The following is a 114734-nucleotide window of genomic DNA, read 5'->3' as shown; positions in this document are numbered from 1 at the left end:
GCGCCGGCCTCGACTTTCGGCGTGAGCCACTTCAGCGTCTCCTGCGGCAGTTCGTCGAAGAAACGCGAGCGGATGTTGTAGCGCGTCTGGCCGTGCAACATCCGGCTCTGCGCGAACGACAGATACAGCCGTTCCTTCGCGCGCGTGATCGCGACATACGCGAGACGCCGCTCTTCCTCGAGACCGTCCGATTCCATCGCGCTGTTTTCGTGCGGGAAGAGGCCCTCTTCGAGACCGGTGATGAACACCGCCGTGAATTCGAGCCCCTTCGCCGCGTGTACGGTCATCAACTGCACGGCTTCCTGGCCGGCCTGCGCCTGGTTGTCGCCCGCCTCGAGCGATGCGTGCGACAGGAAGCCGGCGAGCGGCGTCATCGTGTCGGGATTTTGCGCCGGGTCGGTGGGCGCGGCGGCGTCGAGCACGACCGTGTCCGGGTCGCCGGTGGCGACGAGTTCGGGTGCGCTGGTCGCGCCCGCACGCAGCGGAATCGAGCGCGCTGGCGTGTCGAGGCCGTAGCCTTCCTCGCTGACAAAAGCGGCCGCCGCGTTAACCAGTTCCTGCAAATTCTCCAGCCGGTCCTGGCCTTCGCGCTCGTTCTGATAGAAGTCGGAAAGACCGCTCGCGCGCACGACGTACTCGACGGTCTCCGGCAAGCTCATCTGCTGCGTTTCCGCGCGCATCCTCGCGATCAGCGTCGCGAACGTGCCGAGGCTCGAACCGGCCTTGCCGGTCACGTACGGAATCGCCGCCGCCATCGAAACGTTGTAGAGACGCGCCGCGTCAGCCAGCTGTTCGATCGAGCGCGCGCCGATGCCGCGCGTCGGGAAATTGACCACACGCGAGAACGCGGTATCGTCGTTCGGATTGTCGATCAGGCGCAGATACGCGAGCGCATGCTTCACCTCCTGGCGCTCGAAAAAACGCAAGCCGCCGTACACGCGATAGGGAATGCCGACGTTCACGAGCGTGTGTTCGATCGTGCGCGACTGCGCGTTGCTGCGATAAAGCACGGCGATCTCGCTGCGCGACGTGCCGGTGTTGATCAGCGCCCTGATTTCCTCGACGATCCAGCCCGCTTCCTGCGTGTCGGTCGCGGCTTCGTACACGCGCACCGGCTCGCCATGGCCCGCGTCCGTGCGCAGGTTCTTGCCGAGACGGCGCGAGTTGTTCGCGATCAACTGGTTCGCGGCGTCGAGAATATGGCCGTGCGAGCGGTAGTTCTGCTCCAGCTTGATCAGGTGGCGCACATTGAACTCATGCTCGAAATCGCGCATGTTGCCGACGTTCGCGCCGCGAAACGCGTAGATCGACTGGTCGTCGTCGCCGACGGCGAAAATCGCATTGGTCTGGCCCGCGAGCAGCTTGAGCCACGCGTATTGAAGCTTGTTGGTGTCCTGAAACTCGTCGACGAGAATGTGCCGGAAGCGCGCCTGGTAATGCGCGCGCAGCGGCGGATTGTGCGCAAGCAGCTCAAAACAGCGCAGCAGCAGCTCCGGAAAATCGACGACGCCTTCGCGCTGGCACTGCTGGTCGTAGGCTTCGTAAAGCTCGACGAACTTGCGGTTGAAGTTGTCGGTTGCGTCGACGTCTTTCGGGCGCAGCCCCTGCTCTTTCGCGTTGTTGATGAAGTACTGCAGGTTCTTCGCCGGATATTTCTCGTCGTCGATGTTAAGGCCCTTCATCAGACGCTTGATGGCCGACAGCTGGTCGGCCGTGTCGAGAATCTGGAACGTGGCCGGCAGCGCGGCATCGCGGTGATGCGCGCGCAGCATCCGGTTGCACAGGCCGTGGAACGTGCCGATCCACATGCCGCGCGTGTCGATGGGCAGGAGCGCCTGCAGGCGCGACATCATTTCGCGCGCGGCCTTGTTCGTGAACGTGACGGCGAGCACCGTGGCGGGCGAGGCAAAGCCGTTCTGGATCAGCCACGCGATCCGCGTGATCAGCACGCGCGTCTTGCCGCTACCGGCGCCGGCCAGAATGAGTGCCGGTTCGTTCGGCAGCGTGACGGCGGCGTGTTGTTCGGGATTCAGATTGGCGAGCAGATCGGGCATGTGAGATGGGCAGACGGCGGGATGGAACAACATTGGGGCAGGTCGTCGGACATTATAAGTCCGGGCGCTGTTCGTGCCGCCTCATGCATGCGGAACTGGCCAGGCGGCCAGGACTTCGGCGGGTTCTTTCCTGCTCCCGCCTTGTCCGGATGGCCAACCGGAGCGTGTGGGCGCCGTGCCGGGCGCGTCAGCCTTTATAATTGGGCATTCCCCGCTTCTTTCACGCATTTTTCGGCAGACTTCCAATAATGAGCGACAGCACGCTTGCCAAGAGTTTCGAACCCCAGACAATCGAGGCCCAGTGGAGCCCCGAATGGGAAAAACGCGGTTACAGCGCCGCAACGATGGATGCGAACCGCAAGGATTTCTCGATTCAACTGCCGCCGCCGAACGTCACCGGCACGCTGCACATGGGTCACGCGTTCAACCAGACCATCATGGACGGCCTCACGCGCTATCACCGCATGCTGGGCGAGAACACGCTGTGGGTGCCCGGCACCGACCACGCCGGCATCGCCACGCAGATCGTCGTCGAGCGCCAGCTGGACGCGCAAAAGGTGTCGCGTCACGAGCTGGGCCGCGAGAAGTTCGTCGAGCGCGTGTGGGAATGGAAACAGGAATCCGGCTCGACCATCACGAACCAGGTGCGGCGCCTCGGCGCGTCGATCGACTGGTCGCGCGAATACTTCACGATGGACGACAAAATGTCCGCCGCCGTGCGCGACGTATTCGTCCGTCTGTATGAACAGGGTCTGATCTATCGCGGCAAGCGCCTCGTGAACTGGGATCCGGTGCTGCTCACCGCCGTCTCCGATCTCGAAGTGGTCAGCGAGGAAGAAAACGGCCACCTGTGGCACATCCAGTACCCGCTTTCGGATGGCTCCGGTCATCTGACGGTCGCGACCACGCGCCCGGAAACGATGCTCGGCGACGTCGCCGCGATGGTGCATCCGGAAGACGAACGCTATGCGCACCTGATCGGCAAGACGGTGACGCTACCGCTCACCGGCCGCGAAATCCCGATCATCGCCGACGACTACGTCGATCGCGAATTCGGCACGGGCGTCGTGAAGGTCACGCCCGCGCACGATTTCAACGACTACCAGGTGGGCCTGCGCCACAAGCTCCCGCAAATCGAGATTTTCACGCTCGACGCGAAGATCAATGACAACGCGCCGGAAAAATATCGCGGCCTCGATCGCCTCGACGCACGCAAGGTCGTCGTGGCCGATCTCGAAGCGATTGGCCTGCTCGAATCGGTCAAGCCGCACAAGCTGATGGTGCCGCGCGGCGACCGCACGGGCGTCGCGATCGAGCCGATGCTCACGGACCAGTGGTTCGTCGCGATGAGCAAGCCGGCGCCGGAAGGCACGTTCAACCCGGGCAAGTCGATCGCGGAAACGGCGCTCGACGTCGTGCGCGGCGGGGAAATCAAGTTCGTACCGGAGAACTGGACGACCACGTATTACCAGTGGCTCGAAAACATCCAGGACTGGTGTATTTCGCGTCAACTGTGGTGGGGCCACCAGATTCCCGCGTGGTACGGCGAGAACGGCGAGATTTTCGTCGCGAAGACCGAAGAAGAAGCGAAGGCGCAGGCCGTCGCGAAAGGCTACACCGGCGCGCTGCGCCGTGACGAGGACGTGCTCGACACATGGTTCTCGTCGGCGCTCGTGCCCTTCTCGTCGCTTGGCTGGCCGAACGAAACGCAGGAACTGAAGCACTTCCTGCCTTCGTCGGTGCTCGTCACGGGTTTCGACATCATTTTCTTCTGGGTTGCGCGCATGGTCATGATGACCACGCACTTCACCGGCAACGTGCCGTTCGACACTGTTTATGTACACGGTCTCGTGCGCGACGCGGAAGGCCAGAAGATGTCGAAGAGCAAGGGCAACACGCTCGACCCGATCGATATCGTCGACGGCATCGAACTCGACGCGCTGGTCGCGAAACGCACGACCGGCCTGATGAATCCGAAGCAGGCTACGTCGATCGAAAAGAAGACGCGCAAGGAATTCCCCGAGGGCATTCCGGCGTTCGGCACGGATGCGTTGCGCTTCACGATGGCGTCGATGGCCACGCTCGGCCGCAACGTCAACTTCGATCTCGCGCGCTGCGAGGGCTACCGCAACTTCTGCAACAAGCTGTGGAACGCCACGCGCTTCGTGCTGATGAACTGCGAAGGTCACGACTGCGGCTTCAGCAAGCCGGGCGCCTGCCAGCCGGGTGATTGCGGCCCGGGCGGCTACACGGATTTCTCGCAGGCGGACCGCTGGATCGTGTCGCTGCTTCAACGCGTCGAGACGGAAGTCGCGAAGGGTTTCGCCGACTATCGTTTCGACAATGTGGCGAACGCCATATACAAGTTCGTGTGGGACGAATACTGTGACTGGTATCTCGAACTGGCAAAGGTGCAGATCCAGACCGGCACGCCGGAGCAGCAGCGCGCCACGCGCCGCACACTGCTACGCGTGCTCGAAACCGTGTTGCGTCTCGCGCATCCGGTGATCCCGTTCATCACCGAAGCGCTCTGGCAAAAAGTGGCGCCGCTCGCGGCCAGCTACCCGGAAGGCATGGCGGAAGGCGAAGCCTCGATCATGGTGCAGCGCTATCCCGTGGCCGAGCCGAAGAAGATCGACGAAGCGGCCGAGCAGTGGGTGGCGGACCTGAAAGCGGTCATCGACGCGGCGCGTAACCTGCGCGGCGAGATGAGCCTGTCGCCGGCCGTGAAGGTGCCGCTTCTTGCCACCGGCAATGCGGAGCGTCTGAAAACGTTCGCGCCGTATGCGCAGGCGCTGGCCCGTCTGTCGGAGGTCCAGATCATCGCCGACGAGGCGACGCTCGACGCGCAGGCAGCGGGCGCGCCGATTGCTATCGTCGGTCATGACAAGCTCGTGCTGAAGGTCGAGATCGATGTCGCGGCGGAACGCGAACGTTTGTCAAAGGAAGTGGCAAGACTGACCGCGGAAGTTTCGAAATGTAACGCCAAGCTTCAAAATGAGAGCTTTGTTGCAAAAGCGCCGCCTGTGGTCGTTGAGCAGGAGCAGAAAAGGCTGGCAGAATATCAGGCCACGATTGGCAAGCTCACGGCGCAACTTGCGCGTCTGCCTGCCTGAACGTCGAACCTGTTGCGCGAGATGGGCCGAAAAGCGGGGCCGAATGCAGAACCGAAGCACAGGACCAGAGCGCGCGTTTTAACAGGCGATAGATATTTTGCACGCACTGTAACCAGAGGATCCAGGGTAATCACATGCTAAAAGTTACAAAAGCAGTTTTTCCGGTAGCAGGTCTTGGCACCCGGTTCCTCCCTGCCACCAAGGCGAGCCCCAAGGAAATGCTGCCCATCGTCGACAAGCCGCTGATTCAATATGCGGTCGAAGAGGCGATGGCGGCGGGCATTACGGAAATGATCTTCGTGACCGGGCGCAGCAAGCGTGCGATCGAGGATCACTTCGACAAGTCGTATGAGATCGAGGCCGAACTCGAAGCACGCGGCAAGCAGAAGCTGCTCGAACTCGTGCGCAGCATCAAGCCGAGTCACGTCGACTGCTTCTATGTGCGTCAGCCGGAAGCGCTGGGGCTTGGCCACGCGGTGCTGTGCGCCGAAAAGCTGGTGGGTGACAATCCGTTTGCCGTTATCCTCGCGGACGACCTGCTGTACGGCAAGCCGCCTGTCATGCAGCAGATGATCGAGGTCTTCGACCACTATCACAGCTCCGTGCTCGGCGTGGAAGAAATCCCGGCGGAAGAAACGAAGTCCTACGGCATCGTCGACGGCAAGGAATGGGAAGATTCGATCATCAAGCTGTCGGGAATCGTCGAAAAGCCGGCGCCGGAAGTCGCGCCGTCGAACCTCGGCGTGGTTGGCCGCTATGTACTGAAGCCGCGCATTTTCCATCACATCCGCGCGATCAAGCCGGGTGCCGGCGGTGAGATCCAGCTGACGGACGCCATTGAATCGCTGCTTGCCGATGAACAGGTGCTCGCGTACAAGTATCACGGCACACGTTTCGACTGCGGCAGCAAGCTGGGCTATCTGAAGGCGACGGTGGAATTCGCGCTGCGCCACCCGGAAGTGGCCGCGGATTTCGAGGAATATCTGCGCACGCGTTCGCCGGTGCTGGAGGGGTAAGCCGTCTGAATCGCACCGCTTCGCGGCGGTGATCGTTTCAAAAAGGCGCTGTGCCTGCGTTTATCGCGGGCACAGCGCCTTTTTCATGCGCGTGTGTGGCGCACATCGGCGCTGCACATGACACAACCGGACACGCCCCGGCACGCCCCACCCACGACGACGCCCGGCCCGGCTTAGCGCCGCCGCATCAGAAACGTGAAAACCTTGTCCTGCGATGAAACTTCGACGAGTTCATTGCCGGTTTGTCTGGCGAACGCGGCGAAATCGCGTTGTGAGCCGGGATCGGTGGCGAGCACCTTGAGAATCTGGCCGCTTTCCATATCGGCGAGCGCCTTTTTGGCGCGCAGGATGGGCAGCGGGCAGTTCAGCCCGCGCGCATCGACTTCCTTGTGAACCTGGATCTGCATCGGGGATCGACCTTCGGGAGGAGGCGTCCGAAGGACGCCATCAGAGCGTCAAATTCTACCGCACCCTCCCGGTCCGCGCTCCGCCGCCCTCGATCCGACGCGGCGTGGCGCCAGGCAAAGGCGCCCAGCCAACACGATCAGACGCGATCACAGCACGACCGGCTGCCCGCTCGCGAGCGACTCGCGCATCGCGCAGCCGATGCGCGTCGCCTCGAGTGCATCGGCGAGACTCGCGCCGACCGGCGCCCCGCCCTTCACCGCCGACACGAACGCCTGTGCCTCACACAGGAAGGCGTCCTCGAAACGCTCGAAGAACGTCGGCGTGCATTCGCTGCGCACACCGTGTACGTCGGCGATCTCGACGCGATTCGCGCGCGGGATCCGCCCGATCGTCATCGCGCCCGCCGTGCCGATCACCTCGCTGCCGGTATCGTTGCCGTGCGCCATCGTGCGCGACGCGTAGAACATCGCGAGGCGGCCACCTTCGAATTCGCAGATCGCCACGCCGTTGTCGACGTCGCCAAATTCGCGCAGCCCCTCGTGCAACGCGATCGTGCCGCTCGCGAACACGCGCGTCGCGCGTGGGTTGCCGAGCAGCCAGCGCGCGACGTCGATGTCATGCACGCTGCAGTCGAGAAAAATGCCGCCCGACGTCGGCGCGAACCGGACGAAAAAGCCGTCGGGATCGTTCTGGTCGCAGGTCTGCGAGCGCACCATGAACGGCCGGCCGATCGAGCCCGCCTCGATACGGTCGAACGCATCGCGATAGCTCGGATCGAAACGCCGCATGAAGCCGATCGTCACGCGAAGCTGCGGATACTGCGCGGCCTCCGTGATCACGCGCTCGCATTCGGCGACGTCGAGCGAGAGCGGTTTTTCGCAGAACACATGCTTGCCCGCGCGCAACGCATCGAGAATCTGCTGCGCGTGCAGCGATGAAGGCGTCACGAGCCAGACCGCGTCGATGTCGCGATCGTCGAGCAGCGACGCGTAATCGCGGTAGAGACGCGTCGACGGCAACGTGTCGCGCGCCCAGTCAAGCTCTTCTTCCACCGGGCTGCACGCGGCGACGAGCGACGCGCCGGGCACGCGAAACGCCAGGTTCTGCGCGTGCCGTCTGCCCAGACGACCGAGCCCCACCACACCGACCCGCACATTAGATACCGCTGCGCTCATCAAACTATCTCCCATGTCTTTTCACAGCACGCTTCAGCAAGTGCCACCGGCAAAAGCGCGCGAACGCGCCATCCGCCCGCTCACTCGCCGATCCGCACCGCCTTGCCCTCGCGCCATGAGCGCGTCGCGGCTTCGGCCAGTTCGAGCGCCTTCATGCCGTCGGCCACCGTCGTGCGCACCGGCTTGCCGTGCGTCACCGCATCGAAGAAATGAGCGATTTCCAGCGCGTAAGCCGCGCGATAGCGTTCGAGGAAAAACGCCTCGGGCACGTCGCTCGATACCGCGGTCTTCGAGTACGCCGTCACTTCCGTGGGGCGCACATTGCCCGCCTGCAGCATGCCTTCGCTGCCCAGCACTTCGAAACGCTGGTCATATCCATAGGCAGCCCGGCGAGCGGTGTTGATCTGGCACAGGCGTCCGCGTTTCGTGCGGATCGTGACGGCAGTCGAATCGATGTCGCCCGCATCGGCGATGGCCGGATCGGAGAGACAGCTGCCGGTTGCATGAAGCGTCTCGGCTTCGTCGTCGAGAATCCAGCGGAAGATGTCGAAGTCGTGAATCAGCATGTCCTTGAAGATGCCGCCCGAATGCCTGATGTACTCGACCGGCGGTGCGCCCGGATCGCGGCTCGTCACGACGAGCATTTCCGGCGTGCCGATCTCGCCGGCATCGATGCGCGCCTTCAGTGCCGAAAACGTCGGATCGAAGCGCCGCTGAAAGCCGATCATGCACACCACACCGGCTTTTTCGACCGCCGAGGCACACGCCCGCGCGCGCTCCAGCGTCAGGTCGACGGGCTTCTCGCAAAACACATGTTTCTTCTGCGCGGCCGACTGCAGGATGAGATCGGCGTGCGTATCCGTGCTGGAACAGATCACCGTCGCGCCCACCGACGCATCGCCCATCGCGCCATCGATATCCGCAACCTGCGCGCCGTGCTGTTCAGCCAGCGCCGCCGCGGCCTCGCGGTTCACGTCGACGACATATTTCAGCCGCACGCCCGGTTGCCGCGCCAGGTTCGCCGCGTGAATCCGGCCGATGCGACCCGCGCCGAACACCGCCACATCGATCGTCTTTACCGCCTCAGTCATCGTAGCCTCCCATGTCTTTCGATTCTTCCACGTTCAGTTCGAGCCGGTACGCAAGCGCGATAAAGAGCGCCTGGCACAGACAGATGGTGCTCGTGAGCGAACGGAACGCGAACGCGCTCCCTTCCTTCACATAGAGTTGCGCGCTCGCATAGCGCAACAGCGGTGAAAGCTGGCTGTCGGTGATCACCAGCGTCCTCGCCTGATGGTGATGCGCCACGCGCAGGCAATACTGCGTTTCCTTGCCGTACGGCGCGAAACTGATCGCGATCACCACGTCGCCCTTCTTCACGCTGCGAATCTGCTCGCGATACATGCCGCCGAACCCGGACACGAGGTGTACGCGCTTCGGCGTGTGCTGCAACGCGTAGACGATGTAGCTCGCCACCGGAAACGAACGGCGCACGCCGATCACGTAAATGTTCTCCGCCTGCTGGAGCATCTTGACGGCGGCTTCGAACTGCACGTCGTCGAGCCCCTCTTCGAGTTCGTCGAGACCGCCACGACACGCCGCCACGAACTCGCGCGCCACCGCGCCGCCGGACAGCGCGCCCGGCTTCTCGTCGATCAGCTTGCGGATGCGCTGCTGGTAACTCGGCGACGACGTCCCCTGCCCCGTATAAGCCTGGCGGAACACCGCCTGCAGGTCCGAAAATCCCGAGAACCCGAAGCGCTGCGCGAACCGCACCACCGCCGACGGGTGTACGCCGCAACTCGCCGCGATATCGCTCGTGCGATCCACCATCACGCTCGACTTGTGCTGCTCGATGTAGGTCGCGACGCTCTTCAGCTGACGTGGCAGCGATTCGTAGTTTTCCGCGATGCGCTGCATCAATTCCTCGACGCTTCGCAACTCTTCCGTGCTCTCTTCCGCCATGGGCCTTCCCCGGTGCATTTTCCGCGCTGCATCAACGACTTGACGATCATCAACACTGCGCTCTGACGGTCCGGATTATAGGCACGCAACGTCATAAATGGAACACATTTTCCAAATTAGTTTGTGATGAAATTTTCATTGCAGAACAAAAGAAGTTGGCCTAATCTTGGTCGTGAGTGCTGGTGTGCCGGTGACGGTTCGCGGTCCGGTTCACGGTCCATCAGGCGCTCCTTTTAATAACGACAGACCGAGAAAGGTGGAGACAATGAGACTTTGCAAGGGCAAGGCTTCGCTCAGGATTCTGGCAGCCGCACTGACACTGGCTGCGGGGTTCGGGGCTGCGTCGTCCGCGCAGGCTGCGGACGCGCACTTCGTGCTGATCAGCCACGCGCCGGATTCGGATTCGTGGTGGAACACCATCAAGAACGCGATCAAGCAGGCCGACGAGGACTTCAACGTCGAGACCGACTATCGCAATCCGCCGAACGGCGACATCGCCGACATGGCGCGCCTCGTCGAACAGGCTGCCGCGCGCAACTACGACGGCGTGATCGTCTCGATTGCCGACTTCGACGTGCTGAAGAACTCAATCGGCAAGGTCACGGAAAAGCACATCCCGCTCGTCACGATCAACTCCGGCACCGAGAAGCAAAGCGCCGAGCTTGGCGCGATCATGCACGTCGGCCAGCCTGAATACGAGGCGGGCAAGGCGGCGGGCGAAAAGGCCAAGGCCGCGGGCATCAAGTCGTTCCTGTGCGTGAATCATTACGCGACCAATCCGGCTTCGTTCGAACGCTGCCGCGGCTTCGCCGAGGCGATCGGCGTCAACTTCAAGACGTCCACGCTGGATGCCGGCCAGGATCCGACCGGCGTGCAGTCGAAGGTGAGCGCCTTCCTGCGCAATCACCCGAAGACCCAGGCGGTGCTCGCGCTCGGGCCGCTGTCGGCTGACCCGACGATCAAGGCGCTGCAGCAGATGGGGCTGGCCGGCAAGATCTGGTTCGCGACGTTCGACTTCGACAACGACATCGCGAAGGCCATCCAGGACGGCACGATCCAGTTCGCGATCGACCAGCAGCCCTACCTGCAGGGCTATATCCCGGTGGCGGTGCTCGCCATCGCGAAAAAGGACCACACCACCGATCCGGTGAAGATCACCGAGGTCCTGAAGGCGAATCCGAAGTTCCAGCAACGGCTCGCCACCTACGGGCTCGCGCCCGCCTATGGTCCGCGCAATATCGGCTCGGGCCCGGGTTTCATCACCAAAGCCAATGTCGACAAGGTGATCAAGTACGCAGGGCAGTACCGCTAGCGCACCGTGCAGGACGGCCGGACGTGAAAGCATCGTCGCGGCCCGCATGAAGGAAACCGGGGCGGCAGGCCGCAGCCGCCGCCCCCTTGTTCGCCATGTTTCACATGCATCGCGCGCCGGACGGGTCCCAGCGACCCGCCATGCACCGGCGCATCAAGGAGAGCTTCAATGGGCGTAGCCAACCCCTTCCACATCCATTCGCGCAAACATCCCGCCGCCGACGCGCAAGCTTCGGAAACGTCGGCGCCCGATGAGCGCGTCCGTCGGGAATCGTGGTTCCGGCATCTGCTGACCCGGCCGGAGTTCGCGGCCCTGGCCGGCACCGTCATGGTGTTCATCGTGTTCGGGCTCGCGGCCGGCCACTCGGGGATGTTCAACCTCGACGGCGTGATGAACTGGTCGCAGGTCGCGGCCTACCTGGGCATCATCTCGGTCGGCGCGTGCCTCCTGATGATCGCGGGCGAGTTCGACCTGTCGATCGGCTCGATGATCGGCTTCGCCGGCATGATGGTCGCGCTGCCGACCATGTATTTCCACTGGCCGATCGCGCTGTCGATCGCGTTCGCGTTCATCGGCTCGATGCTGCTCGGCGCGCTCAACGGCTATCTGGTGATGCGCACGCGGCTGCCGTCGTTCATCGTGACGCTCGCGTTCCTGTTCATTCTGCGCGGGCTCACGCTCGCGCTGTCGGTGATGTTCGCCGACCGCACGATCATCTCCGGCGTCGGCGACGTCGCGCGCCAGGACTGGTTCGCCCACACGTTCTTCCAGGGCGTCGCCTTCAGGGAGCTGTTCGTCTGGCTGGGTCACGTCGGCGTCATCAAGCTGCTCGACAACGGCCTGCCGCTCGTGCCGGGCATTCCGAAAGTGCTGCTCTGGTGGTTCGTGCTGGCCGCGATCTGCGCGTTCACGCTGGCGAGGACGCGCTTTGGCAACTGGATCTTCGCCGCCGGCGGCGACGCCAATGCCGCCAAGAACGTCGGCGTGCCGGTGCGGCGCGTGAAAATCCTGCTGTTCGTGCTGACCGCGTTCTGCGCGTGCCTCTATGCCGTGCTGCAGGTGTGCGACATCGGTTCGGCCGCGGCCGACCGCGGGCTGCAGGCGGAATTCGAGGCGATCATCGCCGCGGTGATCGGCGGCACGCTGCTCACCGGGGGCTACGGGTCGGTGGTCGGCGCGAGCTTCGGCGCATTGATCTTCGGCGTCGTGCAGATCGGCATCACCTACACGAATATCGATTCCGACTGGTTCCGCGTGTTCCTTGGCGTGATGCTGCTGTTCGCCGTGCTCTTCAACCATTACGTGCGCAGCCGCGTCGCGGCGTCCCGCTAGGCAAGGAGTTCATGATGACCGCCACACAACCGGCCGGTGACGACTACATCCTCGAACTGGATAGCGTCAGCCGTTATTTCGGCAACGTGATCGCACTGAAGGACGTCACGATCAAACTGAGACGCGGCGAAGTCCATTGCCTGCTCGGCGACAACGGCGCCGGCAAGTCGACCCTGATCAAGACGCTGGCGGGCGTACACGCGCCGAGCGCCGGCGTCTACCGGGTGGACGGCCAGCCGGTCCACTTCACGTCGCCAAAGGATGCGCTCGATCTGGGCATCGCCACCGTCTATCAGGATCTGGCGCTGGTGCCGCTGCTGTCGGTGGCGCGCAATTTCTTCATGGGACGCGAGCCGCAGAAGAAACTGTTCGGCTTTCTGAACGTGATGGACCTCGACCGGTGCGCGACGGCCTCGCGCGACAAACTCGCGGAAATGGGCATCAACGTGCGCGACCCGCATCAGCCGATCGGCACGATGTCGGGCGGCGAAAAGCAGTGTCTTGCGATTGCGCGCGCGATTCACTTCGGCGCGCGCGTGCTGATTCTCGACGAGCCCACCGCCGCACTCGGCGTCAAGCAGAGTTTCAACGTGCTGAAGCTGATCCACACGGCGCGCGCGAAAGGCATCTCGGTGATTTTCATCACGCACAACGTGCATCACGCGTATCCGATCGGCGATTCGTTCACGCTGCTCAATCGCGGCAAGTCGCTCGGCACCTTTACGAAGGAAACCATCAGCAAGGACGAGGTGCTCGACATGATGGCCGGCGGCGCCGAAATGCAGAAGATGATCGGCGAACTCGAAGGCGCGACGATCTGAACCGCGGCGCCCCCGCCTTTCATGCATCGCGTGCTCTCGCGCGCCAGATCGCATGCACGCCCGGGCGCCGGGTTGCGTACCCAGACATTCAGGAATATTCATGGCTCTCTCCAGCAAACCCGCGACGGCCGCCAGCCCGGCCAGTCGTTTTGCACCCGGCCGCAGCCGCGACGTGATCTGCCTCGGCCGCCTCGCGGTCGACCTGTACGCGCAGCAGGTCGGCGCGCGGCTCGAAGACGTGTCGACGTTCGCGAAGTACCTTGGCGGCTCGTCGGCGAACATCGCGTTCGGCTGCGCGCGACTCGGCCTCGCATCCGCGATGCTCACGCGCGTCGGTAACGACCACATGGGCCGCTTTCTCACCGGAACGCTCGCGAACGAAGGCTGCGACGTGAGCCACGTGCGCATCGACGAGGCGCGGCTGACGGGCCTCGTGCTGCTCGGCCTGAAGGACCGCGACACGTTTCCGCTCGTCTTCTATCGCGAGAACTGCGCGGATATGGCCGTCGACGAAAACGACTTCGACGAGGCGTTTATCGCGTCGTCGAAGGCGCTGCTGATTACCGGCACGCATCTCTCGACCGAGCAGGTGAACCGCACGAGCCGCCGCGCGCTCGACTGCGCGCGCCGCAACCAGGTGCGCACCGTGCTCGACATCGACTACCGGCCGGTGCTGTGGGGCCTGACGGGCAAGGCCGATGGCGAGACGCGCTTTATCGCCAGCGAAGGCGTGACGGCCCATTTGCAGCGCTTCCTGCCGCTTTTCGACCTCATCATCGGCACCGAGGAGGAATTCAGCATCGCGGGCGGCGACACCGATCTCGTCAAGGCGCTCGCCGCCATCCGCGCGCTCACGCCGGCGACGCTCGTCGTGAAGCGCGGCCCGATGGGCTGCCAGATCATCGACGGCGCAGTCCCCGCCTCGCTCGACGGCGTGCCGGTTCAGGGCGGCGTGCAGGTCGAGGTGCTGAACGTGCTGGGCGCGGGCGACGCGTTCGCGTCGGGCTTCCTGTCCGGCTGGCTGCGCGACGAACCGCTCGAAGCCTGCGCGCGCGCCGCGAACGCGAGCGGCGCGCTCGTCGTGTCGCGCCACGGCTGCGCGCCGGCCATGCCGACGCCGGCCGAGCTCGAATATTTCCTGCGCGAGGCGAAAGCCGACCCGCAACGGATGCGCCACCCGGATCGCGACGCGACGCTCGCCCGGCTGCATCGCGTCACGCCCGCGCGCGCGGTCCACGCCGAAGTGCTCGGGTTCGCGTTCGATCATCGCAACCAGTTCTTCGACCTCGCGCAGCAGACTGGCGCGGACGAGTCGCGCATTCACACGCTGAAGGGCCTGTTCGTCGAAGCCGTCGCGCAGACGGAAGCCGCGCTCGGGCTGCAGGGCCGCATCGGCGTGCTGATCGACGACCGCTACGGTCAGGACGCGCTGAACGCCGCAACCGGACGCGGCTGGTGGATCGGCCGGCCGGTGGAACTGCCGGGTTCGGTGCCGCTCGTCTTCGACCACGGCCGCTCGATCGGCACGACGCTCATGAACTGGCCGCGCGATCACGTCGCGAAATGCCTCGTGCAGTTTCATCCGGATGAGCCGATCGAACAGCGGCTCGAACAGGAAGCGCAATTGCGCGCGCTCTACGACGCGACGCAGGCAAGCGGCCACGAATTGCTGCTCGAAGTGATTCCGCCGAAAAACGCGAATCTGCCGATGGCGTCCGACACCGTGTATCGCGCGCTGAAGCGGCTTTACAACATCGGCATCTATCCGGAATGGTGGAAGCTCGAACCGATGGAAGCGAGCCAGTGGCAGGCCATCGACGCGCTGATCGCCGAACGCGACCCGTATTGCCGTGGCGTCGTGCTGCTGGGTCTGTCGGCGGGCGTCGAGCAGCTGAAAGAGGGATTCCGCGCCGCCGCCACGTCGGCGACGTGTCGCGGTTTCACGGTCGGGCGTACGATCTTTCATGAGCCGAGCCACGCGTGGCTCGCGGGACAGATCGACGACGCCGGACTCATCGCGCGCGTGCGCGACACCTTCGAGACGCTGATCGCCTCGTGGCGTGCGGCCCGCGGCGAAAGCGCGGCGCCCGCGGGCGGCGCGCGCAACGTCAATCAGGAGCAGGCGGCATGAACCAGCGTGTGTTGCATCACGATACGGCGCCCGCCAACGAAGCGACGCAGGTACAGGCGGGCGGCACGATCCGCCTGACCGGCGCGCAGGCGCTCGTGCGCTATCTGGCCGCGCAGCGCGTCGTCACCGAGGACGGCAGCGGCACCGAGCCGCTCTTCGGCGGCGTGTTCGCGATCTTTGGACACGGCAACGTCGCGGGGCTCGGCGAAGCGCTGTATCAGCATCGCCACGAATTGCCGACGCTGCGCGCGCACAACGAGCAGGCGATGGCGCACAGCGCGATCGCCTACGCGAAAGCGCATTTTCGCCGGCGCATGATGGCCGTCACCACGTCGATCGGCCCGGGCGCGACGAACCTGCTGACAGCGGCGGCGCTCGCGCACGTCAACCGCCTGCCAGTTCTGCTGCTGCCCGGCGACATCTTTGTTTCACGCGCGCCCGATCCGGTGTTGCAGCAGGTCGAGGATTTTCACGACGGCGGCATTTCGGCAAACGACGCGTTCAAGCCCGTCTCGCGCTATTTCGACCGCATCGTGCATCCGGCGCAGTTGCTGACCGCGTTGCCGCGCGCGATCCGCGTGCTGACCGACGCGGCGTTGTGCGGCCCGGTCACGCTGGCGCTGCCGCAGGACGTGCAGGCCGCCGCGTTCGACTTCCCGACGGATTTCTTTGCGCCGCGGGTCGTGCCGTTTCACTCGCCCGCGCCGGTCGCGCATGAACTCGACGCGGCGCTGGAGCGTCTGCGCGGCGCGAAACAGCCGCTCATCGTCGCGGGCGGTGGCGTGCTGTACAGCCGCGCGACCGGGGCGCTCAAGGCGTTCGCCGCGCGGCATGGCATTCCCGTCGCCGAGACGCAGGCCGGCAAGGGCTCGCTCGCGTGGGACGACCCGCTCAACACCGGCGCGCTCGGCGTGACCGGCTCGCCCGCCGCGAACGAACTCGCGCATCGCGCCGATTGCGTGCTGGCCGTCGGCACGCGCCTGCAGGACTTCACGACCGGCTCGAACACGCTCTTCACGCAGGCCGGCGTCATCGGTATCAACGCGAATGCGTTCGACGGCATGAAGCATCGCGGCGTGGTCGTCGAAGCGGATGCGCGTCTCGCGCTGGAGGCGCTCACCGCGCGACTCGGCGCATGGCGCGCCGACGCCGGCTGGACGCAGCGCGCAGAGCAGCTCGCCGAAGCATGGCGCGAGACGCTCGTCACGCTCACGCACGCGCCGCAGCGCGAAGGCGTGCTGCCCTACGACGCCGACGTGATCGGCGCCGTGCAGCGCTCCAGCGCGCGCTCGACGACCGACGACATCGTCGTCTGCGCGGCGGGCACGCTGCCGGCGGAGCTGCACAAGCTGTGGCGCACCGGGCGGCCGGGCGGCTATCACGTCGAATACGGCTACTCGTGCATGGGCTACGAGATCGCGGGCGGCCTTGGCGCGAAGCTCGCGCGGCCCGGGCGCGACGTCATCGTGATGGTCGGCGACGGTAGCTATCTGATGCTCAACAGCGAGATCGCGACGTCGGTGATGCTGGGGGCGAAGCTGATCGTCGTCGTGCTCGACAATCGCGGCTACGGTTGCATCAACCGCCTGCAGCAGGCGTGCGGCGGCGCGCCGTTCAACAACATGTTCGACGACTGCGTGCAAGGCCCGCCCGGCGCGCCGGCGGTGGATTTCGCCGCGCACGCGCGCGCGCTCGGCGCGCTTGCCGAGCACGCAGCCAATATCGGTGAACTCGAAGCCGCGCTGCAACGCGCGCGCGCGGCGGACCGCACCTACGTGATCAGCATCGACACCGACGCGGCCCGCACCACCGACGACGGCGGCTGGTGGTGGGAGGTGGCCGTGCCCGAGGTATCGAGCCGCCCTGCCGTGCGCGAAGCCCGCGCGAAATATGAAGAGCAGGTGGCCGCGCGCGAACGCGGCGACCTGCAGGATAGCGGCGACGCCAACGATTGAGGACATCCGTATGACTGGCTTTGAAGTACGTATCGGCATCAACCCGCTTTCGTGGATGAACGACGACCTGCCCTCGCTCGGCGGCGAAACGCCGCTCGCGCTCGCGCTGACCGAGGGCCGCGAGATCGGCTATGACGGGTTCGAACTCGGCAACAAGTTTCCCCGCGAACCGCAGGCGCTAAAGACGCTGCTTGCGCAGTACGATCTCGCGCTCGTCTCCGGCTGGTATTCGGGACGTCTCGCGAAACGCAGCGTCGCGGAGGAAATCGAAGCCGTGGGCCCGCATCTCGACCTGCTCGCGAAAAACGGCGCGACGGTCATGGTGTATGGCGAAGTCGCGGATTCGATCCAGGGCGCGCCGCAACCGCTCTATCAACGGCCGCGCTTTTTCTCCGACGCGCAGTGGGAACAGTACGCCGCGCGTCTCGATGAATTCGCGCGTTACACGCTCAGCCGGGGCGTGCGGGTTGCGTATCACCATCACATGGGCGCGTACGTCGAAACGCCACCGGACGTCGACCGCCTGATGTCGCTCACGAGCGACGCCGTCGGTCTGCTGTTTGACGCCGGACACATCACGTTCGCGGGCGGCGACCCGGTCACGGTGCTCGACAAACACATCGCGCGCGTGTGCCACGTCCATTGCAAGGACGTGCGCCCCGCCGTCATCAAGCTCGCGCGCAACCGCAACTGGAGCTTCCTCGACGCGGTGATCAACGGCGCGTTCACCGTACCGGGCGACGGCGCCGTCGATTTCGCGTCGATCATCGGCCGTCTGAAGCAGCACGGCTATCGTGGATGGCTCGTGGTCGAAGCCGAACAGGATCCGGTGATCGCGGCTTCATACACGTATGCGCAGAAGGGTTACCAGACGTTGCGATCGCTCGTCGATGCGCCGCTGGCCCCAACCAGGGAGGCAGCATGAGCCTGCTCGTCAAGGCACAGCGCGATGGCCAGACAATCGCGCGCGTGACACCGCAGTCCGCCACGTGGCGATACGTCGGGTTCGTCGCGTACCGGATGGAAGCGGAAGAAATCATCTACGTGCATGAAACGGCACGCGAGTCGTGCATCGTCGTGCTGACGGGCACGGTCGACGTCGAAACCGCCGACACGAAATGGACGAGCCTCGGCTCGCGCGACAGCGTCTTCGAAGATGCCGCGCCGTATGCCGTCTACGTGCCGCCCGGCGTGCATGCGACCATTCGCGCGACGCGACGCGCGGAGATCGGCGTCGCCACCGCACCGGCCACCGGCACGCTGCCGGCGCGCCTGATCGAGCCTTCGCAGATGAAGCGCTCGACGCGCGGCAAAGGTCAGAACACGCGTTACGTCTGCGACATTCTTCCGCAGACCGAACCGGCGGAATCGCTGCTGGTGGTCGAGGTCCGCACGCCTGGCGGCCATGCGTCGAGCTATCCGCCGCACAAGCACGACACGGATAACGTGCCGCAGGAAAGCTCGCTCGAGGAGACGTACTACCACCGCCTGAATCCGCCGCAAGGCTTCGCGTTCCAGCGCGTGTACACCGATTCGCGCGATATCGACGAATCGCTCGCGGTCGAGGATCACGACTTGGTGATGGTGCCGCGCGGCTATCACCCGGTCGTGGTGCCGTATGGGTACGACTCGTACTATCTGAACGTGATGGCCGGCAAGCAGCGTGTGTGGCACTTCAAGAACGATCCGGCGCATGAGTGGATCGTGGAGCGTGATGCGAAGGGCTGAGTGGGTGCTGTGGGTGCTTTCACGTGTGACGCCGCCGGTTCATGTGAAGAGCGAGGCGGCGTCTGGATCGCTGGCTGGTTAGCTGGTTGCACGCGAAGGTGCATGCTTTAAGGATGTGACGCGGGTCTGCGCGTTGTGGTCAAACCGGACATGCCCAAAGGCAAAGGAATTGCCGGGTGAAGAATCGCGACGCGTACACCGGCTTTTCGTGACAACGGCGTTCAAATGCGCTTGCTTTTTAGCCAACGCCGAGCCATTCGTGCATCACGTGATCCTGCTCGCGAAACGCTTCGAACGTGCCGTCAAAGACAATCTCGCCGTGACCCATCACGGCGATGCGGCTCGCGATGTCATGGGCGATGACGAGCCGCTGCTCGATCAGCAGCACCGCCACGCCGCGATCGCGAAGCTGCGCGAGACAGCCGCTGACCTGCGCGACGAGCGGGGCGGCAAGCCCTTCGGCCGGCTCGTCGATGACGAGCAGATCGGGGCCGCCGAGAAGTGCCCGCGCCAGCGTCAGCATTTGCTGCTCGCCGCCGGAGAGCGCGCCGGCTCGCGTCGTCCGTCGTTCGTGAAGAATCGGAAAGAGCGCGTACGCGTCATCGAACGTGAAGCGCGGTCGCGCGCCTTTCTCCCGACGCGGCGCCACGCCGAGTTCGAGGTTTTCATACACCGTCAAAGCCGGAAACACGTCGCGATGTTCGGGGACGTACCCGATGCCAAGCCGCGCAATTTCGAAGGTGCGCCGCCCCGCGAGCGGCTGGCCCGCGAACCGCATGCTGCCCTCCGCGCGCACGAGGCCCATGATCGCTTTCGCGAGCGTCGAGCGACCGGAGCCGTTGCGCCCCATGAGCGCGACGACCTCGCCCGCCTCGATGCGCAGATCGACGCCAAAGAGCGCCTGGCTCGCGCCGTACCACGCGCACAGGCCGTCGATGTCGAGCAAGGCGGTCATCGGGCGGGATCCTCGCCGAGGTAGGCCGCCCGAACGTTCTTGTCGGCGCGGATCGCTTCCGGCGTGCCCGTCGCGATCACGCGCCCCTGCACGAGCACGGAGACGCGGTCGGCGAGGCTGAAGACCGCGTCCATGTCGTGTTCGATCATCAACAGCGTGCGGCCCCGGGTTGCTTCGCGGATCAGTTCGATGGCGCGCGCGGCTTCGGCGCGGTTCATGCCGGCTGTCGGCTCGTCGAGCAGCAGCGCGGACGCGCCGCCCGCGAGCGCGATGCCAAGGTCGAGCGCGCGTTGTTCGGCGTAGCTGAGCGTACCCGCGAGCACGTGCCGGCGCGGCGAGAGACCCACGGCATCGAGCACGCGTTCGACCCGCACGTCGAGTACACGCGCATGCAGCCATCGATGCCACCAGCGCACGCCTTCGCCGTTCGCCGCGAGCACGGCGCAGCGCAGATTGTCGAGCACCGTCAGGCGACCGAAGACGCTCGTCGTCTGGAAGCTGCGCGCGACGCCGCTCCGGCTGATCGCGGTGGGCGTCGATCGCGTCGTATCGATGCCGTTGATTTCGATGCGCCCCGCACTCACCCGGCCCACGCCGGCGACCAGGTTGAAGAGCGTCGATTTGCCCGCGCCGTTCGGGCCGATCAGCGCGTGCCGCTCGCCGGCCGCGATGCTCAGGTCGACGCCACGAAGGATCGCGGTCCCGTCGATATTTTTCTCGACGCCCCGGAGAACGAGCGCAGGTGCGCCGGGTTTGATCGCGGATGGGATGCTGGGGGCCGCCGTCGCATGGAGCGTGATGGCGTTTGTGTCCGCCGCGGCTTGCACACCGGTTGCCGGTTCCCCGCGAAGCCGTTCGAGACGCACCCATTCACGTTGCGCACGACGGTGTATCAACCAGCCAGCGAGCGCCAGCACGACAACCACCGCGCAGATCGCGGCGATCCGCGCTGTCGTGTCGATTGCGAACGAATCAAACAGCACGACGTGTCCGCCCATTTCATCCGCCGACTGCATCGCATACGCGTACTGCACCGCCAGCACGACGGCCAGTACCCATGTCAGACCCGCGCACGCATCGCACAACGCGGCGCCCGCACACGCGCGCCATCCGTGCCGGCGCAATCGCATGGCGGCACGCGCCAGCAGCCCGGTGACACCATCCGGCGAGTGGACGACGATCACAATGAACAACAGCCCCAGGTAAAACAGCCACGCACGCGTGACGCTCGCCACTGCGACGCTGAAAAACACCAGCACGACCGCGCCCGCGACCGGCCCAAAAAACGCGCCCGTTCCACCCATCACGGCGGCAATCAGCACCGAGCCCGAACGCAGCATACCTACGCTTTCCGTCGACACCAGCTCGACGTTAATGAGCCCCAGCGTCCCCGCGACGCCCGCGAAGAACGACGACAGCACGAACATTCGATACCGCACGCGCCGTGGATCGCAACCCGTCGACGCCGCGCGCACCGGGTTGTCGCGCACCGCATTCGCGAGCCGCACGAACGGCGTGTGCGACAGCGCCCACATCGCGAGCGTGGCGAGCAGGCACCAGCACACGATCAGCGCATATGCCTCGCGCGCCGGGCCAAACGTAAACGTCCCCCACGCGGGGCCGCCCGCGCGGTCGATCGACACGCCCGCTTCACCGCCGAACCAGTCGGGCAGCGACCACGCCGCAGCCGCCACGAGTTCGCCGATGCCAAGCGTGATCATCGCAAACGCAGTACCCGCGCGACGCGTCGCGACGAGGCCTGCGATCGCACCGGCGAGCGCGCCACCCACGCCGCCTGCAAGCGGCAGCCACGGCAACGAGAAGCCATACCGGTTAAAGAGATGCGCCGCGACGAGTGCGCCGATCCCGGCGAAGGCGGCGTGGCCGAACGACAGCAACCCCGTCTCGCCGAGCAGCAGGTTCCAGGAGAGCGCGAAGACGATCATCGACGCGGTTTGCGCCAGATAGGCGAGCATCCAGCTCTGCGACGACAGGCAAGGCGGCACGATCAGCAGCGCGATCAACGCGAGCCACGACAGGCCGGTTCGCCACGCCGACGCCTGCGCGCGCGATTCACCACCGGCGCTAACGTTGCCGGACACTGGAGGCGCGCGGCGCAAATCAGGCCTCGTCATCGCGCCGCCCGAAAAGACCGCGCGGCCGCACCGCCAGCATCGCGACGAGCAGCAGATACGGCACGAGCGGCGCGACCTGCGCGACGCCAAGCGATGCCCATTGCGCCGGCAGCGACTGCCCCGTCAGAGCAGCAAGCGAACCGAGCGACACGTCGCTTGCGACAGCGAACGTCTGCGTACATCCGACAATCAGCGACGCCACGAGCGCGCCGCCAAGCGACCCGAGACCCCCGGTCACGACCACCACGAACACGATCGAGCCGACCGAATCGGCCATCGCCGGCTCGATCACGAAGAGTGGTGCGCCGATCACGCCGGCAAGCGCGGCGAGCGCCGTGCCCGCCGCGAACACCAGCGTACACACGCGCGGCACGTTGTGGCCGAGCGCCTCGACGGCGCTTGCATGTGTCAGCGCCGCGCGCACGATCAGGCCGGTTTTCGACGTGTGCAGCAGCACATACAACGCGGCGAGCATCGCGACCGAAACCGCCATCATGAACGCGCGATAACGCGAAAAACCCGCACCGAACATCGTGAAGAGCGTGCCGTCCAGCACGTGCGGCACGGGCGCCGACAGCGCCGGCAAACCCCACACGAGCTTGACCGCCTCGCCGATCAGATACGCCGCGCCGAACGTGAGCAGCAACTCGGCAAGGTGACCGTGCGGGCGCACGCGCCGCAGCAACCAGCGCTCCATCGCCGCGCCGACGAGGCCGACCACCACCGGCGCAATCACGAGCGCACTCCAGAACCCCGCGTGTGCGGCGACCGAAAGCCCGACGTACGCGCCGAGCATGTAAAAGCTGGCGTGCGCGAAGTTGAGCACGCCGAGCATGCTGAAGATCAGCGTCAGCCCCGCCGACAGCATGAACAGCAGCAATCCGTAGCTGGCGCCGTTCAGCAGGTTGATGACTAGCGACTGCACTCGCTAGTCCGCCGCCACGACAAGCGGCGCGAGCGCCGCGTGCAGCACATCCGGCAGCGCGACCGGACGACGCGTCCCGCGATCGACGTACACATGCACGAAGTGCCCCTGGGCCGCCGCATGCGTGCCGCCTTCCCTGAAGAGACCGACTTCGTAGCGCACGCTCGTCGAGCCCAGACGCGCCACGCGCAGACCCGCCTCGACCCGCTCCGGAAACACGAACGGTTCGAAGTAGTTGCAGTGCGTTTCCACGACGAGCCCGATCGTCGCGCCGCGCTCGAAATCGAGCGCTCCGGCGCGGATCAGATACTCGTTCACCACCGTGTCGAAGTAGCTGTAATAGACCGTGTTGTTGACGTGGCCGTAGACGTCGTTGTCCATCCAGCGCGTCGAGATCGGCAGAAAGTGGCGGTAGGCTTCGCGTGGCGTCGGAGTCGGTTTGCTCATCGTTTATATGGCGTCGTTAGGGGGCGCAATGGCGGCGCGATCAGAGCGATTCGGTCAGCATGCGACGATAGTCTTCCGCCGAGGCTTCGCGCGGATTCGTCTTGTGGCAATGATCGACCAGCGCGCCCTTGATGACCTTGTCGAACACACTTTCGTCGACGCCCATCTGTTTCAGCCCCGTCGGCAGCCCGAGACGCGCCGTCATGTCGAACAGCGCCCCGGCAAGATCGGCGTTCTCCGGCAGGTTCATCACCCGACGCATGCGCGCGTAGCGGTTGTTCGCCACCACGGTTTCAGCGGACGCGTTAAAGCGCAGCGCGGCCGGCAGCACGACGGCGTTCAGCGTGCCGTGATGCAGCGACGTGCGCCCGTTCACCGCGATGCCGCCGAGCGGATGCGACAGCGAGTGTACGCAGCCGAGCCCCTTCTGGAACGCCATCGCGCCCTGCATCGAAGCGCTCATCATGTTCAGGCGCGCGTCCCGGTCGCCGCCGTCGTGCGTCGCGCGTTCGATATTGGCCCACGCACGCTCGAGCCCGTCGAGCGCGATGCCGTCCGCAGGCGGATTGAACGCAGGCGCGAGGAACGTTTCGATGCAGTGGGCGACCGCGTCCATGCCGGTGGCGGCCGTCAGGCCGGCGGGCAGGCTCAGCGTCAGGCCCGGATCGCAGATCGCCGACTTCGGCAGCAGATGCCACGAGTGGAAGCCGAGCTTGCGGCCGTCGTTCAGGATCACGATCGCGCCGCGCGCGACTTCGCTGCCGGTGCCCGACGTGGTCGGAATCGCGACAAGCGGCGCCGCGGCATCCGTGATCTTGCCGCTACCGCCTTCGATCGTCGCGTACTGGGTCAGCGCGCCCGGATGCGTCGCGGCAATCGCCACGCCTTTTGCCAGATCGATCGACGAACCGCCGCCGACCGCAACCAGTCCGTCGCACCCTTCTTCGCGATACCGCGCGGCGGCGGCGAGAACCATGGCCTCGGTCGGATTCGACGGCGTGTCGTCGAATACCGGCACGTCGGTGAGCTTCAGCGCATCGATCGCGCGCTGGGCGACGCCCGCTGCGACAACACCCTTGTCGGTAATGACGAGCGGCCGTTTGATACCGGCCCGCGCGCATTCGGCGGGCAGCTGCGCGAGCGCGTCGTAACCAAGATGAATGTGCGTCAGGTAGTAGATGTAGGCCATGTCGATGCTGTCTCCTGGTGGTGCGGAAAAAGTATGGCGCGGGCTGCCGTGTACCCGTGCTCGTATGTTTCGCTGCCGTGTGCCGGGGTCATGCAGCCACTCTAGCAACCTGGCGGCGTGCTGACTATCCGCCGAACGGCCAGGTGTCCGGCGTGTTGAAAACGTGGTCGAATAACTGCAGGCAAACGCTCGCCAGCACGCGGCTCACTGACCCGGCCGCTCGACGAACTCAAAGGGCAGGCCGCGCCGGCGCATCCATTCGCCGAGCGCCTGCCCGGTGCCCGCCCGCCACGGCCGCAGGTTCGCCGGTTCGACCAGCCGGTATTCGAGCAGCTCGGGCGAAAGCGTGACCGTGCCGTGCGCCTTCACGTGATAGGCAATGATCAGCTCGTTCTTGCGGATGAATTCGTACACGCCGATGAGTTCAACCGATTCCGCGTGCAGCGCGGTTTCCTCGAGCACCTCGCGCGCGATGCCTTCCTCGGGTGTCTCGCCGTTTTCGAGAAACCCGGTGATCAGCGCGAACATGCCTTCGGGCCACGCCGCGTTGCGCGCGAGCAGGATCTTGCCTTCGTATTCGACGATGGCCGCGACGACCGGCAGCGGGTTGTTCCAGTGGACGTAGCCGCAGGTTTCGTCGGGGCAGGCCTGGCGCACGCGGCCGCCTTCGTGGGCGGCGTCGCTGCGCTCGGTGAGCGGTGTCGCGCAGCGTGGGCAGTATTGGTAGTCGGACATGCTCGTTGGAATTGAGGTGAATGAATGTCGGAAAAGGCTTCGGATCGTTTCACGTCGTGCGCGGCGCAGCGCGGTATTCGCGGTATGCGCTGGCGGCGCTCGCCCTCACGCGGCGCACAGGTCGCGCACTTCGGCGGCAAACCGCTCGACGGTTTCGGGCTGCGTGTCCCACGCGCACATCAGGCGGCAACCGCCCGCGCCGATGAACTCGTAGAACTTCCAGCCTTTCGCCCGCATCGCTTTCGCCGCGTGCGCCGGCAACTGCGCGAACACGGCATTCGATTCGACCGGAAACATGATGCTCACACCGGGAATCGCCTCGAGGCGCATCTTCATGAGTTGCGCCATCGCGTTCGCGTGACGCGCGTTGCGCAGCCACACGTCGCCGTCGAGCAGGCCCAGCCACGGCGCCGAGATAAAGCGCATCTTCGACGCAAGCTGGCCCGCCTGCTTAAGGCGATACGCGAAATCGTCGGCCAGCGCGCGATCGAAGAACACGACCACTTCGCCCACCGGCAAGCCGTTCTTCGTGCCGCCAAAACACAGCACGTCGACGCCCGCGCGCCACGTGATCTCCGAAGGATGCACGCCGAGCGTCGCGACCGCGTTGGCGAAGCGGGCGCCGTCCATGTGAACCTTCAGATGACGGCGTTTGGCAATCGCGGCGATCGCGCGCACTTCCTCGACGGTGTAGACGCTGCCGACTTCCGTCGACTGCGTGAGCGTCACCACCTTCGGCTTCGGATAGTGGATATCGGCGCGACGGGTCACGACGGCCTCGATGGCATCGGGCGTCAGCTTGCCGTGGGTGCCAGGCGCGGTCAGCAGCTTCGAGCCGCCGGAGAAGAATTCGGGGCCACCGCATTCGTCGGTCTCGATGTGCGCAAGGTCGTGGCAGATCACCGAGTGATACGACTGACACAGCGATGCCAGTGCCAGCGAATTCGCCGCCGTGCCGTTAAAGACGAAGAACGCTTCGCAGTCGGTCTGAAACAGGTCGCGCAGGCGGTCGCACACGCGCTCGGTCCAGGAATCGTCGCCGTAAGCCGGCTCGTGGCCGCTGTTGTTCGCTTCGACGAGCGCCGCGAGCGCCTCGGGGCAGATGCCAGCGTAATTGTCCGACGCAAAGTGTTGCATGGCGGGCGGCGCAGCCGGGAAGGCCACGCGAAAGTAACGGGAAGCGGACATTTTAGTGCGCCGTCCCATTATTGTCCGGTCGTTCGAATTTGCTGGAGGGTAATCGTAGGGTTGGGAATGTGGGATCGGCGTGTGAGGCCGGAGCGGGCTAGCGGTGCGAGCGGTTCTTCGAGACACGGGTGACGATAAGGAGGCCGATGGCGCCGAGCATCAGTGCGAACGCGGCCAGCCACAGCGCGGGCGAAAACGAGCCGGTATGAGCGGCGACCGGCGCGGCCACCAGCGGCCCCGCGATCTGGCCGATGCCATAGGCGGCCGTGGCGTAGCCCATCAGTCCGGCGGCATGCTCCCCGTGCAGCCGGCGGGCTTCGCGCATTGCAAAGAGCGTGATTGCCGTGAACGGCAGCCCGATCAGCACGCTGCCGATCGAGAAGCCCGCTGCGGTCGGCCAGATGATGCCCGACGCGATACCTGCCGCCTGCAGCACGTAAGCGCCCGCGAGAAGCGTGCGATTGTCCCAGTGGAGCGGCAGGCGCGCGCCAAGCAGCGCCCCGACCATAAGCGCCACGCCGAACATCGGCCAGAACAGATCGGGCCAGGCCGAACCCGGTAACGCGGCGCGCGCGATCACCGGCAGGAACGTCGCGGTGATGATGTAGCCAAATCCCGGCACGCCGTACAGCACGACGAGCCAGATCGCATCGGCGCGGTGCGTGGTTTCAGCGGGCCGGGCGTGATGTGTCGAAGCAGAACTGTGTACCGATGGCGCGGTGTGACCGGACGGCCGGGCGTGACCGCCGGATTGATCGTGCGCGGTGGCGCCAGGCTTCACGCGCGCGGCTGCCGCTGCTGGCGAAACCGGAGGAGCAACGCGTCCGCGCCCCGCTTCGAACACGTGCCACACGAGCGCCGCCAGCACCGCCGAGATGAGCCCGAAGCCGATCCAGCCCACTTTCGCCCCGAGCCCGCCCGCAGCGCTCACGAGTAGCCCGGTGCCGACGATCCCGACTCCGGGCCCCGTGTAGATGACGCCGCTCCAGCGGTGCGCATCGAGTTCGGCGAGCCGGCGCAGGCCCCACTGCGACGCGAACACGAAGGTCCATGCGCTGATCGCACCGCCTGCGAGGCGCACCAGCGCCCAGATCCAGAACGTGTCGGTGACGCCCATGACGACGGTCAGCACGACCGTGATGGCGAGCCCGGCGCGCACCATCCGGGCGTGGTCGACCCGCAGCGCCGCGCAGGTGATCGCGCCGATGAAATACCCCGCGTAGTTGAACGATGCGAGCCAGCCGCCGTGGCGAATATCGATCGAGCCGTTTTGCAGCATCAACGGCAACAGCGGCGTGAACGCGAAGCGCCCCACGCCCAGTGCAACCGCGAGCGCCACCATGCATCCGAGCGCGACGCGCCTTGCGTCGTGTGAGTGGGCGGAAGAAGCAACGGTGGAAGTGGCAAGGGGCGTCATGGGTGTCTTCAAGGATTCTCGGGGCCGGCGACACATGCGCCGGCCATCGCACCGTCAGATAGTAATCCGCGCATTGCATCACAAAAAATGAATTATCATGATTTAAAGCATCTCGGAGTGAGAACGATGGATCTGGCCGCCTTGAATATCTTTCGCGCGGTGGTGCGCGAGAACGGCGTGACGCGCGCTGCGGCGAAGCTGAACCGGGTGCAGTCGAACGTGACGACGCGCATCAAGCAGCTTGAGGAGCAGCTGGGCACCGAGCTCTTTATCCGCGACGGACGCCGGCTCGTGCTGACGCCGGCTGGCGAGACGCTGCTGCCCTACGCCGAGCGTCTGCTCGCGCTCGCCGACGAGGCGCGCCACGCAGTGCGCGAAAACCGGCCAAACGGACGACTGCGGCTGGGCACCATGGAAAGCGTCGCGGCGAGCCGGCTACCGGCCCTGCTTGCCCGCTATCACCAGCGCTGGCCCGACGTCGCGCTGGAACTCGAAACCGGCACGACCGGACGGCTGATCGAACGGGTACGCAACTTCGAAGTCGACGCGGCACTCGTTGCGACGCCACTCGACCCGGGTGCCTTGCATGACGTTTTTGAGTATGTGCCGGTCTTTCGCGAAGAACTCGTGATGCTGACGCCGCGCGGCCACCGGCCGATCCGCGATGCGCGCGACGTGGCGCTGTCCACGCTCATCGCGTTCGAGCGTGGTTGCGCATATCGGAGCTATATCGAGAAGTGGTATCTGGAGTGCGACCTGCGGCCCGCGCGCGTGCTGGAACTCGGTTCGTATCACGCGATGGTCGCGTGTGTCGCGGCTGGCGTCGGCGTCTCGATCGCGCCGCGCTCGGTGCTGGGTCTGCAGCAGAACGTGGACGATATCGCCGTTCATCCGCTCGGCGAGTTCGATGCAATCGATACGCTTCTGGTCTGGCGGCGCGGTCACTTTTCGGCCGCGTTGAACGCGTTGCGCGAGCAGTTGCTGGCGGACAGCAATCTGGCGGCAAATTCGGCGCAGCCGGACAGGATCGCGCAACCGGTGGTGTGATTCTCCTGGCCACCCCAAAACGCAAAAAGCCGCGAGGTCGAAGCTCGCGGCTTTCTGTTTTCATGCTTGCTGCTGGATCTGTCGTGAAGCGGCCGGCTTAACCCGTTCGACACTCGAAACCGGCTCCGCTTATCGCGTATCGCGCGCCCGTGATTACAGCTGCGCCTCGACCCAACCCTTCACGCCTGCCAGTGCCGCCTGCAGGTTCGCCGGCTCCGTGCCGCCGGCCTGCGCCATGTCGGGACGACCGCCCCCCTTGCCGCCCACCTGCTGCGCGACGAAGTTCACGAGATCGCCCGCCTTGACCTTCCGGCTGGCTTCCGCGGTCACGCCCGCGATCAGGCTCACCTTGCCGCCCTCGACGGAGGCCAGCACGATGGCCGCGCTCTTCAGCTTGTCCTTCAGCTTGTCGACGGTTTCGCGCAGCGTCTTGACGTCCGCGCCTTCGAGCGTTGCGGCCAGCACATGCACGCCCGCGACTTCGATTGCCTGACCCGCGAGTTCGTCGCCCTGGCTCGAAGCGAGCTTCGACTTCAGCGCGCCGAGTTCCTTTTCCAGCGATTTGACCTGATCCTGCACCTGCGCGATACGCTGCGTGAGTTCCGCCGGTTGCGCCTTCAAGGCCGCCGCGGCCGCATTGATGCGCGCGTCGAGTTCCTGCACGAAACGCACCGCGTTATCGCCGGTAATGGCTTCCACACGACGGATGCCCGCCGCCACGCCGCCTTCCATCACGATCTTGAAGAAACCGATATCACCAGTGCGACGCACGTGCGTACCGCCGCACAGCTCGCGCGAGAAGCCGAGATCGAGCACACGCACTTCGTCGCCATACTTTTCACCGAAGAGCGCCATTGCCCCGCCCTTCACCGCCTCGTCGAACGGCATCACGCGCACGATGCCCGGCGCGTTCGCCAGCACTTCGGCGTTCACGATTGCCTCGACCTGGCGAATCTGTTCGTCCGTGACCGGCGCGTTATGCGCGAAGTCGAAACGCGTCTTGTCGGCGTCGACGAGCGAACCCTTCTGCTGCACGTGCGAGCCCAGCACTTCACGCAACGCCTTGTGCATCAGGTGGGTGGCCGAGTGATTGCGTTCCGTGCGCGCGCGACGCACCGCATCGATCTCCGCCTTCACCACGTCGCCGACCTTCAGCGTGCCCTGCTCCAGCGTGCCGTGATGGCCCACCACGTCGGCCTGCACCTTCAGCGTATCCGCGACGGCGAAGCGCACGCTCGCGTTGGCGAGCAGCCCCTGATCGCCCACCTGGCCGCCCGACTCCGCGTAGAACGGCGTGTGGTCGAGCACGACGACAGCCTGCTGGCCCTTCGCCACTTCCTTCACGGACGCGCCATCGACGTACAGCGCGATGACCTTCGCGTCGTCGAAGACGACTTCTTCGTAACCGTGGAACGTGGTCTTCGCGCCCGAATATTCGAGGCCCTGCGCCATCTTGAACTTGCCGGCCGCACGCGCCTGTTCGCGTTGACGGGCCATGGCTTCGTCGAATGCGGACTCGTCGACCGTGACTTCGCGTTCGCGGCAGACGTCCGCCGTCAGATCCAGCGGGAAGCCGTACGTGTCGTGCAGCTTGAACGCGAGCTCGCCGTCGAGCGTCTTGCCGCCCTTCGCGTCGAGATCGGCCAGCGCGCTTTCGAGGATCGACATGCCGTGCTCGATCGTTTCGAAGAAGCGCTCTTCTTCCTGGCGCAGCACGTCGGTCACGCGTTGTTGTGCTTCCGTCAGTTCCGGATACGCGCCGCCCATCTGCACGACGAGGTCCGCCACCAGACGGTGGAAGAACGAACCCTTGCGGCCCAGCTTGTAGCCGTGACGGATCGCGCGGCGCACGATCCGGCGCAGCACGTAGCCGCGGCCTTCATTGCCCGGGATCACGCCATCGACGATCAGGAACGAGCACGCGCGGATGTGATCGGCGATCACCTTCAGCGAATTGTTCGTGAGATCGGTGACGCCCGTTTCGCGGCCCGCTGCCGTGATCAGCGCCTGGAACAGGTCGATCTCATAGTTGCTGTGTACGTGCTGCAGCACGGCGGCGATCCGCTCGAGGCCCATGCCGGTATCGACGCATTGCTTGGGCAACGGCGTCATGTTGCCCTGCGCGTCGCGGTTGAACTGCATGAACACGAGATTCCAGATCTCGATGTAACGGTCGCCGTCTTCGTCAGGCGATCCCGGCGGGCCGCCCCAGACGTCCGGGCCATGGTCGTAGAAAATTTCCGAACACGGGCCGCACGGACCGGTATCGGCCATCTGCCAGAAGTTGTCCGACGCGTAGCGCGCGCCCTTGTTGTCGCCAATGCGGATGATGCGCTCGACCGGCACGCCGACTTCCTTCGACCAGATGTCGTGCGCCTCGTCGTCTTCGTGATAGACCGTGACCCACAGCTTGTCTTTCGGCAGCCCGTAGACACCCGTCAGCAGTTCCCACGCGTAGTGGATCGCGTCGCGCTTGAAATAGTCGCCGAACGAGAAGTTGCCGAGCATCTCGAAGAACGTGTGGTGCCGCGCGGTATAACCGACGTTTTCCAGATCGTTGTGCTTGCCGCCCGCGCGCACGCTGCGCTGGGCAGTCGTGGCGCGTGAATATGGACGCGATTCGGCGCCGAGGAACACGTCCTTGAACTGCACCATGCCCGAGTTGGTGAAGAGCAGTGTCGGGTCGTTGCCGGGCACGAGGCTCGACGAACGGACAATCGTGTGGCCCTTCGATTCGAAGAACTTGAGGAACTTCTCGCGGATTTCGGAGGCTTTCATGGCGTGCGGGGGACGGTCCTGACTGTTTCGGCTGCATCCGGAGATGCGCCAACTGATTGTTTCCTGAGCCGCTGATTATACGGGATCGGCGAGCGTGCGCAGCGGCGTGAGGCGGCCGGAACGCAACGTTAGCCATTCGGCCATGTTTTTCCCGCCAGGGCGCGTGGGACGGGGTTTCGCGGCCTCAGATCCGTCTTATGCCATCCGGCCGGTGGGTCGTCTGACGGGAATCGCTTAAGATTCTGGACATCGTTACGGCATCGCGCATCTCGCCTGGCATCTCGCCGCTCGCATGCCGCGCAATCACGCTTCACGGAGACACGAACAGAATATGGGCGCCCTCAGTCATATCCGCGTGCTGGATCTCACACGCGTGCTCGCCGGTCCCTGGTGCGCACAGACCCTTGCCGATTTCGGCGCTGACGTCATCAAGATCGAACGTCCCGAGGTGGGCGACGATACCCGTCACTGGGGCCCTCCGTACCTGAAAACGCCGGACGGCGAGGACACGCGCGAGGCCGCGTATTACCTCGCGGCGAACCGCAACAAGCGTTCGGTCACCGTCGACATCGCCACGCCCGAGGGGCAGCAGATCATCCGCGATCTCGCCGCGCAGAGCGACGTCGTGCTCGAGAACTACAAGGTCGGCCAGCTGAAAAAATATGGGCTCGACTATGCGTCGCTGAAGGAAGTGAAGCCGGACATCGTCTACTGCTCGGTCACGGGTTTCGGCCAGACAGGTCCCTATGCGCAGCGGGCGGGCTACGACTTCATCATCCAGGGCATCGGCGGATTCATGAGCATCACCGGCGAGCGCGACGCGCTGCCCGGCGGCGGTCCGCAAAAAGCCGGCGTCGCCATCGCCGACCTGATGACCGGCATGTATTCGACCATCGCGGTGCTGACGGCGCTCGCCCATCGCGACCGTACGGGCGAAGGCCAGTACATCGACATGGCGTTGCTGGACGTGCAGGTGGCGATGCTCGCCAACATGAACTCGAACTTCCTCGCAAGCGGCAACCCGCCGGTTCGCTGGGGCAATGCGCACGCGAACATCGTGCCCTACCAGACGTTCCAGACGAGCGACAGCTGGATCATCGTCGCGGTGGGCAACGACGGGCAGTTCCGCAAGTTCGTCGAGGCAGGCAACCGGCCTGAACTCGCCGACGACGAGCGCTTCTCGACCAACCCGGCGCGGGTGCGCAACCGCGAGACGCTCGTGCCGCTGCTGGCCGACATGGTCCGGCTACGTGGCAAGCAGGAATGGATCACCGCGCTGGAGGCGTCGGGTGTGCCGTGCGGGCCGATCAACGACCTGGGCGAGGTATTCGCGAACGAGCAGGTCGTCGCGCGCGGGATGCAGATCGACCTGCCGCATCCGAGCGGCGCGACGGTGAAGCTGGTGCGCAATCCCGTGCGCATGAGCGCGACCCCTCCGGAAGCGGCCGCGCATCCGCCGACACTCGGCGAGCACACCGAAGAAATATTGCGCACCGTGCTCGGGCTCGACGAAACCCGCATCGCGGAGCTGAAGGCGCGCTCGGTGATCTGACGGGCGGTGACGGTTCGGCAACCGCTCTCAACGGCGGCCTGCGCGCTTCTTCGTTCCTGGGTGATGCCGGGCAGCCGCGCCCAAACCCGATCGCGTGGCGCCGGCCCCTGCCCCCTTCGACCTCACGCCCGAGCCGCGATCAACCCGCCCTGAAGCCGCCCCTAAACCGCCCGAAGCCGCCCTAAGCCGCCTCGACGAGCGACTCCAGCCAGCACATTCCCTCGTGCCAGTCGCCGAGACCGCTTTCGGCGTTGATATGGCCGCGCGGGCCGATGTCGAACCAGGCGCCCTGCCACGCTCTCGCGCAGGTCCGTGAAAACCCGACGCCGCCGTACGGGTCGTCCGTGCTGGCCACCACGATCGACGGAAACGGCAAGGGCGCCACCGGCACGGGTGCAAACCCGGACGCATCCGCCGGGAATTGCGCTTCCGTCGGATCGGGCACCGCAACCAGCAACGCCCCCGCCACCTTCGCGATCTGCGCGGCGCGCGCGTACTGCGTGGCCCAGAACGCGACGGTCAGGCAACCGAGGCTGTGCGCGGCGAGCACCACCGGCGCATCGGCGGCGGCCACGGCTTCGTCCAGCGTCCGGCACCACGCGTCGCGCGCCGGATAATCCCAATCCGGCATCTGGACGCGTGCGACGTGAGGATGCGCTGCTTCCCAGCGCGTCTGCCAGTGACCTTCGCCGGAATTCTGATAGCCCGGCAGAACCAGAACGTTATACGTCGTCATCGCGACTCCCCGATTTGCAGTTCGTTGTCGTTTTCAGTGAAACACCCGTCCGACGCCAGCGCCGCGCGGATCGGCGGCGGGCTCCGGCGTCGTGCCTTCCACGCGGATCATCTGGACGTCGCCGTTGAACTTCTGCCCTTCCAGCGTGTAGCCGAGACCCTTCAACTGGTCGGCCAGTTCACCCGTTATCGGGTGATACGGTTCCCAGTAGATCGTCTTCGGCGGAAGCAGTTGATGATGAAAGCGCATCGCCCCCAGCGCGTCGGCAGGCGGCATGCCGAAATCGTAGAGATTCGTCATCACCTGAAAGATCGACGTGAAAATGCGCGAGCCGCCCGGCGTGCCGATCACGAGCGAAACCTTGCCGTCTTTCAGCAGGATGGTCGGCGTCATCGAAGAAAGTGGCCGGCGACCCGGCGCGATCGTGTTGACGTCGCCGCTCGTGACACCGAACTGGTTCGGCGTGCCGGCCTTCGCGACGAAGTCGTCCATTTCGTCGTTCAGCGCGAAGCCCGCGTTGTCCACCACGACGCCCGATCCGAACGGCCCGTTGAGCGTGTAGGTGTTCGACACCGCGTTGCCCCATTTGTCGACGACCGAAAAGTGCGTCGTCTCGGCGCGTTCCGGCATCGAATCGCCAAGGCCCGGCTTGACCGGCGCGGCGCCGGGCACTTCGTCGGGCGTGACCTCGTCGGCGCGCTCTGCGAGGTAGGCGTCGTCGATCAGCTTGTCGACGGGTACGCGATACGAATCCGGGTCGCCCATGTACTGCTGCCGGTCGGCAAACACGCGATCTTCGATCTGCGCGACCAGATGAATGTACGCCGACGAATTCAGGTCGAGCCCGGCGAACGCGGGCTTCAGGTCGGCCTTCATCTTCAGCAGCTGGATGAGCCCCACGCCGCCCGAGCTCGGCGGCGGCGCGGTGACGATCTGATAGCCGTTCCAGTCGGCCGTCACCGGCTGGCGCCACACGGCCTTGTATTGCACGAGATCCGTCTTCGACAGGATGCCGTGGCCGTACATCTGGGAACTGATCAGGTCCGCGGTCTTGCCTTCGTAGAACTCGCGTCCGCCGTCGCTTGCGATACGCGAGAGCGTCTGCGCCAGTTCAGGCTGGCGGAACGTCGCGCCCGCCTTCAGCCCCGCGAAGTACACGCTGAAATTGGTCTTGCCCGCGAAACTTTTCGCCGCATATTCGGCGCGCTTCTGCAGCCACGGCTCGACGACGAAACCATCGGTCGCGTATTTGATCGCCGGAGCGAGCACCTGCTTCCACTTCAGCTTGCCGAAGCGGCGCTGTGCTTCCCACATGCCGTCGACGGTGCCGGGCACCGCCACGGCCCGGAACCCGACGAGGCTCATGCCCGGCACCGGGTTGCCCTTGTCGTCCAGATACATGTCGCGGGTCGCCTGCTGCGGCGCGCGTTCGCGATAGTCGAGAAAGTACGGCTTGCCGTCGACGTAGAGCGTCATGAACCCGCCGCCACCGATATTGCCCGCGTCCGGATAGGTGACCGCAAGCGTGAACGCGATGGCGACAGCCGCATCGACCGCGTTGCCGCCCGCGGCGAAAATCTGCTGGGCCGTATCCGCGCTGTAGCGGTCGGGCACGGCCACGGCCGACGCGTCGAGCACCGCTTTCGGCGGCGGTGGCGTTTTGGCGAGCGCCGGCGCGGCGGGCACGAAACTGCCGGCGAGGGCGACAACGAGCGTCGCCGCGCCCAGGCGTCGGATCAGGGCAACGGGCAGCGGGACGAAAGGCGCGCGACGCGCGTCGTGCGTGGGATCGGACATCCGTGAAACTCCAGGAACTGAAGGCGCCATGTTGCCGAACGGCGGGCCTTCGAGCAAGACGGCAGGTCAGACGAAGCTGGACGCGACGCCTGCATGAAGAACCGCGGCAGCGGCTAAAGCCGGTTTAACGTGTGCATCAAAGGGGATCGACGAACCGCCTTCAGCCGTCAAGGCGTCAAACAATCCGCGACGACAAAACCACACAGCCAGGAAAAGCGCGACCGGTCGTTTCGGGGCGCTCGAAACCGCCCCATCCGTTCAATGTCCGGCGCCGATCAACCCACCCGCCGCGGCGCCGACGATCGTCCCGACCGGCCCGCCCGTCAGCACGTAACCGATCGCACCGCCCGCGCCCGCGCCGATCGCCGCGTGTTCCTGCGCGCGAGACATCGAACCGCACGCGCCGAGGCTCACCGCGAGCCCGACGATGACAGCAATTTTCAGTACATTTCTCGTGAAATCTGTCGTTATTGTCTTCATATAGATAATGTCCCGCGAGGCGGGCTGTGCCGCGACGGTCGCATTCTGGCCGGGCGGCGCCCACGCGGACAACGCGTTTTACCTCCTGTTGCACGCTGTAACAGCGTCCGGGCGAAGTCCTCACTCCGGCCGCATACCGCGCCAACCCTGCCGCTCGCTGACTGGTCAGGTAGAATTGACGGACAAGCGGGCGCATCGCGCGTCTCCGAACGACTTTCACCATCACGCATGAATACCGAACGCAACGAAGCGCCCGCGGCATCCAATTTCATCCGCAACATCATCGATGACGACAACCGCTCCGGAAAGTGGGGCCAGCGCGTGGAAACACGCTTCCCGCCCGAGCCGAACGGCTATCTGCATATCGGCCACGCGAAGAGCATCTGCCTGAATTTCGGCATCGCAAGCAGCTATGGCGGCGTCTGCCACCTGCGCTTCGACGACACGAATCCGGAAAAGGAAAGCGTCGAGTACGTCGATTCGATCATCGACGCCGTCTCGTGGCTCGGCTTCGAGTGGACGAAAGACAACAAGGAACAGCTGTACTACGCGAGCGATTACTACGACAGGCTGTACGCGTTCGCGGAGCTCCTGATCGAGCGCGGCCGCGCGTATGTCGACAGCCAGTCGGCGGAAGAAATGCGCGCGAACCGCGGCTCGGCCACCGAGCCGGGCACGCCGTCGCCGTTCCGCGAGCGCACGGTGCAGGAAAACCTCGACCTCTTTCGCCGCATGAAAGCGGGCGAGTTCAAGGAAGGCGAGCACGTGCTGCGCGCGAAGATCGACATGGCGTCGCCGAACTTCAACATGCGCGATCCGGTCATCTACCGCATCCGCTTCGCGCATCACTATCGCACCGGCGACACATGGTGCGTGTATCCGATGTACGACTACACGCACTGCATTTCGGACGCGCTGGAAAACATCACGCATTCGCTGTGTACGCTCGAATTCGAAGATCACCGTCCGCTGTACGACTGGATCCTGAACCAACTGGCGGATGCCGGCGTGTTCACGCGTCCGCTGCCGCAACAGATCGAGTTCTCGCGCCTGAACCTCACGTACGCGATCACCAGCAAGCGCAAGCTGCTGCAACTCGTGACCGAAGGCCACGTCGAGGGCTGGGACGACCCGCGCATGCCGACCATCGTCGGCGTGCGCCGGCGCGGTTTCACGCCGGGGAGCATCAAGCTCTTCTGCGAGCGCATCGGCATCACCAAGGTCGATTCGTGGATCGACATGAGCGTGCTCGAAGGCGCGCTGCGCGACGACCTCGACGACAAGGCGCCGCGTACGGCCGCCGTGCTCGATCCGCTCAAGCTGATCATCGACAACTTCCCGGGAGGCACGACCGAAGCATGCAGCGCGCCGGTTCATCCGCATCATCCGGAAATGGGCACGCGCACGTTCCCGATTTCGCGCGAACTGTGGATCGAGCGTGACGACTTCGTCGAAACGCCGCCGAAGGGCTATTTCCGGCTGTTTCCGGGCAACAAGGTGCGGCTGCGCTACGGCTATGTCGTCGAATGCACGGGCGCCGAAAAAGACGCCGACGGCAACGTGACCGCCGTGCACTGCAATTACTTCCCGGACAGCAAGTCGGGCACGGAAGGCGCGAATACGTACAAGGTGAAGGGCAACATCCACTGGGTCAGCGCCGCGCACGCGCTACCGGCTGAAGTCCGCATCTACGACCGGCTGTTCCGTGAACCGCAGCCCGACGCGGGCGGCCGCGATTTCCTCGAGGCGCTGAATCCGGATTCGAAGCGCGTCGTCAACGCATACCTCGAACCGAGCTTGAACGACGTGCCGCCGGAACAGCGCTTCCAGTTCGAACGACACGGTTATTTTGTTGCCGACCGCTACGATTCGAAACCGGAAAAACCGGTCTTCAACCGTATCGTGACTTTGCGGGACAGCTGGGGCAAGCCGGCGTAAGCTGGACGGCTCCACTGAGCGGCTGGCGTGTGAACCCGGGACCGGTGCATGGATGTTCACCGGCAAACATACCCCGGCACGCCTCATGACATCGGCGGGACGTCGCGTCGCGGTTCTCAACGGCGCGCGCCCTTCCCGGAGGAGCAATGAAGTTCGCAGCCCGTTTCCGGCTGATCGCATGCGTCGCGGCGGCGACGTTCGCTTGCGGCGCCCATGCCGATGAACTGACCGGCACGCTGAAAAAGATTCATGACGACGGCGCCATCACGCTCGGCGTGCGCGAGGCGTCGATTCCGTTTGCCTACTCCGATGACGGCCACACGATCGGCTATTCGTACACGATCGCGCTGCGCATCGTCGATGAAATCAAAAAGGTGCTGGGCATGAGCGATCTGAAGGTGCGCGAGATCGTCGTCACGTCGGCCAACCGCGTTCCGATGCTGCTCAACAACCAGATCGACCTCGAATGCGGCTCGACGACGCACACCGTGGAGCGCGAATCACAGGTGGCGTTTTCGGACAGCTTCTTCCAGTACGCCGTGCGCATGATCGCGCGCAAGAAATCGGGCATTTCCGACTTCGCGGATCTCGCCGGCAAACCCGTGGTGACGACGGCGGGTACGTCGGACGAACGGCTGCTGCGCAAGCTGAACAGCGAGAAGCAGCTCAACATGCGCATCACGGCGACGCGGGATCATCCCGAGGCGTTCGCCGCCGTGCGCTCGGACCGCGCGGTCGCGTTCGTGATGGACGAGCCGCTGCTGCACGGCCTGAAAGCCGCGGAGGCGCATCCCGAAGACTATGTGATTACCGGCACGCCAATCGGCTACGAGGCGTACGCGTGCATGTTCCGCAAGGGCGACGCGCCGATGCGCGACGTCGTCAACGGCGTGATTTCGCGGATGCAGACTTCGGGCGAAGCTGAACGCCTCTACAACGTCTGGTTCACACAGCCGATTCCACCGCACGGGACGAACCTGAATTTCCCGCTCTCGGCGGAAATGCGCGAGCTCTTCGCCCATCCGAACGACAAGGCGCTCGACTAGGCTATCGCCCCATGAACGCGCGCGCTTTCAGAGCGTGCGGTGCAGTTCGGCGAGCGAGAGCGTGGTCTGGAAAAGGCGCGTGAGACTGCGGCTCGCATAGCGGTCGACCTCGTCGGGTTCGGTCCAGCGATATGCGTCCATTTCGGGAATCATCGTCCCGTCGGAACGACGCGGGAACATCGATATGCACGTACACCGTTCGATGTCGACTTCGCCGTCGCGCACGCGTGCGGCGAACAGATGCAGATCCTTGTCGCGACGGTACACGAAGAGCCCGAGGTCTTTCAGCCGCTCAGGCGCGAGCACGATGCCCGTCTCCTCGACCATTTCCCGCAACGCGGTGACATGCGGCGTTTCGCCCGCTTCGCCGTGTCCTTTCGGGATGTCCCAGTGCGAGGTTTCCGTGGCGTGCGCGAGCAGTACGCGCCCCGCGGCGTCGAGCAGCACGACGCCGCATGAAACGACGCGCGCGGTCATTGCAACAACGCGCGGTGCGATGGCGCCGTCACTTGTGAAGCGGGAGTGGCCGGGCCAGCAACGGCCCCGCCTGTACCGGCGCTGTGTTCAGTCGACGTGCTCAACGCTTCTGCAGTTGCCACGCACCGCTGCCTTGCCGGCAAAAGAGCGGATGCAGATTCATCGATTGCCCTTTGGCCGACAGCACGACCGTCGTCGCGCGGCACGTGCGGTCGGCTTCCTTCGTGGTTCGATCGGGCGTCAGCGTGGCGTCGATCTTGACGCTGTTGCCGGTGCCCTCGTTGACCCAGTTCACCGTCTCGCCGTCCTGCTTGTCGTTGAGCATGCTGGCGATGGCCTTCTTGATCGAATCGTTATCGCGCGGCTTCATGTAGCTGATCGGCGTGTCGTTCAGGAAGCCAAGATTCGCCGCCTGTGCGCCGCCTGCACCCGCGAGCAGCAACCCACCTGCAGCCCAGCACATCAGGGCTCGGTTTCGCATCGACATTGATTGTTCTCCTTGAAGGCTGACTGGATTGCGCTCGCGCGCATATCGCGTGAGCTGACCCTCAAAAGCATAGCACGACGCGATGTGCCGCCGCAGTGCGACGGACGGCGCGCGTGAAGACCCGTGCCAGCCTTTTCGGACCGCTCCGATTGGCCCTGCCAGGACGGCTCATTAGCATCGAAGGATCTTATTCCGCGCATGCGTTTCACGCGTTTTATCGCTCCGCACGCGCATCGACGATCCTCCCGGCCGCCATGGACTACTCAATCGCCCTTCGCTTCTTCGTCATCCTTCTCACACTGATCAGCATCGCGCTCGTGCCGATCGTCATGCGTCGCGAGCCGGCGCCGGTCGCCGGCATGCTCAACATCCAGGTACTGCCGCGTCCGCAATGGCCGGGCATCCTCACGCGCGCGGGCTTCATCTGCATGCTGGCATCGTTCGTGATGCTGCTGATGTTCTGCGCGTTCCTGCTTCAACCGTAACCGCGCGCGCTCAGTGCGCGGCGGGCTGGTAGCCGTCCGTCAGCGTATTCAGGAACGCAACCACGTCCTTGATCTCCGCTTCGTCGAGCGCGGGCGCGTCGCCCGGTTTGCGGTCGAACGGCGGCTCCGTATTCAGGTTCGCCCAGTAACGCTTCGGCAGATCGTCGAACTTCTGCACCTTTCCTTTCACGACCGGATAAAACTTTTCCGGATTCGTATCGCGTTGCGCATAAAAGCGCACCACCTCTTCCAGCGACTGGTAGATACCGTTGTGGAAGAAGCGCTTTTTCAACGCGACGTTGCGCAACGTCGGCGTGCGGAAAATCCCGCAATACTCGTCGCGGCCCTTCAGATCGGTTCGCTCCGGGCCGCACGCGCCCAGATCGTAGAAACGCGGATCGCGATTCACCTTCAACGCCCGGTTGCGCGGCACGCCAATCGCGATCAGGCCGAAATCGCTGAACTGCGGCGGCGAACCATCCCTCGCGCGCTGGCTCAGATGGCAACTCGCGCAGTTGCCCTTTTTCTCGTCGTTGAAGAGTTCGAGGCCGTGGAGTTCGGCGGCGCTCAGCTTGACCTTGCCCGCGAGCGCCGCGTCATACCTGCTCGTGTACGGATAGAACGTCTCCGGTTTCTGCTCGAAGGTTTCGAGCGACTGGAGCACCGCGTTGAACGTGGCGTCGGTATCGTCGAAGATGTGCTCGCCAAACGCCGCGCGAAATTCGTTCGCATAAGGCGCGGCCTTCACCGCCGCGGCGACCTTTCCGGGCGTGCTGCCCATCTCGAACGTCGACAGGATTGGAATGCGCGCCTGTTCCGAACCGCGATCGACACGGCCATCCCACGTGAGACCGCCAGTCGGGCCGGCGTCGATACTTTCGTCGCCTTCGTCTTCGGAATCGTGGAAGTGCTCGGTGAAGGCCGGCACCGACTGCAGATACTTGAGCGTCGGCACGGCACGCATGCCCTGCTGCCGCATGTCGCCGCCGCCCAGTTGCACCGCGAGCGCATTGCCCGGCGTGAACCCGTGATCCGGGCTATGGCACGACGCACACGCAAGCTTCCCCGAACCCGATAGCGAAGCATCGAAGAACAGCTGCTTGCCAAGCGCCGTCATCTTGCCGACCTGCTCGTAGACCTCGGCGCGCGTCTGCGCGCGACCAGGCGCCGCCGCGTGTACGGCAGGCACAACGGGCACCACAGACACACGCGGCGTCGACGCGGCCAGCGAAGCCACTGTCACCGTCGTCGCCGACGCGCCCGCCCGCGTCTCACCCTCGGGGCCATGCGCATCACACGCGGCCAGCGCGACCGGCAGCCACGCGGCCGCCAGCCAACAAGCGCGCAAGCTTCCTGCCCGAACCCGATTCTTCAGCTTCCCATTCAGACCACGCAGCATTTGAGCATCTTCGATGTTGTTGAACTGCGCGAGCGTATGTCACGTACGTGTCGCTCAGATGACATCTCGCCTACATCGTCGACGCGTCATCAAGCAATTCGTAACCATTACATCTTCCTGTCAAATTGCGTTGCGAGAATCCTCGCACCGGCCCCTCGCCCTCGACGCTGCATCGCGAAGACGGACAGAAAACGAGGCCGGCCCCCAACGCGAGAGAGAAAAACTCAATGAACAAGAAACTGGTCTACGCGACGCCCATTGCGATCGCAACCGCGATCGGCCTGTACGCCTGCGGCGGCAGCGTCGCGACGCTGCCGGACATCAAGTCGGTGCAGAACGTCGTGGTGATCTACGCCGAAAACCGTAGCTTCGATAATCTGTACGGCCAGTTTCCAGGTGCGAACGGCCTGCAGAACGTGACCGCCGCGAGCGCGCAGCAGCTCGACCGCGATGGCTCCGTGTTCGCCACGTTGCCGCAGATCTGGAACGGTCTCACGCAGACGGGCGTCACGCCGGTCGTCACGCAGGCGATGACGGCCAACCTGCCGAACGCCGCGTTCGCGATCGACGACCCGAACGGTTTCAACACGCCCATCAGCGCGACGACGCGCGATCTGTACCATCGTTTCTACGAGAACCAGATGCAGATCAACGGCGGCAAGAACGACAAGTTCGCCGCTTTCGCCGACTCGGGCGGCCTCGTGATGGGCCACTACACGCTGAACGCCGACAAGCTGCCGCTGTGGAAAATTGCCCAGCAATACACGCTGGCCGACAACTTCTTCATGGGGGCGTTCGGCGGCTCGTTCCTGAACCATCAGTGGCTGGTCTGCGCATGCACGCCGGTCTACCCGAACGCCAGCACGAGCCCGGCAGCCACCTCGGTTTCGACGGTCGATCCGGATGGTGTCTCCCTGACGCTCGCGTCGAACAGTCCCGCTTCGGCACTGACCGGCCCGCCGAAATTCGTGAATTCGGGCAACCTCACGCCTGATTTCTACGCAGTGAACACGATGCAGCCGCCGTATCAGCCGAGCGGCAACAAGGCGGCGAGCGGCGGCGACGCGAATCTCGCCGATCCGGGCCTGGCCACCACGCTGCCGCCGCAGACCCAGCAGCACATCGGCGACCTGCTGAGCAACGCGGGCGTGTCGTGGGCGTGGTACGGCGGCGCATGGGGCGCGGCGCTGTCCGCGACGCAAACGGGCACGGCGGGCGTGGTGTATGGCGCGAATCTGTCGGCGCCGAACTTCCAGCCGCATCACCAGCCGTTCAACTACTTCGCCGATCTCGCGCCAGGCACCACGAACCGCGCGACGCATCTGCTGGACGGCGGCATGAACGGCGCGTCGTTCATCGCGGATATCGACGCGGGCAAGCTGCCGCAGGTCGCGTTCTACAAGCCGCAGGGCAACCTGAACGAGCACGCGGGTTACACGGACGTCGCGTCGGGCGACCAGCACATCGCGGACGTCATCTCGCATCTGCAGAAAAGCCCGCAGTGGAAGAACATGGTCGTGATCGTCACGTACGACGAAAACGGCGGCTTCTGGGATCACGTCGCGCCGCCGAAGGGCGACCGCTGGGGCCCGGGCACGCGCATTCCGGCCATCATCGTGTCGCCGCTTGCGAAGCAGGGTTTCGTCGATCACACGCAATACGACACGACGTCGATCCTGCGCTTCATCACGCATCGTTTCTCGCTGCCGGCATTGCCGGGCATCACCGCCCGCGACAACGCACTCGCGGCGAACAGCGGCAAGCCGATGGGCGACCTGACGAACGCGCTCAACATCGCGCACTGATGCGGTGATCCGTCTCACAAGGTAAGCACGGTCCGTCTGCAACCGGACCTTCACAGGGCAGCTTCGGCTGCCCTTTTTTATGCTTCACGCAGCCGTGCGCGTGCTCACCCGTGATCCGGCAAGGGCGCACGAAATAAACCATCGCCGACGAGGTGAAGTAGAACGGAAGTTGAAGTACAGCAGATGGGAGTCGGGCGAAACACAAACGAAACCCGCGCGAGAATCAGCATGGGCGGAACGAACGCTCGTCGCATGAAATGCGGCAAGGATGCCGGGGCCGGCAAACCGGTTGGCCCCCCCACGAGGAATCGAACCTCGATTTCAGGTTTAGAAGACCCGTGTTCTATCCGTTGAACTATGGGGAGGCAAAGACCACGGAGCGTGGTCGGCTGGTCGAATGCATCGACCAAGCCTTAAATTATACCGTATCGCCGCAGGCCGCCCGGCACGTGACCGCGCGACGTGCCGGCGACGCCCTTACACCGGCTGCGCGTGCAGCATGAACCAGCCGAGGCACAGCGCGCCCGCGATCACGCAATACACGCCGAACGATGCCAGCCGGCCGCGGCCTTCGAAGTAGCGCATCAGGAAGCGCACGCTGAGATACGCGGCGATCGCCGTGAGCACGCCGCCAAGCAGCGCGTCGGCGAGCTGGTCGGGTGCGTGGAAGAGCTTCGGCACTTCGAGCAGGCCCGCTGCGAAAATGATCGGCGTGCCGAGCAGGAACGAGAACTCCGCGGCTTTTTCCGCCGTCAGCCCGGCCGCGTTGCCCGCGATCATCGTGAGGCCGCTGCGCGAGAAACCCGGAATCAGCGCACCCACCTGGGCAAGCCCGACAAAGAACGCCTGGCGGAACGTGAGCTTCTCCGGCGCGCGATGCACACGCGAGCGCTGCAGACGGTCACCGAGCCACAGCAGCACGCCGTTCACGATCAGCGCGATCGCGACGATACGCAGGTCATGAAACACGCGCTCGAGCCGCTTTTCGAGAATGAGGCCCACGAGACCCGCGGGAATCGTCCCGATGATGAGCGCCCACATCATGTGGCCGTCATCGTTACGCCGGCCGCGCAGCGAACCCACGAAGCCGCTGATGAGCGCGATCCACTTCTTGCGGAAGTACCAGAGCAGCGCGAGGGCCGTGCCGAGGTGAAGTGCGACGAGAAAGGGAAGCAGCTGCGGTGCATGCTTGTCGATATGCATGCCGAACAGCGCCGGCACGAGAAGCGTATGACCGAGACTGCTGACCGGAAAAAGCTCGGTGACGCCCTGCAACACGCTCAGAAAAATCAGAAACCACAAGTTCACGCGGCGGCCCTCTCAATGTGAGTAAACATCGCGCGGGACTGCGTCTCCCGCGCATGGAAGACGCCCGATTATGCCTGGCGACCCCGGCACCGCCAAGGGTTTACCGCATATATCCGCATGTTTTCGCCGCACCGCGTCACAACCTGAAACACCTGTAAATCGAATGAAAGAAAAAGGCCCGCAAAAGCGGGCCTGGTGTGGATTCACGCAACATCCGGAAAGGAAGCGGCGTGCGTCGCTTCGAGCGGCAAAGACGCGTTCTAGCGCTCGACCTTGTAGAGAAAGTAGACAGTGCTGCCGGCGAACATGCCGAACAGTGCTACGCCCATTGCCATTGCAAGATCCATGCGTCCTCCGTCCGGAACTGTCGACCCGCCGGTCTGTCGACCGGCCCGTTTAACCGATTATCGGCAAACCTGTCGGTGCGGTCACGCCCGCAATTTCCCGAGAAAGGGTTTCCCCGTAGCGCAAAGCAGCGCAAAATCGGCCACCGGCTGCGTGCGCGCCGCCGTCCTTTTCACTCAACCTATCGCGTCTTTACGTTGACCATGGCCCTATTCCAGAACCAGGACATCCTCGAAATCGCGCAGGGCGCGGCCCTTCTTCGCATCGCACCGCAGGCAGGCGGCCGGCTGCTGTCGTGGGAGATCGATGGCGAACAGGTGATCTTCTGGCCGGACGACGCCGACTGGAGCGACCCGGCCCGCGTCCGTGGCGGCAATCCGCTGCTGTTTCCGTTTCTCGCGCGGCATTTCGTCGACGGCAAGATCGGGCGCTGGCGCGACGCGAGCGGCGTCGTGCGCGATCTGCCGATGCACGGCTTCGCGCGCGACCTGCCCTTCGCCGCGCAACTGGACGCGACCGGCAGCGGCGTCACGATGACGCTCACCGACAGCGACGCCACGCGCGCCGCGTATCCGTTCGGCTTTCGCTTCGAGGCAGCGTACCGTCTCGCCGATGCGAACACGCTCGACGTGACGCTCGCCACCACCAACACCGGCGACGCCGCGCTGCCCTACTACGCGGGCCACCACTTCTACTTCGCGCTGCCGCACACGCAGCGCGGCGCAACCACGCTCGAACTGCCGCCGACGCAGCGTCGCCACCAGCAGGCCGACGCGTCGATCAGCGCGGCCGAGCCGGGCGCTGCGCAGTACACGCTCGACGACGCGCGCATCATCGACCGCTTCCATCTGCTCGACGGCACGCCGGAGAAGCCGGTGCGCATCGTTGCGCCGGGACTGAACCGCACGATCACGATCGACCTGCGGCGGCCGGGTTCGATTCCCTGGTACGCGGTGACGACGTGGACGCTCGCGCCGGAATCCGACTTCTACTGCGTCGAGCCGTGGCTCGGACTGCCCGACGCCATCCATAACGGCTTCGGCCTGCGCTGGCTCGCGCCGGGCGCGACGGAAAGCGCTTCGCTGCGGATCAGCGTCGCCGCGAACCGCTAGCGCGCGATCGGACGGTTTGCGGCGTTTCGGGGTGCTGCAATGCAAAACCGTTAGAATCGGTTGTTTTGCCACTGACGCGCGTGATCGGGGATCGACGCGCGGCAGCGTTTTGTGAGGTCCAGGTTTGCATACAAAAATCAGACGGCTCGCCTGCGTATCGATGATCGCGGTGCTCGCCGCGTGCGGGGCGGCTCCGGTGGGGCCAGGGTTCTATCGCGTCGAGCGGGGTGACACGCTCTCCAGCATCGCGCGCAGCAACCGGACGTCCGTGCAGAACATCGCGCGGTGGAACGGGTTGACCAATCCCGACGCCATCGAAAGCGGCCAGGTGCTGCGCGTGGCGCCGCCCGCCAACAGCGCGACGGCGGCGAGAGGTGCTGACAGAAGCTCGGGCAGCGCGCAGGCTTCGTCCGGATCGACGGCGTCACGCGGCACGACCGCGCTCGCGCCCGCGCCGACGGCGGCGCCTTCCTCGACGATCGCGCTCGTGTGGCCCGCGCAGGGCACGGTCACGCGTCGCTTCGACGGCGCGAACTCGAAGGGCATCGACATCGTCAACGTGGCTGGCACGCCGGTCGTCGCGGCGGCGGCGGGCTCGGTGGTGTATGCGGGCGACGGTCTGCGCGGTTACGGCAACCTCATCATCATCAAGCACAACAGCGACTATCTGAGCGCCTACGCCCACAACCGCGCGATGCTCGTCAAGGAAGGCCAGACGGTGGCACAAGGCCAGAAAATCGCCGAGATGGGCGACACGGACAGCGATCACGTGATGCTGCATTTCGAATTGCGCTACCAGAGCCGTTCGATCGACCCGGCCCGTTCGCTGCCGCCACGTTGAACGCGATGCAGGCATCGGGTTTGCTGCCGTGGGCGTCGTCAGGTGTCTGGCGCGCCCGGCGCAAAGCGGGCGAAAAGCCCGCCTGAACACGGCCTTGCGGACGGCCGCTCAGGCGCCTGGGGAACCCCACGGGCGTCGGAACGATCCATTCTCAAGGGACGCGGCAACCGGCTGCGTCCGATAACAGGAAAATCTGCGATGAAAAGCGCACTCGCCATGGCGGCCGGACTGGCCGTCCTGACACTCGCAGGCCTCGCGGGCTGCTCCACCACGTCGACGCTCACTTATCTGCCGAACGGCGACACCGGCTTCGCGATCAACTGCAGCGGCAGCGATGCCAGCGAAAGCTGGGGCGAATGCTATAAAAAGGCCGGCGAAGCATGCGGCGCGTATGGATACGACGTGATCTCGAAGGACGTCGACAACGGCGCCACATCCGGCGGCTCGCTCGGGGGAATTTTCGGCGCCAACGTGAAGAACCGGTCGATGGTCATTCACTGCAAGCAATGATGTCCGCGCGGCATCGTTGCCGGATCGCGCAATAAAAAGAGCCCGGCACGAGGCCGGGCTAACGGGGGTTCGGCGCATATCGGCAAAGGACCGGTTCACCATGCGCCGAAACGAAATCTAGCAACGCGCGTATACCGACGCAATCGATTAATTGTGCAAATAGTGTTACTCGGCGCACTGAGTGACGCGAGGGCAAACCTGGCCCGCTCAATTTAGCAAGCCGAACTAACCCGAATGCTGCGTCGCAACGGGGTCTTCATCCCCCTTCCGGCGATTACCGACATGCCTCGAATGCCGCATGCTTCCTGCTTCTACGCGGTTCGACCCGGCGCGTTCAGGAGGCCTGAAAAAGCACTGCAAAAAGCGGCGCACGCCATTTATTTTGCGATAACCTGCCGGATTGAACCTTGGTGCGCAAGCGCACTCTTCCATTGATTTAATGGCTCAATGCAATCGTATGAACTACGATTTTCAGCGTATTGTGCTTTGATCAGATTAAATGCCGGCGGCATCCGGATTGTTTAAATCACGGATAAAAACCCGTGTTAATTCCGGACCCGCGATACGGTGCGCGGCGAAAGCAGCACCATGACGATGGTTTATAGTGTCGGCCGCCTGTCCTGTTTCCCGATATCCGATGACTTCCCCTGACGCAACCCATAGCCCGCTTTATCTGAAACTCCTCGCCGAAACCGCGAAGATCGGCTGGCCCGAACTCGAACGGTTCTTTGCGCGCGGCATGCTGCTGCGCGTGGTTCGCGACCTCGACCTTGTGAGCGTCGCCGAAGCCATCGCCAGCGACGACACCGCGCAGGTCACGCAATGGCTCTCAGCGGGCCTCGTGGAGCGCGTGCAGGCCGAAACGGCCGCTGATTTCGCCACCCGCGACCCGGACCTGTGGGCGGTCGTCGTCTCGCCGTGGGTGTGCGTGCAGGAGCGCGGTTGAACGGCACGGAGCGCACGCGCGGCACGCATCGCGCTGGCGATGCGACGCCGGACGGCGCATCGCCAGCGCCGGCGCAGCCCGATGCCACCACCGCTAACGCCGAAGCTACTGCGGCCGACGGAGCAGCCGAAGCCGTTCCTGTGCACTGGCACCGCCGCGTTCTCACGCTTGCTTTTCCGATCGTCATTGCGAATCTGACGCAGCCGATCCTCGGCGCGGTCGACACGGCGGTCGCCGGTCATCTGGAGAGCGCGTCGTATCTCGGTGGTGTCGCGCTCGGCGGGCTCTTCTTCAGCTTCGTGTTCTGGGGTTTCGGCTTCCTGCGGATGGGCACGACCGGGCTCGTCGCGCAGTCGTTCGGCGCGAACGACGCGGCGGGCCTGAGGATGAACGTCATTCGCGCGCTGATGCTCGCGTTCGTGATCGGCGCCGCGGTGCTTGCGCTGCAGGTGCCGCTGATCGGCTATACGTTGCGTGCGATCGGTGGCAGCGAAGCGGTCCAGCTGCATGCGCGCGTGTATTGCCATGCGCGCATCTGGGCGGCGCCGCTCGCGCTCGCGAACTACGTGGTGCTCGGCTGGCTGCTCGGCACACAGCGCGTGCGCCTCGCGCTCCTCACGCAGGTGTTCATCAACGCGGTGAACATCGTCGCCGTCCTGCTCTTTGTCTATGGGTTCGGCTGGGGCATCGCCGGGATCGGCGCCGCGACGGCCACCGCCGATGCGCTCGGCTTCGTACTCGGCGCCGCGCTCCTGTGGCATCTGCGCCCGCGCGGACTGCCCGCGCCCGATCGCGCGTCGCTCGTCGATGCGACGGCCCTCAGGCGGCTCGTCGCGATCAATCGCGACATCTTCGTGCGCACGCTGTGCCTGCTTGGCGCGTTCGGCTGGTTCGCGCATCTCGGCGCGCGCCAGGGCGACACGACGCTCGCCGCCAACGCGCTGCTGCTCAACTTCCAGACGTTCATGGCGTACGGGCTCGACGGCTTCGCACACGCGGCCGAAGCGCTCGTCGGCGCGGCGATCGGCGCGCGCGAGCGCGGCGCGTTCCGCCAGGCCGTCAAGGTGACGATGCTGTGGTCGACACTCGGCGCGCTCGGCTTTTCGCTCGCGTACTGGATGGGCGGTGCGTGGATGATCGAGTGCCTGACCGACCAGCCGGCCGTGCGCAGCGCGGCGGAAACGTATCTGCCGTGGGCCGCGTTATCGCCGGTGATCTCGGTGTGGGGTTTTCTGCTCGACGGCGTGTTCATCGGCGCGACGCGCACGCATGAACTGATGAAAGCGATGGCGGCATCGCTGACCGTGTTCGTGGCCGCATCGTGGGCGCTGATGGGTCCGTACGGCAATCACGGCCTGTGGATTGCGTTGCTCATTTTCATGCTCGCGCGCGGCGCGACGTTGCTGCGCTACCTGCCGCGCGTGGCCGCGGGCATCGCGCCCGCGCGCGCTGTTTAACGCGGCGCGGCTGCGTTAAACAGCGCGGGCTGCGCTTACTTCGGCGCAGCGGGAACGCTGGATGGAGCGGGTGCGTCGAGCATCGCCGGCGGCCGGTCGTCGGTCGGCACGCCGTGGTAGTCCTGTGGATCTTTGGGCGGCGTCTTGTGATGGTCGCCGGGGTCGCTCATGCAACCGGTCAGGGCGGACAACAGCAGGGCGATCAGGATGGTGCGATTCATGGACTCTCGAAAACTGGGGAAACGTGAGACGCGTCCATACGGTGCGTCGTTGAAGTGCGTCCGACAGTCTACCTGCAACGCGTTTTCGCTGACGGCGAAGCGTGCAGCGCACAATGACTCCCCGCTTCGCGATGACTGACCTACCATGTACATATGGCTGCAATCGTCAAAGGAGGCTGCCATGGACGCTGAATCAATCGCGGGGCTGATCGGCCTCGCCATCGGGCTGCTCGTGCTGGTCGCGCTATCGGTCTTCGAATCGAGAAACTACCGGCGCGAACACGGCGGCGAAGGGATGCTGCATCACTGGCTCGCCGGACATCACGTGTTCGACCGGCTGCATCACAGGCGTTGAGTTTCGGCTAGTCGCGCGGAAGGGTTTCTTCCGCGCGCGTCGATTCTTCTCACTGGCAGTGCGCGCGCCTGCGTGTCTGGCGCGTGTGCGTTGCTGCGCGGTCCAACTGGCGCATGTCAGTTCAAACCGGCTATGCGTTCGTCCTTTTTCGCCGGATTTTCGCGAGTCAGTATCTTCTCGCTCCACGTCCCTGCACTTATGCGCTCTTCCGGATAGATCAGGGTTAACGCTTGTTTTTTGTTACCGGCTCGTGCAGGAAATGCGGCCGTCTGACGATCCACGGACCCACGTCATCCAGCGTCGATGGGCAGAATCTGGGCGGCGGTGCGCAGGCCCAGCGAGGCAGTCAGCAGACCATCACGTCAAAGCGCTCGCGCCACAAAAGCAAAAAACCCGCGAAGCCTGACGGCGACGCGGGTTTTTGCTTGATGCTTGCCTGCTGCTATTCGTGGTCGGAGCGAAAGGATTCGAACCTTCGACCCTCTGATCCCAAATCAGATGCGCTACCAGGCTGCGCTACGCTCCGACGAATCCGAGATTCTATCTGGGCGCCGATACCCCGTCAATCTTTAATCCAGCCGGACTCCGTGAACGTTCGTCTTGCCGCGTGCCTCGCGAACGTGCGACAGTCGCGACAAGTCCCACGCCGACGCGCATGTACCTGTCCATGCGCATCACCTCAAGACAGCAATGCTTGCATGAAACCAGAGTAACGCGCGAACCCTGGTCCACAAGGAGACGACGATGAACCTCATCCTCTGGCGACACGCCGAAGCCGAAGACACCGCATCGAGCGATCTCGCGCGGCAACTCACCGTCCGCGGCCGCAAGCAGGCGCAAGGCATGGCGAAATGGCTGCGCGCGCGCCTCGACGACGACGCCGTGATTCTCGTCAGCCCCGCCGTGCGCACGATACAAACCGTCGAGCCGTTGACGGACCAGTATCGCGTCGTGCGCGAACTCGCGCCGGGCGCACGCGCCAGCGACGTGCTCGCTGCCGCCGGCTGGCCCGGGGGCGTCGCGCCGACCGTCGTGATCGTCGGTCATCAACCGACGCTCGGCCAGGTGGCGGCGCTGCTGCTCTCCGGTAACGCATCGAGCTGGCCGGTGAAGAAAGCCGGCCTCTGGTGGCTCACGAACCGCGGGCGCGACGGCGACGAACAGGTCGTCCTGCGCGCCGTGATGAGCCCGGATCTGCTCTGATCCCTACAATCTCCACGCGACGTGCTTACGGCACGTCATCGAATCGTCATCGCATTGCCATGCGAGCGTCACCCGGCGTTACTACATTGGCGGAAAAACGGACTCATCCTTTTTCACCAGGAACGCCCCATGCGAGAACTGCCGACGCCGACCCTGCCTTTCGCTTCGATCCTGTCCGAACCGCGCCGCCGTCTGCCGCGCGCCGAAGAAACCGTCACCGCGCAGCATCGCCTGCGTGTCACCTGGGCCAGGACCGACGAAGAACTCCGTGAGGCACAGCGTCTGCGCTACCGCGTGTTCGCCGACGAAATGGGTGCGCGTCTCTCCGGCCCCGCCGGCCTCGACGTCGACTCGTTCGATTCGTATTGCGATCATCTGCTGGTACGCGATCTCGACACGCTGAAAGTGGTGGGCACCTATCGCGTGCTGCCGCCGCACCAGGCCGCGCGCATCGGCCGCCTCTACGCGGAAAGCGAATTCGATGTGTCGCGCCTCACGCATCTGCGCTCGAAGATGGTCGAAGTGGGTCGCTCGTGCGTACACCCCGATTACCGCAGCGGCTCGGTCATCATGTCGCTGTGGGGTGGACTCGCCGCGTACATGATGCAGAACGGCTACGAGACGATGCTCGGCTGCGCGAGCGTGTCGATGGCGGACGGCGGACATTACGCGTCGAACCTGTATGTTTCGCTGCGCGACAGTGCGCTGACCGCGCCCGAGTATCGCGCGTTCCCGCACACGCCGCTGCCGGTGGACGAACTGCAGACGGGTGTCGACGTTGCACCGCCGCCGCTCGTCAAGGGCTATCTGCGTCTTGGCGCGAAAATCTGCGGCGCGCCGGCGTGGGATCCTGACTTCAACACGGCTGACTTCCTCACGCTCTTCCGTCTGTCGAACATCAACGCGCGTTACGCGAAGCATTTTCTCGGCGACATGCTGTCGCGCTGAGCGCCGGTTTCCTGCGTTGAAGCGACGCGCCCCGCCGTGACGGGGCGCGCGTCGCGCGGTTCAATCGCCCGTATAAACGACGCGATACGGAATTCCGACCTTCTCCCACTCCGCGGCTTCCTGAATCAGGCTGTAGTCGGTCAGCGGATTGTTCGCGACCCACTCGCCCGGCAGGCGCACCTCGTATCCACCGTTCGCCTGCGTGACGAAAATGGCGGGCAGCCCGACGTCGGCGCGTCGGCGGCACAGCAGCGACGCGAGCCGCAGGCAGAACAGCAGCGGCCACTCCACTTCACGCGTCTGCGACAGCTTGCCGAGCTTGCCCGCGTGACCAAGCACGAGCGCGGCGAGCCGCGCCTGGTCGGTGCGCGAAAAACCGGGCATGTCCGCGTTGCTCGCGATATACGCGGAATGCTTGTGATACGCGCTGTGTGAGATCGACAGTCCGATTTCATGCAGCGCGGCGGCCCAGCCGAGAAACATGCGGTTCTCCGCACGGCGCTCGGCATCGTCTTCCTGAAGCTGGTCGTAAAAACGCACGGCGAGTTCGCCAATACGCCCCGCCTGCGCACGATCGACGCCATAGCGCCGCATGAAGCCCTCGGCCGTGACCGTGCGCATGTCTTCGTGCTGCGAGCGCCCCAGCAGGTCGTACAGCACGCCGAGACGCAATGCGCCGTCGGTCGTGTCGACGTAATCGATGCCCAGTTCGTCGAACACCGCGATCATGATCGACAGACCGCCCGCCAGCACCGGAACACGGTCGGCCTTCAGCGCGACGAGCTTCAGCCGGTTGACGTTTTCCGCCTTGATCAGCGCGCGCTTGAGCTTTTCGAGGCCGCCGCGCGAAATGCCATGCGTGACGCCTGGGTCGTTGAAATTGTTTGCCTCGACAAGTTCGGCCAGCGCGCGCGCCGTGCCCGACGAGCCGATCGCCTGGTCCCAGCCGGTCTGCTTGTAGTTGCTCGAGATGATCTGGATTTCACGTCTCGCGGCGAGTTCGGCCTGACGCATCGTGTAATCGTCGACATTGCCCGCGGGAAAAAACGTGCGGCTATGGCTCACGCATCCGATGTACAGGCTCTCCATGCGGATCGGCGTGTAGTGCAAGCCGATGATGAATTCCGTCGAGCCGCCGCCGATGTCCACCACCAGCCGCTGCCCCGCGTTCGCGGGCACGGAGTGTGCTGCGCCGGCATAGATGAGCCGCGCCTCCTCGCGCCCGGCGATCACTTCGATGGGAAACCCGAGCGCGGCTTCGGCCTCGACCAGGAATTCGTCCGCGTTCTTCGCGATGCGCAGCGTGTTGGTGGCGACCGCCCGAACGTGGTCGGGATGAAAATCGCGCAGGCGTTCGCCGAAACGCTTCAGTGCGTCCCAGCCGCGTACCTGCGACGCGCGGTCGAGCATCTTGTCGCGGGACAGGCCGGCGGCGAGCCGCACGGATTCGCGCAATGCGTCGACCTGGTAGATCTGGCTGCCTGCTTCGGTTTCCTCGACACGACCCACGATCAGACGGAAGCTGTTCGAGCCCATGTCCACGGCGGCGAGGAGTTGCGGCGTATTGACCATCGATTGGGCGGACTCCATGCGCGCGAGTGCGGCGTCCATGCTGGCTGCCGCACTGTTCAAAGACATCATTTTAAGCGTACTGGTCCTCACGATGTCACCCCTCGCGGTTGTGGGTGCGCCATGGTCCCATATACACTGGGTCGAATTCACGACAGGCAGCCGATACGGCGTAATATTCATGACATTCGTGAATGTCATGAGAACGTCATCATACTGTGAGAATTTCCGAGCGTCCTTTCGAGTTACTAACTGACAATCATCCATTCTCGCTGCCGATGTCCATCCGCTACCCTCTTCTGAATCGCGAACTGGGCATTCTAGGTTTCAACGAGCGAGTTCTGGCGCAAGCCGCGGACCCCGCCGTGCCGCTGCTGGAACGCCTGCGCTTTATCTGTATCACCAGCAGCAACCTCGATGAATTCTTCGAGGTCCGGATGGCGGGTCTCCATGAGCAGATGCGCGACAACCCGGGCGCGCTCTCGCCCGACGGCATGTCGCTGCAGCACGTATACGACCTCGTGGTCGAGCGCGCGCAGAAACTCGTGCATCGCCAGTACACGATGCTGCACGACACCGTGCTCACCGCCCTCGAGGAAGAAGGCATCTATTTCCACGGCACCGAAGCGTGGAACGAAGCGCAGACCGAATGGGCGCGCAATTACTTCTTCGACGAACTGCTGCCGGTTTTGACGCCGATCGGCCTCGATCCCGCGCATCCGTTTCCGCGCGTGCTGAACAAGAGCCTGAATTTCGTCGTCGAGCTGGAAGGCAAGGATGCGTTCGGCCGCCAGGCGATGATGGGCATCGTGCAGGCGCCACGCGCGCTGCCGCGGCTCGTGCGCATGCCGCGGGAACTGTCGGGCTATCCGCATGGCTTCGTGCTGCTGAGTTCGCTCCTGCAACGTTTCGTGAACGAACTGTTCCCGAGTCTCATCGTGCGCAGCTGCAACCAGTTCCGGATCACGCGCAACAGCGAGCTCTTCGTCGACGAAGACGAAATCACCAATCTGCGAGTCGCGCTGCAGGGCGAACTGCCCGCGCGACATCTCGGCAACGCGGTGCGCCTCGAAGTGTCGGCGGAAACGCCGGCGCATCTCGCGCAGCGCCTGCTCGACGAAAGCGGACTCTCCGCGAAAGACTGCTATTTCGTCGACGGCCCGGTCAATCTCGTGCGGCTCATGCAGTTGCCCGAGATGGTGGACCGGCCCGATCTCAAGTTCGTGCCGCACATTCCCGCCATTCCGAAGCAGGTTGCCAACAGCGCGAGCCTCTTCGACGTGATCGATCAGGGCGACGTGCTGCTGCATCATCCGTACGAGAGCTTCCAGCCGGTGCTCGAACTGCTGCTGCAGGCGGCGAAAGATCCCAACGTCGTCGCGATCAAGCAGACGATCTACCGCACCGGCACCGATTCGCCGCTGATGGACGCGCTCATGCAGGCCGCGCGCAACGGCAAGGAAGTGACGGTGGTCGTCGAGCTGCTCGCGCGCTTCGACGAAGAGACGAACATCAACTGGGCGTCGCAGCTCGAAGCGGTGGGCGCGCACGTCGTGTATGGCGTGGTCGGCCACAAGTGCCACGCGAAGATGATGCTGATCGTGCGGCGCGTCTCGGTGAACGGCAAGTCGACGCTCAAGCGCTACGCCCACCTCGGCACCGGCAACTATCATCCGCGCACGGCCCGGCTGTATACCGACTTCGGCCTGATGACCGCCGACCAGAAAATCTGCGAGGACGTGCATCACGTGTTCCAGCAACTGACGGGCATCGGCGGCGAACTGAAGCTGCACGAGTTGTGGCAATCGCCGTTCACGCTGCATCCGAAGCTCGTGGAGGCGATCCGCGCCGAAGCCGATCATGCGCGCGCGGGCCGCAAGGCGCGCATCGTCGCGAAGATGAATGCGCTGCTGGAACCGACGGTCATCACGGAGCTGTACGAGGCGTCGCGCGCGGGCGTGAAAATCGACCTGATCGTGCGCGGCGTCTGCTCGTTGCAGCCGGGCGTGCCGGGGCTGTCGGAGAACATCACGGTGCGCTCGATCGTCGGACGTTTTCTCGAACATCACCGCATCTACTACTTCTATGCGGACGGCGAGGAGCAGGTCTATCTGTCGAGCGCGGACTGGATGGATCGCAACTTCTTCCGTCGCGTCGAAGTGGCGTTTCCGGTCAACAACCGGCGCCTGAAACGGCGCGTGATCGCAGAAGGCCTGTCGGCGCTTCTCGGCGACAACCAGGCCGCGTGGCTGATGCAAAGCGACGGCCACTACCGTCGCCGTCGTCCCGGGAAATCGTCGCGAAACGCGCAGATGGGCCTGCTCGCGCGCTTCTGTTCATAAGGTAACTGGCACGCGGCGCCGCTCCGGTGCCGCCGGGCTCGCGCCCGCGGCTCAGGCCGGCGCGGGCTGCCGCCGAGCCGTGCGCGACGCCGGGAAGCGCACCGTGAAGGTGCTGCCGCGCCCCACTTCGCTTTTCACTTCCAGCTGCGCGTCGTGCCGTTGCAGCACGTGCTTGACGATGGCAAGCCCGAGTCCCGTGCCGCCTGTGTCGCGCGAGCGGCTGCGATCGACGCGATAGAACCGCTCCGTCAGGCGCGGAATATCCGTCGCCGGAATACCCGGGCCGCTGTCGGTGACGGAAAACACCGCGCTGCCGCCGTTCGCCCGCCAGTCGACGTGGATCCTGCCGCCATCCGGCGTGTAGTGAATCGCGTTCGTGACGAGATTGCCGAGCGCGCTCAGGATTTCGGTTTCGACGCCCGTCACCGTCAGCCCTTCGTCGATATCAAACGTGATGACGTGCCGCTTGCCCGACAGGTTTTCCGCGTCGTCCTGCACGTGACGGATCACCGCGCGCATGTCGACCATCTGCTCGCTGGGCGGCTTGCTGTCCCCTTCGAGCGTGGCCAGCACCAGCAGGTCGCTCACGATGTGCCGCATGCGCAACGCCTGCTGCTCCATCAGTTCCAGATACCGCATGCGCTCCGACTCCGGGAGCGGCAACTCGCGCACCGTCTCGAGAAAACCCGACAGCACGGTAAGCGGCGTTTTCAGTTCGTGCGAAACGTTCGCGACGAAGTCGCGCCGCATCGCGTCGGTGCGTTCGAGTTCGGTGATGTCCTGCGACAGCACGAGCTTGCGATTCTCGCCGTACGGAAACACCTGCACGGAAAGCACGTTCTGACGCTTCTCGCCCATGCCGCGCATGATCAGCATCTCTTCGTAGAGATGCGAATTCAGGTATTTGACGAAGTCCGGCTGACGCACGAGATGCGTGATGTGCTGACGCAGGTCGCGTTTCGCGTCGAGACCGAAATGCACTTCCGAGATCGCGTTGCACCACTCGATCTGATCGTGATCGTCGAGCATCGCGACGCCGTTCGGCGACGCCTGGATGGCCTGGATAAAACGCGAATGCTGCTGCTCGACCTGGCGCACCTGCGCATGCCAGCGCTTCGCGAGCTTGTGCAGCCGGTAGTAGATTTCGCCCCAGACGCCTGGCGCACTCGGCACCTCGCCATACACCGGCGCGTCGAGCAGACGCCACAGACGCTGCTTGTGGAACGTGCTGAAGCACGTTTGCGCGGCGAGCATGACGATCGCGAGGATCAACGCCGCCTTGACGTTCACGAGCATGCCAACGCCCGCACATGCGATCGCGAGCAACACGAGCGACACGATGGAGCGCGCCCAGATGACGTTCATGGTCTACCGATCGAAGAGAAATTCAGACGCCGCGACGCAACCCTCGCAGCGCCGCACGTGATTGCCGGTGTTCCCGATGTTGCAGCGATGTTGCGGGTTACGCGCGACCGTCAGGCGCTTTTCGCCAGCCGGTAGCCGCTGCCGCGTACCGTTTCAATCATAGCATCGCACCCGGCCGGCTTCAGTGCCGCACGCAGGCGCTTGATGTGTACGTCGACCGTGCGTTCCTCGACGAACACGTGATCGCCCCACACCTGATCGAGCAGCTGTGTGCGGCTATGCACGCGCTCCGGATGCGTCATGAAAAAATGCAGCAGACGGAATTCGGTCGGGCCGAGGTCGAGCTTGATCTCGCTGCCCTCGGCGTGCGCGGCCACGCGATGTGTTGCCGGATCGAGCTTCAGGCCGTTGATCGCGACGAGATCCTCGGTCAGCTGCGGCGCGCGGCGGCGCAGCACGGCCTTGATCCGCGCCATCAATTCCTTCGGCGAAAACGGCTTGGTCACGTAGTCGTCGGCGCCGATTTCGAGGCCGTGTACCTTGTCCTGCTCGTCGCCGCGCGCGGTCAGCATGATGATCGGAATGTGCTTCGTGCGCTCGTTGTTGCGCAGGTCGCGGGCAAACGCGATGCCCGACTTGCCCGGCAACATCCAGTCGAGCAGGACGAGATCGGGCAGCACGTCGCTGATCAGGTTCTGCGCCTGCTCGGCGTTGTACGCGCGGATCGGACAATGTCCCGCGTGCTGGAGATTCACCGAAATCAGTTCGGAAATAGCGGGCTCGTCCTCGATGACGAGAATGCTGCTGGGCATCGGCACCTCAGTATCCTTGTGACGGGGTTAGCTAAGCGCTTCGCGTTCGAGCGCGTCGCGCGACTGGTGTCGCACGTCCGTGCCCTTCACGATGTAAATGATGAACTCGGCGATGTTCTTCGCGTGGTCGCCGATCCGCTCGATCGCCTTCGCGATGAACAGGAAATCGAGGCCGACCGAAATCGAGCGCGGATCTTCCGTCATGTACGAAATCAGCTTGCGCACGAACGCGCGGAATTCCTCGTCGATCGCCTTGTCGTCGCGCACGATCTGCGCGGCGGCGACCGTGTCGAGACGCGCGAACGCATCGAGCGCGCGGCGCAGGATCGTCACGGCCATTTCGCCCGACAGCTTGATTTCGGCGATGTTGATCGTGCGCGACGCGCCGTCTTCCATCAGACGCTTGGTGCGCTTCGCGATCTTCTCGGCTTCGTCGCCGGCGCGTTCGAGATTCGTGATGGTCTTCGAGATCGCGATCAGGAGACGCAGGTCACGCGCGGCCGGCTGGCGGCGCGCGATGATGTTGCTGCATTCCTCGTCGATATCGACTTCCATCTTGTTCAGACGCTCTTCGGCGGTAATCACCTGCTCGGCGATATCGAGGTCGAAGTTGTTCAGCGCTTCCATCGCCTTCACGATCTGCGATTCAACAAGGCCGCCCATTTCGAGCACCTTCGATGAAACGAGATTCAGATCGGCGTCGAACTGGCTGGAAAGGTGTTTGTCGGACATGTCGTGCTCCTGGTGCGCGTGCATCGCGCTCTTGCGCTCTTGTGCTTCGCTTGTGTTCGCCGTGCGGCGGCGTGTGCCGCGCGATCAGCCGAAGCGGCCGGTAATGTAGTCTTCCGTTTCCTTGCGGACCGGCTTGATGAAAATCCGTTCGGTGTCGCCGAATTCGATCAGCTCACCAAGGTACATATAAGCAGTGTAGTCCGAACAACGCGCGGCCTGCTGCATGTTGTGGGTGACGATCACTACCGTGTAGTCGCTCTTCAGTTCCGCGATCAGCTCTTCGATACGGCCCGTCGAAATCGGATCGAGCGCCGAGCACGGTTCGTCGAGCAGCAGCACTTCCGGACGGATCGCGATCCCGCGCGCAATGCACAGGCGCTGCTGCTGGCCGCCGGACAGACCGTAGCCGCTCTGGCCGAGCTTGTCCTTCACTTCGTTCCACAGCGCGGCTTTCGTCAGCGCCCATTCCACGCGGTCGTCCATTTCCGGGCGCGACAGCGTCTCGAACATTTTCACGCCGAACGCGATGTTGTCGTAAATCGACATCGGAAACGGCGTCGGCTTCTGGAACACCATGCCGATGCGCGCGCGCAACAGCGAAATGTCGCGTTTGGACGTGAGCAGGTTTTCGCCGTCCATCAGGATTTCGCCTTCCGCGTGCTGCTCCGGATAGAGCGCGAACATCTTGTTGAACGTGCGCAGCAGCGTGGACTTGCCGCAGCCCGACGGGCCGATGAACGCGGTCACCTTGCCTTCGGGAATGCGCAGGTTGATGTTCTTCAGCGCGTGATACTTGCCGTAGAAGAAGTTCAGGTCGTTGACCTCGATCTTCGGCGCGGCGGGCGCGAGCGCGCCGTCGCCCTCCACGGGACCGGAGCCGGCGGGCGCCGCGGGACGCGCGGCCGTGTTGAGGTGACTTTCTGCCATGTTCATCGGATGACTCCGCCGTAACTCATTACTTGTTCGAGAAGATCGTGCGCGCGAGGATGTTCAGACCGAGCACCCCGAGCGTGATCAGGAACACACCCGCCCATGCGAGCGATTGCCATTGCGCAAACGGGCTCATCGCGAACTTGAAGATCGTGACGGGCAGGTTGGCGACCGGCTGGTTCATGTTCCACGTAAAGAACTGGTTCGAAAGCGCCGTGAAGAGGAGCGGCGCCGTTTCGCCGGCAATCCGCGCGACGCCCAGCAGCACGCCCGTCACGATGCCCGCGATCGACGCCTTCAGCGTGATCGACATCACCATCTTCCACTTCGGCGTGCCGAGTGCGAAAGCGGCTTCGCGCAGCGCGTTCGGCACCAGCTTCAGCATGTTTTCGGTCGTGCGGATCACGATCGGAATCTGCAGCAGCGCAAGCGCAACCACGCCCGCCCAGCCGCTGAAGTGCCCGAGTTTCGCGACCATCAGCGCGTACACGAAGAGGCCGACGACAATCGAAGGCGCCGACAGCAGGATGTCGTTGATGAAGCGCGTGACGCTCGCCAGCCAGCGCTTCTGGCCGTATTCCGCGAGATAGACGCCCGCCAGGATGCCGATCGGCGTGCCGATGAACGTGGCGAGCAGCACCAGCATCAGGCTGCCGACGATCGCGTTCGCGAGACCGCCGCCATCGGTATTCGGCGGCGGGGTCGACTGCGTGAACAGCTCCACCGACAGGCCGCCGACGCCCAGATGCAGTGTCGTATACAGAATCCAGATCAGCCACAGCAGGCCGAACGCCATCGCGGCGAGCGACAGCGTCAGCGCGACCGCATTGGTCGCGCGGCGACGCCGCTGCAGGCGGTTGCGCATCGCTTCGAGCGTGGCGCTATCGGTCGAGCCGGGCATGTTCATGGGCTGGCTCATTTCGCGCCCTCCGCTTTTTCGAGGCGAAGCAGCATGAGCTTCGAGATCGCCAGCACGATGAACGTGATCACGAACAGGATCAGGCCAAGTTCCATCAGCGCCGACGTATGCAGACCCGGGCTCGCTTCGGCGAACTCGTTGGCGAGCGCGGAGGTGATGCTGTTGCCCGGCGAAAAGAGCGACACGTTATCGAGCAGATTGGTGTTGCCGATCACGAACGTGACGGCCATCGTTTCGCCCAGCGCGCGACCGAGGCCGAGCATCACGCCGCCGATCACCCCGCTCTTCGTGAACGGCAGCACGATCTTCCACATCACTTCCCACGTGGTGCAGCCGATGCCGTACGCCGATTCCTTCAGCAGCACGGGCGTGACCTCGAACACGTCGCGCATCACCGAGGCGATGTACGGAATGATCATGATCGCGAGAATCACGCCGGCACACAGGATGCCGATGCCAATCGGCGGGCCGCTGAAGAGCGCGCCAATAAACGGGATGCCGCCCAGCAGATGGCCGAGCGGCTTTTCAAAATACTCGGCGAAGATCGGCGAGAAAATCAGCAGACCCCACATGCCATACACAATCGACGGAATCGCGGCGAGCAGTTCGATCGCGATGCCGAGCGGCCGGCGCAGCCATGCGGGCGAGAGCTCAGTCAGGAACAGCGCGATGCCGAAGCTCACCGGCACCGCGATAATCAGCGCGATGATCGACGTGGCGATCGTGCCGTAGATCGGCACGAGCGCGCCGAACTTGTCGCTTGGGGGATCCCACTCGGAGGTCCAGAGAAAGCTCAGGCCGAATTTCTGGATCGTGGGCATCGAGGCCACGATCAGCGACACGATAATGCCACCGAGCAGCAATAAGGTAACGATAGCGGCCGCACGCGTGAGACCGCCAAAAATGATGTCGCCGGCGCGACTGGGCGCTTTCTGCTGCGCCTCGCTGCCAGGCGGATTCGAACGGGGCGCGCTGGCCCGGGGCGTGCCGGACGCCGGGTTGGACGCGATGGGAAGGTCGGACATGTCAGCCTTGGGAGCCTGTGATTCCTGAAGCCGCGTGGCACGATGCCGCCACAGCCGGTACCGCAAAACCGCCTGGCCTCACACGAGGCCAGGCGGGAACATCGTCAGACGATACAGTTTAATCCGCGAGCGTCTTGCCCGAAGCGTCCTTGATTTTCGCCTTCCATTGCGAGCGGATTTCCGACACGACCGATTCCGGCAGCGAGATGTAGTCCAGATCGCTCGCAGCCTGATTGCCGTTCTTGAACGCCCAGTCGAAGAACTTCAGCGTTTCCGTGCCTTGCGGCGCCTTGTCCTGCGTGGTGTGCAGAAGCACGAACGTTGCGCCGACGATCGGCCATGCGTTCTTGCCCGGCTCGTCCGTCAGGATCTGGTAGAACGACTTCGACCAGTCCGCGCCGGCTGCCGCTGCCTTGAACGTCTCCGTCTTCGGCTCGACCACCGTACCCGACGAGTTCTTCAGGCCGACGTACGTCATGTGGTTCTGCTTCGCGTACGCCCATTCCACGTAGCCGATTGCGCCCGGCAGACGTTGCACGAAAGCCGCGACGCCGTCGTTGCCCTTGCCGCCCGTGCCCGTCGGCCAGTTGACCGTCGAACCTTCGCCGACCTTCGCCTTCCAGTCCGCGTTGACCTTCGACAGGTAGTTCGTCCAGATGAAGCTGGTGCCCGAACCATCGGCGCGGCGAACCACGGCGATGTCGGTATCCGGCAGCTTCGCCTTCGGGTTCAGCGCGGCGATCGCCGGGTCGTTCCACTTCTTGATCTTGCCGAGATAGATGTCGCCGAGCACTTCGCCCGACAGCGTCAGTTCAGCCGGCTTCACGCCCGGAATGTTCACGACCGGCACCACGCCGCCGACTACCGTCGGGAACTGGAACAGACCGTCCTTCGCGAGTTCGTCGTCCTTCAGCGGGGCGTCCGAGCCGGCGAAATCGACCGTCTTCGCAACGATCTGCTTGATGCCGCCCGACGAACCGATACCCTGATAATTGACCTTGCCGCCGCCCGTTTTGGCGTAGGCGTCGGCCCACTTCGTGTAGATCGGTGCTGCAAACGTGCTGCCCGCGCCGGTGATGTCGGTGGCGTGCGCTGCAATCGCGAAGAGCGCGCCAGCCATGCCAGCAAACGCGGTGTGCATCAATTTCATGAGACCTCCAGAGTGTGAGCGGATTACACAACACCGCGAAGGATAGGGTCTCTTTGTGACAGTAACGTGACGCTACGTGAAACGTATGTGACAGTGCGATTACTCGAATGAAAGGCACGCTGGGTGGGGCTGTGGCGGGGTCTGGGCCACTTCGGCAGCGGCAAATGTGACGCGCGGCATGCAGCGGCGCGATTTGGGGCCGGGTTGAGCCGCGCAATGATGGCCCCGGCAAGGGGCGCCCCTTGCCGGAACCGGTCTGACGAAACCGCTTTACGCTGTCGCCTGCTTCACGACGTTCGCGATCGCTTCGGCATGCTGCGCCGCATCACGCTCGTGGCGTGCCTCGACCATCACGCGCAGCACCGGCTCCGTGCCGGAAGCACGGATCAGCACGCGGCCGCTACCGTCCAGCGCGCCTTCGGCGGCCCGGATGGCTTGCTGGATCGCTTCATTGCCCTTCCAGTCGGCATCGGGCTTCATCCGGACGTTGATCAGCTTCTGCGGGAACAGCGTCACGCCGTCGAGCAGTTCGGCGAGTGTCTTGCCGCTGCGTTGCATCGCGGCCAGCACGAGCAGCGCCGAGACGATGCCGTCGCCGGTCGAATGGCGGTCCAGCGAAAGGATGTGTCCCGATCCTTCCGCGCCGAGCTGCCAGCCGTGCTCGCGCAACTGCTCCAGCACGTAGCGGTCGCCGACCGCCGCGCGCACGAATTTGACGCCCGTTCGCTTCAGCGCGACCTCGATGGCAAGATTGGTCATCAGCGTGCCGACCGCGCCTTCGACCTTGCCATCGGTCGCGATCCGGTCCTGAACCAGCACGTACAGCAGTTCGTCGCCGTTATAGAGACGGCCCGACGAATCGACGATCTGCAGGCGGTCCGCGTCGCCGTCGAGCGCGATCCCGAGATCCGCGCGATTGGCCCGCACGGCGCGCACGAGCGCGTCCGGCGCGGTGGCGCCGACGCCGTCGTTGATGTTGAAGCCGTTCGGCGCGACGCCGATCGGGATCACGTCGGCGCCGAGTTCGTGGAACACGTGCGGCGCGACGTCATAGGCCGCGCCGTGTGCGCAGTCGATGACGAGCTTCATGCCGCGCAGGTCGTACGCCGCCGGGAACGTGCTCTTGCAGAACTCGATGTAGCGGCCGGCCGCGTCATCCAGCCGGCGCGCCTTGCCGAGCTGCTCCGAAGCCGCGCAGTCGAGCGGCTGGTTCAGCTGCTCTTCGATCTGCGATTCGACTTCGTCCGGCAACTTGTTGCCGTCGGCGGAGAAAAACTTGATGCCGTTGTCGTAGTACGGATTGTGCGACGCGCTGATCACCACGCCCGCCGCCAGACGCAGCGCCCGCGTCAGATACGCGATGCCGGGCGTCGGCATCGGGCCGGCCAGCATCACGTCGACACCCGCCGCCGAAAAACCCGCCTCCAGCGCCGCCTCGAGCATGTAGCCCGAAACGCGCGTGTCCTTGCCGATCAGCACGGTGGGCCGCGTGCCCGTTTTCGCCCAGCGGTCCGCGCCGGCCAGCACCTTGCCGGCCGCGTAGCCGAGGCGCAATACAAAGTCCGGCGTGATCGGCGCGTCGCCGACCTTGCCCCGAATACCGTCAGTCCCAAAATAGCGACGTGCCATTGCCAGATGCCCTCTCTTCGTACCGATGTGTTGCGTTGTTAGTTGCGACGTACGGCGTCGCGCAGCGCCGACCATACTTTCAGCGCGTCGACGGTCTGGGCGACGTCGTGTACGCGGATGATCGCCGCGCCCCGCTCCGCGGCGCAGACAGCCGCCGCGATGCTTGCCGCGCCACGCTCAGGCGCGGGACGCCCGATGACGGCGCCCAGCATCGACTTGCGCGACATGCCGGCGAGAACCGGATACGGCGCCTCACGCTCACTGCGTGGCGCCGTATCGCGCAGGCGCGCCAGCAGCGCGTAATTGTGTTCAACGACCGATTTCCCGAAACCGAAACCCGGATCGACGCTGATCCGCGCCTTCGCGACGCCCGCTGCCGTCAGCGCGCCAACCCGCTCTTCGAGAAACTCGCGTACCTCGCGAACGACGTCGTCATAGACCGGCTCGCCGGTCTGCATGGTCTGTGGCTCGCCGAGCATATGCATCACGCACAGGCCGCACGCGCTGTCGCGCACGGCGTCGATCGCGCCAGGCATACGGAAGCCCCAGATGTCGTTGATCAGGTCCGCGCCGGCCGCCAATGCGTGGCGCATGACCTCCGGCTTGTATGTATCGATCGACAGCGGCACATTCGCGCCGCGGAGGCGCTCGATCAGCGGAATCACGCGTTCGAGTTCTTCATCGAGCGGCACGGGCGGCGCGCCCGGGCGCGTGGATTCGCCGCCGATGTCGATGATGTCCGCCCCGTCGAGCAGCATCCGCTCGGCCTGGCGCAGCGCGTCGGCCTGGGCGGCGAAGAGCCCACCGTCGGAAAACGAATCGGGCGTGACATTCAGAATGCCCATGACCAGCGGGCGTTCGAAGGACAACGTGAACCGGCCACATTGCATCGGTTCAGGTAAGGCATGCATCAGAAGATCGGCGTTCGACACTGCGGGAAACGGTTCAGGAAGGGAAAGAGAATGCAAAACGGGCCGATGTGAAATCACATCGGCCCGTAGCCCGTTGCGGCTCCGATCACGCCGGCGCCGTGGCGCCCGGCTTGACTTCGGTGCCCGTGCTGCCGCCCGAAGCGTCGCTTGCCGGCGGCGGCGAGTTCTTCGGCGAGCGCGGCGGACGGCCCGCCATGATGTCGTTGATCTGATCGGCGTCGATCGTTTCCCACTCCATCAGCGCGGCGGTCATCGCTTCGACCTTGTCACGGTTTTCGTCGAGCAGGCGCTTCGCGAGGTTGTACTGCTCGTCCAGCACGCGGCGGATTTCAGCATCGACCTTCTGCTGCGTCGCTTCCGAAATGGTGCGCGTGAAGCCGCGACCAAACGGCGACGCGTCGTTTTCGTCATCGACGTAGACCATCGGCCCGAGCGCGTCCGTCATCCCGAAACGCGCGACCATGGCGCGCGCGGTGGCGGTTGCCTTGTTGAAGTCGTCCGATGCGCCGGTGCTGATCAGGTTCAGGAACAGCTCTTCGGCGACACGGCCGCCGAACAGGATGGCCAGACGGTCGAGCAGGTAATCCTTCGAGTACGTTTCGTTGTCGTGCTCGGGCAATTGCCACGTGACGCCCAGCGCACGGCCGCGCGGGATGATCGTGACCTTGTGTACCGGATCGGCCTTCGGCAGCAGCTTGGCGATCACCGCGTGACCCGACTCGTGATACGCCGTGGCGCGCTTCGCGTCTTCGCGAATCACCGCCGACTTGCGCTCCGGACCCATGAAGATCTTGTCTTTCGCGTCCTCGAAGTCGTTCATCTCGACGATGCGCTTGCCGCGACGCGCGGCAAAGAGCGCCGCTTCGTTCACGAGGTTCGCGAGATCGGCGCCCGAGAAGCCCGGCGTGCCGCGCGCGATGACCGCTGCGTCGACATCGTTCGAAATCGGCACCTTGCGCAGGTGAACCTTCATGATGTGTTCGCGACCGCGAATGTCCGGCAAGCCGACATACACCTGACGGTCGAAACGGCCCGGACGCAGCAGCGCCTTGTCGAGCACGTCCGAACGGTTCGTTGCTGCGATCACGATCACGCCGGAATTCGCTTCGAAGCCGTCCATCTCGACGAGCATCTGGTTCAGCGTCTGTTCGCGTTCGTCGTTACCGCCGCCCATGCCGGCGCCGCGATGGCGACCGACCGCGTCGATTTCGTCGATGAACACGATGCACGGTGCGTGCTTCTTCGCCTGTTCGAACATGTCGCGCACGCGGGCCGCGCCCACGCCGACGAACATTTCGACGAAGTCGGAACCCGAAATGCTGAAGAACGGCACCTTCGCCTCGCCAGCAATGGCGCGCGCGAGCAGCGTCTTACCCGTGCCCGGCGGGCCGACGAGCAGCACGCCGCGAGGAATGCGGCCGCCCAGCTTCTGGAATTTCTGCGGATCGCGCAGGAAATCGACGAGTTCGGAGACTTCTTCCTTGGCTTCGTCGCAACCGGCGACGTCGGTGAAATTGATGGCGTTGTTGTTCTCGTCGATCAGACGCGCGCGGGATTTGCCGAACGAGAAGGCACCGCCTTTCCCGCCGCCCTGCATCTGTCGCATCATGTAGAACCAGAACCCGATGATGAGAATCGTGGGCCCGAGGTAATACAGCGCCGAGACAAGCGCGTTCGGTTCTTCATCAGCCTTGCCGCTGACCTGAACACCATACTTCATCAGATCGCCGACCATCCAGATGTCGCCTGGCGACACGATCTGGTACTTCTGGCCGTCTGCTGGAGTGACCGTGAGGTTCCGCCCCTGGACAATGACGTTCTTGACCTTGCCGCTCTTCGCGTCGTCCATGAACTGCGAATAGGAAACGCCTTCCTGGACACGGGGCTTGTCGAACTGCTTGAACACCGTAAACAGCACCAGTGCGATAACCAGCCACACTGCTGCCTTCGAAAACATATTGTTGTTCAAAGCACCACTCCTTCACTCATAGACGGGCGCCTACATTTGCCTTGCGGCACCACTAAAGGCATTCTAATCCAGTCCGCAGACCCCTGCCATAACCATTCACTACCGCGAAAATAGCGCGTCGCGCTACGCCAGCGGCGGCTTCCAGCCATCGGAACATGCCGCGCTTTCGCGCTTCACTCCCATTCCGGCGATCAGTTCGGTCGCTTCAGATGCCTGCCCAAAATAAACGTTTCGGACGATTTATCGCGGGACGCCTTCGGTTTGCGGGCAGCCACGGTTTTAAACTGCTGCTTGAACTTTTCAACAATCTGGCTGTAACCACTGCCGTGAAAGCATTTGACTAAAAGGGCGCCATCTGCCTTCAGGTGGTTCTGGGAGAATTCCAGCGCGAGGTCGCACACATGCTCGATCCGCGCGGCGTCCGCCAGCGCCACACCTGACAGGTTGGGCGCCATATCCGAAATTACAAGGTCGACCTGGCGCGCGCCCACCATTTCCTCGAGTTGCGCGAGCACGCTGTCCTCGCGAAAGTCGCCCTGAATGAAGTGGACATCGGCCACGGGCTCCATCGGCAGCAGATCGAGCGCGATGATCGTGCCGTCGATGCCGCCCTGGCGCTCGTCGTCGCGCCTGGCGCCCTTCGCGAGCTTGTTGCGCGCGTACTGGCTCCAGCTGCCCGGCGCCGAGCCGAGATCGACGATGACCTGGCCGGGGCGGATCAGCTTGTCCTGCTCGTCGATTTCCTTGAGCTTGTAGGCCGCGCGGGCGCGATAACCCTCCCGCTGCGCCATTTTCACGTACGGGTCGTTGATATGATCGTGCAGCCACGACGTGTTGAACTTGTTTTTTGCCATTAAACGATGATCTCTTGCTGCGTGATGTCGCGCTTTTAGCGGATAATACGCGTTTAATTCGCGCGACCGCCGCTCGTTGAGCCGTGTTCGCGCTTCCATGTTGTTCTGACGACGGGTAGTCCTACGCGAAAGCCGAGACAATCGGGGCTGCGGGCGCCGTCATTTTAGTCGAGTCTCCCACTTCACATGCCCGCCCTCAAAGTCTCCTCCGACCAACGCGCCGAATTGCGCTCCCAGGCTCACGCGCTCAAACCGGTCGTGCTCGTCGGCGCCGAAGGGCTGACCGATGCCGTCCTGACCGAGATCAAGGTTCACCTGAAGGCGCACCAGTTGATCAAGATCCGGGTATTCGGCGACGAACGCGAAGAACGGCTCGCGATCTACGAACAGATCTGCGACCGGCTGAACGCCGCGCCGATCCAGCACATCGGCAAGCTACTGGTGATCTGGAAGCCGGAATCGGCCCAGCCGGCCGTGAAGGCGAAACGTGGTGCGCTGCCAAGCGCCCGCGAAGCCGCCGCCGAAGAAGCCAAGCCGGGCAAGGGCCGCGCGCCGCGCGTGGTGAAGGTGGTCAAGCCTTCCGAAATCCCGATGCGCAAGCCGAAGACGAAGGCGGTTCTGGTGCGCGGGAACGAACGCGTCACGCAGGGCGGCAATATCAAGCGCGCCAAGAAGCGCCAGACCAGCGCAAAGCGTCAACACCAGACGTCGAAGTAATCAGGCGGATCCGCGCGCGGCACGCCGCGCGCGCGATTGCCGAAATGGACGGCGACCTGGAACGGGCGTGAATTTGAGCCCGCTTCAGCCCGCGAATTTCAGCCCGTGACCTTGCCCGCATCCGCGTCACGGCGCGCGGCCAGCGCTGCCGGGGCGCACACGCCGACCGGCAACATCCACACAAGCGCAAGACCAAGCAGGCTCTCGACCACGTAAAACAGGGTCGACACGCCGTGCAATATGCCGAAGCGCGCGGCATACGCGGAATGCCCGACATCCGTGCCGGCTTCCAGTGCCGCCATGCGCCATGCATCCATGAACGGCTGCAGCGCGAAATAACCCACCAGCACGCAAAGCAGCATCCCGGCCGTCAACCAGCGAAGCCGCCGGTACGCGTTCTCTCCGCGACGCACGAGCACATTGCCGAGCGCGAGCAGCAACACGCCGCACACCGCGCCCAACACCGCCTCGATGCGAAACAGCTGCGCCGCGACCGATCCCGCCGACATCCGCGAAAGCGACGTGAACAGCACGGGCGCGACGGCGTAACCCGTCGTGAACAGGCTGCCGACCCACACGACGGTCAGCAGCCGGAACACACGATGAGGTATCAGGGACACGGTGTTCCCTTCGTCAAACGTAGCGGATCACGATGATCTCGTACTCGCGCACGCCGCTCGGGGCCTGCACCGACGCGACGTCGCCCTCCGACTTGCCGATCAACGCCCGCGCGATCGGCGAGCTGATCGAGATGAGGCCATGGTCGATATCAGCCTCGTCGTCACCGACGATCTGATAAGTGACCGCGGCGCCCGAATCCAGGTCTTCGAGTTCGACGGTCGCGCCAAATACCACGCGGCCATCCGCCTCGACCACAGCCGGATCGATCACCTGTGCGCCGGCGAGTTTCGACTCGATCTCCGCGATGCGGCCTTCAATAAAGCCCTGCTTTTCTTTTGCAGCGTCGTACTCCGCGTTTTCCGACAGATCGCCCTGGGCACGCGCTTCAGCGATCGAATTAATGACCGCCGGACGTTCAACCGATTTCAGGCGCTGCAGTTCATCGCGCAACATTTCCGCGCCGCGCTTCGTCAATGGAATTGTGCTCATAAACAACTCATGTGCAAAAAACAGCCGTAAAAAAATCGCCGCGGTTAAGTGCATCCCGGAGGAACCTGGCCGGAACTGGGGCCAGTGCCTTATGGGACGCCGCTTAACCGCGGCACGTACAACTTGGACTCGGAATCGAAGCCTTAGTTTAGGCGAGCATGGAGTCCTTGTAAATCATAGACTTCCAGGTCCCGGAGATAACGCAAACCTTCCACGGCGGCACGGGCACCCGACATCGTCGTGTAGTACGTGACCTTGTTGGCCTGCGCGCTCATCCGGATCGAGCGCGAATCGGCAATCGCGGCACGCGTTTCGTCGACGGTCGTGAAGACGAGCGCGATCTCGCCGTTCTTGATCATGTCGACGATGTGCGGCCGGCCGTCCTTCACCTTGTTGACGACCTTCACCGGCACACCCGCCGCTTCGATTGCAGCCGCGGTGCCCTTCGTCGCGACGATCGGGTAGCCGAGTTCGTGCAGCATGCGCGCGACCTCGACGGCCTTCGGCTTGTCGGCGTCCATCACGGTCAGGAGCACCGTGCCGCTTTCCGGCAGACGCGAACCCGCCGCCAGCTGCGACTTGAAGAGCGCCTCGCCGAACGTCTGGCCCACGCCCATCACTTCGCCGGTCGAACGCATTTCGGGTCCGAGGACCGGATCGACGGTCGGAAACTTCACGAACGGGAACACCGCTTCCTTCACGCTGAAGTACGGCGGATCGATTTCCTTCGTGACGCCCTGCTCCGCCAGCTTCTGGCCGACCATCGCGCGCGCGGCGATCTTCGCGAGCGGCAGGCTCGTTGCCTTCGACACATACGGCACCGTGCGCGACGCGCGCGGATTCACTTCGAGCACGTAGATCACGTCCTCTTTCGAACCGTCCGCGCGCGGCACCTGCTGGATCGCGAACTGCACGTTCATCAGGCCGATCACGTTCAGCGCCCGGGCCATCGCGCCGGTCTGGCGCTTCAGTTCGGCGATGGTTTCCTTCGACAGCGAATACGGCGGCAGCGAACAGGCCGAATCGCCCGAGTGGACGCCCGCCTGCTCGATGTGCTCCATCACGCCGCCGATGAACACGGCTTCGCCATCCGAGATACAGTCCACGTCGCATTCGATCGCGTCGTTCAGGAAGCGGTCGAGCAGCACCGGCGAATCGTGCGACACCTTCACGGCCTCGCGCATGTAGCGCTCGAGGTCGCGCGGCTCGTGGACGATTTCCATCGCCCGGCCGCCCAGCACGTACGACGGGCGCACGACGAGCGGATAGCCGATTTCCCCGGCGAGCCTGAGCGCTTCGTCTTCGGCACGTGCGGTACGATTCGGTGGCTGGCGCAGGTTCAGGTCCTGCAGCAGCTTCTGGAAGCGCTCGCGGTCTTCGGCCGCGTCGATCATGTCCGGCGACGTGCCGACGATCGGCACGCCGTTCGCCTCGAGGTCGAGCGCGAGCTTCAGCGGCGTCTGACCGCCGTATTGCACGATCACGCCGACCGGCTTTTCCTTGTCGACGATTTCGAGCACGTCTTCGAGCGTCAGCGATTCGAAGTAGAGACGATCGGACGTGTCGTAGTCGGTCGACACGGTTTCGGGGTTGCAGTTGACCATGATCGTTTCATAGCCGTCCTCGCGCATCGCGAGCGCGGCATGCACGCAGCAGTAGTCGAACTCGATGCCCTGGCCGATCCGGTTCGGGCCGCCGCCCAGCACCATGATCTTTTTATTGTTCGTCGGGCTGGCTTCGCATTCTTCTTCGTACGTCGAGTACATGTACGCGGTTTTCGTCGCGAACTCGGCCGCGCACGTGTCGACGCGCTTGTACACCGGGCGCACGTTCAGTTCGATGCGGCGACGGCGCACGTCCGTTTGCGTCGCGTCCAGCAGTTTTGCCAGGCGACGATCCGAGAAGCCGCTCTGCTTCAGGTACTTCAGTTCTTCCTTCGAAAGACTTGCGAGCGTGCGGCCCGCCAGCGCCTTTTCCTTCAGGATGATCTGTTCGATCTGCGCGAGGAACCACGGGTCGATCGACGTTTCGTCGAAAATTTCCTGCTGCGTCATGCCGACACGGAACGCGTCGCCGACGTACCAGATGCGATCCGGACCGGCTTCGCCGATCTCGCGGATGATTTCATCGCGGCTGGTGGTCTTTTCATCGAGACCGTCGACGCCCACTTCGAGACCGCGCAGCGCCTTCTGGAACGATTCCTGGAACGTACGGCCGATCGCCATCACTTCGCCGACCGACTTCATCTGCGTCGTCAGGCGCGGATCGGCTTCGCGGAATTTCTCGAACGCGAAACGCGGGATCTTCGTGACGACGTAGTCGATCGTCGGTTCGAACGATGCCGGCGTCTGGCCGCCGGTGATTTCGTTCTTCAGTTCGTCCAGCGTGTAGCCGACTGCCAGCTTCGCCGCGACCTTCGCGATCGGAAAGCCCGTTGCCTTCGAAGCCAGCGCCGACGAACGCGACACACGCGGGTTCATTTCGATCACGATCATCCGGCCGTCTTTCGGATTGATCGAGAACTGGACATTCGAGCCTCCCGTATCGACGCCGATCTCGCGCAGCACCGCGAGCGATGCGTTACGCAGGATCTGGTATTCCTTGTCGGTGAGTGTCTGCGCCGGCGCGACCGTGATCGAGTCGCCGGTGTGGATGCCCATCGGGTCGAGGTTTTCGATCGAGCACACGATGATGCAGTTGTCCTTCGTGTCGCGGACCACTTCCATCTCGTACTCTTTCCAGCCGAGCAGCGATTCTTCGATCAGCAGTTCGCGCGTGGGCGACAGATCGAGACCGCGCTTGCAGATTTCCTCGAATTCGTCGCGGTTGTACGCAATGCCGCCGCCCGAGCCGCCGAGCGTGAACGACGGACGGATCACGACCGGATAGCCGCCGCTGCCCGTTTGCGTAGCGATGTCGGCCTGCACCTGCAGTGCTTCTTCCATCGAATGCGCGACGCCCGACTTGGCCGAACCAAGGCCGATCTTCGTCATCGCGTCCTTGAACTTCTGACGGTCTTCGGCCTTGTCGATCGCTTCCGGCGACGCGCCGATCAGTTCGACCTCGTACTTCGCCAACACGCCGTGGTGATGCAGGTCGAGCGCGCAGTTGAGCGCGGTCTGGCCGCCCATCGTCGGCAGGATCGCGTCCGGGCGCTCCTTCTCGATGATGCGCTCCACCACTTCCCATGTGATCGGCTCGATGTAGGTGACGTCGGCCGTGTTCGGGTCGGTCATGATCGTCGCGGGATTGCTGTTGACGAGAATGACCTTGTAGCCTTCCTCACGCAGCGCCTTGCACGCCTGCGCGCCCGAGTAATCGAACTCGCACGCCTGGCCGATGATGATCGGACCCGCGCCGATGATGAGGATGCTCTTGATGTCTGTCCGCTTGGGCATAACGCTCTCGCTAATGTATTCCTGTGTGCTTGCCTTGGCGCGCTGCGTGCCGGCGCTTGCGTCCGCATTCCGCGTTTGCGTTCCGTTACTCCGCGCGGGCTGTGTCTGCCCCGCGCTTTTCACTCGCTGCTTCGCCCCGCGCGCGCTCTACTCTTTTGCCTTCGGTGCGCGTCGCTTACGCGGCCGCGGCCGTGCTGCCCGCTTTACGCTTGTCCATCAACGCGGTGAAGCGGTCGAACAGGTAAGCAATGTCGTGCGGGCCGGGCGACGCTTCCGGGTGACCCTGGAAGCAGAACGCGGGCTTGTCGGTGAGCGCGAAACCTTGCAGCGTGCCGTCGAAGAGCGACACGTGCGTGACCTTCGCGTTGGCCGGCAGCGTGGCCGCATCGACCGCGAAACCGTGATTCTGCGACGTGATGATCACGCGGCCGTCGTCCAGATCCTTCACCGGATGATTCGCGCCGTGATGGCCGGTTTTCATCTTGATCGTCTTTGCGCCGAGGGCAAGACCCATGATCTGGTGACCGAGGCAGATGCCGAACGTGGGAATGCCGCGCTCGATGAACGCCTTCGTGGCCGCGATCGCGTAGTCGCACGGTTCCGGGTCGCCCGGGCCGTTCGACAGGAAGATGCCGTCCGGATTGAGCGCCAGCGCCTGCTCCGCGCTCGCCTGCGCCGGCAGCACGGTGACGTGGCAGCCGCGCTCGGCGAGCATGCGCAGGATGTTGTACTTCACGCCGTAATCGAACGCGACGACGCGGTACTTCGGCGCATCCTGCGTGCCGTAGCCGGTGCCGAGACGCCATTCGCGCTGCGTCCACTCGAACGGCGCCTTCGTCGACACGACCTTCGCGAGGTCCATGCCGGCCAGGCCCGGAAACGCGCGCGCGAGTTCGATAGCCTTCGCTTCGTCGTCGGAACCGGCGACGATCGCGCCGTTCTGCGCGCCCTTGTCACGCAGCACGCGCGTCAGCTTGCGGGTGTCGATACCGGCGATGGCGACCACGCCTTCGTCCTGCAGATAGTGCGGGAGCGTGCGTTCCATGCGGAAATTCGACGCGAGAACCGGCAAATCGCGGATGATCAGCCCGGCGGCATGGACTTTCGTGGCTTCGACGTCTTCGGCGTTGACGCCGACGTTGCCGATGTGCGGATACGTCAGGGTGACGATCTGGCGGGCGTAGCTCGGGTCAGTCAGGATTTCCTGATAGCCCGTGATAGCCGTATTGAAGACAACTTCACCAGTCGTATGACCGGGGGCGCCGATCGAGTAACCACGAAAGACCGTGCCGTCGGCGAGTGCGAGCAAAGCAGGAGAAAAAGACGGCAACACGGGAGACTCCTTGGGGAACACCCTGTTGCCGACCTGTCTATCCGACCGTGCGGGCCGCGGCGAGGCGCATCGACAGGATGCGCGCGCAGGCCCGCTCGCGTATCGCGGCTGACGTCACGCCGCTTCGGGCACGCTCGGCCCATTGTGTGGGCGGATCGGCTGGAGGCGGGACGCTCGCGGCGCGCGGCGGATGAACGGTATGGGAGAGGTAGGCGCTAGGGTGCGGGTTGATAAGCTCAAACCTTGCAATTATAGCGCGAAAGTACCCCTTCCTTCAAATCCAGGATAGCCCGGAACCCTGACCAGCGCGCCACGGGTCACGCCGCGAGCCTTATGAGACAAGGCTTTGCGGCGTTTCGCCGGGCGTCGCACGGGGCAGATCGGGACGGCCCGGGCTACGACTGGTGTTCAGCGTGCAGATGGGCGGGTTTCGCCAGCACGCGCCCGGGCAGCACGTACCAGATCGCACTCGCGATCTCCAGCGCGACGAGGATGCCCCATGCGGTGAGATGCGCGGCCGGCGGATAGCGACCGTCCGTTGCCGGCCAGTGCGACAGCACCGCGCCCACACCGATCTGGAAGCCGAAAATCAGCAGAAAGAGGATCAGCGTGAGCGTGGTGTTGCAACGGCCTGCCATGTGCGGCGGAAAATGCCGCGCGAGCACGGCGTAACTGAGGATGCCCGTCCCGCCGAACACGCCGTATGCGCTCCACAGGAGGCCGGCCGGCAACGGCACGCGCATCATGATCAGGATCTGCGTGACGACGAAGAGCGCCATGCCCGCGCCGCAAAACGCGTAAAGCGATACGCCGCGCTTTTCCAGCGAACGCGCCGCCGCGCCGAAGCCCACGCTACCCGCCATCATCGCGACGCCGAGCAGCGACACCAGCGCGGCCGCCGGCCCCGGCTGCAGACCGGCGACATCGCGCAGCCACGCGCCCACCCATAGCGACTGCATCGCGTAAAAGACGCCCTGCGTCATTACCGAGAACGATGCGATTTTCCAGAACGCCGCGCTCTTCAGGATGTGCCACGTCCCCTTGAACTGACTGACAAGACCGGCCTGATGGTGGGTATCGCGCGCGTCGGGTGCCATCGTCCACAGCGCGGCCGCGACGGCGATCGTCAGCAGTCCGAGCGCGACGCACACGACGCGCCAGCCCACGAAGCCCAGCACCCACGTGAGCGGCGAACCGACGGCGACGCCGCCCAGCCCGCCGACCGCCATCACCAGCCCGTTGAAGAGCGGCAAACGCGTCACCACGAAATGCTGCGCGAGCGCCTTGAATGCCGCGCCGAGGCACGCCGAGACCCCGACGCCGATCAAAAGCCGTCCGAGCATCATCATGCCCACGCTGTGCGCCACGCCGAACACCCAGACGCCCGCCGCCGCGAACAGCAGCAGCCCGGCTGTCACGCGGCGCGGACCGAAATGATCGAGAAGCACGCCGGCGGGAATCTGTGCGCCCGCGAAGCCGAGGAAATAGAGGCTCGTCAGCAATCCGAGATCGGTGGCCGAGAGCCCGAGTTCGTGCGTGATCAGCGGCGCAAAGCCGAGATTGACCCCGCGGAACACGTAGGAAATGAAGTAGCCGAGCGAGAACAACAGGAACACGCGAAACTGGGTCGAAGACATGGCGTGCAGGACAGGGATCAGACCGCGAAAGCAGGGAACCAGAACAATACGGTAAACCGGCAACGTGCGCTGAAAGGTCTGCGGAAATGAAAACGCCGTCGCGACAGGCGACGGCGTTTTAAAAGCGAGAGGTGATCGGAGCGCAATTCATGCGCTGCCCCCGCAACGCATGTGGTCACCTCTGCGGGTGCCGCTATTATTTACTTGACCTTCCGCGCGTTGGCTGTGGTCTTCGGGCGGCTACCCGCAGCCTTCGACGCCTTGCTGGGTGTACCCGATGAAACCGCTACCTTCGACGTTTTGTGCTTGCTGGCTCCTGTCGATGCGCTGGCCTTGCTCACCGGTACCGCAGCCTTGACGACCTTGCCCTGGCTACGACCCTTCTTCTTATCGTAGCGCGAATCGGGCTTCGTGTCTGTGACCCGGGTGCCGATCTTCTCGACACCACCGCCCTCGCCCGACGATGCACTGGCGCGCAGCACAGGACCCGGCTCAGCCGGCAACGCCTTGCCGACCGGCACGTGCAGCACGATCACCTGACCCGGCGAAACCTGATTGCGATGCGTACGGTTCCAGGCCCTCAGTTGTCCGACAGAAACGCCGTAACGATCGGCAAGCGATGCCATCGACTGCGTGCGGCGCACGCGGATCAGCATCTTGCGCGTATCGGGGACGTCCGGCTCCATCGCGAGTACCGCACTTTCCGCGACGTCGGCGCTGATGTCTTCGTCGTCATCGTCGCCGCGCGGCACGACGATCGTCGAGCCCGGCTTCAGTCGCATGCCCGCCGGGATCTTGTTGACGGCCATCAGCGTGTCCGCGTCGACGCCGATCTTTTGCGCAATCGCCGCCGGACGCGCGCGTTCGGTAACCGTGTAGGTGGTCCACGACGACAGCGAGCCGCTATACGACTTCAGGTTCGCCTCGAAGGCGCTGGCGTTGTCGAACGGCAGCAGGATCTGCGGCTGCGTGGCGCCGAGAATCACCGGCTTCTTGAACGACGGATTCAGCGAGCGGAATTCGTCGGTCGACATGTTCGCGAGTTTCGCCGCCGTGTCGACGTCGATATCGTGCGCCGTCGTGACGGTCACGAAGTACGGGTGGTTCGGAATGCTCGGCAGCGTCAGGCCGTACATCTGCGGATTCGCGACGATGTTCTTCACCGCCTGCAGCTTCGGCACGTAGTTACGCGTCTCGTTCGGCATGCGCAGGCTCAGATAGTCGGTCGGCAGACCGGCCGCCTCGTTGCGCGCGATCGCGCGCTGCACGTTGCCCTCGCCCCAGTTGTACGCGGCGAGCGCGAGATACCAGTCGCCGAACATGTCATGCAGACGCGACAGATAGTCGAGCGCGGCGCTCGTCGACGCGAGCACGTCGCGACGCTCGTCCTGCCACATGTTCTGCTTCAGGTTATAGGTGCGACCCGTGCCCGGCATGAACTGCCACATGCCCGCGGCCTTCGCGACCGACAGCGCCTGCGGGCTGTACGCGGATTCGATGAACGGCAGCAGCGCGAGCTCGGTCGGCATGTGACGCGCCTCGAGCTCCTCGACGATGTGGTACAGGTATTTTTGCGACCGGACCGTCATGCGCTCGACGTAGTCGGGACGCTGCGCGTACCAGTTGACCTGCATGTCGACGAGGTCGGTCTGCAGGTCGGGGATCTGGTAACCACGGCGAATACGGCTCCACAGATCGGCGTCGGGAGTCGTCAGCTGGTTGACAGATCCTTGATCGACGTTGATGGTTTCCCTGGCGGAGGCGGTCTTGCGGAGGGCGTCGGCTACTGCCTGTTGCGTGGCGGGGTTCGTTGCTGCGGTGGTCGGGCTATTCGCTGGCGGCCCCGAGCTCGCGCACGCGGCGAGCGTCAGGACCAACAGCGCACTTAGGATAAATCGCATGTAGATCTCGGCTTCCATAGGGCTGGAATTTGCAGCCGATAGTACGAAACGATAAGGTTTTCGTCAATCACAAATAAAAGAAAACCTTGGCAAATCCTAGACTTGGCGAATTTTTTCTATTTTTGGCTTGAGCAAAACCATTCTCGGGAACAGGTTAGCGAAAGCGGTTTTTCCATTCGCGCATCAATGTGAACGCGGCAAGCCGGTCGGGCACCGATTCATGCAACTGTTCGGCGAGGGTCGTCTGGATGGCCTGATCGGCGGCCCGCAGGAACGGGTTCACCGCCCTTTCGTGGGCAATCGTGGTAGGCAGCGTGGGCACCTTGCGGGCGCGCAGCGCCGTCGCCTCGTCGCGCCAGTCCTGCAGCGCACGGTTGTCCGGGTCGCAGGCGAGCGCGAAGCGGATGTTGGAGAGCGTATATTCGTGCGCGCAGTGGACTTCGGTCGAACCGGGCAGCGCGGCCAGCGAATCGAGCGAGTCGAGCATCTGCGCCGGCGTGCCTTCGAAGAGCCGGCCGCAGCCGCACGCAAACAGCGTGTCGCCGCAGAAGACGTGCGGCGTGCCGCGCGGGTCGGCCGCCTGGAAGTACGCGATGTGGCCGCTCGTGTGGCCGGGGACGTCGAGTACGGTGAATTCGAGCGCGGGTTCGGCGAGCGTCACGCGATCGCCGTGTTTCAGGCGATATGTGAGATGCTCGATCGCTTCGCCGGCCGGGCCGTAGACGGGCACCGCCTGGCCGTTCAGCAGATCGGCCACTCCGCCGACGTGGTCGCGGTGATGGTGCGTGAGTAAAATAGCGCTCAGTTGCCAGCCCCGTTTTGCCAGATACGCGCGAACGGGTTCGGCCTCGCCCGGATCGACGGCCACTGCGTGGCGGCCGTCCGACACGAGCCAGATGTAATTGTCTTCAAACGCCGGGACCGGGACGTATTCAAGTTCAAGCGAATTCATGGGCGACGCATTCTCTGACATGTCTGACCGAACGATTATAGACTGGGCCGCCTGGACCGATTCGCCGCCCGGTCGTTACGTGCTCGAGTGGGAACAGGCGCAGCTCGACCATGTGGTGTCGGACGTGTTCGGCTATCACGCGCTTCAGCTCGGCCTGCCGCAACTCGACGCACTGCGCGAGAACCGCATGCCCTGTCGCGGCCTCGTGCTGGACGCCGCCAGCGGCGGCAGCGCGCCCTACTCGTTTCCGCGCGGCCCGATGCCGGGCCCCGTCCACAGTCTCGCCGAGCGCCACGCGCCGGCGGGCCGCAGCACCGTCTGGTGCGACCTGCTCGACCTGCCGTTCGAGGCGCAGAGCGTCGATCTGATCGTGATGCCGCATACGCTCGAATTCACGAGCGACCCGCACCGTCTGCTGCGCGAAGCCGAGCGCGTGCTGATGCCGGAAGGCCAGTTGATCATTCTGGGCTTCAATTCGCTGTCGCTGTGGGGCGCGCGGCAATCGCTCGGCAAGGTCACGGGCCGGCCGTTCGTGCCCGCCCAGCATGACCTGATCGCGTTCACGCGCCTGAAGGACTGGATCAAGCTGTTAGGCTTCGACCTTGAACGCGGACGCTTCGGCTGTTATCGTCCGCCGCTCGCGAGCGATCAATGGCTCGCGCGCTATGCCTTCATGGAAGCCGCCGGCGACCGCTGGTGGCCCATCTTCGGCGCGTCCTATATGGTGACCGCGATCAAGCGCGTGCGCGGCATGCGGCTCGTCGGCCCGTTGAAGGTGAAAAAGCCTGTTCTTGCCGCCGGGCTCGCGCCCGCCGCCACTCCGAATACCCGAAACCACCGCAAATGACTAAAGACATCATCGAAATTTTCACCGACGGCGCCTGCAAGGGTAATCCTGGCCCTGGCGGCTGGGGCGCGCTCATGCGTTTCGGCGCGCAGGAAAAAGAGCTGTTTGGCGGCGAAGCGCTCACCACCAACAACCGTATGGAACTGATGGGCGTGATCGCGGCGCTCGAAGCGCTGAAGCGTCCATGCAAGGCCGTCGTGCATACCGACTCGCAATATGTGCAGAAAGGCATCAGCGAATGGATTCACGGCTGGAAAAAGAAAGGCTGGGTGACGGCGGCGAAAACGCCGGTGAAAAACGCCGACCTCTGGAAGCGGCTCGACGCGCTCGTCCAGCAGCATGAGATCGAATGGCGCTGGGTGAAAGGCCACGCCGGACACCCGGAAAACGAGCGCGCCGATGCGCTTGCGAATCGCGGCGTCGCGTCGCTCGCTGGCGCCTGAATTCCGGTCTCTCCTTTTTATCGCTAATTTCAACGCGGGCTGATCCAACATGCGTCAAATTGTTCTCGACACCGAAACCACAGGCCTCAATGCGCGCACGGGCGATCGCATCATCGAAATCGGCTGTGTCGAGCTGGTCAACCGTCGGCTGACGGGCAACAACCTGCACTTCTACGTCAACCCGGAACGCGACAGCGATCCGGGCGCGCTCGCCGTTCACGGGCTGACGACCGAGTTCCTGAGCGACAAACCGAAGTTCGCCGAAATCGCCGATGCGTTGCGCGATTTCGTGCAGGACGCGGAACTGATCATTCACAACGCGCCGTTCGACATCGGCTTTCTCGATGCGGAGTTTGCCTTGCTCGGACTGCCGCCGTTCAGCCAGCACTGTGGCGAGGTGATCGACACGCTGGTGCGCGCGAAGTCGATTTTCCCTGGCAAGCGCAATTCGCTCGACGCGCTGTGCGACCGCTTTGGCATCAGCAACGCGCACCGCACGCTTCACGGCGCATTGCTCGACTCGGAACTGCTCGCGGAAGTTTTCCTCGCCATGACGCGCGGCCAGGAAAGCCTCGTGATCGACATGATGGACGAAGCGTCCGGCGGCGGCGATATGCACACGCCGCGCGTGAAGCTCGACGCGCTGGAACTGGTCGTGCTGACGGCGGGCAGCGACGAACTCGCCGAGCATCAGGCGGTGCTGGATGGTCTCGACAAGGCGGTCAAGGGCACGAGCGTCTGGCGTCTGGCGGCTGTACCGGAGGCCAGTGAAGGCGCCGATACGCAGTCTGCTTAAAAAATACTTTACGACTCCTCGGCCGTCTGACATAATCCGGCTCTCTTCGGGTGGTTAGCTCAGCGGTAGAGCACTGCCTTCACACGGCAGGGGTCACTGGTTCGATCCCAGTACTACCCACCAGGATTTCTGGTGCTGGTAACGCCACGACACCGAAGAATAAAGGCCCTCCGGCGAAAGCCGAGGGCCTTTTTCTTTTCTGGCGACCAGGCCTGACTGGCGCACCACGCCATGTGGCGCAAAAGTGGCGTAATCGACAATAGCCCCAGACACAAAACAACCTATAGCGTCTGGAGCCGCCATCTGCCGGTCCGGTGGACATGAAGATCGAAACGCAAGCCCCTAGGCGGCGGCTCGTGCATAGCGCGCAAGAAACATGTCAGCGGCCGATTCTGCGACCTTCCTTTGCTCCTGTTCGCCGAGCGGCGCCTGGCCCATCGCCACCTGCGGCCAGAATGCAAAAGCCTTTACCAGTCCCTGCAACTGCAGCGCCGCGAAGAGCGGATCGTCGGTTTTGAGCCGGCCGTCGGCGGCCGCCGCCCGGACCCACACGGTCAGGTCTTCCTCGCGTTCGCCGAGACGGGCGACCATGTCCCGCGCGCGCTCCGGCGAATGGATGCCGGCCGCGATCGCCACACGCGCAAGTGACAGAAAGGACTCGTCGTTCAGCAACCGGAGCTTGCGACCCAGAAGGTCGAGCAACTGTGCGCGCAACGGTTTGTCGGCGCGGTAGGTGGGCGCATCGCCCCGCTGGCTCGCGTCCCACAGTTGATGGAGAATCGCCGCGAAAAGCACTTCCTTGCCGGGGAAATGGTTATAGACCGTACGTTTCGAAACGTGCGCGCGGGCGGCGATACGGTCCATGCTGGTCGCGTCGTAGCCCGCCGCGAGGAATTCCTCGATCGCGGCGTCGACGATGGCGACACGCTTGCGGTCAGTCAGACGTTGATGGGTAGCACATGGATCCATGGCTGAATTTTACACCGGGCAGTTTACTTTTCTCAAAAATAAACTACACTGCCAAGTGTACATTTCCCTCTGGATGGCCCACCTCATGACGTCGCTTCCCGCATTTGTCAGCCGCGCGCTCGGCTTTAGCGCCGCGCAACGCGGCCGCGCGTTGTCCAGCACGTCGCCGCAGCATGACGGCGAACGCTTTCACAACGTCAAGCCGCGTCCCGCCGAAAGCCTGCGCAAGACGCTTGGCATCGTGTGGAACATATTGCTCAACAAGCCGCGCGGCACGGCGCCGACAGACGCGTTGCCCGTCGATGCGCTGACGCGTGCGCAGCTCGATGCGGCGCCCGATCGCAGCCTCTACCGGCTGGGTCATTCGACGATGCTGCTGAAGCTGCGCGGCCAGTTCTGGCTGACCGATCCGGTGTTCGCCGAGCGTGCCTCACCGTTTCGCCATTTCGGGCCGAAGCGCTTCCATGCGCCGCCGGTCGCGCTGGCCGATTTGCCACCGCTGCGAGGCGTGATCCTGTCGCACGATCACTATGACCATCTGGACCGCGAAACCGTGCTCACGCTTGCGCGGAGCACGGGTGTGTTTCTGACGCCGCTCGGCGTCGGCGACCGGCTGATCGAATGGGGCATCGATGCTTCGAAGGTGCGGCAGTTCGACTGGTGGCAAGGCACCGAGGTAGACGGCGTGCAGTTCACCGCTACGCCCGCGCAGCATTTTTCCGGCCGTAGCCTGTTCGACGGCAACAGTACGTTATGGGCGTCGTGGGTGATCGTCGACGATGATCTGCGCGTGTTTTTCAGCGGCGACACCGGCTACTTCGATGGTTTCAGGACGATCGGCGAGCGTCTTGGGCCGTTCGACGTCACGCTGGTCGAGACAGGTGCGTACGACGCGCAGTGGCCGTACGTTCATATGCAGCCCGAAGAAACCGTGCAGGCGCACATCGATCTGCGCGGCCGCTGGCTCGTGCCGATTCACAATGGCACCTTCGACCTCGCGATGCACCGCTGGCAGGAACCGTTCGAAAGGGTGACGGGGCTGGCCCTCGCGCGAGGGGTCGCGCTGTCGACGCCCCGCATGGGCGAGCGGCTGGATCTGGGCGCGCCGCATCGCGGCGAACTCTGGTGGCGCCACACCGTCGAGACCATCGCCGCGCCGAAGGCCGCATGGCGTTTGTGCGCCTCGCGTCATGCCGGAGACGCCAGGTCTTCGTGATTCCTTGTGGGCGATGCGTGCCTGACGCAACGTCAGTCCAGGGTTGCTGGAGTGCGTTGCGGGCATCGCGATGCTTATCTGCCTGATAGGCATCGACGCGACCCGCCCCGTCGCTCACAACGCCCCGGTGTACTCCGGCTCGGGCAACCCGCGCACGCCAGCCCGGATCGCGAACACCGCGCCGTCATCGTCGGTGGCGCCTGCGCCCGGACGGATCGACGTCACGAACAGCGTATCGAGATCGCGCCCACCGAACGCACACATCGAAGGCTTCACGGCCGGCACTTCGATCTTCCGGTCGAGCACGCCTTGCGGCGTGAAACGCAGCAGCAAGCCGGCATCGTTGGCACACGTCCAGTAGCAGCCGTCCGCGTCCACCGCCGCGCCGTCCGGACGGCCCGCGTGATCGTGAAGATCCGCGAAGACGCGCCGGTTTCGCGGCGTACCGCTTTCGACGTCGAAATCGAACGCCCAGATAACACGCTTCAACGGATGCGAATCCGACAGGTACATCGTCGCGCCGTCCGGCGACCACGCAAGACCGTTCTGCGTGATCAGCCCGTCGATCACCGGCGCCGACAGAACGCCCTGCGCGTCGAAGCGGAACAACGCGCCGAGCGGGCTCGCGAGCGACATGTCCTGAACCATCGTCCCGGCCCAGAAGCGCCCCTGACGATCGCAGCGTCCATCGTTAAAGCGCATGTCCTGAGCGGGAAACACCGGCGCAGCCAGCTTCCTGATCTGCGACGGCGGCACAGTCGCGCTCGCGCCGGCCGAACCCGAACCGCCGGCCTCAGGCAACGTCACCGAGAACAACCCGGTTTCCATGCCCGCGAGCACGCGGCCCGCCTGATCGAATGCAATGCACGCGACCTTCTCCGGCAACACCCATTCCGAGCGCACGCCGGTGGCCACGTGAAACCGCACGATCTTCCGCGCGGGGATGTCGACCCAGTAAAACGCCTCTTCCGCCGCGCGCCATACGGGGCTTTCGCCCACCGACGCCGGCCCTGCCGCGTCGATTCTTTCGACCGATACGCCCATGGCCATTACTTGCGCTCCATCGGCTCGCCGAGTACGAAGGCACCGCCCTGATACAACTGCGCGCCGTCGTCGCGATTGTCGGTCGGCGCGGTCAGCGGGAAACGGGACTCGAACTGCGCCGAGCTGTCCTGCGGATTGAAACCGAGGAACGCCGCCTTCGTGTTGTCCCACCACTTCACCGGGTTGTTCGACGCGCCGTAGACGATCGCATGCCCGACCCGGTTCGTGAACAGCGAGCAGCGCACCAGCTCGATGAAATCGCGGTAGCTCAGATACGTGACGAGCATGCGCGGATTGCGCGGTTCCTCGAACGACGAACCAATCCGCACGCACACGGTTTCCAGCCCGAAACGGTCGTAGTAATAGCGCGACAGCGATTCGCCGAAGCATTTCGTCACGCCGTAGAGGCTGTCGGGGCGCGTCGGCGAATCGGCGTCGAGTACCGTCGTGGTCGGGTGGAACCCGATCGCATGGTTCGAGCTGGCGAAGACGATGCGCTTCACGCCATGCTTGTGCGCGGCCGCATACAGGTTGTAGAGCCCGCGGATATTGGCTTCGATCAGGTCGTCGAACGGGGCGTCGATCGAGATGCCACCCAGATGCACGATCGCATCGACACCTTCGACCAGCGCGTCGACGCCCGCGCGGTCAGCCAGATCCAGCACGACGACTTCCTCGTGCGACGCCGCCTCGCCCATCGGCGCAATGTCGGTCACGCGCACGATGTCGGCCCAGTCCGCAAGCGGCCCGCGCATCTGGACGCCGAGGTTGCCGGCAGCCCCTGTCAGGAGAATGCGATGGAATGGTTTGCGCGCGGCGCCCGATTGATTGCTCATGTTGTGGTGCCCTCTGATTGCGTATGATCGGTGGTCAGCCAGCAAAAAAAGCTGGCAAGAGAAAACGTTTTCCTACTATAGTTTTTCAGGCGTCATTGCGTCAAGAAATTTGCCTGGAATTCGGACTGGATTATATAAAAAACGTTTACCTAAAAATGAAAAGAACCACACCCACGATTCGCGATGTCGCCGCTGCAGCGGGTGTCTCGGTGGCGACTGTGTCGAAATACATGAACGGCGCGCAGCGCTTCTCCGCGCCCGTCGAAGCCCGCCTGAAAGAGGCGATCGAGCAGCTCGGCTACCGCTCCAACCCGCTCGCCCGCTCGATGATCACGGGCGAGACACGCACGATCGGCCTCGCGATCCTCGATATCAGCAACCCGTACTTCACCAATATCGTGAAGGGCGCGAACCGCATCGCGCTGCGCCACGACTACACGCTGCTGCTGGTGGATACCGAGGAAAACCAGGAGCGCGAGCAGCCGCTGATCGAGGCGCTCGCGCAACGGGTGGACGGCGTCATCATCAGTTCGCGAATGCAGGAAGACGCCATGGACTGGATGACGAAGCTGAACAAGCCCGTCGTCCTGCTTGGCCGGAACGCGCAATGTCCGATTCCGAGCGTGAGCCACGACAGCTATCTCGCCGGATACATGCTGGCGCGGCACCTGCTGAATCTGGGACACCGGCGCATCGCGTATCTCGGGTTCGCGAACTCCCGCTGGGACGCGGAGCGCATCCGAGGCGCGCGCACCTGTCTTTCGGAAGCCGGCATGAAGCTCGACGTGCATGACGCGCACGCGCCATCGACGCTCGCCGGCAAGGCCGCCTGCTCATCCGTCATGCTGGGGCCGGAGCGGCCCGAGGCGCTCATCTGCTACAACGACCTGATCGCGCTCGGCTTCATGAAAGAAGCGCTGGCGCTCGGCTTCAGGCTGCCGCAGGACCTCTCGGTGACGGGCTTCGATAACGTGCCGTACGGTGAATACGCCGTTCCCGCGCTGACGACCGTCGACATGCAGAGCGAAAAAATGGGCGAAACCGCGATGCTCAAACTGATCGACGTACTTTCCGGCAAGCGCGACCTCGGGCACGTCACGCTCGAACCGCGACTGATCGTGCGCGACTCGACGGCACGACGCGAAGAGACGCCCTGACCTCACGGCACGGCGCATCGGAGGGCGACACGCGGGGCGTGTCCCCGGCAGCTCAACCCGCGCCGGCGGCCAGCGCGATCCCGCGCGCCATGCCCGACGCGGCGACCACCATGACGACAAGCAGCACGGTCTGCAGCGTGCCGACGCGCGCGAAACGGCCCGCGCGGCTCAGGTCGGGCGTCTTGCCAGTCTTGAGCGCGACGCGCCAGCGGATGAGCGCCATCATCGGTGCGATTTCGAGCAGCAGGATCAGCAGGAGCGCGCCCATTTTCAGATGAAAGAGAGGCGCGTGGATGTAGTAGTCCCCGCCCTTCTCGAAGCCGCCGAACGCGCGCATGCCGCCTGTGATGACAAGCACCAGCGCCGAAAGCCCCCAACCGGCATCGGCGCGAAAAACAGCGGGCAGGTCAGCGGTTGTCGCGCAGCGACGCAGCAGGCGCGAGCGACCCAGAATGGACGCGAGCGCGAAACCGAACGCAAGCAGGTGAACGGCGGCAAGCAACCAGCGAAACAGCATGGCAACTCCTTGCGGGCGCACGGCCCGTCCGGGTCAATCGACGTGTTTCCCGTGAAATCAGACTTGCCGCAATATCGAATCGAGCGCACGGGCGGCCACGCGATCGCCTTCGGTCAGAAGCGGCGCGCGGAACACGGTCTGCCGGTTATGTCCGGCTGCGGCGGGCGAATCCCATAGCAGTTCGACCTTCGGGCGATGCCACCACGTTGCAAGACGCACGCGCGGCGCCGGAGCGGCCATCGCGGCACGCGTGACCCCGGCGACGGGCGGTTCGGTCGCGAGCGCGGCGACACCCGTCGGCGGCAGGCCGGCATCCGCGGCTGCGATGTCAGGCCAGCGCACCGACAGTTCGCGCGAATCGTACTGGCCCAGCTTGCGGCTCTCGGCCCAGACGATCGCGGTACGCGTCACGAGATCGAGCGCGACGGCATAGCGGCCGATGGCATAGCGCCGCGCGGCCGTATTCGTGCGCCACAGCGCACGCGGGCGGCAGATCCACATCACGGCGGCGTACAGCGCCGGTGCGGCCACGAGCCAGCCGTTGGTCGCGGCGATCGTGCTGACGGCACGCCGCCAGCCGGCCATCCACACAAACGCGCCGACGGACCAGACGGCGAACACGAACCCAAGCAGCGCGAAGAGCCGCAACGCCTGACGCAACCACTGTGGCAGCGGGTGAAACGGGCGCTCGGCGCGGGCCTGCGCGCCCGGCAGGAAAATGATCAGGAACAGAAACACGAGGTTGATGCAGACCCACGGCGAGGACGCCATCGCGCGCAGCGTGGCGAGCCCGAAACCCATGCTGGACATCGAAAACAGCCAGCGGGCCAGAATCACGAGACCGATGGCCCGCAGCGCGAAAACCGTCCCGGCGCCTGGCGCCGCGTTCGCACGCGTTTCTTTCGTTCTCGCCAAGGCATCCTCCTGTCATCGGCAGCGCCGCGGCGGAATTTTGCGGCACGGCCATTATAGGGATATTGCTGCGCCGCCTCACGCTCCGCAACACCGAAACCACGCCCGTTCGCACCGGACGCGGCGCACATGCAACAACGCCCCGCATGCAAGTTGCATGCGGGGCGTTGTATGGCTGCAGCGAGCCTGACCGTAGCGTGCCGGCGGGCGCGATTCCGGACGGAGTCGCTCCGCGTTCAGCCGTTTCAGCCTGCGTTGACTTCGCGCAGCACGGTGCGGCGCTTGCGGCGCAGCAATTCTTCGTACGAGGTGAGGTAATTCTGGGCCATCACCTTAGACGAGAAGCGCGCTTCAAACGCCTTGCGGACGTTTTCACGCGGCAGCGTGTGCAGACGCTTCACAGCGGCGACGGCGCTGATTTCGTCTTCGACGACGAAACCCGACACGCCGTTTTCGATCACTTCCGGCACCGAACCGCGCTTGAACGCGATGACCGGCGTACCGCATGCCATCGCCTCGATCATCACGAGACCAAACGGCTCCGGCCAGTCGATCGGGAACAGCAGCGCGTGCGCGTTGCCGAGGAATTCGGTCTTTTCGGCTTCGCTGATTTCGCCGATGTATTCGACGTGCGGCAGCGACATCAGCGGCTTGATGACTTCTTCGTAGTACGCGCGGTCGGCCTTGTCGAGCTTCGCGGCCACCTTGATCGGCATGCCGGCCTGTTCGGCGATGCGGATAGCCGTGTCGAGGCGCTTTTCCGGCGAAATACGGCCGAGGAACGCGAGGTAGCCCGGCTTCACGTTCGGGATCGGCTTCAGCAGGTTTTCCGGCAGGCCGTGATAGACCGTCGACAGCCAGTTGGCCTGTTGCAGCGGCGAGCGCTGGTTGTCCGAGATCGAGACAACCGGCACGTCGTTGAACGTGTTGAAGACCGGCTGCAGTTCCGGCAGGTCGAGACGGCCGTGCAGCGTGGTCAGATGCGGCGTCGGCTGGCGCGAGAACAGCGAGAACGGGTAGTAGTCGATGTGGAAATGCAGCACGTCGAATTCATCGGCGCGACGGCGCACTTCTTCGAGCAGCAGCATGTGCGGCGCCATCGTGTCGCGGATGGTCGGGTCGAGGCGCAGTGCCTGCGGCCAGAAGGCTTCGAGTTTCGCCGAAGTCTGCGAATCGCCGCTCGCGAAAAGCGTAACGTCATGTCCCAGCTCGACCAGTGCTTCGGTCAGGTACGAAACCACGCGTTCCGTGCCGCCATACAGCTTGGGAGGAACCGCCTCGTGTAACGGAGCGATTTGAGCGATTCGCATAATGGTGAACTCCTGGTAAAAATCAACACTACAAGTTTGTTAAAAGCGACTCGCCCGCCCACCCCGTGCGGCTCGCACCGGAGGCGCTGGCCTGTTTCATTCGGGAAATTCTGCGATTGAACGCTGGTTGGATTGCCCGGACTGGTCACACTCACCAGGGCGGTGCATCCGGCTTAAAACGCATGGGCCGCACACTCGTTGACAAACTGTCAGATTTTAGTGGGCCAAACCGAAGCGTGCATTATCAGTGCCGGGAGGCTCATGCAGCGCACTACCTTTCAAAGTCTTTATGTTGTTACAAAGGCGAAACACTTTGCAAACCCTTGTTTTACAAGACAGTTTTACATTGAAAGGCATGCGGTGACCACGCGGTGACCACGGCTTCGGACGCCCGGTCAACCCATCTGGTGACGCGTATTTTCCAGCGCCACCTGATCAGCGGGTGAACCGCTTGCAGTGCGACGCACTGTATGCAATCCGTAAGTATATCTCGAATTTTTTCCGCACCGGGATGAACCACTGCTATCAGGGCATGTCTCGCAACACATAGAGTTTGCGAACATTTATTGCGCGAAGTCGAGCGACCGTGCCGCTTCGTTGCCCGTCATTGCCCGCCGTTTTCCTTTTTTGCCGTCTCAGAAAGTTCTCTGCATGTTTACAATGCGAGAAGGTGCGCCTTTTGTCCCGATATGGCGACATGCATGAACGGCCTGCTGCGACACCGTCACCTCATCGACTACCGACACTCGAACACATTGGAACATCTCACCATCGCCCAGCGTAACGCCCACGACGCAAAGCTCGCGAGCTATGCGAACCGGCCGCTTGCGTTCCTTTTCCGCTTTATCCGCCGCCATCCGGTCTCACATACGATCGTCCTGTGCAGCGTGTTCGCGGCCGTGGGATGCGCGCTCGCGTCGCAATACGCGATCAAGCATCTCATCGACGTGCTTGGCGAAGGCCGTCATCACCCTGGCCCGCTGTGGGGCGCGTTCGCGATCCTGGTCGGCCTGATTGCGGCCGACAACATGCTGTGGCGCATCGGCGGCTGGGTCGCCGCGCATACGTTCGTCGCCGTCACGGGCGACCTGCGGCGTGATCTGTTCCAGTATCTGAGCGGCCATTCGCCCACCTACTACTCGGAAAAGCAGCCGGGCATGCTGGCGAGCCGGATCACGGCGACGTCGAACGCGGTTTATACCGCCGAAAACACCACCGCGTGGAACGTGCTGCCGCCGTGCATCGCCGTGCTCGGCGCCATTGTCATGATCATCGCCGTCAATCCGCTGATGGCGGCCGGCCTGATGTTCTGCTCGGCGATCCTGTCGGTCGTGCTCTACAAGCTCGCCGGCCGCGGCTCGGCGCGTCACCATCACTTCGCGTCGAAAGCGGCGTCGGTCGACGGCGAGCTCGTCGACGTGATCAGCAACATGGGCCTCGTGCGCGCCTTCGGCATGACGCTGCGCGAACAGAAGCGCTTCGGCGATACGGTGAAGGCCGAGATGGACGCGCGCCAGCAAAGCCTGCTTTACCTCGAGAAGCTGCGCCTGCTGCACGCAGTCATCACCGCGCTGCTGTCGGCGGGTCTGCTCGGCTGGGCGCTGTGGCTGTGGGACCAGGGCCGCGCGACGTCCGGCGACATCGTGCTCGTCAGCTCGCTCGGTTTCACGATCCTGCACGGCACGCGCGATCTTGCCGTCGCGCTCGTCGACGTCACGCAGCACGTGGCGCGGCTTGCCGAAGCCGTGAAGACGCTGCTCGAACCGCACGGCATGCCAGACCGCAAGGACGCCGTGGAACTCGTGCCGCAGGGCGGGCGGGTCGACTTCGAACGCGTGACGTTCGCGTATCCGCGCCGCCGGGCGATTCTCGATCACTTCGATCTGCATATCGAAGCCGGCCAGCGTGTCGGCCTGATCGGCAAGTCGGGCGCGGGCAAGTCGACCGTGCTCGCGCTGCTGCAGCGTTTCTACGACACCCAGGGCGGACAGATCAAGATCGACGGCCAGGACATCGGCGGCATTACGCAGGACAGCCTGCGTCACTCGATCGCGCTCGTGCCGCAGGATATTTCGCTGTTCCATCGCTCGGTGTATGAAAACATCGCGTACGGCCGCCCCGAAGCAACCCGCGACGAGGTGCTGGCCGCCGCGCGCGAGGCGCGCTGCACCGATTTCATCGAGGCGATGCCGGAAGGCTACGACACGATCGTCGGCGATCGCGGCGTGAAGCTGTCGGGCGGCCAGCGCCAGCGCATCGCCATCGCCCGGGCGATCCTGAAGAACGCGCCGATCCTGCTGCTCGACGAAGCGACGTCCGCGCTCGACAGCGCGTCGGAAGAAGCGATCCAGATTGCGCTCGACCGGCTGATGGTGGGCCGCACGGTGATCGCGATCGCGCACCGTCTGTCGACGCTGCACAACTTCGACCGCATCATCGTGATGAGCACGGGCAAGGTCATCGACGACGGCACGCCGGAAGAACTGCGCAACCGCCCGGGGCTCTATCGCGATCTGCTGTCGAAGCAGTACGACAAGGGAACGACGCTGCACATCGGTGGCAAGAAGGTCAACGAACAGCACGTGGCCTGAGAAACGCGAGGCCGCGGCGTCGCTGCGGGTGATGTAAAGCACAAAAGCCGCTTCGGCTGGTTTCGAAGCGGCTTTTTTTCGTCCGGCGCGCGATCTGCAGCGCCGGGGGCAAACCGTGCGGCGCCACACGCGTCAATCCGTGAGCGAAACCCCTGCCCGCTTTCGCACGCGGCCCACCGAACCGGCTGCCTGCAGGTCGCGCATGAAATTGTCGCGCCACACGGAGACGTTGTTCTCCCGCAGTTGCGCCATCATCTCCCGATAGCGCGACTGACGCTCGGCCAGCGGCATCGCGAGCGCGGTGGCCAGCGCCTCGGCCATGCCGTCGATATCGACCGGATTCACGATCAGCGCGCCGTTCAGCTCCTGCGCCGCGCCCGCGAAACGCGAGAGCACCAGCACGCCTGGATCGTCCGGGTCCTGCGCCGACACATACTCTTTCGCGACGAGGTTCATGCCGTCGCGCAGCGGCGTCACGTAGCCCACGTGCGACGCGCGAAAGAGCGCCGCCAGCACCTGGCGCTCGTATTGCCGGTGGATATAGCGGATCGGCGTCCAGTCCAGTTCGGCGAAACGTCCGTTGATGCGGCCCGATTCGCCTTCCAGCTGCAGACGGATGTCCTGGTACGCGTGCATGTCGGCGCGCGTCGGCGGCGCGATCTGCACGAACGACACCTTGTTGCGCTGCGCCGGCGACTGTTCCAGCAGACGCTCGAACGCGCGGAAACGCTCGACGAGTCCCTTCGAATAATCGAGCCGGTCGACGCTCATGATCAGCTTGCGCGCGTGCAACGTCGCGCGCATCGTGCGCACCGGCTTGCCGCTCTCGCCGGCTTTGGCCAGTTCCGCGATCTCATCCGGATACACGCCGATCGGATAGGCCGCCGCCTGCAGCGTGCGGCCGAATGCGTGAACCGTCGTCGGACGGCCGTTTGCGGGTGCGTCGGTCGTGCCGTTCGCCTCATGCACGATGTAATCGCAAAACGAACGCAGGTCGGGTTCCGTCTGGAAGCCGAGCAGATCGAACGAGCACAGCGACTCGACGAGTTCGCGATGCGGCGGCACCGCGAGCAGCACCTGCGAAGCGGGAAACGGAATGTGCAGGAAAAAGCCGATGCGGTTCTTCACGCCGGCGGCACGCAGCGCCTTCGCGAACGGGATCAGGTGATAGTCGTGGACCCAGATGACGTCGTCCGGGCGCAGCAGCGGCACGAGTTGCCGCGCGAGCCACGTGTTGACGCGGCAATAGCCTTCGAAATCGTGCCGGTCGTACTGCACGAGATCCGCGCGATAGTGGAACGCCGGCCACAGCGTCGCATTCGAAAAGCCGCGGTAATACTGGTCGTAATCGCGCCGCACGAGGCCGATGGTCGCGAACGTCACGGGTCCCCGTTCCTCAACGCTGATCTGCGGCTGGCCGGACGACAGCACGTCGCCGCTCCAGCCGAACCACATGCCGCCGGTTTCCTTCAACGCGTCATAGACGCCGACTGCCAGCCCGCCTGCCGCGGGGCCGCCTTCCGAGATCGGCGCGACCCGGTTCGATACGATGATCAGTCGACTCATGAAGCGCAATTCTCACGCTGAAAAAAACAGTCACTGCGACGAACGTGCCGCATGAACGTCACGCCTTGCCGGCGGCCGCGACAACCGCGGCGAGCCAGTCGATCAGCGCGTCAACCGAGTCGAGCCGCGTTCTGGCGACCGAATCGCCGCCGCCGACCTTGATCGACACGCCGCCAAGCTCGTTGACGACGACGAAGCCTTTCTCGTCGGTCAGGTCGTCGCCAGCAAACACGGGCTTGCGGCCGGTGAACGGCGGCTCGCCGAGAAAGGCACGCAGCGCGCGGCCCTTGTCGACGTCCTTCGGCTTGATTTCGTAGACCATCTTGCCGGGCTGGAGCACGTACGCATCGGGATATTCCGCGACGAGCCGCCTCGTGGCCTCGCGAGCGGCGGCTTCACGCTCGGGCGCATTGCGATAGTGCAGCGCGACCGCGGCGCCCTTGATCTCCAGCAGCATGCCGGGATTCGTGCGGACGACCCCGGCGAGTTCCTGCTCCATGCGCAGCAGCCGGTCGTCGTTAAAACCCGTGCGTTGCGTGTCGCCGTTCGCGTCGCGCCGCTCGGCGCCGTGCAGCCCGGCGATTGGCATGTCAGGCAGGCCGAGAAACGAATCGATGCTGTCGATGCTGCGCCCCGAAACGATCGCGACCGCGCCGTTCGTGAGACGCTGCAGCGCGCCCAGCAATTCGATGACCCGGGGTTGCACCAGTACGCCGTCGGGCGTCGGCGCCAGCTCGACGAGCGTGCCGTCGAAGTCGAAGAAAAAAGCCGTCTCGCTCGGAGACAGAACAGCCGGAAGTGCTCGCATCGTGTTGTCTTGCCTTTCAGCCGTTTGCAGCCGGAAAAGTGTGCGCATCTTACCGCGCATCCACCCATTTTTCGAGAAAGTAAGGCTCGCGGGTTGACGGGCCGCACGTCAGCGCCCGCCTGTCAAACCGATTTCGTTCAAAAACAGAACAATCGAGTTTCATGCAGCTTTCAGGCGCATGTGGCATTTTGCCCCGATCGCCTTGTGCGGACAGGCACACGGGAGCATTGTCCGACGAATTGCGATACAGTCGCAGGCACCGCGCGCTGCCCAGGACGCGGCGGTTATATCGGAAACTGCAACAGTACACCTTCCCTCTGTATTGCCTGATCGAGCCATCGAGATCCCATTTGTTCCCATCCGTCCCATCCAGCCGCCAGACACAGCGTCCGCATGACCCGTCGCGCGTGGCCGCAAGCCAACCGCGCGCGAAGCGTATCGCGTCGCGTGGCTGGCTTCTGCTGCTTGCCGCCGCGTTCGCCACGCTAGCCGCCGGTACGCTCACGGGCTGCTCGCACGACAGCACGCCGTGGCAATTGACGAACGTGACCGGTCACCTGCCCGATCTGCAATTCTCCCTGACCGGGGACGACGGCAAGCCCGTCACCGGCGACACCTTCAAGGGCCGCGTGGCGCTCGTCTATTTTGGTTATACGCACTGTCCGGATGTCTGTCCCGAAACGATGGGCCGGCTGATGCAGGTGATCGACCGGCTCGGCCCGGACGCGCAGCAGGTGCGCATCCTGTTCGTGACCGTCGACCCCGCCCGCGACTCGGCACAGGCGCTGCACGATTACGTCGGCGCGTTCGACGCGAAGCACGCCTACGGACTGACTGGCAGCGACGCCGAAATCGAGGGGCTTGCAAAGCGCTATCGCGTCGCGTACCAGATGGAAAAGCGCGACCCGAAGGGCAATTACGAAGTCACGCACAGTTCCGCTGTCTACGTGTTCGACAAGGCGGGCCACGCGCGCCTGCTTGCCACCGATCACGATTCGCCCGACGCCATTGCGCACGATCTGCGCCGTATCATTGACACTCGTTCCTGACCCAGGCCAACCATGACGACCAAGACCTCCATTTCGACCACGCTGGCTGCGATCTTCGCGGCCACCACGCTTCTCGCCGCCACTGCCCACGCGGCCGGCGCACAAGCCATTACCACGCAGAACGCGTGGGTTCGCTGGCTGCCGAACAACCTGCCCGCCGGCGGTTACGTGACGCTCGTGAATGCAAGCGACAAGCCCATCGATCTCGTCGATGTTTCGAGCGACGACTATGGCAGCGCGATGCTGCACCAGACCGTCTCGAACGGCTCGACGCAAAAGATGGTGATGGTGGACAAGCTCACCGTACCGGCGCACGGCGAGGCGAAGATCGCACCCGGCGGCTATCACGTGATGCTCGAAGAGCCGAAGCACAAGATCGCGCCGGGCGACACGGTGCATCTGAAGCTGACGTTCTCCGACGGCGAGACGCTGAACACGCCGTTCGCCGTCAAGTCGCCCTCGCAGACGAAGTAACGCCGCGCGATGAACCTGCTTGTCTGGCTCGAACCCTGGGAGTTTTCGCCGACGGTCGTCGTCGCGGTTGTCGTGACGGCCGTGCTGTTTGCCCGCGGCGTGAGCAAGGCGAAGGTGTCGATCGCGCGACAGCTGTCGTTCTGGTTCGGGCTGATCGCGCTGTACGTCGCGCTGCATACGCGGCTCGACTATTTCTTCGAGCATGAATTTTTCATGCATCGCGCGCAGCATCTCGTGCTGCATCATCTCGGGCCGTTCTTCATCGCGCTGTCGTATCCGGGCGCGGCGATCCGCGCGGGCATTCCGTTTTCGTGGCGCCAACGGTTCGTGCGGCCCGTCCTGCAGACGCGTGCCATGCGCGCGACGCTCGCCGTGGTCATGCATCCGGTCGTCGCGGTCGTGCTGTTCGTCGGGCTGATCTATTTCTGGCTGCTCTCGTCCGTGCATTTCGTCGCGATGCTCGACTGGCGGCTTTATCGCGTGATGAACTGGAGCATGGTGATCGACGGCCTGCTGTTCTGGTGGCTCGTTCTCGATTCGCGCCCGGCGCCGCCGGCGCGGCTTGCACCCGGCCGGCGCGTGCTTGTCGTGATCGCGGCGATTCCGCCGCAAATCCTGCTGGGCGCGTTCATCTTCTTCTCGTCACACGAACTGTATCCGGTGTATTCGATCTGCGGACGCGCGTTCACGTGGCTCAGCCCGATGCGCGACCAGCAGATCGGCGGCCTGCTTATCTGGATTCCCGGTTCGATGATGAGCGTGATCGGCGCGCTCATCGCCCTGCGTCACTGGATGCGGCTCTCAGGCCGCGCGCGGCTGCGCGACGGGCGTGCGGCGCCGGCAAAGGTAGCGGGCGCGGCGAATTCGCGCCCATCGGCCGCCGGCCAGCCCTGAGACGGCGCGATTCGCGACGCGCCTGGCTCAGGTTGAGCGCGTCCTGCCCAGACGAATCGCATTTTGCTCAGGCGGAGCGCATCCAGATGTGCGGGATGCCGTCCTCTTCGTGGACGTCTGAAATCGCCTCGAAGCCGAACGCGCCGTAAAACGGCTGCAGATGCGCCTGCGCATGCAGACGGATCGGCGTGGTCGGCCATTGCGTGGCGATATGTTCGAGCGCGCGTTCGAGCATTTTCGTGCCCAGCCCCTGGCCGCGAAAATCCGCGGTGGTCAGCACGCGGCCGATACGGATATCGGTTTCGCTTTCGTCCGGCAGGAGCACGCGGAGGTAACCGGCGAGCTTCGCGCGCGGCGCGCCCGGACCGTACGCAAGGAGATGCCAGGCCCCGGTGTCGAGGCCGTCGATGTCCCCATACAGGCAATTCTGCTCGACGACGAAGACCGCGCTACGCGCGGCCAGCATGTCGTAGACCTCGGCGGGGGTCAGGTCATCGAAGGCTTTCCAGCGCCATTCGATCATCGGTTGCGGCAAAGGCTGATCCATATCAATCTGCTTCGAGGAGGCGCTTGCGCGCACATCAAAGCCGAATTATGCCGCGCCGCGCGCCTGAAGGCTAATGTGGCGTCGCCTTTGCGGGTGTCCCGTTGTCCGCCGATCGCTGGCCTGTTGCGAGGCGCGTCAGCGCGTCAACTTGCAGGCAAACTGCAGTAAATAAAAAAACACGGCAGAATCGTCGAAGACCTGAACGGTCCCTGATCGCCCGATTCCCTCAACAAGGAACAACATGAAATCGAAACTCATCGCCGCATTGATCGTGTCGTCGCTCGGATTCGCAGTCACGCAAGCGCAGGCGCAGGTGGCCGGCACGCAGCCGCTCGGCATCAGCGTGGAGGTCTCGCAGGCCATTCTGCAGGGCTGGAGCGTGCGCAAGTCGATCTTGAACAAACCGGTCTATAACGAAGAAGGACAGCGCGTCGGCGTGATTCACGACATCATCGTCGCACCGGATGCGTCGGTTTCGTTCGCGATCATCGCCGCCCAGCAGTTCCTTGGCGTGTCGCATCACGATGTGGCGATTCCGATCGAACAACTCGATTTCGTCGACGGCAAGCTGACGCTGCACGGCGCGACGAAAGCCGCGATCAAGGCGTTGCCGGCGTTCCAGTATGCGAAGGTGCGCGCCACGCCTGAACCGCGGACTGAATACAAGGAACATCACTGATGTTTCGAATGCGCGTGCGAAGCCAGCATGACACTTCGCGTCGTACTGCTTTGGATTGATCCGCGTCGAAGGAAGGAAGAGCGCGCGGAAAAAAGAAAAGCCCCGATTTTTCGGGGCTTTTCTTTTTCACTGCTGGAGGCGCGAGCCGGAGTCGAACCGGCCTAAACGGCTTTGCAGGCCGCTGCATAACCGCTTTGCTATCGCGCCGTAAGCGGACTGCCGAACCGTGAAAACGCGCTGCATTTTGACGATTCGCAGATTTGTGCGATGGCCAACCGGCCTTCCAAACAAAAAGGGAAGCACTGCTTCCCCTTGTGTATGGAGCGGGAGACGAGGCTCGAACTCGCGACCTCAACCTTGGCAAGGTTGCGCTCTACCAACTGAGCTACTCCCGCGTTGTACTTCACTGCCAGCAACGCGTTGCCACTTTCATTACTGCAAAACGCTGCTTCAAAATCTGGAGCGGGAGACGAGGCTCGAACTCGCGACCTCAACCTTGGCAAGGTTGCGCTCTACCAACTGAGCTACTCCCGCATTTTGCTGCCTTCCGCTGCAGAACCGCTTGCACCGGAGAGACGAGATTATGTACAAGGCGCTGAAACGTGTCAACCCCTTTCCAACGGGAGATTGCACGCGAATTAAACGATCCCGCCTCGCTCACGAATCTGCGGCCATGCAAGCTTCATGTAGTACAGCATCGACCAGATGGTCAGCACGGCGGCGAGATAGATCAGCCAGCAGCCCCATATACGCGTATCGATAGAAAACCCCGCGACAAGCGGCACCGGCTCCCACAACAGCAGCATCGGGATGGCGACCATCTGGCACGCGGTCTTGAACTTGCCGAGCGAATTCACCGCGACGCTTTTCGACGCACCGATCTGCGCCATCCACTCGCGCAGCGCGGAAATCGCGATCTCGCGGCCGACAATCACGAGCGCGATCGCCGCGTCGAGCCGTGCAAGCTGAACGAGCACGAGGAGCGCGGCGGTCACCATCAGCTTGTCGGCCACCGGATCGAGAAACGCGCCGAACGCCGACGTCTGGTTCCATTTACGTGCGAGATAGCCGTCGAACCAGTCGGTCAGCGCCGCCAGGATGAAGATCACCGCGGCCGCGAGATTGCGGTGCGCGAGGCTCATCATCGAGTCGTTCAGATAGAAGACGCCCACGACGAGCGGGATCAGGACGATCCGCAGCCACGTCAGGAAAATCGGAAAATTAAACGGCATGGGCGGGGGCCACGTCAGACAAGGGAGATGCAATTGTGCCGTGTCGCCGGACATGCCACAAGCAAAGGGGCGCGCGGCGCGCCCGCTTCGGTCCGTCGCCACGCGGTTTCGCGGCGCGGGTATCCGCCGCGGGATCAGTGCAACTGGCGGTAAATCTGCTCGGCAAGCGCCTGCGAAATGCCCTCGACGCTCGCCAGATCGTCGACGCTCGCCGCCACCACGCCACGCAGCCCGCCAAACCGCGCGAGCAGCCGCTGACGACGTTTCGCGCCCACGCCCTCGAGTTCCTCGAGCCGCGACGTCTGCCGCGTCTTGCCGCGTTTCGCGCGCATGCCGGTGATCGCGAACCGGTGCGCTTCGTCGCGGATCTGCGCGACGAGCATCAGCGCGGCGCTTTCCTTGCCGAGTTCGAGCGGCGGGCGGCCGCCCACGAAGATCAGCGTCTCGAGGCCCACCTTGCGCCCTTCGCCTTTCGCGACGCCAACCAGCATGTCGGTGTCGAGCCCGAGTTCCGTAAACACCTGGCGCGCGATTTCGACCTGGCCCTTGCCGCCGTCGATCAGCACGATCGTCGGCAGCGTGCCACCCGCGGCGACGGGTTCGGCGGCATCGGGCGTGACGGCTGGACCGGTGGCGTTTTCAGATTGCAGCGTGGCTGCTTCATCGGCGGCGTTCTGCGCGGCCTGTGCGACCATCTTCTCGTAGCGGCGCGTCAGGACTTGACGCATCGCGGCGTAATCGTCACCGGGCGTGATGCCGGTGATGTTGTAGCGCCGGTACTCGCCCGACTGCATCTTGTGATGGTGATACACGACGCACGACGCCTGCGTGGCCTCGCCCATCGTGTGACTGATGTCGAAGCATTCGATGCGCAGATGCGCGAGGTCTTCGCATTCGAGACCCAGCGTGTCGGCGAGCGCACGCGTGCGCGCCTGTTGCGAGCCCTGCTCCGAAAGCAGCCGCGCAAGCGCGAGCCGCGCATTCTGCACGGCCATCGCGAGCCAGACACGCTTCTGGCCCTGCGGTTGTCGCAGCAGCGTGACCTTGTGGCCCGCCTGTTCGTTCAGGAGACCGATCAGCTCGCGATTGGCAGGCGCGTGGCTCACGACGAGCACCGGCGGAATCCGGTTGCCGAGATAGTGCTGCGCGATAAACGCGTCGAGCACCTCGCCTTCGATGCCCTGGCCGCGTGGCGTGTCGCCTGCGTCCGTATCTGTATCGGCTTCGGTATCCGTTTCGGCGGGAAGTGCCTGCGCCATGACGAGTGCATCCGATACATCCAGCGCATCGGCTTCGATCGCAACAGCCGGCGCGGTCAACGCCGCGTCGGCGCTTTCCGCGACGAGGCCGCCTTCGGCAGCCGTCAGCGCGGCTTCGACATGCGTCGGGAAATACGCCTTGTCGCCGAGATGGCGCCCGCCGCGCACCATCGCGAGATTCACGCACACGCGCCCGCCCAGCGCGACGACCGCCAGAATATCGACGTCGCTCTCGCTGCCGGTTTCGATCGCCTGCTGATGCAGCACGGTCGAGAGCGAGCTCATCTGGTTACGCACCGCCGCCGCCTGTTCGAACTTCAGATCGACGGCGAACGCATGCATCTTCTGTTCGAGTTCCTGCATCACTTCTTTCTGCTGGCCGAGCAGGAAGCGCGACGCGTTCGCGACGTCGCGCGTGTAGTCGTCCTCGCTGATCGCGTTGACGCACGGCGCGGTGCAGCGCTGGATCTGATGCAGCAGACAGGGCCGCGTCCGGTTGTTGAACACGGAGTCCTCGCAGGTGCGCAACTGGAACACACGCTGCAGGATCTGGATGCTCTCGCGCACCGCCCACGCACTCGGGAACGGTCCGAAGTACTGGTTTTTCTTGTCGACCGCGCCGCGGTAATACGCCATGCGCGGAAACTTGTGGCCCGTCAGCTTCAGGAACGGATAGGACTTGTCGTCGCGAAACAGGATGTTGTAGCGCGGGGCAAGCGCCTTGATCAGATTGTTTTCGAGCAGCAGCGCTTCCGCTTCCGAACGCGTGACCGTCGTCTCGATGCGCGCGATGCGCGTCACCATCATCGCGATGCGCGGCGACAGCAGCGTCTTCGTGAAGTAACTCGACACGCGCTTCTTGAGGTCGCGCGCCTTGCCGACATACAGCACCGCGCCATGCGCGTCGTAATAGCGGTAGACGCCCGGCAGGTGCGGCAGTTGGGCCAGTATTTTTTTGGGCTCGAATGCGTCGGAATCGGTCATGCAGGATCAGGCTGGGCGCCGCGCGCAGGCACGCGGAATCGGGGGCAAGTGCTTTAGAATCGCCAGTTTAGAACATTCCGCGTGCGTCCGAACAACGTCCGCCGGCCGCCATGTCCGCTCCACTCGTCTCCAGTCCCCCTCCGCCCGCCGGTATCGCGTGCGATATCTTCTGCACGGTCATCGATAATTTCGGCGACATCGGCGTCTGCTGGCGCCTTGCGCGGCAACTCGCAGGGGAACACGGCTGGCAGGTGCGCGTGTTCGTCGACGACCTCCATGCGTTCCAGAAGCTTTGCCCTTCGCTCGTCGCGGGGCGCGCGCGCCAGTCCATCGAAGGCATCGCGATCGTGTACTGGCACGCGCCGTCGCACGCTGGCGACACGCTCGAAATCGCGGATGTCGTCATCGAGGCGTTCGGCTGCGAACTGCCGCCCGAGTATGTCGCGGCGATGGCCGGGCGTGAGCGCGCGCCGGTCTGGCTGAACCTCGAATATCTGAGCGCGGAAGACTGGGTCGCCGACTTCCATCTGCGCCCATCGCCGCATCCGCGCCATGCGCTCACGAAGACGTTCTTTTTCCCGGGGTTAGGCCCGGGAACGGGCGGCGTCCTGAAAGAACGCGGGCTCGACGCGGCCCGCATCGCGTTCCAATCTTCAGACTCCGCGCGCGCCGCATGGTGGCAGCAGGCGACGGGCGCACCGCCTCCGGCGCCGGAAGCGACGGTCGTCTCGCTCTTCACCTACGAAAACCCGGCCGCCGACAGCCTCCTCGAACAATGGCGCGACAACCCGGGCGAAATCGTCCTGCTCGTGCCCGAGGGCCGCATTTCGGGCGCGGTCGCGCGTTTTTTCGGGCTGCCGTCGTTCATGGCGGGCACGCACGCGCGGCGTGGGCGCCTCATCGCCCACGCGCTCGCCTTCACCGACCAGCGCGGCTACGACGCGTTGCTGTGGGCGAGTGACGTCAACTTCGTGCGCGGCGAAGATTCGTTCGTGCGCGCGCAATGGGCGGAAAAACCGTTCATCTGGCACATTTATCCGCAAGCCGACGACGCCCATCTGTCGAAGCTCGACGCCGCCCTCGCCCACTATGCCGGCCCGCTGCCGGACGCGCCCCGCGAAGCGCTCACCCGCTTCTGGCACGCATGGAACGGCGCGGGCACGCCGGACTGGGCGGAATTCCAGCGTCACCGGGCAGCCTTCGCAGCCCGCGCCGCCGGATGGGCACACGAACTTGCGGGCGTCGGCGATCTCGCGGGAAATCTGGCCGGATTTGCAAAAAGTCAGTTAAAATAAGCGGTTATCCAACGGCCAACGACTCAAGCGCGGCCCGATTACGGCGACGCGCCAGGCCTGAAACCGGCGCTTTTCCAGATCGGCGCCATTCGCATGCGCCTGAATGGGTAACCCCGGAACATGCACCGGGGTAAGCGCGCCGGGCACCGAACGCGTTTGCGTCGTATGCCGTTGAGCACAAAGTTGAAGCTACTTATTTCGTACAGGACAGTTTTATGAAGATCGCACAGGAACTCCGCACCGGTAACGTCGTGATGATCGGCGCAGACGCGATGGTCGTGCAGAAGGCCGAATACAACAAATCGGGCCGCAACTCCGCCGTCGTGAAGATGAAGTTCAAGAACCTGCTGACGGGCGCAGGCATGGAATCGGTCTACAAGGCCGACGACAAGTTCGACGTCGTGCTGCTCGAGCGCAAGGAAGTGACGTACTCGTACTTCGCCGACCCGATGTACGTGTTCATGGACGCCGACTACAACCAGTTCGAAGTCGAAGCCGAAATGATGGGCGACGCGCTGCACTACCTCGAAGACGGCATGGCTTGCGAAGTCGTGTTCTACAACGAAAAGGCGATCTCGGTCGAACTGCCGACCACGCTGGTCCGCGAAATTCTGTACACGGAACCGGCCGTCAAGGGCGACACGTCGTCGGGCAAGGTTCTGAAGACGGCAAAGCTGAACACCGGCTTCGAACTGCAAGTGCCGCTTTTCTGCAGCATCGGCGACAAGATCGAAATCGATACCCGTACGCACGAGTACCGCAGCCGCGCCTGATTGAGTGCCGGATCTGCCCCGCCGCTTTTTTTCGAAGCGGCGAATCGCGAAAAGCGCCCCTCGGGGCGCTTTTTCTTTTTGGCACGACCGTGTATGGTTTAAGCAAACTTTACCGGCTCGACGCGAAAATTTTCCGGCGTCTACACAACCGGCACCTGCCCGAAGCAGGCAAATCGTTGATAAATCTGAATATTTCTCTTTGGCACGCTCTCTGCTTACGGAAGAAATAAGGCCTCAAGGCTTTCTTTTTTCCAAATGGAGGGGCGAGATGAACAACGACATCGCTGAAGGCAAATGGAAACAGATGATTGGCAAGGCGAAAACCGCCTGGGGCGAACTCACCGACGACGAGTTGACGAAAGCCGAAGGGCGTGTCGAAAAACTCACCGGCCTGATCCAGGAACGCTACGGCAAGACGCGCGACGAAGCGGCGCGCGAAGTGCGTCGCTTTTTCGATGCCCACCGCGGTGACGTCTGACGCCACCGACTGCACGGCACGCGCAGAGCCAGTAAAGTTTGCCCGATCCAGGGCCGTTGCCATCGCACCTGCCGACACGCGCGAGATGTCTGAACCAGACGCGTGCCGCCAGGGATTTCCGATCCATTGAAAAGTGCGTCCGCCATGCCACACGCCCTGATTGTCGAAGACGATCCCAATAGCCTGTCCGGCCTGTCCGCCATCCTGGCCGCCGACGGTTTCTCCGTCGACACCGCCACGACGCTCGCCGAAGCCCGAGCCGCGCTTGCGCGTTTTATCCCCGACGTCGTTCTCGTCGACCTGAACCTGCCGGACGGCAGCGGGCTCGACCTGCTCCAGCATCTGCCCGCGCAACCGCCCGGCGGCGCCCTGCCCGTCATCGTCATGACCGGCAACGCGACCGTCGAGAGCGCGATCGAGGGCTTGCGGCACGGCATCTGGGATTACCTGCTGAAGCCGGTCAACATTCCGCGTCTGCGCAGCCTGCTCGCGCGCATTCCCCGTCCTTACGAGCTGACCGAAGAGGTTCAGACGCTGCGCGCGGCGCTGCGTGAGATGGGCCGGTTCGGCTCGATGGTCGGCCGCAGCAGCGCGATCCAGCATGTCTACGACACGATCGAGCACACCGCGCCGACAGAAGCAGCCGTGCTGATCTCGGGCGAATCCGGCACGGGCAAGGAAGTGGCCGCGCGCACGCTGCACGAGATGAGCCGGCGTCGCAAAGGCCCGTTCGTCGTATTCGACTGCCGGACGGCCGCCGCGATAGAGGGCGACCGTCCACTCGACAGCCAGCTCTTCGGACACGAACGCGGCGCGTTCAGCGGCGCGGATCAACGCGAACCGGGCCTCTTCGAGCAGGCCAGCGGAGGCACGCTGTTCATCGATGAAATCTCCGAGTTGCCGCGGCCACAGCAGGAAGCGCTGCTGCGTGCACTCGATTCGCAGACGTTCGTGCGCGTGGGCGGCACGCACCAGCTCGTGACCGATTTCCGCCTGATCGCGTCGACCCGCAAGGTGCCGCGCGCGGCCGTTGCAGACGGCTCGCTGAACGAAGACCTGTGGCTACGCCTGGATGCCGCCGCGCTCAGTCTGCCGCCGCTGCGCGAACGCGGCGACGATGCGGCACTCTTCGCCGGGACGCTCGTCGACCAGCTCAATCACGAGACCCATGCCCGCGGCCTCACCGGGACGACAAAGCTGATTGCGCCGAACTTCATCCGCGAATGTCTCGCGTATGACTGGCCGGGCAACGTCCGCGAATTGCAGGATCGCGTGAAGCGCGCGTACGTCGCATCGGGCGACGTGCTCGAGTCATTGCACGTCGACGAAACCGGCGCATCCGGCACACGCGAACTCAACGGCAGTCGCGTGCAGGTGACCGTCGGCACGCCGCTCGCGGATGTCGAGGAAATGCTGATCCGCGCGACGCTCGATGCCGTGGGCGGTACACGACATCGAGCGGCGTCGCTGCTCGGCATCAGTCCGAAGACGCTTTACAACAAGCTGCAGCGGATGCGTCTGAACTAGCCCGTGGCCGCGCCGCGGTGAACGACAAAAAGCCCGCGCCAGTTCACCGTGAATGAACTGGCGCGGGCTTTTTGTCGCGCTTGTCGCGCGCGAACGTCGTCTCAGGGGAAGGTGTTGCGCAACAGTGTCTTCGCCTGCTGGTATTCGGGCTCGGCCATCAGCTTGCTCCACTTGAGCGCCTTGCCGCGCGGATGCATAGCCTTCAGCCGCCGGCGCGATTCCTTCGACGGCGTGAAGCGCAGCGCGTCCAGCACCTTTTCGGCTTCTTCGGGCTGGTTGCAGATCAAAACCATGTCGCAGCCCGCCTGCAGCGCAGACGTGGCGGCCTCGGTCAACGTGCCGCCCTGACGCGCGGCTTCCATCGAGAGATCGTCGCTGAAAATCGCGCCCTGAAAGCGCAGACGCCCGCGCAGGATGTCCTGCAGCCACACGCGCGAAAAGCCGGCCGGCTTTGCGTCGACCTGCGTGTAGATCACGTGTGCCGGCAACACCGACGCCAGCGACATCCCGAGCCAGTCGTAAGGCGCGACATCGTCCGCGAGGATCGCTTCGAGTGGACGATCGTCGGTCGGCATCGCGACGTGCGAGTCAGCCTCGGCATAACCGTGTCCCGGGAAGTGCTTGCCGCAGTTCGCCATGCCGGCCAGCGCGAGCCCGTGATTCAGGCTTTTCGCGAGCATCGTGACGACGCGTGGATCGCCATGAAACGCGCGATCGCCGATCACCTGCGACTGGCCGTAGTTCAGGTCGAGCACCGGCGTGAAGCTCATGTCGATGCCGCACGCGCGCAACTCCGACGCGAGCACGTACCCGACTGCCGTCGTGACCTTCGTCGCGTGGAGCACGTCCTTGTCCCACAGCACGCCGAGCTTGCCCATCGCGGGCAGCACCGTGAAGCCGTCGGTGCGAAAGCGCTGCACGCGGCCGCCTTCGTGATCGACGGCGATCAGCAGGTCGTCGCGCACTGCGCGGATCGAATCGGTGAGCGCATGCAGTTGCGCGCGGCTCTTGAAGTGCCGCGCGAACAGGATCACACCGCCGGTCATCGGGTGTGCGAGACGGCGCACATCATCGGCGGTCAGCTGTTGGCCGACCACATCGAGCATCACAGGTCCAGGAGCGTATTTCATCTGATTGGTGGCAACAGGTAGGAAGCGCGGCCTGACGCCGCGCTGGAAGATTTCAGGTTTCGGATGAGGTTCAGGAAGCAGCAGGACCGGCGACTTCGGCGATCACGAACGACACGGCATAGTCACGCTCGTCGCTGATCGTCACGCGCGCCGTGATGCCACGCGCGTCGAGCCACTCGGCCAGTTCGCCCGAGGCGACGATGATCGGCTTGCCGCTCGGCTCGTTGAGCGTCTGCAGCGCACGCCAGGTCATCGGCCAGCGCATGCCGAGACCGATCGCTTTCGAAAACGCTTCTTTCGCGGAGAAACGCGTCGCGAGGAACGCGAGACCGCGCGCCGCCGATCGCGCCTGGCGGGCGTGATAGATGCGCAACTCGTCCGCGCCGAGCACTTTTTCGGCGAAACGGCCGTTGGTGCGCTCCATGACCGCCGCCACGCGGCTTACCTGAACGATGTCGGTGCCAATGCCGTAGATCGTCATGCCGTGGTCGCCGTGCCGGTTATCGAAGGCATCACGCGCTGGCGCCGAGACGCGCGGCGACCATGATCGCCTTCATCTCACGCACTGCGTTGTCCCAGCCTGCGAAGATCGCATGCGCGACGATCGCGTGACCGATATTCAGTTCGACGATGCCCTCGATCGCCGCGATCTGCTGGACGTTCGTGTAATGCAGGCCGTGTCCCGCGTTGACCTTGATGCCGAGCGAGCGGCCGAACGCCACGCTGCGCACGACGCGCTCGTATTCGCGCTGCTGCTCGCCCGCGTCGTGCGCATCGGCGTAACGGCCCGTGTGAAGCTCGACGACCGGCGCGCCAGCTTCGTGCGCCGCACGGATCTGCGTTTCGTCCGGATCGATGAAAAGCGACACGCGCGAGCCCGCGTCCGCCAGTTGACGGCACGCTGCACGCACGGCCTCGAACTGGCCGGCGACATCGAGACCGCCTTCGGTCGTCAGTTCCGCGCGCTTTTCGGGCACGAGGCAGACGTCATGTGGTTTCACTTCGCACGCGATGTCGAGCATTTCCTGCGTGACGGCGCATTCCAGATTCATCCGCGTTTTCAGGAGCGGGCGCAGCGTGCGCACGTCGACGTCGACGATATGCCGGCGGTCCTCGCGCAGATGCAGCGTGATCGCATCGGCGCCCGCTTCCTCGGCGGCAAGCGCCGCGCGGATCGGGTCGGGATAGGACGTGCCGCGCGCGTTACGCAGCGTGGCGACGTGATCGATGTTCACACCGAGGTCGATCACGCCAGGAGACGTCAGAAAGAAGCTCATAGGTTCTGCAGGTCGATCAGGATCTGGCGCGTCGCGAGCGGCGTGCCGGCAAGGTAGGTATTGAGCAGGAAACGCATCAGCGTCCTGCTCTGCGAGATTGTCTGGGGACGATGGTAATCGTCCTGCTCCATGTCGAGCAACGTCTGGCCGGCAATCACCGGCCATTGCGCGGGAAGATCGTCGGACGCCTCACGCACGCCGCGCTCCGGATCGAACACATAGCGCCCGTCCGCCACGACCGCGCGGCGCGTGACGGTACGATCGAGCGCCATCGCGTAGCCGGTTTCCCGCAGCAGCACGCGCTCGAACGAACGCAGCACCTGCACGGGCGGCTCGTCATGCGCGAGACGCGTCATCGTGACGACGTAGTGATGGAACAACTGCGGATGCGGATCCTCGCGCGCGCAGAACTTGACGAGCAGCTCGTTCACGTAGAAGCCGCACAGGAGCGCATCGCCCGCGAGCGGCAGCATGCCGCCGACCCACTCCGCGCCCGTCAGCGTGCGCACTTCCGACTTGCCGGACCACGATAGCGCGAGCGGCTGAAACGTCTGCAGGACGCCGCGCAACGCCGAATGCGGGCGCTTCGCGCCCTTCGCGACGAGCGCAAGACGGCCGTGATCGCGCGATAGCACGTCGATGATCAGGCTGGTTTCGCGATACGGATAGCTATGGAGGACAAACGCGGGCTGTTCGGCGACCCGGTAATCGGACGCCGACGCACGCGAAGCAGGACGGCGCGCGGGCGCCTTGCGCGCCTCGCCTTCGCCGCCGCTTTTCGCGGAAGAGGATTTGCGGGCCCGGGAAGGCGCCGGCGCCGGCACGGCCGGTTCGCCGTCGTCGTCCGGGTCGGCGCCGGGTTGCAACGTTACCCAGGCGTCATTCGTACCCATAGGCGCGAAGTCCGGCTTCGTTGTCGGCCCAGCCGCTTTTCACCTTGATGAAGGTTTCGAGGTACACGGGGCCGTCGAACAGCTTTTCCATGTCGAGACGCGCTTCGGTGCTGATCTGCTTCAGCTTCGCGCCCTTCTGGCCGATGATCATCGCCTTGTGCGTGTCGCGCTCGACCATGATCGTCGCGAAAATACGGCGCAGGCGCCCTTCCGTCTCGAACTTGTCGATCAGCACGGTGCTCGTGTACGGCAGCTCGTCGCCCGTCCAGCGGAACACTTTTTCGCGCAGGATTTCCGCGGCGAGAAAACGCTCGCTGCGATCGGTCAGGTCGTCTTCGCCGTAGATCGGCGAGCCTTCCGGCAGGAACGGCTTCACCGTCGCCATCAGGCGCTTGATGTCGTCGGGGTTCTTCGCCGACAGCGGCACGATCTCGTTGAACTGGCGCAGCGCGCTCACCTGCTGCATGAAGGGATACAGACTGTCCTTGTCGGACACGCGGTCGAGCTTGTTCGCGATCAGGAGCGTGGGCACCGACGGCGGAATCAGGTCGAGCACCTTCTGGTCGTCCGGGCCGAAACGGCCGGCTTCGATCACGAACAGGATCGCGTCGACCGCGGTAAGCGTCGAGGTGACCGCGCGATTGAGCGAGCGGTTCAGCGCGCCACTGTGCTTCGTCTGAAAACCCGGCGTATCGACGAAGATGTACTGCGCGTCTTCGAGCGTGTGAATGCCGGTGATGCGGTGGCGCGTGGTCTGCGCCTTGCGCGACGTGATGCTGACTTTCTGGCCGACAAGCGCGTTCATCAGCGTCGATTTGCCGACGTTCGGGCGGCCGACGATCGCGACCATGCCGCAGCGAAAACCAGGGGGAGTGGGAGCGTTCATATTCGGGCTACTGCAGGTTCGGGTGGACGCGCGGCAGGGTACGACCCGTGCGGCGCGCTGGATGCATCAATGGCCGGCGTCGGCGGCGCGCGTTTGCACCGCGCCTGCTACACCGGGTTCGAGTTCGGCCTCGTCCGGTGCGCCGGCAGCGCCCGACGCCGGTTCGCGGCTGCGAAGCGTGAGCTTGTCGGTGACGGTGCGGCTGGCGTCGGCTTTGTCGGCTTTTTCGGCGGCTTTTTCGCTGCGATCGGCTTTTTCCTGCGACTGCGACTGCGCGTGCTCGCTGTATTCGACGTGAGCGGCGCGAATCACGGCAAGCGGCAGCGATGCTGGCACGCTCGCGGGTTCGTTCGCGGCGGGGGCGCCGTCTGCGACGGCCTGCGCCGCGCGTGCTTCGCCACGCCCCGACGACTTCCGATGGTCCGGCGCGCGCAAGTCCAGCGCGGTCTGCACGCCCGCGACGCCCGGCACGATCTCCGGCTCCGCGCGCTTCGCGCCCCGGGCGCCCTTCGAGCGCTTCGGTTTCGTGACCAGCGCGGGCGCGGCGGCCATGACCTCGTCGAGCGCCTTCTTGGCCGCTGCCTGCTCAGCCGCGCGACGGCTGGCGCCCGAGCCCGACACCTTCACGTCCAGCTTCGGCACCGTGCATTCGACTTCGAACTGTTGATTGTGCGCCGCACCATGCGTCGCGACGACCGTATAGGTCGGCAAGGCAATCTTGTGACCCTGCAGGTATTCCTGAAGCAACGTCTTGGCGTCTTTGCCGAGCGTGCGCGGATCGATGTGGTCGAGAATCGGCACGTACAGACGCTTGACGACGGTCTGCGCGGCGTCGAAACCGCCGTCGAGGAAAATCGCGCCCAGCACGGCTTCCAGCGTATCCGCGAGGATCGACGGACGGCGGAAACCCCCGCTACGCAGTTCGCCCTCGCCAAGACGCAACCCTTCGGAAATATTCAGGGCCTGAGCAATTTCATACAGCGACTGCTGCTTGACCAGATTGGCACGGACACGCGACAGATCGCCTTCGTCCAGCTTGCTGAAACGTTGGAACAATAGCGCGGCCACCGCGCAATTCAGAACGGAGTCGCCAAGAAACTCGAGCCGTTCATTATGCGTAGCACTGTGACTGCGGTGAGTTAAAGCCTGGCGCAACAATTCCGCATTGCGAAATTCGTAGCGCAAACGGCTTTCCAACGGAGATAGGGGCATGTGCAGAGTATAACGCGGGCGCCTGCCCCGGCGAAAACGCGGGACGGCCGACGAAAAAGCGTGGTGAAGCGACGTTACCGCACGTTCTTAAAGTAACGTGCCAACACGCCGCGCGTTGTGCGCGGCGTGCGATGCGGCTCGGTTGCCGCGCGATCAGTTGAAGGAACCGATGCGCTTGAGACTGCTGAAGTTCATCCAGACGAAGAACGCGCGACCGACGATGTTCTTGTCCGGCGCGAAACCCCAGTAGCGGCTGTCCGCACTGTTGTCGCGGTTGTCGCCCATCATGAAATAGTTGCCTGGCGGCACCGTGCAGATCACGCCCTGCGCGTTATACGTGCAGTTGTCGCGGTACGGATAATCTTCCGCGCCGACGATGAACGGCGGAACCGCCGGGTTGTTCAGGATCGCGTTCTTGCGTCCGCCGAGATCTTCCTCGAACTGCTTCGCGTAGCCAATGCGCTCTTCGTCGAAGTAATCCGGCAGCGCCGTTTCCGGCACCGGCTTGCCGTTGATCGTAAGCTTCTTGTCCTGATACGCGACGACGTCGCCCGGCAGGCCGATCACCCGTTTGATGTAGTCGACCGATTCGTCTTTCGGATAGCGGAACACGACGACGTCACCCCGTTCGAGCGGACGGCCCTGCGTGATCTTCGTGTTGATAATCGGCAGACGGATACCGTAGTCGTACTTGTTGACGAGGATGAAGTCGCCGACGAGCAGCGTAGGCACCATCGAACCCGACGGAATCTTGAACGGCTCGACGACGAACGAGCGTACGACGAACACGACGAGAATCACCGGGAAAAAGCTCGCCGAATATTCGAGCCACCAGGGCTGGCGCAGCTTTTCGTCACGCAGACGCGCACGCGTCTGCGGCGCGTTTTCATCCGCGAAACGCTCGCCGACGCGCGCCTGCTGCTGGTCGAACTCAGCGACCGCAGCCTCGGCGGCGCGGCGCCGTTGCGGGATGAAAACCAGTTTGTCTGCGACCCAGGCGATGCCCGTTACGATGACGAGCACAAAAAGAATCAGCGCAAAATTCATGGGGTTCCGTTTCTTCTCTTATTTGTCTTCGACACGCAGGATGGCGAGGAAAGCCTCTTGCGGGATTTCCACCGACCCGACCTGCTTCATCCGCTTCTTGCCTGCCTTCTGCTTTTCCAACAGCTTCTTCTTGCGCGAGATGTCGCCACCGTAGCACTTCGCCAGCACGTTCTTGCGCAGCGCCTTGATGTTCTCACGCGCGATGATGTTCGCACCGATCGTTGCCTGAATGGCCACGTCATACATCTGGCGCGGGATCAGCTCGCGCATCTTGGACGCGACTTCACGACCACGATACTGGCTCTGCGAACGGTGAACGATCACGGACAGCGCGTCAACCTTGTCGCCGTTGATCAGCATGTCGACCTTGACCACGTCCGCCGCGCGATATTCCTTGAACTCGTAGTCCATCGAAGCATAACCGCGCGACGTCGACTTCAACCGGTCGAAGAAGTCGAGCACGATCTCGCCCATCGGAATTTCGTACGTCAGCTGAACCTGGCGGCCGTGATACTGCATGTTGATCTGGTTGCCACGCTTGGTGGTGCAGAGCGTGATGACCGAACCGACGTATTCCTGCGGCATGTACAGGTTCACCGTGACGATCGGCTCGCGCACTTCCTCGATCCTCGACGGGTCCGGCATTTTCGCCGGATTCTCGACCATGATGACCGTGCCGTCGCGCTGCAGGACTTCGTACACCACCGTTGGCGCCGTGGTGATGAGGTCCATGTCGAACTCGCGCTCGAGCCGTTCCTGGACGATCTCCATGTGCAGCAGGCCAAGAAAGCCGCAGCGGAAACCAAAGCCCAGCGCCTGCGACACCTCCGGCTCGTACTGCAGCGAAGCGTCGTTCAGCTTCAGCTTTTCGAGCGATTCGCGCAACGCGTCGTACTGGTTCGCCTCGACCGGATAGAGGCCGGCAAACACCTGCGGCTTCACTTCCTTGAAGCCCGGCAGCGGTTCGGGCGCTGGACGGTTCACGAGCGTGACGGTGTCGCCCACCTTCGCGGCCGGCAATTCCTTGATGCCCGCGATGATGAAGCCCACCTGCCCCGCCGACAGCGACTCGAGGTTCTTCGACTTCGGCGTGAACACGCCGATGTGCTCGACCGGATACTGCGCGCCGGTCGCCATCATGCGAATGCGGTCCTTCGGGCGCAACGTGCCGTTCACGATGCGCACCAGCATCACCACGCCGACGTAGTTGTCGAACCAAGAATCGATGATCAGCGCCTGCAGCGGCGCTTCCGTGTCGCCCTTCGGCGGCGGCACTTTCGCGATCAGCGCTTCGAGCACGTCCTCGACGCCCAGACCGGTCTTCGCGCTGCAATGCGTGGCATCGGTGGCGTCAATGCCGATTACGTCTTCGATTTCCTCGATCGCGCCTTCCGGATTCGCCGCGGGCAGGTCGATCTTGTTCAGCACCGGCACGACCTCGACGCCGAGTTCGATTGCCGTGTAACAGTTCGCGACCGTTTGCGCCTCGACGCCCTGACTGGCGTCAACGACGAGCAGCGCGCCTTCACAGGC

Annotated in this window: 99 protein-coding genes and 6 tRNA genes (2 of these 105 running past the window's edge); 40 read left to right on the top strand and 65 right to left on the bottom strand. The window is 64.3% G+C overall.

The features are described 5' to 3' along the window. A protein-coding gene (locus BLV45_RS04465; RefSeq protein WP_090529469.1) for a UvrD-helicase domain-containing protein crosses the window boundary here: on the bottom strand, nt 1–2054 show its 5' portion. It extends 307 nt beyond the left edge of the window; 2054 of the gene's 2361 nt are visible here — the first part of the coding sequence; it begins with the start codon at nt 2052–2054; its stop codon lies beyond the left edge, outside the window. Between the two features lie 248 nt (nt 2055–2302). On the opposite strand from BLV45_RS04465, the gene BLV45_RS04460 reads away from it, so the two are divergent. Together BLV45_RS04460 and galU are read left to right on the top strand one after the other, a co-directional pair. Beyond that, on the top strand, nt 2303–5170 hold the full coding sequence (locus tag BLV45_RS04460) for a valine--tRNA ligase (protein ID WP_090529466.1): 2868 nt from the start codon (nt 2303–2305) through the stop codon (nt 5168–5170). 134 nt (nt 5171–5304) lie between these two features. Beyond that, complete coding sequence (galU, locus tag BLV45_RS04455) at nt 5305–6186, top strand: UTP--glucose-1-phosphate uridylyltransferase GalU (RefSeq protein ID WP_090529463.1); 882 nt, start codon at nt 5305–5307, stop codon at nt 6184–6186. Nucleotides 6187–6359: 173 nt separating this feature from the next. Here the strand turns inward: galU and BLV45_RS04450 are convergent, their stop codons facing one another. The 4 genes from BLV45_RS04450 to BLV45_RS04435 all read right to left on the bottom strand — a co-directional run bounded on the left by BLV45_RS04450 (nt 6360) and on the right by BLV45_RS04435 (nt 9734). Further along, the gene (locus BLV45_RS04450) at nt 6360–6587 is read right to left on the bottom strand and encodes a sulfurtransferase TusA family protein (protein WP_090531103.1); all 228 of its coding nucleotides are present in this window, start codon (nt 6585–6587) and stop codon (nt 6360–6362) included. Between the two features lie 153 nt (nt 6588–6740). Further along, a complete protein-coding gene (locus BLV45_RS04445) occupies nt 6741–7769 on the bottom strand; it encodes a Gfo/Idh/MocA family oxidoreductase (RefSeq protein ID WP_090529460.1) in 1029 nt (342 codons plus the stop codon). A gap of 80 nt (nt 7770–7849) precedes the next feature. Beyond that, a complete protein-coding gene (gene iolG, locus BLV45_RS04440) occupies nt 7850–8860 on the bottom strand; it encodes an inositol 2-dehydrogenase (protein WP_090529457.1) in 1011 nt (336 codons plus the stop codon). Then, nucleotides 8853–9734, bottom strand: a complete 882-nt coding sequence (locus BLV45_RS04435; protein ID WP_090529454.1) for a MurR/RpiR family transcriptional regulator — start codon at nt 9732–9734, stop codon at nt 8853–8855. The genes iolG and BLV45_RS04435 overlap by 8 nt, the downstream gene beginning before the upstream one ends. Before the next feature lie 265 nt (nt 9735–9999). Between BLV45_RS04435 and BLV45_RS04430 the strand changes: the two genes are divergently transcribed. The 7 genes from BLV45_RS04430 (at nt 10000) to iolB (ending at nt 19013) form a co-directional block, all read left to right on the top strand. Then, nucleotides 10000–11046, top strand: a complete 1047-nt coding sequence (locus BLV45_RS04430) for a sugar ABC transporter substrate-binding protein (protein WP_090529451.1) — start codon at nt 10000–10002, stop codon at nt 11044–11046. Between the two features lie 168 nt (nt 11047–11214). Next, nucleotides 11215–12378, top strand: a complete 1164-nt coding sequence (locus tag BLV45_RS04425; protein ID WP_090529448.1) for an ABC transporter permease — start codon at nt 11215–11217, stop codon at nt 12376–12378. Nucleotides 12379–12389: 11 nt separating this feature from the next. Continuing rightward, entirely contained in the window at nt 12390–13199 is an 810-nt protein-coding gene (locus BLV45_RS04420; protein WP_407670946.1) for an ATP-binding cassette domain-containing protein, read from the top strand. Between the two features lie 100 nt (nt 13200–13299). After that, nucleotides 13300–15330, top strand: a complete 2031-nt coding sequence (locus tag BLV45_RS04415) for a bifunctional 5-dehydro-2-deoxygluconokinase/5-dehydro-2-deoxyphosphogluconate aldolase (protein WP_090529443.1) — start codon at nt 13300–13302, stop codon at nt 15328–15330. Continuing rightward, nucleotides 15327–17285: a 3D-(3,5/4)-trihydroxycyclohexane-1,2-dione acylhydrolase (decyclizing) gene (gene iolD, locus BLV45_RS04410; RefSeq protein WP_090529440.1), complete on the top strand. Its 1959-nt coding sequence runs from the start codon at nt 15327–15329 to the stop codon at nt 17283–17285. The genes BLV45_RS04415 and iolD overlap by 4 nt, the downstream gene beginning before the upstream one ends. A 10-nt stretch (nt 17286–17295) precedes the next feature. Beyond that, entirely contained in the window at nt 17296–18210 is a 915-nt protein-coding gene (gene iolE, locus BLV45_RS04405; RefSeq protein ID WP_090529437.1) for a myo-inosose-2 dehydratase, read from the top strand. Next, a complete protein-coding gene (gene iolB, locus BLV45_RS04400; protein WP_090529434.1) occupies nt 18207–19013 on the top strand; it encodes a 5-deoxy-glucuronate isomerase in 807 nt (268 codons plus the stop codon). Before iolE ends, iolB begins: the two co-directional genes overlap by 4 nt. 238 nt (nt 19014–19251) lie before the next feature. Here the strand turns inward: iolB and BLV45_RS04395 are convergent, their stop codons facing one another. From BLV45_RS04395 to BLV45_RS04360, 8 genes are all read right to left on the bottom strand, one after another. Continuing rightward, a complete protein-coding gene (locus tag BLV45_RS04395; RefSeq protein WP_090529430.1) occupies nt 19252–19968 on the bottom strand; it encodes an ABC transporter ATP-binding protein in 717 nt (238 codons plus the stop codon). Beyond that, entirely contained in the window at nt 19965–22103 is a 2139-nt protein-coding gene (locus BLV45_RS04390; RefSeq protein WP_090529427.1) for a branched-chain amino acid ABC transporter ATP-binding protein/permease, read from the bottom strand. Before BLV45_RS04390 ends, BLV45_RS04395 begins: the two co-directional genes overlap by 4 nt. Beyond that, the gene (locus BLV45_RS04385; protein ID WP_090529424.1) at nt 22090–23028 is read right to left on the bottom strand and encodes a branched-chain amino acid ABC transporter permease; all 939 of its coding nucleotides are present in this window, start codon (nt 23026–23028) and stop codon (nt 22090–22092) included. The genes BLV45_RS04390 and BLV45_RS04385 overlap by 14 nt, the downstream gene beginning before the upstream one ends. A 3-nt stretch (nt 23029–23031) precedes the next feature. Next, a complete protein-coding gene (locus BLV45_RS04380; protein ID WP_090529421.1) occupies nt 23032–23475 on the bottom strand; it encodes an acyl-CoA thioesterase in 444 nt (147 codons plus the stop codon). A gap of 40 nt (nt 23476–23515) precedes the next feature. Continuing rightward, nucleotides 23516–24664 carry an iron-containing alcohol dehydrogenase gene (locus BLV45_RS04375; protein WP_090529418.1) on the bottom strand — a complete coding sequence of 383 codons (1149 nt, stop codon included), beginning with the start codon at nt 24662–24664 and terminating at the stop codon, nt 23516–23518. Between the two features lie 204 nt (nt 24665–24868). After that, complete coding sequence (locus BLV45_RS04370) at nt 24869–25399, bottom strand: NUDIX domain-containing protein (protein ID WP_090529416.1); 531 nt, start codon at nt 25397–25399, stop codon at nt 24869–24871. 105 nt (nt 25400–25504) lie between these two features. Then, on the bottom strand, nt 25505–26536 hold the full coding sequence (locus tag BLV45_RS04365) for a threonine aldolase family protein (protein ID WP_090529413.1): 1032 nt from the start codon (nt 26534–26536) through the stop codon (nt 25505–25507). A gap of 148 nt (nt 26537–26684) precedes the next feature. Beyond that, on the bottom strand, nt 26685–28004 hold the full coding sequence (locus tag BLV45_RS04360) for a YbfB/YjiJ family MFS transporter (RefSeq protein WP_090529410.1): 1320 nt from the start codon (nt 28002–28004) through the stop codon (nt 26685–26687). A 126-nt stretch (nt 28005–28130) separates the two neighbouring features. Here BLV45_RS04360 and BLV45_RS04355 point away from each other — a divergent pair, with 126 nt between their 5' ends. Then, nucleotides 28131–29051: a LysR family transcriptional regulator gene (locus tag BLV45_RS04355; RefSeq protein WP_090529407.1), complete on the top strand. Its 921-nt coding sequence runs from the start codon at nt 28131–28133 to the stop codon at nt 29049–29051. Between the two features lie 153 nt (nt 29052–29204). On the opposite strand, the gene alaS is transcribed toward BLV45_RS04355, so the two are convergent. Further along, the gene (gene alaS, locus BLV45_RS04350; RefSeq protein WP_090529404.1) at nt 29205–31829 is read right to left on the bottom strand and encodes an alanine--tRNA ligase; all 2625 of its coding nucleotides are present in this window, start codon (nt 31827–31829) and stop codon (nt 29205–29207) included. Nucleotides 31830–32160: 331 nt separating this feature from the next. Between alaS and BLV45_RS04345 the strand changes: the two genes are divergently transcribed. Next, entirely contained in the window at nt 32161–33381 is a 1221-nt protein-coding gene (locus BLV45_RS04345) for a CaiB/BaiF CoA transferase family protein (protein WP_090529401.1), read from the top strand. A gap of 181 nt (nt 33382–33562) precedes the next feature. On the opposite strand, the gene BLV45_RS04340 is transcribed toward BLV45_RS04345, so the two are convergent. From BLV45_RS04340 to BLV45_RS04330, 3 genes are all read right to left on the bottom strand, one after another. After that, nucleotides 33563–34117 (bottom strand): RBBP9/YdeN family alpha/beta hydrolase, encoded by a 555-nt coding sequence (locus BLV45_RS04340; RefSeq protein WP_090529398.1) that lies wholly within the window; start codon nt 34115–34117, stop codon nt 33563–33565. A 33-nt stretch (nt 34118–34150) separates the two neighbouring features. Then, nucleotides 34151–35914, bottom strand: a complete 1764-nt coding sequence (gene ggt / locus BLV45_RS04335; RefSeq protein ID WP_090529395.1) for a gamma-glutamyltransferase — start codon at nt 35912–35914, stop codon at nt 34151–34153. Between the two features lie 258 nt (nt 35915–36172). After that, entirely contained in the window at nt 36173–36394 is a 222-nt protein-coding gene (locus BLV45_RS04330; protein WP_176954061.1) for an ornithine carbamoyltransferase, read from the bottom strand. A 228-nt stretch (nt 36395–36622) separates the two neighbouring features. Between BLV45_RS04330 and BLV45_RS04325 the strand changes: the two genes are divergently transcribed. Both BLV45_RS04325 and BLV45_RS04320 read left to right on the top strand, forming a co-directional pair. Further along, nucleotides 36623–38332 (top strand): glutamine--tRNA ligase/YqeY domain fusion protein, encoded by a 1710-nt coding sequence (locus tag BLV45_RS04325; protein WP_090529392.1) that lies wholly within the window; start codon nt 36623–36625, stop codon nt 38330–38332. A 146-nt stretch (nt 38333–38478) separates the two neighbouring features. Then, complete coding sequence (locus BLV45_RS04320; RefSeq protein ID WP_090529389.1) at nt 38479–39378, top strand: transporter substrate-binding domain-containing protein; 900 nt, start codon at nt 38479–38481, stop codon at nt 39376–39378. A 27-nt stretch (nt 39379–39405) separates the two neighbouring features. Here the strand turns inward: BLV45_RS04320 and BLV45_RS04315 are convergent, their stop codons facing one another. Both BLV45_RS04315 and BLV45_RS04310 read right to left on the bottom strand, forming a co-directional pair. After that, nucleotides 39406–39855, bottom strand: coding sequence for an NUDIX hydrolase (locus tag BLV45_RS04315; protein WP_090529386.1), 450 nt, complete (start codon nt 39853–39855; stop codon nt 39406–39408). Between the two features lie 100 nt (nt 39856–39955). Continuing rightward, nucleotides 39956–40342, bottom strand: coding sequence for an RT0821/Lpp0805 family surface protein (locus BLV45_RS04310; RefSeq protein WP_090529383.1), 387 nt, complete (start codon nt 40340–40342; stop codon nt 39956–39958). Between the two features lie 254 nt (nt 40343–40596). Here BLV45_RS04310 and BLV45_RS04305 point away from each other — a divergent pair, with 254 nt between their 5' ends. Next, on the top strand, nt 40597–40827 hold the full coding sequence (locus BLV45_RS04305; protein ID WP_090531096.1) for a hypothetical protein: 231 nt from the start codon (nt 40597–40599) through the stop codon (nt 40825–40827). Nucleotides 40828–40837: 10 nt separating this feature from the next. On the opposite strand, the gene BLV45_RS04300 is transcribed toward BLV45_RS04305, so the two are convergent. Beyond that, nucleotides 40838–42175, bottom strand: a complete 1338-nt coding sequence (locus BLV45_RS04300) for a cytochrome-c peroxidase (protein WP_407670945.1) — start codon at nt 42173–42175, stop codon at nt 40838–40840. Between the two features lie 278 nt (nt 42176–42453). Between BLV45_RS04300 and BLV45_RS04295 the strand changes: the two genes are divergently transcribed. Beyond that, nucleotides 42454–44031 (top strand): acid phosphatase, encoded by a 1578-nt coding sequence (locus tag BLV45_RS04295; protein WP_176954060.1) that lies wholly within the window; start codon nt 42454–42456, stop codon nt 44029–44031. Between the two features lie 290 nt (nt 44032–44321). On the opposite strand, the gene BLV45_RS04290 is transcribed toward BLV45_RS04295, so the two are convergent. Together BLV45_RS04290 and BLV45_RS04285 are read right to left on the bottom strand one after the other, a co-directional pair. Continuing rightward, nucleotides 44322–44396, bottom strand: a tRNA-Arg gene (locus tag BLV45_RS04290). A gap of 112 nt (nt 44397–44508) precedes the next feature. After that, nucleotides 44509–45339 carry an undecaprenyl-diphosphate phosphatase gene (locus tag BLV45_RS04285; protein WP_090529376.1) on the bottom strand — a complete coding sequence of 277 codons (831 nt, stop codon included), beginning with the start codon at nt 45337–45339 and terminating at the stop codon, nt 44509–44511. A 548-nt stretch (nt 45340–45887) separates the two neighbouring features. Between BLV45_RS04285 and BLV45_RS04280 the strand changes: the two genes are divergently transcribed. The 5 genes from BLV45_RS04280 to BLV45_RS04260 all read left to right on the top strand — a co-directional run bounded on the left by BLV45_RS04280 (nt 45888) and on the right by BLV45_RS04260 (nt 50550). After that, nucleotides 45888–46796, top strand: coding sequence for an aldose epimerase family protein (locus BLV45_RS04280; RefSeq protein ID WP_090529373.1), 909 nt, complete (start codon nt 45888–45890; stop codon nt 46794–46796). A 160-nt stretch (nt 46797–46956) separates the two neighbouring features. Then, nucleotides 46957–47637, top strand: a complete 681-nt coding sequence (locus BLV45_RS04275; RefSeq protein ID WP_090529370.1) for a peptidoglycan DD-metalloendopeptidase family protein — start codon at nt 46957–46959, stop codon at nt 47635–47637. 198 nt (nt 47638–47835) lie between these two features. Further along, the gene (locus tag BLV45_RS04270) at nt 47836–48147 is read left to right on the top strand and encodes a hypothetical protein (RefSeq protein ID WP_090529367.1); all 312 of its coding nucleotides are present in this window, start codon (nt 47836–47838) and stop codon (nt 48145–48147) included. Nucleotides 48148–48784: 637 nt separating this feature from the next. Beyond that, a complete protein-coding gene (locus tag BLV45_RS04265; protein WP_090529364.1) occupies nt 48785–49093 on the top strand; it encodes a DUF2288 domain-containing protein in 309 nt (102 codons plus the stop codon). 140 nt (nt 49094–49233) lie between these two features. Further along, nucleotides 49234–50550 (top strand): MATE family efflux transporter, encoded by a 1317-nt coding sequence (locus tag BLV45_RS04260; protein ID WP_245753144.1) that lies wholly within the window; start codon nt 49234–49236, stop codon nt 50548–50550. Between the two features lie 35 nt (nt 50551–50585). On the opposite strand, the gene BLV45_RS04255 is transcribed toward BLV45_RS04260, so the two are convergent. Then, nucleotides 50586–50771 (bottom strand): hypothetical protein, encoded by a 186-nt coding sequence (locus BLV45_RS04255; RefSeq protein WP_090529358.1) that lies wholly within the window; start codon nt 50769–50771, stop codon nt 50586–50588. Between the two features lie 181 nt (nt 50772–50952). Here BLV45_RS04255 and BLV45_RS27400 point away from each other — a divergent pair, with 181 nt between their 5' ends. Continuing rightward, entirely contained in the window at nt 50953–51126 is a 174-nt protein-coding gene (locus tag BLV45_RS27400; RefSeq protein ID WP_176954059.1) for a hypothetical protein, read from the top strand. Nucleotides 51127–51575: 449 nt separating this feature from the next. On the opposite strand, the gene BLV45_RS04250 is transcribed toward BLV45_RS27400, so the two are convergent. Further along, nucleotides 51576–51652, bottom strand: a tRNA-Pro gene (locus tag BLV45_RS04250). A gap of 218 nt (nt 51653–51870) precedes the next feature. Between BLV45_RS04250 and sixA the strand changes: the two genes are divergently transcribed. Both sixA and BLV45_RS04240 read left to right on the top strand, forming a co-directional pair. After that, nucleotides 51871–52329: a phosphohistidine phosphatase SixA gene (gene sixA / locus BLV45_RS04245; RefSeq protein WP_090529355.1), complete on the top strand. Its 459-nt coding sequence runs from the start codon at nt 51871–51873 to the stop codon at nt 52327–52329. Nucleotides 52330–52458: 129 nt separating this feature from the next. Continuing rightward, nucleotides 52459–53277 carry a GNAT family N-acetyltransferase gene (locus BLV45_RS04240; protein ID WP_090529352.1) on the top strand — a complete coding sequence of 273 codons (819 nt, stop codon included), beginning with the start codon at nt 52459–52461 and terminating at the stop codon, nt 53275–53277. Between the two features lie 60 nt (nt 53278–53337). Here BLV45_RS04240 and ppx read toward each other — a convergent pair whose 3' ends face one another. Continuing rightward, the gene (gene ppx / locus BLV45_RS04235) at nt 53338–54918 is read right to left on the bottom strand and encodes an exopolyphosphatase (protein WP_407670944.1); all 1581 of its coding nucleotides are present in this window, start codon (nt 54916–54918) and stop codon (nt 53338–53340) included. Nucleotides 54919–55124: 206 nt separating this feature from the next. Here ppx and ppk1 point away from each other — a divergent pair, with 206 nt between their 5' ends. Continuing rightward, the gene (gene ppk1 / locus BLV45_RS04230; protein WP_090529349.1) at nt 55125–57188 is read left to right on the top strand and encodes a polyphosphate kinase 1; all 2064 of its coding nucleotides are present in this window, start codon (nt 55125–55127) and stop codon (nt 57186–57188) included. 51 nt (nt 57189–57239) lie between these two features. Here the strand turns inward: ppk1 and phoR are convergent, their stop codons facing one another. The 11 genes from phoR to BLV45_RS04175 form a co-directional block, all read right to left on the bottom strand. Next, complete coding sequence (gene phoR, locus BLV45_RS04225) at nt 57240–58553, bottom strand: phosphate regulon sensor histidine kinase PhoR (protein WP_090529346.1); 1314 nt, start codon at nt 58551–58553, stop codon at nt 57240–57242. A 110-nt stretch (nt 58554–58663) separates the two neighbouring features. Continuing rightward, nucleotides 58664–59365, bottom strand: a complete 702-nt coding sequence (gene phoB, locus BLV45_RS04220) for a phosphate regulon transcriptional regulator PhoB (RefSeq protein ID WP_090529343.1) — start codon at nt 59363–59365, stop codon at nt 58664–58666. Between the two features lie 27 nt (nt 59366–59392). Further along, nucleotides 59393–60097, bottom strand: a complete 705-nt coding sequence (gene phoU / locus BLV45_RS04215) for a phosphate signaling complex protein PhoU (RefSeq protein ID WP_090529340.1) — start codon at nt 60095–60097, stop codon at nt 59393–59395. An 84-nt stretch (nt 60098–60181) separates the two neighbouring features. After that, nucleotides 60182–61030 carry a phosphate ABC transporter ATP-binding protein PstB gene (gene pstB / locus BLV45_RS04210; protein WP_090529337.1) on the bottom strand — a complete coding sequence of 283 codons (849 nt, stop codon included), beginning with the start codon at nt 61028–61030 and terminating at the stop codon, nt 60182–60184. 22 nt (nt 61031–61052) lie between these two features. Next, entirely contained in the window at nt 61053–61946 is an 894-nt protein-coding gene (gene pstA / locus BLV45_RS04205; RefSeq protein WP_090529334.1) for a phosphate ABC transporter permease PstA, read from the bottom strand. Continuing rightward, entirely contained in the window at nt 61943–62971 is a 1029-nt protein-coding gene (gene pstC / locus BLV45_RS04200) for a phosphate ABC transporter permease PstC (RefSeq protein WP_090529331.1), read from the bottom strand. Before pstC ends, pstA begins: the two co-directional genes overlap by 4 nt. A gap of 118 nt (nt 62972–63089) precedes the next feature. Then, the gene (pstS, locus tag BLV45_RS04195) at nt 63090–64121 is read right to left on the bottom strand and encodes a phosphate ABC transporter substrate-binding protein PstS (RefSeq protein ID WP_090529328.1); all 1032 of its coding nucleotides are present in this window, start codon (nt 64119–64121) and stop codon (nt 63090–63092) included. 270 nt (nt 64122–64391) lie between these two features. Continuing rightward, nucleotides 64392–65750 (bottom strand): phosphoglucosamine mutase, encoded by a 1359-nt coding sequence (gene glmM / locus BLV45_RS04190; RefSeq protein ID WP_090529325.1) that lies wholly within the window; start codon nt 65748–65750, stop codon nt 64392–64394. Nucleotides 65751–65788: 38 nt separating this feature from the next. Beyond that, entirely contained in the window at nt 65789–66661 is an 873-nt protein-coding gene (gene folP / locus BLV45_RS04185; protein WP_407670943.1) for a dihydropteroate synthase, read from the bottom strand. Nucleotides 66662–66767: 106 nt separating this feature from the next. Beyond that, nucleotides 66768–68651, bottom strand: coding sequence for an ATP-dependent zinc metalloprotease FtsH (ftsH, locus tag BLV45_RS04180; protein ID WP_090529323.1), 1884 nt, complete (start codon nt 68649–68651; stop codon nt 66768–66770). A 191-nt stretch (nt 68652–68842) separates the two neighbouring features. Next, complete coding sequence (locus BLV45_RS04175; RefSeq protein WP_090529320.1) at nt 68843–69505, bottom strand: RlmE family RNA methyltransferase; 663 nt, start codon at nt 69503–69505, stop codon at nt 68843–68845. Between the two features lie 186 nt (nt 69506–69691). Here BLV45_RS04175 and BLV45_RS04170 point away from each other — a divergent pair, with 186 nt between their 5' ends. Beyond that, entirely contained in the window at nt 69692–70222 is a 531-nt protein-coding gene (locus BLV45_RS04170; protein ID WP_090529317.1) for a YhbY family RNA-binding protein, read from the top strand. A 98-nt stretch (nt 70223–70320) separates the two neighbouring features. Here BLV45_RS04170 and BLV45_RS04165 read toward each other — a convergent pair whose 3' ends face one another. The 7 genes from BLV45_RS04165 to gloB form a co-directional block, all read right to left on the bottom strand. Further along, nucleotides 70321–70833: a DUF4149 domain-containing protein gene (locus BLV45_RS04165; RefSeq protein ID WP_090531087.1), complete on the bottom strand. Its 513-nt coding sequence runs from the start codon at nt 70831–70833 to the stop codon at nt 70321–70323. 22 nt (nt 70834–70855) lie between these two features. Then, the gene (gene greA / locus BLV45_RS04160; RefSeq protein ID WP_090529314.1) at nt 70856–71332 is read right to left on the bottom strand and encodes a transcription elongation factor GreA; all 477 of its coding nucleotides are present in this window, start codon (nt 71330–71332) and stop codon (nt 70856–70858) included. Nucleotides 71333–71475: 143 nt separating this feature from the next. Then, nucleotides 71476–74730 carry a carbamoyl-phosphate synthase large subunit gene (gene carB / locus BLV45_RS04155; protein WP_090529312.1) on the bottom strand — a complete coding sequence of 1085 codons (3255 nt, stop codon included), beginning with the start codon at nt 74728–74730 and terminating at the stop codon, nt 71476–71478. A 175-nt stretch (nt 74731–74905) separates the two neighbouring features. Further along, nucleotides 74906–76063: a glutamine-hydrolyzing carbamoyl-phosphate synthase small subunit gene (carA, locus tag BLV45_RS04150; RefSeq protein WP_090529308.1), complete on the bottom strand. Its 1158-nt coding sequence runs from the start codon at nt 76061–76063 to the stop codon at nt 74906–74908. Between the two features lie 395 nt (nt 76064–76458). Further along, a complete protein-coding gene (locus tag BLV45_RS04145) occupies nt 76459–77700 on the bottom strand; it encodes an MFS transporter (protein WP_090529305.1) in 1242 nt (413 codons plus the stop codon). Between the two features lie 200 nt (nt 77701–77900). After that, entirely contained in the window at nt 77901–79601 is a 1701-nt protein-coding gene (locus BLV45_RS04140) for a transglycosylase SLT domain-containing protein (RefSeq protein ID WP_090531084.1), read from the bottom strand. Nucleotides 79602–79755: 154 nt separating this feature from the next. Beyond that, nucleotides 79756–80553, bottom strand: coding sequence for a hydroxyacylglutathione hydrolase (gene gloB / locus BLV45_RS04135; protein WP_090529302.1), 798 nt, complete (start codon nt 80551–80553; stop codon nt 79756–79758). Between the two features lie 19 nt (nt 80554–80572). On the opposite strand from gloB, the gene BLV45_RS04130 reads away from it, so the two are divergent. The 4 genes from BLV45_RS04130 to BLV45_RS04115 all read left to right on the top strand — a co-directional run bounded on the left by BLV45_RS04130 (nt 80573) and on the right by BLV45_RS04115 (nt 82762). Continuing rightward, on the top strand, nt 80573–81400 hold the full coding sequence (locus tag BLV45_RS04130; RefSeq protein WP_090531081.1) for a class I SAM-dependent methyltransferase: 828 nt from the start codon (nt 80573–80575) through the stop codon (nt 81398–81400). Beyond that, nucleotides 81397–81843, top strand: a complete 447-nt coding sequence (rnhA, locus tag BLV45_RS04125) for a ribonuclease HI (RefSeq protein ID WP_090529299.1) — start codon at nt 81397–81399, stop codon at nt 81841–81843. Before BLV45_RS04130 ends, rnhA begins: the two co-directional genes overlap by 4 nt. A 49-nt stretch (nt 81844–81892) precedes the next feature. Beyond that, a complete protein-coding gene (gene dnaQ / locus BLV45_RS04120; protein ID WP_090529296.1) occupies nt 81893–82639 on the top strand; it encodes a DNA polymerase III subunit epsilon in 747 nt (248 codons plus the stop codon). Between the two features lie 48 nt (nt 82640–82687). Continuing rightward, nucleotides 82688–82762 (top strand) — tRNA-Val (locus BLV45_RS04115). A 219-nt stretch (nt 82763–82981) separates the two neighbouring features. Here BLV45_RS04115 and BLV45_RS04110 read toward each other — a convergent pair. Then, the gene (locus BLV45_RS04110) at nt 82982–83608 is read right to left on the bottom strand and encodes a TetR/AcrR family transcriptional regulator (RefSeq protein WP_090529293.1); all 627 of its coding nucleotides are present in this window, start codon (nt 83606–83608) and stop codon (nt 82982–82984) included. A gap of 85 nt (nt 83609–83693) precedes the next feature. Here BLV45_RS04110 and BLV45_RS04105 point away from each other — a divergent pair, with 85 nt between their 5' ends. Next, entirely contained in the window at nt 83694–84824 is a 1131-nt protein-coding gene (locus BLV45_RS04105) for an MBL fold metallo-hydrolase (RefSeq protein ID WP_090529290.1), read from the top strand. A gap of 114 nt (nt 84825–84938) precedes the next feature. Here the strand turns inward: BLV45_RS04105 and BLV45_RS04100 are convergent, their stop codons facing one another. Both BLV45_RS04100 and BLV45_RS04095 read right to left on the bottom strand, forming a co-directional pair. Next, complete coding sequence (locus BLV45_RS04100; RefSeq protein WP_090529287.1) at nt 84939–85874, bottom strand: SMP-30/gluconolactonase/LRE family protein; 936 nt, start codon at nt 85872–85874, stop codon at nt 84939–84941. Then, a complete protein-coding gene (locus BLV45_RS04095) occupies nt 85874–86704 on the bottom strand; it encodes an NAD-dependent epimerase/dehydratase family protein (protein ID WP_090529284.1) in 831 nt (276 codons plus the stop codon). The genes BLV45_RS04100 and BLV45_RS04095 overlap by 1 nt, the downstream gene beginning before the upstream one ends. Before the next feature lie 155 nt (nt 86705–86859). Here BLV45_RS04095 and BLV45_RS04090 point away from each other — a divergent pair, with 155 nt between their 5' ends. Beyond that, nucleotides 86860–87861, top strand: coding sequence for a LacI family DNA-binding transcriptional regulator (locus BLV45_RS04090; RefSeq protein ID WP_090529281.1), 1002 nt, complete (start codon nt 86860–86862; stop codon nt 87859–87861). A gap of 52 nt (nt 87862–87913) precedes the next feature. On the opposite strand, the gene BLV45_RS04085 is transcribed toward BLV45_RS04090, so the two are convergent. From BLV45_RS04085 to BLV45_RS04075, 3 genes are all read right to left on the bottom strand, one after another. Continuing rightward, a complete protein-coding gene (locus BLV45_RS04085; RefSeq protein ID WP_090529278.1) occupies nt 87914–88378 on the bottom strand; it encodes a DUF2214 family protein in 465 nt (154 codons plus the stop codon). A 57-nt stretch (nt 88379–88435) separates the two neighbouring features. Beyond that, nucleotides 88436–89293, bottom strand: coding sequence for a hypothetical protein (locus BLV45_RS04080; protein ID WP_090529275.1), 858 nt, complete (start codon nt 89291–89293; stop codon nt 88436–88438). A gap of 242 nt (nt 89294–89535) precedes the next feature. Beyond that, complete coding sequence (locus tag BLV45_RS04075; protein ID WP_090529271.1) at nt 89536–90600, bottom strand: glycosyltransferase family 4 protein; 1065 nt, start codon at nt 90598–90600, stop codon at nt 89536–89538. Between the two features lie 701 nt (nt 90601–91301). Here BLV45_RS04075 and BLV45_RS04070 point away from each other — a divergent pair. After that, nucleotides 91302–93191 (top strand): ABC transporter ATP-binding protein, encoded by a 1890-nt coding sequence (locus BLV45_RS04070; RefSeq protein ID WP_245753111.1) that lies wholly within the window; start codon nt 91302–91304, stop codon nt 93189–93191. 132 nt (nt 93192–93323) lie between these two features. Here BLV45_RS04070 and otsA read toward each other — a convergent pair whose 3' ends face one another. Both otsA and otsB read right to left on the bottom strand, forming a co-directional pair. Further along, on the bottom strand, nt 93324–94757 hold the full coding sequence (gene otsA, locus BLV45_RS04065; RefSeq protein ID WP_090529268.1) for an alpha,alpha-trehalose-phosphate synthase (UDP-forming): 1434 nt from the start codon (nt 94755–94757) through the stop codon (nt 93324–93326). A gap of 58 nt (nt 94758–94815) precedes the next feature. Next, nucleotides 94816–95565, bottom strand: coding sequence for a trehalose-phosphatase (otsB, locus tag BLV45_RS04060; RefSeq protein WP_090531075.1), 750 nt, complete (start codon nt 95563–95565; stop codon nt 94816–94818). Nucleotides 95566–95972: 407 nt separating this feature from the next. On the opposite strand from otsB, the gene BLV45_RS04055 reads away from it, so the two are divergent. From BLV45_RS04055 to BLV45_RS04045, 3 genes are read left to right on the top strand one after another with little or no spacing between them, the layout of a single operon-like run. After that, nucleotides 95973–96614, top strand: a complete 642-nt coding sequence (locus BLV45_RS04055; protein ID WP_407670940.1) for an SCO family protein — start codon at nt 95973–95975, stop codon at nt 96612–96614. Nucleotides 96615–96626: 12 nt separating this feature from the next. Beyond that, entirely contained in the window at nt 96627–97088 is a 462-nt protein-coding gene (locus BLV45_RS04050) for a copper chaperone PCu(A)C (RefSeq protein ID WP_090529265.1), read from the top strand. A gap of 9 nt (nt 97089–97097) precedes the next feature. After that, nucleotides 97098–97982, top strand: coding sequence for a cytochrome c oxidase assembly protein (locus BLV45_RS04045; RefSeq protein WP_090529261.1), 885 nt, complete (start codon nt 97098–97100; stop codon nt 97980–97982). Between the two features lie 67 nt (nt 97983–98049). Here the strand turns inward: BLV45_RS04045 and BLV45_RS04040 are convergent, their stop codons facing one another. After that, entirely contained in the window at nt 98050–98529 is a 480-nt protein-coding gene (locus BLV45_RS04040) for a GNAT family N-acetyltransferase (protein ID WP_090529259.1), read from the bottom strand. 241 nt (nt 98530–98770) lie between these two features. Here BLV45_RS04040 and BLV45_RS04035 point away from each other — a divergent pair, with 241 nt between their 5' ends. After that, nucleotides 98771–99208, top strand: a complete 438-nt coding sequence (locus tag BLV45_RS04035; RefSeq protein WP_090529256.1) for a PRC-barrel domain-containing protein — start codon at nt 98771–98773, stop codon at nt 99206–99208. Between the two features lie 133 nt (nt 99209–99341). Here the strand turns inward: BLV45_RS04035 and BLV45_RS04030 are convergent. From BLV45_RS04030 to uvrC, 5 genes are all read right to left on the bottom strand, one after another. Further along, nucleotides 99342–99415 (bottom strand) — tRNA-Cys (locus BLV45_RS04030). Nucleotides 99416–99527: 112 nt separating this feature from the next. After that, nucleotides 99528–99603: transfer RNA gene (locus BLV45_RS04025), tRNA-Gly, on the bottom strand. 63 nt (nt 99604–99666) lie between these two features. Further along, nucleotides 99667–99742: transfer RNA gene (locus tag BLV45_RS04020), tRNA-Gly, on the bottom strand. A 104-nt stretch (nt 99743–99846) separates the two neighbouring features. Then, nucleotides 99847–100440, bottom strand: a complete 594-nt coding sequence (gene pgsA, locus BLV45_RS04015; RefSeq protein WP_090529253.1) for a CDP-diacylglycerol--glycerol-3-phosphate 3-phosphatidyltransferase — start codon at nt 100438–100440, stop codon at nt 99847–99849. Between the two features lie 134 nt (nt 100441–100574). Further along, nucleotides 100575–102683 (bottom strand): excinuclease ABC subunit UvrC, encoded by a 2109-nt coding sequence (gene uvrC / locus BLV45_RS04010; protein WP_090529251.1) that lies wholly within the window; start codon nt 102681–102683, stop codon nt 100575–100577. 110 nt (nt 102684–102793) lie between these two features. Here uvrC and earP point away from each other — a divergent pair, with 110 nt between their 5' ends. The 4 genes from earP to BLV45_RS03990 all read left to right on the top strand — a co-directional run bounded on the left by earP (nt 102794) and on the right by BLV45_RS03990 (nt 106756). Further along, nucleotides 102794–103978, top strand: coding sequence for an elongation factor P maturation arginine rhamnosyltransferase EarP (earP, locus tag BLV45_RS04005; RefSeq protein WP_090529249.1), 1185 nt, complete (start codon nt 102794–102796; stop codon nt 103976–103978). A gap of 215 nt (nt 103979–104193) precedes the next feature. Then, nucleotides 104194–104751: an elongation factor P gene (efp, locus tag BLV45_RS04000; protein WP_090529246.1), complete on the top strand. Its 558-nt coding sequence runs from the start codon at nt 104194–104196 to the stop codon at nt 104749–104751. A 268-nt stretch (nt 104752–105019) separates the two neighbouring features. Further along, on the top strand, nt 105020–105229 hold the full coding sequence (locus tag BLV45_RS03995) for a CsbD family protein (protein ID WP_090529243.1): 210 nt from the start codon (nt 105020–105022) through the stop codon (nt 105227–105229). Between the two features lie 144 nt (nt 105230–105373). Further along, entirely contained in the window at nt 105374–106756 is a 1383-nt protein-coding gene (locus BLV45_RS03990) for a sigma-54-dependent transcriptional regulator (protein ID WP_090529240.1), read from the top strand. A gap of 101 nt (nt 106757–106857) precedes the next feature. Here the strand turns inward: BLV45_RS03990 and nagZ are convergent, their stop codons facing one another. The 8 genes from nagZ to lepA all read right to left on the bottom strand — a co-directional run. Then, nucleotides 106858–107886, bottom strand: coding sequence for a beta-N-acetylhexosaminidase (gene nagZ / locus BLV45_RS03985; RefSeq protein ID WP_090529237.1), 1029 nt, complete (start codon nt 107884–107886; stop codon nt 106858–106860). A 70-nt stretch (nt 107887–107956) separates the two neighbouring features. Beyond that, nucleotides 107957–108367, bottom strand: a complete 411-nt coding sequence (acpS, locus tag BLV45_RS03980; protein WP_090529233.1) for a holo-ACP synthase — start codon at nt 108365–108367, stop codon at nt 107957–107959. A gap of 31 nt (nt 108368–108398) precedes the next feature. Beyond that, nucleotides 108399–109163, bottom strand: a complete 765-nt coding sequence (pdxJ, locus tag BLV45_RS03975; RefSeq protein ID WP_090529228.1) for a pyridoxine 5'-phosphate synthase — start codon at nt 109161–109163, stop codon at nt 108399–108401. Further along, nucleotides 109160–110056, bottom strand: a complete 897-nt coding sequence (recO, locus tag BLV45_RS03970) for a DNA repair protein RecO (RefSeq protein ID WP_090529225.1) — start codon at nt 110054–110056, stop codon at nt 109160–109162. The genes pdxJ and recO overlap by 4 nt, the downstream gene beginning before the upstream one ends. After that, nucleotides 110043–110942, bottom strand: a complete 900-nt coding sequence (era, locus tag BLV45_RS03965) for a GTPase Era (RefSeq protein WP_090529222.1) — start codon at nt 110940–110942, stop codon at nt 110043–110045. Before era ends, recO begins: the two co-directional genes overlap by 14 nt. A gap of 66 nt (nt 110943–111008) precedes the next feature. Then, nucleotides 111009–112154: a ribonuclease III gene (gene rnc, locus BLV45_RS03960; protein ID WP_090529219.1), complete on the bottom strand. Its 1146-nt coding sequence runs from the start codon at nt 112152–112154 to the stop codon at nt 111009–111011. 153 nt (nt 112155–112307) lie between these two features. Beyond that, nucleotides 112308–113201: a signal peptidase I gene (gene lepB / locus BLV45_RS03955; RefSeq protein ID WP_090529216.1), complete on the bottom strand. Its 894-nt coding sequence runs from the start codon at nt 113199–113201 to the stop codon at nt 112308–112310. A gap of 18 nt (nt 113202–113219) precedes the next feature. Beyond that, nucleotides 113220–114734: the 3' portion of a translation elongation factor 4 gene (gene lepA / locus BLV45_RS03950; protein WP_090529213.1), read on the bottom strand. 279 nt of this gene lie beyond the right edge of the window; only the last 1515 of its 1794 coding nucleotides appear in the window; its start codon lies beyond the right edge, outside the window; the stop codon is at nt 113220–113222.

The organism is Paraburkholderia sartisoli, from assembly GCF_900107685.1.
In the GTDB taxonomy this organism is placed as follows: domain Bacteria; phylum Pseudomonadota; class Gammaproteobacteria; order Burkholderiales; family Burkholderiaceae; genus Paraburkholderia; species Paraburkholderia sartisoli.
Note: the sequence above shows the minus strand (reverse complement) of the source record. Positions and strands in the feature narration are given on the sequence as shown.

Coding starts and splice junctions, on each gene's coding strand:
- BLV45_RS04265 (WP_090529364.1), top strand. CDS start 48,785: ATGACTTCCCCTGACGCAACCCATAGCCCGCTTTATCTGAAACTCCTC.
- BLV45_RS04355 (WP_090529407.1), top strand. CDS start 28,131: ATGGATCTGGCCGCCTTGAATATCTTTCGCGCGGTGGTGCGCGAGAAC.
- BLV45_RS04075 (WP_090529271.1), bottom strand. CDS start 90,600: ATGCGAATCGCTCAAATCGCTCCGTTACACGAGGCGGTTCCTCCCAAG.
- BLV45_RS04275 (WP_090529370.1), top strand. CDS start 46,957: ATGATCGCGGTGCTCGCCGCGTGCGGGGCGGCTCCGGTGGGGCCAGGG.
- BLV45_RS04425 (WP_090529448.1), top strand. CDS start 11,215: ATGGGCGTAGCCAACCCCTTCCACATCCATTCGCGCAAACATCCCGCC.
- BLV45_RS04345 (WP_090529401.1), top strand. CDS start 32,161: ATGGGCGCCCTCAGTCATATCCGCGTGCTGGATCTCACACGCGTGCTC.
- BLV45_RS04395 (WP_090529430.1), bottom strand. CDS start 19,968: ATGACCGCCTTGCTCGACATCGACGGCCTGTGCGCGTGGTACGGCGCG.
- pstA (WP_090529334.1), bottom strand. CDS start 61,946: ATGAGCCAGCCCATGAACATGCCCGGCTCGACCGATAGCGCCACGCTC.
- pstC (WP_090529331.1), bottom strand. CDS start 62,971: ATGTCCGACCTTCCCATCGCGTCCAACCCGGCGTCCGGCACGCCCCGG.
- BLV45_RS04085 (WP_090529278.1), bottom strand. CDS start 88,378: ATGCTGTTTCGCTGGTTGCTTGCCGCCGTTCACCTGCTTGCGTTCGGT.
- nagZ (WP_090529237.1), bottom strand. CDS start 107,886: ATGAAATACGCTCCTGGACCTGTGATGCTCGATGTGGTCGGCCAACAG.
- earP (WP_090529249.1), top strand. CDS start 102,794: ATGTCCGCTCCACTCGTCTCCAGTCCCCCTCCGCCCGCCGGTATCGCG.
- BLV45_RS04110 (WP_090529293.1), bottom strand. CDS start 83,608: ATGGATCCATGTGCTACCCATCAACGTCTGACTGACCGCAAGCGTGTC.
- pstS (WP_090529328.1), bottom strand. CDS start 64,121: ATGAAATTGATGCACACCGCGTTTGCTGGCATGGCTGGCGCGCTCTTC.
- iolG (WP_090529457.1), bottom strand. CDS start 8,860: ATGACTGAGGCGGTAAAGACGATCGATGTGGCGGTGTTCGGCGCGGGT.
- pdxJ (WP_090529228.1), bottom strand. CDS start 109,163: ATGAGCTTCTTTCTGACGTCTCCTGGCGTGATCGACCTCGGTGTGAAC.
- BLV45_RS04445 (WP_090529460.1), bottom strand. CDS start 7,769: ATGAGCGCAGCGGTATCTAATGTGCGGGTCGGTGTGGTGGGGCTCGGT.
- BLV45_RS04070 (WP_245753111.1), top strand. CDS start 91,302: ATGAACGGCCTGCTGCGACACCGTCACCTCATCGACTACCGACACTCG.
- BLV45_RS04100 (WP_090529287.1), bottom strand. CDS start 85,874: ATGGCCATGGGCGTATCGGTCGAAAGAATCGACGCGGCAGGGCCGGCG.
- BLV45_RS04295 (WP_176954060.1), top strand. CDS start 42,454: ATGAACAAGAAACTGGTCTACGCGACGCCCATTGCGATCGCAACCGCG.
- uvrC (WP_090529251.1), bottom strand. CDS start 102,683: ATGACCGATTCCGACGCATTCGAGCCCAAAAAAATACTGGCCCAACTG.
- rnhA (WP_090529299.1), top strand. CDS start 81,397: ATGACTAAAGACATCATCGAAATTTTCACCGACGGCGCCTGCAAGGGT.
- BLV45_RS04325 (WP_090529392.1), top strand. CDS start 36,623: ATGAATACCGAACGCAACGAAGCGCCCGCGGCATCCAATTTCATCCGC.
- BLV45_RS04420 (WP_407670946.1), top strand. CDS start 12,390: ATGATGACCGCCACACAACCGGCCGGTGACGACTACATCCTCGAACTG.
- BLV45_RS04360 (WP_090529410.1), bottom strand. CDS start 28,004: ATGACGCCCCTTGCCACTTCCACCGTTGCTTCTTCCGCCCACTCACAC.
- sixA (WP_090529355.1), top strand. CDS start 51,871: ATGAACCTCATCCTCTGGCGACACGCCGAAGCCGAAGACACCGCATCG.
- BLV45_RS04170 (WP_090529317.1), top strand. CDS start 69,692: ATGCCCGCCCTCAAAGTCTCCTCCGACCAACGCGCCGAATTGCGCTCC.
- ppx (WP_407670944.1), bottom strand. CDS start 54,918: ATGATGTCTTTGAACAGTGCGGCAGCCAGCATGGACGCCGCACTCGCG.
- BLV45_RS04255 (WP_090529358.1), bottom strand. CDS start 50,771: ATGAATCGCACCATCCTGATCGCCCTGCTGTTGTCCGCCCTGACCGGT.
- BLV45_RS27400 (WP_176954059.1), top strand. CDS start 50,953: ATGGACGCTGAATCAATCGCGGGGCTGATCGGCCTCGCCATCGGGCTG.
- lepB (WP_090529216.1), bottom strand. CDS start 113,201: ATGAATTTTGCGCTGATTCTTTTTGTGCTCGTCATCGTAACGGGCATC.
- otsB (WP_090531075.1), bottom strand. CDS start 95,565: ATGCGAGCACTTCCGGCTGTTCTGTCTCCGAGCGAGACGGCTTTTTTC.
- BLV45_RS03995 (WP_090529243.1), top strand. CDS start 105,020: ATGAACAACGACATCGCTGAAGGCAAATGGAAACAGATGATTGGCAAG.
- phoR (WP_090529346.1), bottom strand. CDS start 58,553: ATGAACGTCATCTGGGCGCGCTCCATCGTGTCGCTCGTGTTGCTCGCG.
- BLV45_RS04035 (WP_090529256.1), top strand. CDS start 98,771: ATGAAATCGAAACTCATCGCCGCATTGATCGTGTCGTCGCTCGGATTC.
- ppk1 (WP_090529349.1), top strand. CDS start 55,125: ATGTCCATCCGCTACCCTCTTCTGAATCGCGAACTGGGCATTCTAGGT.
- folP (WP_407670943.1), bottom strand. CDS start 66,661: ATGCATGCCTTACCTGAACCGATGCAATGTGGCCGGTTCACGTTGTCC.
- BLV45_RS04375 (WP_090529418.1), bottom strand. CDS start 24,664: ATGGCCTACATCTACTACCTGACGCACATTCATCTTGGTTACGACGCG.
- iolE (WP_090529437.1), top strand. CDS start 17,296: ATGACTGGCTTTGAAGTACGTATCGGCATCAACCCGCTTTCGTGGATG.
- alaS (WP_090529404.1), bottom strand. CDS start 31,829: ATGAAAGCCTCCGAAATCCGCGAGAAGTTCCTCAAGTTCTTCGAATCG.
- BLV45_RS04435 (WP_090529454.1), bottom strand. CDS start 9,734: ATGGCGGAAGAGAGCACGGAAGAGTTGCGAAGCGTCGAGGAATTGATG.
- BLV45_RS04270 (WP_090529367.1), top strand. CDS start 47,836: ATGAAAAGCGCACTCGCCATGGCGGCCGGACTGGCCGTCCTGACACTC.
- BLV45_RS04320 (WP_090529389.1), top strand. CDS start 38,479: ATGAAGTTCGCAGCCCGTTTCCGGCTGATCGCATGCGTCGCGGCGGCG.
- BLV45_RS04315 (WP_090529386.1), bottom strand. CDS start 39,855: ATGACCGCGCGCGTCGTTTCATGCGGCGTCGTGCTGCTCGACGCCGCG.
- BLV45_RS04175 (WP_090529320.1), bottom strand. CDS start 69,505: ATGGCAAAAAACAAGTTCAACACGTCGTGGCTGCACGATCATATCAAC.
- era (WP_090529222.1), bottom strand. CDS start 110,942: ATGAACGCTCCCACTCCCCCTGGTTTTCGCTGCGGCATGGTCGCGATC.
- ggt (WP_090529395.1), bottom strand. CDS start 35,914: ATGTCCGATCCCACGCACGACGCGCGTCGCGCGCCTTTCGTCCCGCTG.
- BLV45_RS04460 (WP_090529466.1), top strand. CDS start 2,303: ATGAGCGACAGCACGCTTGCCAAGAGTTTCGAACCCCAGACAATCGAG.
- BLV45_RS04310 (WP_090529383.1), bottom strand. CDS start 40,342: ATGTCGATGCGAAACCGAGCCCTGATGTGCTGGGCTGCAGGTGGGTTG.
- gloB (WP_090529302.1), bottom strand. CDS start 80,553: ATGAATTCGCTTGAACTTGAATACGTCCCGGTCCCGGCGTTTGAAGAC.
- BLV45_RS04305 (WP_090531096.1), top strand. CDS start 40,597: ATGGACTACTCAATCGCCCTTCGCTTCTTCGTCATCCTTCTCACACTG.
- pgsA (WP_090529253.1), bottom strand. CDS start 100,440: ATGCCGTTTAATTTTCCGATTTTCCTGACGTGGCTGCGGATCGTCCTG.
- BLV45_RS04415 (WP_090529443.1), top strand. CDS start 13,300: ATGGCTCTCTCCAGCAAACCCGCGACGGCCGCCAGCCCGGCCAGTCGT.
- BLV45_RS04390 (WP_090529427.1), bottom strand. CDS start 22,103: ATGACGAGGCCTGATTTGCGCCGCGCGCCTCCAGTGTCCGGCAACGTT.
- BLV45_RS04330 (WP_176954061.1), bottom strand. CDS start 36,394: ATGAAGACAATAACGACAGATTTCACGAGAAATGTACTGAAAATTGCT.
- galU (WP_090529463.1), top strand. CDS start 5,305: ATGCTAAAAGTTACAAAAGCAGTTTTTCCGGTAGCAGGTCTTGGCACC.
- BLV45_RS04145 (WP_090529305.1), bottom strand. CDS start 77,700: ATGTCTTCGACCCAGTTTCGCGTGTTCCTGTTGTTCTCGCTCGGCTAC.
- glmM (WP_090529325.1), bottom strand. CDS start 65,750: ATGGCACGTCGCTATTTTGGGACTGACGGTATTCGGGGCAAGGTCGGC.
- BLV45_RS04340 (WP_090529398.1), bottom strand. CDS start 34,117: ATGACGACGTATAACGTTCTGGTTCTGCCGGGCTATCAGAATTCCGGC.
- iolB (WP_090529434.1), top strand. CDS start 18,207: ATGAGCCTGCTCGTCAAGGCACAGCGCGATGGCCAGACAATCGCGCGC.
- otsA (WP_090529268.1), bottom strand. CDS start 94,757: ATGAGTCGACTGATCATCGTATCGAACCGGGTCGCGCCGATCTCGGAA.
- BLV45_RS04140 (WP_090531084.1), bottom strand. CDS start 79,601: ATGCGATTTATCCTAAGTGCGCTGTTGGTCCTGACGCTCGCCGCGTGC.
- BLV45_RS04380 (WP_090529421.1), bottom strand. CDS start 23,475: ATGAGCAAACCGACTCCGACGCCACGCGAAGCCTACCGCCACTTTCTG.
- BLV45_RS04105 (WP_090529290.1), top strand. CDS start 83,694: ATGACGTCGCTTCCCGCATTTGTCAGCCGCGCGCTCGGCTTTAGCGCC.
- BLV45_RS04240 (WP_090529352.1), top strand. CDS start 52,459: ATGCGAGAACTGCCGACGCCGACCCTGCCTTTCGCTTCGATCCTGTCC.
- pstB (WP_090529337.1), bottom strand. CDS start 61,030: ATGAACATGGCAGAAAGTCACCTCAACACGGCCGCGCGTCCCGCGGCG.
- BLV45_RS04280 (WP_090529373.1), top strand. CDS start 45,888: ATGGCCCTATTCCAGAACCAGGACATCCTCGAAATCGCGCAGGGCGCG.
- acpS (WP_090529233.1), bottom strand. CDS start 108,367: ATGACGATCTACGGCATTGGCACCGACATCGTTCAGGTAAGCCGCGTG.
- rnc (WP_090529219.1), bottom strand. CDS start 112,154: ATGCCCCTATCTCCGTTGGAAAGCCGTTTGCGCTACGAATTTCGCAAT.
- phoB (WP_090529343.1), bottom strand. CDS start 59,365: ATGCCCAGCAGCATTCTCGTCATCGAGGACGAGCCCGCTATTTCCGAA.
- iolD (WP_090529440.1), top strand. CDS start 15,327: ATGAACCAGCGTGTGTTGCATCACGATACGGCGCCCGCCAACGAAGCG.
- dnaQ (WP_090529296.1), top strand. CDS start 81,893: ATGCGTCAAATTGTTCTCGACACCGAAACCACAGGCCTCAATGCGCGC.
- carB (WP_090529312.1), bottom strand. CDS start 74,730: ATGCCCAAGCGGACAGACATCAAGAGCATCCTCATCATCGGCGCGGGT.
- BLV45_RS04095 (WP_090529284.1), bottom strand. CDS start 86,704: ATGAGCAATCAATCGGGCGCCGCGCGCAAACCATTCCATCGCATTCTC.
- BLV45_RS04090 (WP_090529281.1), top strand. CDS start 86,860: ATGAAAAGAACCACACCCACGATTCGCGATGTCGCCGCTGCAGCGGGT.
- BLV45_RS04040 (WP_090529259.1), bottom strand. CDS start 98,529: ATGGATCAGCCTTTGCCGCAACCGATGATCGAATGGCGCTGGAAAGCC.
- BLV45_RS04365 (WP_090529413.1), bottom strand. CDS start 26,536: ATGCAACACTTTGCGTCGGACAATTACGCTGGCATCTGCCCCGAGGCG.
- recO (WP_090529225.1), bottom strand. CDS start 110,056: ATGGGTACGAATGACGCCTGGGTAACGTTGCAACCCGGCGCCGACCCG.
- efp (WP_090529246.1), top strand. CDS start 104,194: ATGAAGATCGCACAGGAACTCCGCACCGGTAACGTCGTGATGATCGGC.
- BLV45_RS03990 (WP_090529240.1), top strand. CDS start 105,374: ATGCCACACGCCCTGATTGTCGAAGACGATCCCAATAGCCTGTCCGGC.
- BLV45_RS04130 (WP_090531081.1), top strand. CDS start 80,573: ATGTCTGACCGAACGATTATAGACTGGGCCGCCTGGACCGATTCGCCG.
- greA (WP_090529314.1), bottom strand. CDS start 71,332: ATGAGCACAATTCCATTGACGAAGCGCGGCGCGGAAATGTTGCGCGAT.
- phoU (WP_090529340.1), bottom strand. CDS start 60,097: ATGTCCGACAAACACCTTTCCAGCCAGTTCGACGCCGATCTGAATCTC.
- BLV45_RS04045 (WP_090529261.1), top strand. CDS start 97,098: ATGAACCTGCTTGTCTGGCTCGAACCCTGGGAGTTTTCGCCGACGGTC.
- BLV45_RS04430 (WP_090529451.1), top strand. CDS start 10,000: ATGAGACTTTGCAAGGGCAAGGCTTCGCTCAGGATTCTGGCAGCCGCA.
- BLV45_RS04050 (WP_090529265.1), top strand. CDS start 96,627: ATGACGACCAAGACCTCCATTTCGACCACGCTGGCTGCGATCTTCGCG.
- BLV45_RS04370 (WP_090529416.1), bottom strand. CDS start 25,399: ATGTCCGACTACCAATACTGCCCACGCTGCGCGACACCGCTCACCGAG.